The organism is Streptococcus sp. ALY_211 (genome assembly GCF_058314555.1).
Map to the genome: position 1 here is coordinate 1 of NZ_JBZFUN010000001.1, position 115,061 is coordinate 115,061.

Sequence of the window (115,061 nt, forward strand, 5' to 3'; positions counted from 1 at the left end):
AATAACGCGACTTTTTGGTAGAATAATTAGTGGACATGTTCATCTGCTTTCTATACTGAGTTGGAGGATTCTAGTATATCAGACGAACATGTCTTTTGTGTTGCACTTCATTTTACAACGCGGGATTAAATAAATTAGTTAAAAATTTCTCACTTATGAATGATAGAGAGAGACAGTATGCTAGTCATGGCAACACTCACTTAGATTTTTTACTGTTTAATGCGCTAACTAAACAGCCAATTTTAGCAATAGAAGTTGATGGCTATAAGTATCATACACTAGGTTCTGACCAAGCTAAACGAGATTCTATGAAAAATAAAATTTTAGAGAAATATGGTATTCCAATAAAACGCTTTGCAACAAATGGAAGTGGAGAAAGAGAACAGTTGGAAGAATTTCTGAGTAATTATAAATCAGAAAATGTAGATTACAACAACGATTTTATCAATCAAGTTGATTAGGAAAGCTAAAGTTGAGATGAGGCTGAGATTTTTCCAGTCTCATCACTAGTTTTATATACCACGATGGAAAACATTTAATAGATAAGGATTTATATATGAAAACTTGTACAATTTATTGACAAGTTTTTTCTTTTATTTTATACTGTGGTTAAATATTAGGAATTAGTGAGGTTTTACCATGGAAGCAGTCGTTTATTCAACTTTTCGTAATAATCTCAAAGACTATATGAAAAAGGTCAATAATGAATTTGAACCGCTTATAGTTGTTAATAAAAATCCTGATGAAGATATCGTTGTTCTTTCAAAAAGTGAGTGGGACAGTATTCAGGAGACCCTTCGAATTTCACAAAATAAATATCTTTCGGATAAGATTATTGAAGGGCTTGCTCAAGCAAGAGCGGGTCAGGTTGAAGTTCATGAGATTGAGGATTAGTTATGCCTATGAAATTTACAGATTCTGCGTGGAGAGATTACTGTTATTGGCAGAATCAGGATAAAAAGACACTCAAGCGCATTAATAGGATTTTAAAAGATGTTCAACGTTCTCCTTTTGAAGGAATCGGTAAGCCTGAACCCTTAAGGCACGACTATCAAGGAGCATGGTCAAGACGAATTGATGCTGAAAATCGTCTCGTTTATCTAATTGAAGATGATGGTGTCACTTTCATTTCACTACGAGATCATTACTAAATCTAATCTCCAAATTTTTTGGAGATTTTTCCATTTTCCCCCTTGACCCTTACGCTGCGTCATGGTCTATACTCATAGTTGAGGTGAACAGAGCCTACACTTCTGAGAACATAGCTAAGCCTTCCTAGGTGTTTGATCACTTTTATCAGGCTTACTAAGTTCTGGGAGTGTAAGAGCTAGTATCCTCAGTAGAGAGGAGGTTCCTATGAAGACCGTTAAGGAGATGAGTCAGCTGTCGGGTGTCAGTGTGCGCACGCTGCATTATTATGATGAGATCGATCTGCTCAAGCCCAGTCAGGTGGCTGAGAATGGCTATCGCTATTATGATCATGAGGCGATAGAGCGCCTTCAGGAAATCTTGCTGTTTCGGGAGCTGGAATTTCCTCTCAAAACCATTAAGAAGATTGTGGACAGTCCGAGTTATGACCGCAAGGTAGCTTTGACCAAGCAGATAGCCCTTTTGGAGGCCAAGAAGGCACATTTGGAAGGCGTTTTAGCTCATGCTCGTCGTCTGCAAGAAGGAGGAGATACGATGACATTTACCGCTTATGATAAGTCTCAGCTGCAAGCCCTTGAGACTGAAGCCAAGGAGCGTTGGGGTGATACTCAGGCTTATCAAATTTTTGAGGCCAAGACGGATAAGGAAGCTTTTGCACAAGTGACTGATGAGATGTTGGCTATCATGGCTGAGTTTGGACGCCTGAGAGATTTGGATGTCGCTGATGATAAGGTTCAAGCCCAAGTCAAGATTCTGCAGGATTATATCTCAGAGCATTTCTACCCTTGTAGCCCAGAAATTTTAGCCGGACTTGGGAAGATGTATGCGACTGATAATCGTTTCAGTCAAACCATTGATCAGGCTGGCGGAGCAGGAACTGCTGATTTTGTCAGCCGTGCTATTGAACAGTATTGTTTATAGTGAGTATATAATAAAAAGGGAAACTCAAAAGAGTTTCCCTTTTTGGCGAGGTTTAATGAATTAAAGTAGCCTTCCCTTTATCGTCAAGCTGATAGGTATGTCCCTCGTAGTCCAGTGTGCGATTGACCCAAAGTTCACCAGAATCAGGGTCGAAGTAGTACTGATTGCCATCAATGTCGACCAATTCTCCCTTGACTTGGATACCAGTGCTTTCTGTAAATTGCAGGCGCTTATATTCGTCACCGACCCCCTTATCAATATGCCCAAGACTGAAGTAGTAGGTTTTGCCATCAATTACCTGCCAGCCGGTCAGGACTTTTCCATTGGCATCTAGATAGCGCCACTCATTTCTATCTGGGTATGCTTGATACCAACCGCTTGGCTTGAGTTCTCCGCTGTCTTTATCAAAACCATAAACATCCTGATCAACGCCGTGAACTCCGTTGGCGCGTGTGTATGACGGCTGATAGATGTCTGCATTTTCAGGTTCTACGGTATAGTAGGTTTTGCCATCTTTTTCATACCAGCCTTGTTGCAGTTTACCATCAGCACCAAAGTAGCCCACCTGATTATTATAAGATGGATTATAGCCAAATGATGCGAGACCATACTGCACCAAAGTGTCTGTGACCACTTGGTCATTTTTGATATAGTAAAGATCATCTTCTACAGTGACAGGGCGTGGATAATTGCTGGAAACGGATTGACCGCCATCTCCAAAGTAATAGCGTTTGCCATCGATAGTTTGGAAACCTTTAACCCCATAGCCATCTTTACCAAAGTAATAGGTGCTGTAGTAGCGACTACCCTGGAAACCGTAGAGAGCGTGGTCTTCGTCCAAAATCATTTTATTTTTAACCATTTCCCCTGTTTCTTTATCGAAATAATAATTTTTATGATCGATAACGGTCAAGCCCTTGACATAGCTGCCATCCTCTAGTTGATAGTAAGTTTTACCATCTTCCTTAGTAATAAAACCATAGGTTTCCTGGGCTTTACCATCCTGTCCTAGGGTGTAATCTTTTCCATCAACAGTTACTGTTTCTATCTTCGGATATCCCAGAGGCTCTGAAGGATTATTGTTTTTATCAATGGTTACTGTTTGATTTTTAACCAGCTCACCAGTATTTGAATCAAAGTAATATTTGGCGCCATCGATGATCAGCATTTGTCCCTTAATCTGTCCAAATCTAGTCCGATGATCATAGTAGTATGTTGTGTCTTCTGGTTTAGCGAAGTAGTAGGTTTTACCATCAATGGTTTTCCAGCCTTCAGCCAGCTGTCCGTCTTCGTTAGCATAGTAATAGCCCTGATAGTCTTCGGTATTCACTTGAATAAAGGTATTTTTTAGAGGACGACCATTGCTGTCAAGATAGTAGTAGCCGGCAGTACTGCCGTCTAACCCTTGTTCTTGCTGGTGATAGACGGTATTTTTATATTGTCCGCCGTACTTTTTATCAAAGTGATAAAGCACTCCGTCGATAAGCTGATCGCCTTTGACGGCTTTGCCGTCTTCTCCAATATAGAGCCAGCCTGTTTGATGGGCACTTCGCTTGATGTTAGTTGGATAGTCTCTATCATAGACAAAACGGTTGCTGACAGTGTTGCCATTTTCATCATAATAGATAATGTCAGACTGGCCTTTGGTGAAGGTTCTGCTGACTTGGTCACGGTACTGAGCTGTTTTGGCTGCTTCTCCTTCTAGGATAATACCTGTATCTTTATCTGTGACGATAGCTTTTCCATACTTATCATAACCGATTCCTTTAAGCTGACGGCCGTCTTGTTTAAAGTAGTAATTCAGACCGTCAATCGTCTGATAACCATAAACTAATCGTCCGTTTTCGTCAGCATAGTAGTAAACGAGTTGTCCTGAGTCTTCATCAATGTGAGGGACAAATTGCTTCTTAAAGAGTGCACCATCTTGGCTGTTGAAGTAGTAACGGGAACTCTGAACTTTTTTGAGTCCACCTGTGCGGTTTACATTACCGTTTTCATCAAAATAGTAAGTCTTCCCGTCAATGTCCGCAAAGCCATCTTTTACTTGGTAGCCCTTATTGAAATAAACTTGTTTGTTATCGGCAGTCTGCCAGCCAGAGAAACCCTTGCTGTCGGCAATGCTGAAATCATCGTTGAAATAATAGGTTTTCCCATGAACTTCATGTAAACCAGTGACTTCTAGTCGACTGCCGTCTTCAGCAAAGTAATAGGCTTTAGAATCAGGGGTAATCCCAACTTTGTTAGTAATGACTTGTCCGTTGTCCTTATCAAGATAATAGATTTTGCCACTGTTCTCAGCAATATTTCCCCTAACTTGGCTACCATCTTGGTTGAAGTAAAACTTTTTGCCATCGATGGTCTGCCAGCCAGTCACCTTTTGTTTGTTGGCATCGAGGAAGTACCACTGACCGTTTTCTTCATTGAAGGAATTGGCAGCTCGGCTGTTGTGTGGCGCTTGGATAGCTAGATCAGCAGGCTGGGTCGGTGTTGCTGCTTGTTCTGCCTGATTGTTAGCTGGTGCTTTTGGCTCTTGGGCTGCTTGCTCTTTTTGTTCAACCGCTTGATTGGCAGCTTGTCCCTCTTGATTCTCGACAGCTTGGGCATTTTGTTCAGCAGCAGGCTTAGCTTCTTCAGCTTGACCTTGATCCCCGCCTGATCCATCTTGGCCAGGGGCGACCTCAGGTGTGCCTTGGGCTGGCTTTTGTTGAGCAGCTGGAGTTTCTTGAACAGCAGGTGTTTGTTCTGCTTTTTGCTCACCAGCCTGATTAGCTGGTGTGTTTTGCTGGGCAGCTGCCTGTTCTTGAGGAGCTGGTGCTGCTTGGTCAGCGCTGGCTTGACTGCCAGCTGCAAAAAGTGCTGTAGCAGCTGTTGCGGTTACCGCAATGGTTACCCAGTGTTTTTTAACCTTGTGCAATTTGAAGCGTTTTTGATTTTCCATAAAAATATCCTCACTTTAAAATAATTTTTAGGTTATTCTAGCATTTTTTGAAACCGATTTCTTTAAAAATTCTAAAATGATAAAGAATTGTAAATTTTAGACATTATTAAGACATAAAAGGATAGAGGTATGGATAAAATTTTTAGTTTGCTAGCGGTTAAGATCAGTATATTTCTTCTTTATTTATAGAAGGGATAAAAGGTCAGTAAAAGTCAGATAAAAGTATTGACCTTTACTGACCAAAGGTGTATACTATAGTCACAGGGATAAAGGAACCCTGATAATTCTGGTGATTATTCTCCATTACCAGAGATGAGAGAGAAGGAAGGTTTTTATTTTCACTTAATTAGTCAGTATTAGTCAAAAATCAAAGGCCGAGTAGGCTCTAAATTTTTAATGGATTGGTCAGACTTGGTCAAATCAAACCTAGCAGAAAAGAGGAAGACAGATGAACAACAATTTTAATAACTTTAATAGTATGGATGATATTTTCAATCAATTAATGGGGAGCATGGGTGGTTTTAATAGTGAAACTAGACGTTACCGTATTAATGGCCGTGAAGTGAGCCCTGAGGAGTTTGCTTATTATCGTCAGAATGGTCATTTACCGAATCAGGAAGAAGTCTCTTCGGAAAGGCCTTCAGGTCATGTGAAAAAGGATGGTATTTTGGCAAAACTAGGGCGTAATTTAACCCAGGAAGCGCGTGATGGTCAGTTGGATCCTGTTATAGGACGCAACCAAGAAATCCAAGATACCGCTGAAATTCTTGCACGCAGGACTAAGAATAATCCTGTCTTAGTAGGAGATGCTGGTGTTGGTAAGACGGCAGTTGTTGAAGGCTTAGCCCAAGCCATTGTGGCTGGTGATGTGCCAGCAGCGATCAAAAATAAGGAAATCATCTCCATCGATATTTCTGGCTTAGAGGCTGGTACACAGTATCGTGGTGCTTTTGAAGAAAATATCCAAAATCTCATGAATGAGGTCAAAGAAGCAGGTAATATCATCTTGTTCTTTGATGAAATTCATCAAATTCTCGGTGCAGGTAGTACAGGTGATGGGCAAGGTTCTAAAGGCTTAGCCGATATTATCAAACCTGCGCTTTCACGTGGAGAGCTGACTCTTATTGGTGCCAGTACACAGGATGAATATCGAAACACCATTCTAAAGAATGCTGCCCTTGCTCGTCGCTTTAATGAAGTCAAGGTCAATGCACCCTCAGCTGACGATACGCTGGAAATCCTTAAAGGCATCAAGCCACTCTATGAGGAACATCACAATGTAGAGTTGCCAGACAGTGTCTTGAAAGCAGCAGTAGATTATTCTATTCAATACATGCCGCAGCGTTCTCTTCCTGATAAGGCTATTGACCTGGTCGATGTGACTGCTGCTCATTTGGCTGCCAAACATCCCGTGACGGACCTTAAGACTCTGGAAGAAGAAATAGCTCAGGCTAAGGAACGTCAACAAGCAGCAGCAGATAAGGAAGACTATGAAGCTGCCTTGGCTGAAAAAGTTAAGATTGATGACCTACAAAAGCAGGTGGACAATCATACTGAGCGTCAAAAAGTAGTGGCAAGTATTAATGATGTCGCTCAAGCTGTTGAACGTATGACCGGTATTCCTGTTTCACAAATGGGTGCTTCTGATATTGAGCGCTTGAAAGAAATGGGCAGTCGTCTTAAGGGCAAGGTCATCGGTCAGGATGAAGCTGTGCAGGCAGTGGCCCGTGCTATTCGCCGAAACCGTGCAGGCTTTGATGAAGGAAACCGACCAATCGGCAGCTTCTTATTTGTCGGACCTACCGGCGTCGGTAAGACAGAGTTGGCCAAGCAACTGGCTCTGGATATGTTTGGAACCAAGGATGCCGTTATCCGTCTGGATATGTCAGAGTATAGCGATCGTACAGCCGTTTCTAAGTTGATCGGGACAACGGCTGGTTATGTGGGCTATGATGATAATTCCAACACGCTGACCGAACGGGTTCGTCGCAATCCTTATTCTATTATCCTCTTAGATGAAATTGAAAAGGCTGATCCGCAGGTTATCACTCTGCTTCTACAAGTTTTGGATGATGGCCGCCTGACTGATGGTCAAGGTAACACTGTCAACTTCAAGAATACTGTTATTATTGCGACCTCCAATGCTGGTTATAGCTTTGGTGCTGTTCCAGAAGAAGAAGGTAAAGAAGTCAGTCTGCGTGATAAATTAGCGCCCTTCTTCCGTCCAGAATTTCTCAATCGCTTCAATGGTGTCATTGAGTTCTCTCACCTATCAAAAGATGATTTGAAAGAGATCGTTGATCTCATGCTGGATGAAGTCAACCGTACTCTGGCGAAAAAGAATATTACATTGGACGTAAGCGAAGCGGCCAAAACTTACCTGATTGAAGAAGGTTACGATGAAGCTATGGGAGCTCGTCCTTTACGCCGGGTGATTGAAGGTGAGATTCGTGATAAGGTGACAGATTTCTATCTTGACCACCTTGATGCTAAAGCACTGAAGGCCGATATGGTTGATGATGAACTGGTGATTCAAGCTGTGTAATTTTCTCCTATATGGTCAATAAGGTTGAGACAGAGGTTCTCAGCCTTATTTATTTGCTAGGAACGCTGGTCTGGAGAACTGTTGGAGGTTATCCAATCTCCTGTACTTTGCTTCACTGTATTTCCAACCTCTAAGACTCTCTCAAACCTTTTGGGTGATTTATTATTAGCGCTAAAGCTGTTGGATTAGGGTTTTTAATGACTAGAGACTGGATCAATTTTGTGGTACAATAATGGTGATTTTGCCCTTGGGCAAGTGAGTAAAATATACCAATAGCGAATTAAAGGAGAAATTATGGGACGTAAATGGGCCAATATTGTTGCGAAAAAAACTGCTAAAGATGGTGCAAACTCTAAAGTTTATGCCAAGTTCGGTGTTGAAATTTATGCGGCTGCCAAGCAAGGTGAACCAGATCCAGAGTCAAACTCAGCTTTGAAGTTCGTGTTGGAGCGGGCTAAGCAAGCGCAAGTACCAAAGCATGTCATCGATAAAGCGATTGATAAAGCTAAGGGAAATACGGATGAAACGTTTGTAGAAGGGCGTTATGAAGGCTTCGGGCCAAATGGATCTATGATTATTGTAGATACCTTGACTAGCAATGTTAATCGTACAGCAGCCAATGTTCGGACGGCTTTTGGTAAAAATGGCGGTAACATGGGAGCATCAGGTTCGGTGTCCTACATGTTTGATCGCAAGGGAGTTATTGTCTTTGCTGGCGATGATGCTGATGCGGTCTTTGAGCAGTTGCTGGAGGCTGATGTTGATGTAGATGATGTCGAAGCAGAAGAGGGCAGTATTACAGTTTATACCGCTCCAACTGATCTTCATAAGGGGATGGAGGCGCTTCGAGCAAATGGGGTTGAGGAATTTCAAGTCACTGAGTTGGAAATGATTCCGCAATCAGAGGTTGAATTGTCAGGTGAAGATTTGGAAGCTTTTGAAGGCTTGATCGATGCACTGGAAGATGATGATGACGTGCAAAAGGTTTATCACAATGTTGCTGATCTTTAATTCGTCTATCCTGGACCTAAAATAAGAGAGCGAGGGAAATCAAAGCCGTGATTTTCTCACAGGTGAGTGATTTCATCCCTTTTCTCTTTTTATTAGGCAGATGAAACCGTTGTCAAATATGATATAATACAAGAGAGTTAAATTGAGTGAGGAATTGGTACTATGGCGGTTAAAGATTTTATGACTAGAAAAGTAGTTTACGTCTCTCCGGAAACGACTGTTGCAGCAGCTGCAGATGTCATGCGTGAGCAGGGGCTACGTCGTTTGCCTGTTATCGAAAATGATAAGTTGGTCGGTTTGGTAACCGAAGGGACAATGGCAGAAGCAACACCTTCTAAAGCTACGAGTTTATCGATTTATGAGATGAACTATCTTCTCAACAAGACTAAGATCAAAGATATTATGATTAAAGATGTTGTGACGGTATCTCCTTTTTCTAGTATCGAAGATGCTATCTACATTATGATGACGCATAAGGTTGGTGTTCTTCCTGTAGAAGAGAACGGAGTGGTGTCTGGTATTATTACGGATCGTGATGTCTATCGTACCTTCCTTGAGGTGTCTGGCTATGGCGAGGCAGGTGTGCGTGTACGTATTTTAGCTGATGATAGTGTGGGTGTTCTTGAACGGATCGTGGGTACTATTGCTAAGGAAGGGCTTAATATTAGGCGGACGGTTATTGCCAATGCTAAAAATGGCCAAGTGATCAATGAAATTCAAATTGATGGTCAGGTGGATCCTGCGAGTCTTAAGGCTAAGCTGGAAGCAGTTGGTCTGATTGTGGATGATATTCAACTGACAGAAGCTAAAGTTTTATAAAGAAAGAGCACTAGAAAATGAATTAATTTTTCTAGTGCTTTTATAATAAATTAGGAGACTGCTTATTCTTAGATGTTACCCCGAGGAAGGTAAAAGAAGCTGGGAAAAATGATATTGGGCCAAGAAAAATAGGCTTTTTTTTGGTAGAATAGATAACAGTATGGAAAATAAAAAACCAGTAAGAAAAGGGAAGCTGATTACCCTAGAAGGTCCTGATGGGGCCGGTAAGACAAGTGTTTTAATGGAACTTGTTCCTAAGATAGAGGCGCAGGGTTATCAGGTTGTGACGACGAGAGAGCCTGGCGGTGTAGCTATTGCTGAGAAGATCCGTGAGATTATCTTGGATGTTGCTCACACTGAGATGGATGATAAGACGGAGCTTTTGCTTTATATTGCGGCTAGACGTCAGCACTTGGTAGAAAAGGTCATACCGGCTTTGGAGATGGGGAAAGTTGTATTGATGGATCGTTTTATCGATAGTTCGCTAGCCTATCAAGGTTATGGTCGTGGTTTGGACATCCAAGCGATCAAGTGGTTGAATGCTTATGCGATTGAGGATGTGCATCCTGATTTGACCTTGTTATTTGATGTTCCATCTGAAGTTGGATTAGAGCGTATTCAGGTGGCAGATGAGCGTGAGGTTAATCGCTTGGACCTTGAGAAGCTGGATATGCACCAGCGCGTGCGTCAGGGTTACCTAGATCTGGCTGAGGAAGAGGCAGGGCGCATTGAGGTAATTGACGCTAGTCAGCCTTTGAGCCAAGTGGTTGCGCAAGCCATCAGTCGGATAAATAAGGAGTTGGCAGATTGATGACACTAAGGGATCTTCAGCCTAAAATTTTTGATGAATTTCACCAGATTTTACGTCAGGATAGGCTGAGTCATGCTTATCTTTTTTCAGGGAATTTTGGGAGTTTTGATATGGCTCTCTTTCTTGCTCAGAGTCAGTTTTGTGAAAATCTTCAAGATGCTCTTCCTTGCGGTGAGTGTCGTGAGTGTCGCTTGATTAGGGATAGAGATTTTTCTGATGTCAAAATTATCGAACCCCAGGGCAATCTGATCAAGACCGATACGATTCGTGAGCTCTTGCGTGATTTTACACGCTCTGGATTTGAGGGGCAAAAGCAATTTTTTATCATCAAGGATGCCGATAAGATGCATGTCAATGCTGCTAATAGTCTTTTGAAATTTATTGAGGAGCCCCAGTCTGCTTCTTATATGATATTGGTCAGTGCTGATGAGAGTAAGGTGTTGCCGACTATTCGCAGTCGCTGTCAGCGATTTTATTTTACAAAAAATACAGCCTACTTGAGAGAGCGCTTGGAATTGAAGGGGGCGCTCAAAGATAAGGCAGAGTTGATCGCAGATTTGGCAGATGATGAGCATGAGGCTGTGGAGCTGGCCAATTCGACGAAGTTTGATGAGATCTATCGTCTAGCGCAAAAATATGTGACGACCTTTAAATCCAAGCCTGATCAAGCTTTTTTACAGGCTGGTCAGCTTGCTAGTCTAACTGATGATAAGGTGGAGCAAGATCTGATTTTCAGGCTTCTCTTAATTCTTTTTGGACGAAATCAGCAACCAGATGCTGTCACTCGCTTATACCAAGCTAGGCAGATGTGGTTGAGCTATGTTAGCTTTCAAAGCAGTTTAGAATTTATGGTGCTATCATGATAGAAGTAATTGGAATTAGATATGATGACGGTGAGTCATTGAGCTATGTTTTACCAAGTCAGGAGGTTCATAAAAACGATCGTATAGTTGTTCGCTTAAGCAAGGGTGAGCGTCTGGCAACTGTTGTGCAGGAAAATCATAAGCGACCGGCAAATACTCTGCCAGCCCAGATGGATAAAGTGGTGCGTCTAGCTGATGATGCAGATTTGAAGAGGTCTGAGGAAAATATGGCTCTGGCTAAGGAAAGCCGGTCCAAGGTTAAGGATTTGATTGCCAAGCACAATCTTCAGATGAAGTTGGTTCAGATTATTTTTTCCTTGGATCGCAGCCATGTGTTTATTACCTATACGGCTGAAAAGCGTGTGGACTTTCGTCAGCTCCTGAGGGAGTTGGCTGGGTATTTTAGAGCACGTATTGAATTGCGACAGATCAGCCCACGTGAAGAAGCCAAGGTCTATGGTGGGCTTGGACCTTGCGGCCGTCCCTTGTGCTGCTCGACCTTTCTGGGAGATTTTCCGCCAGTCTCTATTAAAATGGTGAAAAATCAAAATCTTTCGCTAAGTTCAGGGAAAAACACGGGGTTATGCGGCCGTCTCTTGTGCTGTCTGAGCTATGAGGATGATTTTTATCGGGAGGCTAAGCAGAAATTTCCAGATTACGGTAGCAAGGTTAAAACCCAAGAAGGTTGGGGGACTGTTGCTGGTATGGATGTCTTTAAAGAGACGGTCAATATTCGCTTTGAAGAGCAGGCTGGTATCTTGACCTACAGTTTGGAGGAAATAAGCCAGTATGGATAGAAAAGAATTATTTGATGCTTTTGATGAAGTCTCCAACAATCTGATGGAAAATTTTGCTCAAGTGGAACTCATGAAGAAGAAGCTTGAAGAGATTATGGAGGAGAATTCTCAGCTGAGATTGGAGAATGCAAAACTGCGTGAGCGTTTGTCGGATGTTGATCAATCGCAACCCGTCAAAACGGCCAGTGCCGGTCGACAAAATCTAGAGGCAATCTATGATGATGGTTTTCATGTTTGCAATATCGACTATGGTAAGCGACGTGATATCAATGAAGACTGCTTGTTTTGTATGGAATTGCTGAACAGGGGGTAGGCATGAAGCTGCAAAGAAGTTTTAAAGAGTACCAGTCAACTGGGATCCTTTTTTTGGTACCGACTCCCATTGGTAACCTGGAAGACATGACTTTTCGTGCGATCAAAACCTTGAAAGAGGTGGACTTTATCTGCGCAGAAGATACCAGAAATACAGGGATCTTGTTGAAACATTTTGAGATTGAGACTAGACAGATTTCTTTCCATGAGCATAATGCCCATGATAAGATTCCAGGACTTATCGATCTGCTGCGTGAGGGAAAATCTTTAGCTCAGGTCTCTGATGCAGGGATGCCCAGTATTTCTGACCCTGGTCATGATTTGGTTAGGGCTGCTATCCAAGCCGAGGTGCCAGTGGTCCCTCTGCCTGGGGCATCTGCTGGTATCACTGCCTTGATTGCTAGTGGCTTATCTCCCCAACCCCATGTTTTTTATGGGTTCTTACCCCGAAAAAAAGGGCAACAGATCAGTTTCTTTGAGGAGAAAAAGCCCTATCCAGAGACACAAATTTTTTATGAATCACCCTACCGTGTGGCTGATACGCTGACTAATATGCTGTCTGTTTATGGGGATCGTCAAGTGGTCTTAGTTCGTGAGCTGACCAAGCTTTATGAGGAATATCAGCGTGGCTTGATTTCGGAAGTGTTAAAACATATTTCAGAATATCCGCTTAAGGGGGAATGCCTCTTAATTGTCGATGGTGCAGGGGAAGTGTCTTTATCTGGCCCCGATGAGTCCATCGACATTAAGGCTGAGGTGGCTAAGCGAATAGCTGCAGGCAATAAGCCCAATCAAGCCATTAAGGCCGTTGCTAAGCAGTATGGCATGAATCGCCAAGATGTCTATAATCGTTACCATGAGATTGATTGATAGCTAAAGAAAAGGAGTGAGAGTGAGACTTCATTACGGTTTGTTGATGGCGTCCTACTCTCTTTTTTGAGTTTTAGGAAAAGCTCTTCTAGTTAAGGTTGTCAGATCATTTTTTATTGATTCTGCTGCAATGTTCGTGAATCTTGCAAAAGTAAAAGGTTTTCTATTGGAAAATATGTAAAATTCAGATAATTATTGCTATAATGGTCTCATTAAATTTTGGAGGTATCGTTATGACTGTTTACAATTTCTCAGCAGGACCTGCTACTCTACCTAAACCAGTTTTGGAACAAGCACGTGATGAGCTGCTTGATTATCAAGGTTCCGGAATGTCCGTGCTAGAAATGTCCCATCGCTCTCCAGAATTCGACAAGATTATTAAAGATGCTGAAAGCCTCTTGCGAGATTTGATGGCTATTCCTGATCATTACAAGGTGCTGTTCTTGCAGGGAGGGGCTTCCCTGCAATTCACCATGGTACCGCTCAATCTTGCTCAGGGTAAGAAGGCTTATTATTTAGTTGGTGGTTCTTGGGGTAAGAAAGCCTACAATGAGGCTGTGAAATTATCCAAGACTATTCCTTTTGACCCTATTCTCTTAGCTTCTTCAGAAGAGACGGTCTATGATCATATTCCTGACTTTGATCCAGCCAGTATCGATAAAGATGCGGCTTATGTCCACCTTACGACCAACAATACGATCGAGGGGACCTCTATCTATGAGTTACCGGATACCAATGGTGTGCCTATTGTAGCTGATATGTCTTCTAATATTTTGGCGGCTCGCTATAATGTTGAAGATTTTGCCTTGATCTATGCTGGTGCACAAAAAAATATTGGCCCAGCAGGGGTGACCGTGGTTATCGTCAGAGAGGATTTTCTCAATGACCAACCTCAATTATCTGCTATGCTGGATTATCGGATTCAGGCAGATGCCCAATCTCTCTACAATACACCACCTGCTTACAATATCTATATTTCAAAGTTGGTATTTGAGTGGGTCAAAAACACGATCGGCGGTGTGGACAAGATGGCTGAGATCAACCGTGAGAAGTCAGCCCTTCTCTACGATGCTATTGATCGATCCGACTTTTATCGCAGTCCTGTTAAACATAAGGCTGAGCGTTCGGTGACCAATATCCCCTTTGTCACGCCAAGTAAGGACTTGGATGCTGAGTTTGTAGCTCAAGCAGAGGCTTTGGGCTTTAAAAACATCAAGGGGCATCGCAGTGTTGGCGGTATGAGAGCTAGTCTCTACAATGCTTTTCCACGCCAAGGTGTTCTCGATCTCATTGATTTTATGGTAGCATTTGAACAAGCACATTCATGAGATAGGAGGCTGTGCGTCATGGAGATTCGTCAAGCATTTCCAAATGAGATTGATCGTATTATGACGATTATTGAAGAAGCTAGAGCTTTTCTGGCAGAATCAGGGAGTGATCAATGGCAGGGTCAGTATCCCGATCGGGATACGATTTTTGAGGATATCCTGCAGGGGTATGGCTGGGTAGTTTATGAAGATGATGAGCTACTTGGTTATGCGGCTGTTATTGATGGCCATGAGCCAGCTTATGATGGTATCTATGATGGCAAGTGGCTGCATAATCATTACCGCTATGTCACCTTTCATCGAGTGTCAATAGCCTCCAAGGCTAGAGGAAAGGGGCTTGCTCAGACCTTTTTGCAGGGTTTGATCGAGGGACATGATGGCCCTGATTTTCGCTGTGATACGCACGAGAAAAATTTGGCCATGCGTCATATTCTTGAAAAACTTGGTTACCAGTACTGCGGCAAGGTCGTTTACGAAGGAGAACGCCTAGCCTATCAGAAAATTAAGAGACGGGCTGAACAGAGTCTCTATCAAGAGGTGGATGAGTCCAGTGCATTTTAATCTATCAAAAAGGGAGGACTGCTATGATCTATAGTGTTAAAACCTATAATAATATTAATCCAGACGGTCTAAAAGAATTGGGCAATCAGTTTCAGATCGATGGTGATTTGTCTGAAAATCCAGATGCCTACATTATTCGCAGTCAGGATCTGCATGGTCAAGAGTTTCCAAGCCAGCTCAAGGCTATTGCTCGAGCCGGAGCAGGGACTAATAATATTCCCATCGAAGAAGCGACAGCGGCAGGGATTGTTGTCTTTAATACACCGGGTGCCAATGCTAACGCTGTCAAAGAAGCGGTGGAAGCGTCTATTTTGATGTCAGCCAGGGATTATCTCTCAGCTAATGCCTGGGTCAATACTTTATCTGGTGCTGATGTCGCCAAGCAGATAGAGGCGGGCAAAAAGCAGTTTGCTGGCAGTGAAATCCGTGGGAAAACGCTCGGTGTCATCGGTTTGGGTGCTATTGGTGGGCGTATTGCCAACGATGCTCATCGTCTAGGGATGAAGGTCTTGGGTTACGATCCTTATGTCTCTATTGATACCGCTTGGAATATTTCCCACCATGTTCGGCGTGTTGAGGATATCAAGGAAATCTTTGCCAATGCGGACTACATTACGATTCATGTCCCGCTGACAGATAGCACACGTGAAACCTTTAATGCTGCTAGTTTTGCCCTGATGAAAAAAGGGACGACTATTATTAACTTTGCTCGTGGGGAATTGGTCAACCATCAGGATCTCTTTGAGGCAATAGAGGCAGGTGTGGTGAAGCGCTACATTACAGACTTTGGTAGTGAGGACTTGCTAAATAAGGACAAGATCACAGTCTTTCCTCACGTAGGGGGATCTACTGAGGAGGCAGAGCTGAACTGTGCTATTATGGCTAGTCAGGAGATCCGCCAGTTTATGGAGACAGGTGAGATCACCAACTCTGTCAACTTTCCTAATATGCATCAGGTACAAGATGCCCCCTACCGGATTACTTTGATCAATCAGAATGTTCCTAATATTGTCGCTAAGATATCGACAGCTGTATCTGACTTGTCTATCAATATTGATAACATTCTCAATCGGTCGAAAGGGGACTATGCCTATACCATTCTTGACCTCGATGAGACCGATCGTCAAAAGATCGATGCTTTAGTCACTCAGTTTGAAGCTAGCGATAACATTGTGCGCGTGCGCTTAATCACCTTAGACAAATGAGATCAGGGAGTGAACGACAAAATTCACTCTCTTTGTTATACTGATAAGAGAAAATTTAGTTAGGAGATAAATGATGGATAAGACATTTAAAAAAACATACAAACAAGAGTTGCATAATCGGTTTGTTGTTATTAATTTTATACCAGAAGGATCTGTTGGCGCTTTGAATCAAACACTCCTTATTGATCGTGAGACAGGGGTCGAGTACCTTCTTACGGCCGGTCATTTAGTACCCTTGCTCAATGCAGATGGTAGTCCAAAGATCAATGAAAAGTGGCGCAGTGGCGAGCTATGATAGCTAGGACAATTTACCCTTCGCCTTTGGGCCTTATTTATCTGGCGGCTGATGATGAGGACTGCCATCCGGTTTTGGCTAAGGCTAGGGCTTGGCTGGAGGCTTATTTTTCCAATCAAGCTCTGCCTGAGGATCTAGCACTGAGTCCTAAGGGGACAGAGTTTCAGCGATCAGTCTGGCAAGCCCTGTTACAGATTCCTATGGGGCAGACGATCAGCTATGGTCAGCTGGCTGAAAACCTGTCTTGTGGATCAGCTCAGGCCGTCGGTCAGGCGGTTGGGCACAATCCCTTGCTTATTTTTATTCCCTGTCACCGAGTCTTGGGAAGTCAGGGAGAATTGGGGGGTTATGCCGCAGGCTTAGAGCGAAAGTCCTGGCTCTTGGCTCATGAAGGATATGGGATCGAAATAGATTAGAGAGGAAGACTTAGATATGTATACATTTTATCAGTACCCTAAATGCACGACTTGTCAGCGGGCAAAAAAAGAACTAGATGAGTTGGGAGTTGACTATGAGGCTATCGATATCAAGCAAAATCCACCTCAGGTAGAGATTCTGCGTGAGCTCTTGGACCACTCCGATATTAAGCTCAAGCAGCTCTTTAACACTAGCGGCAACAGCTATCGTCAGCTAGGACTCAAGGATACGTTTGACCAGCTAACTGTAGATCAAGCCTTAGAATTATTAGCCAGCGATGGCATGCTGATTAAGAGACCCTTGCTGGTCAAGGATCATCAGGTCTTGCAAGTCGGCTATCGCAGCCCTTATTCTGAGTTGGGACTTTAGTCTACTTAAACTGCTTCCAGTTTTGTCCTGCCTTCCCAAGAGTTAGATTTTTGTCTGACGCTCGAGAGCAGGTCGAATTTGGGGGGCAGTTTTTTTATTAAAAAATGACCGTTCAGGGTGAAATAAGGACCGTTCAGGACATAGGTAATCTGAAAGCCAAAAATCTAGTATAATGAATTTGGTAACGTGATGTTAATGATGCTTTTACAATAGGGCGGAGATATGTCAGCCGATAACGACATTAAAATGTTAGTTAAGGAGATTTGTGATGTTAGGGAAATCACTGGAACTAGGTGAGCTTTATAAAGAACTACGGATGGCTAGAGGCCTTAAGCTGAAGGATATTGCTCGTGATAATCTATCGGTTTCTCAGTTGTCCAAGTTTGAAAATGGTCAGACCATGCTGGCAGCTGATAAGCTTATTTTGGCTATTCAGGGGATCCATATGACTTTTTCAGAGTTTAGTTATGCTTTAACGCAATATCAAGAGAGTGATTTTTTCAAAATTGGTAAAAGAATGGTAGAGCTTCAGGCTCAAAAGGATACTGAGGGACTTAAGCAGATTTTAAATGATTATCAGCCTACAGAATCTTACGATGTTTATAATAATCTTAATCAATTAATAATTAAAGCCATTATTCATAGTTTGGATTCTGACTTTGAAATTACAAATGAAGAAAAAGAACTGCTAACCTCCTATTTGTATGCGATTGAGGAATGGACAGAGTATGAGCTCTATCTTTTTGGCAACACTTTATTTATTTTATCTGATGATGATTTGGTCTTTCTAGGTAAGGCTTTCGTGGAGAGAGATAAATTGTATCGGGAGCTTCCTGAACACAAGAAACGCTCTGAACTGGTTTTGATTAATCTTATTCTGATCTTGATTGAGCATCGTAAACTTTATCATGCTTCCTATTTTGTTGAAATTCTTGAGAAGATGCTGACCTATCAAGATATGTTTGCAAGAATTTTATTAAATTTTTTAAAGAAAGTGATGGATTATTTGACTGGAGAGGGTGTTAGCTTGTCTGATATTGAAGACTATATTAGTCTGATTGAGCAGCTGGACAATCCTACACTTGTCATGTTTTTAAGAATGAATTTGGAACAGCTTCTGTTAGAAAAAGAATAGTATAAAGTCAGGAATAAATAAAATCGCTCTGGATAAAATCCAGGGCGATTTTTTGTATCAAGTATATGGGAGTATGTTTGAAAGTTAGTACTTAATGACTATTATTAGATTATGAACAAAAAGTAGAGTATCTTTATTATTTATTTTTATAGTAATAATGGCAATAGTGCGATCGGTAGACATAAAGTAAGTGATGCTAATCGTTTGAGCATAGTAGATATCAACCTCCTTCCATGTTCATTTTACTATCAAATGTAAGTGAAATAGAAAATTCGCAAATGTGAAAAAAAGAAAAAAAAAATCAGATTTGCGAATTTTTGAACAATATCTTTTAAAATGATATTGTTTATATGTATGTAATTTAATGGGATATTGTAAATAGATGAAGTTGACAGTAGCAAAGAAGATATAGGTATATTAAAGCAAATAAGGTAGCGAGGTGACATTTTGACGGAGATTTTGAGAATTGATCAGCTGAGCAAAAAAATTAAAGGTAAGGCTATTATAAAATCAGTAGATCTAAAGGTGCAGTCAGGAGAGATCGTTGGATTCGTAGGACCTAATGGGGCCGGTAAAACGACAACGATGAAATGTATCCTAGGTCTGAGTCACATTAGTGGTGGAGATGTCAGGTTTGATGGTGTTTCTTATCATGGAAAAAATTATTTTCCCATGGAGGGAGTTGGCTCTTTGATTGAGAATCCAAGCTTTTATCCATTTTTATCTGGCTTAGAGAATATTCAACTATTAAATTCTGGGTATGATCAAAATGAATTAGCCCACTTATTATCTGTCTTGGGGATGCAAGAAGCCATGACCAAGAGGGTCAGTGAGTATTCTTTAGGAATGAAGCAAAAGCTGGGCATTATTCTTGCGATTTTGGGAAGTGAAAAGCTGGTTATTTTAGATGAACCGACAAATGGCTTAGATCCTTATTCGGTGATACAGTTCCGGAAAATCATTAAAGAGTACTCTAATAAGGGCGTATCTTTTCTAATTTCTAGCCATATCATTAGCGAGTTAGAAAAGGTCTGCCATCGGATCGTTGTCATTTCGCAGGGACAGACACTGAATAGTTTCTCAATGTCTGATATTAAGTCTAACCTCAATGTGTCTATTATCTATCAGGAAATGACAGAAGAGTTAAGGGTGATGAACCATCAATTTATCCAAAAAATCAGCGAGAAAGAAAAAACTATTTTTTATAGTTTTCAAGATTCGAAGGAATTGGCACAATTGATTAATAAGTTAAAGAGCATAGATGTGGAAATAGTCAATTTGACAATAGATAAAGTGACTGCAGAAGAGAGAGTAATGGAGATAATTTATAATCATGATACAACTCATTAAAGATGATTTAATAAAAATATGGCGACAAAAAATAACAAGGGTTCTGTTCCCTATGTTAGCCCTGTTTTATGTGATGATGGTGGTCCTGACGAAATTATCTACAGGATATTTTGATCCTAGATTTATGATTCAGAACTATTTTTCGATATTACAATGGTTGCCGATTGCGCTGGTACTTATCAGCATTACAAGTGTCTGTATGGAGTTCCAAAGTGGTGTTTTAAAGAATAGAGTTTATCGCTATAAAAAAAGAGCCTACTTGATCTATTCCAAGATTATTGCTCTCCTTATTGTAATAGTTGCTTCCTATGTCATGCTGGGGATTATTAATTATATAGTATCTAACGTATTATTTACGCATTACTTCACAGCTTCAATTAGAGAGGCTACTATTCTGTGGATTTTGGGCTCGCTAATCGAAAACATGATGATTATACTGCTAGCGATCTTATTGTCAGTGATATTTAAGAGTCCGGCTATGCCAGCTTCAATCTGTATTTTGTATTATTTGTTGGTTAGTTTGATTGGGGGGTTCCTAGCAAGTCTGATTGGTAAAATTTCTTTTTTAAAATGGAATCCCTTTAATCTCTTGAATCTGAAAGGCCAGCTGATTGATCACTCGATGAGTGCTGTAACGCATTTATCTACGGTTCAGCTCATAGTTGCCATTTTTGCTTATTCTTTGCTTTATATTTTACTGACAGTGACTCTCTTTGATAGAGAAGAGTTCTAGGTAAAGGATAGTTACGTGGAAGTTTTTGAAGTTACTTTTGAGAAATACTCATTAGTGAATGCTGATATATCGGCTCTCATGGTCGTTTTGTTGGTGTAGTCTTATTACTATCAAATTAGGTAGTTAATTAATCATGGAAGAAATATTCAGAACTCTAACTAGTGGATCGGGAAAAACGGATGAAGTCATTCGACTAAGGCTTGATGTCAATCCTTCTAGTAAGATGATAAAAAAAGGGATTGAGGTTAAAGCTAGAGTTGATCACAAGACTGGAGAAGTTACTTTATTTGTAGATCCTGATGAATTGAAGTAATAAGATTTGCCTACCCTTGGTATGTTATTACTATGCCTATCGTTAGAGTTACTTTGAGGAGACGAACTTCGTCTTCTCTTTTGTATTTTTTCAAATCAAGGTAAATTCTGTATTTTGATTGCTACGCTGTCAGTTTAATAGACTTGATAAATTTTTGCACCAAAAGGGAAGAGGCTGATAAAGGCCATTTTGATGGATTGCAGGGCAAAAGGGATGCCAATAATCGTGAGACAAAGAAGCAGTGCTGAGCCTAGGTGCATCAGAGCTAATTCCCAACCAAAGAGAAGAATCCATAGGATATTGAGGAGAAGGCTTCCGATATCGGTTCCGGCTTGGATTTGTTTGCCGAAGGGAAAGAGGCCGAAGTTGCCGATTTTGAAGCACTGCAACCCTAGTGGAATCCCGATTATGGTGATACATAGTATAATGCCGGCTAAGCTCCATCCCAACCAAGCCCAAAAACCTGAGCAGATAAACCAGATGATATTTCCAAGTGTTTGCATGTTAGTACCTCCCATTTTTCACTATTTTAGCATTATTATGCCAAAAAAATGTAATTGATGGGGAAGATGGGGAAAATGTCCTAGACGGTCAAAATTTTTCCCTGAATGCTAGCAGATGTTTAAAGGGGTATTAATTTTATTGATACCCTAGAATAAAAAATATAGATTAGTAGGAGTTTTAGGGCTGTGATAGAATGAGGCTATCTTTCAATCAGTAAGGAGGGATCAGATGACTATTTTTCGCCCATTACTTCGCTTAAACTTAAGTGTTCAATTACTTTTGGCCTTGATTCTAGGGGGAATTGCCGGCAGTGTCTTGCCTGACTGGCTCAGTTTTTATAACTTGTTGGGGCAAGGATTTCTCAACCTCATCAATATGATTATTATTCCCCTGGTTTTTCCCTTGATTGTTCTTGCTGTGGCTAATATTATTAGCCAACAGTCTTTTGGGAAGCTGCTGACTCAGTCTATTGTTTACTTTTTCTTAGTGACCACAGCTATTACCTTTATTTTTGTGGTCAGTAGTTATTATCTTGGTTTTGGGAAAGCAGCAGATATTGGTCAGTCAGGGGCTAGTATCAAGGGTTTGGCGACGACTATCAAGTGGGATGAGTTCTTTCTTGGCTTTATTCCTTCTAATATCATAGAGGCCATGGCTAAGGGCAACTTGTTGCCTATCATTGTATTTGCTATTTTCCTAGGCTATGGGATAGGGAAGTTAGGTCCTGATAAGAGCGCTACCTTTACCAAACCGCTGAATACTTGGGTAGAGGCCATTTATCAGGTCGTGGGCGTGATCGTCAAGCTCTCCCCTATAGGTATTTTTGGCTTTATCGCTAAGGATGCAGCTACGACGGGGCTTGATAAGCTCATTGGCTTGGGACAGTTTGTCTTAGGCACTTATGTGGCTTATGCCGCCTTGATTTTGATTATTTTTCCTGTGATTGCCCTTATCTTTCATGTGCCCTATCTTAAGTCTATCAGACAGATTCGGGAGCTGATCACTTTGGCTTTTGTCTCGGGGAGCTCAAGTGTTGTATTGCCATCGCTCTTAAAAAATCTCAAGGAAAATGGACATGATAGGACAGTGACGGACTTTGTTGTTCCTCTGGGCTATTCCTTTAATCTGGAAGGTGCAGCTGTCTATTTTGCTATGGCTACGATCTTCATCGCTAATGCTTATGATGTTTCCTTATCTTTTTCAGGTCTTCTCTTTACGGTCTTGCTCTTGACCCTGATTGGTAAGACGGCTGCCACTATTCCCTCAGGTGCTATCGTCGTTTTATTGGCTGCAGCTCCTCAGCTGGGCTTGCCGCTTGAAGGTGTCGCCCTTATCTTTGCTGTTGATGTTTTTGTCAATGCCGGTCGTACTGCCCTGAATGTTTTGGGACAATCTTTAGCTGTCAGTGTTATTGAAAAGTGGGGTCATGGACAAGGCCATTCATACTTGGACCAAGAAAGTGTATCAAAAGGAGTAACAAATTATGGTTAAAAAAGTTTATGTGATTCATGAAAATCTAGAATGGACTAATCATTTGGTGAAATGGCTGGAAGAAAAAGACGTCCCTTATGAACTATGGGATCTCTCGGCAGGGATTTTAGACCTGCAGAGTGCGCCACCAGAAGGTGTTTTCTACAATCGCATGTCAGCTTCCTCCCATACACGTGGGCATCGGTATGCACCAGAGTATACTGAGCAGGTCTTGACCTGGTTGGAATCTCATGGGTGCACGGTGGTTAATGGTCTGGGAGCGATTAATCTTGAAGTCAGTAAGGTCAAGCAGTATCTCAAGCTCAAGGAGTCAGGGATTGCCTCTCCTAAGACAGTAGCCGTCTTGGGTAGGGATAATATTATTAAGGGGGCTAGAGCCTTAAATCACTATCCTTTGATCACTAAGCATAATCGAGCTGGTAAGGGTCTGGGTGTGCAACTATTTAACAATGAAGCTGAGCTTAAGGCCTATGTCGATAGTCCTGCTTTTGAGCCTTCCGTAGATGGTATTACACTTTTGCAGGAATACATCAAACCAGCAGATGGCCGTATTCGGCGTTCAGAGTTTATCAACCGTTCTTTCTTATATACCGTTTCAATCGATTCATCAGATGGCTTTCAGCTCTGCCCTGCCGATGAGTGCCAAATCGATCAGGGTCCTGAGCAGTTAGAAACGTCTGAGAAATTTGAAATTACTTCACCGCTCCCTCAAGCGCAAAAAGAGGCTTATGAAGCCTTCCTAAACCTAGCTGGTATTGATGTGGCTGCTATCGAGTGGGTTCAATCCGACGCAGGGGAGATCTATGTCTATGACGTTAATACCAATACCAACTATAATCCGACTGCCGAAGAAAAAGCACAAATTTTTGCTCATGAGCATTTAGCCACCTATCTCAAAGAACTCTTAGAGCAGGAAGCTGATTAGGCTGTTGTAATCTTGCTTTTAGCATTGTTGTTGCAAAGAGGCTGAGACTTTTGTCTCAGCCTTTTTGTGAGTCCAGTCTTAGGAGGTTCTTTAGTCGGTTGAGATGTTATCAAACTGTTGCTTAGCCTTTATGAAACTGATATTTTCATTTGTTAGTATGATAGTATGGGGATTAGTGATAGAAAATCCTAAGTATGGTACTTATAGAGGAAAAAATTATGCTTGATATATATGTATTGGAAGATGATTTTCAGCAGCAAGCCCGACTCGAAGAAGCTATCAAAGGTTATAGTCATGAGACCGATACGCCTTATAAGCTGGAGGTTCATGGGAAGTCAGATCAGTTGTTAGCAGCGATAGCTGGCAAGGGGAGCCATCAAGTCTTTTTTCTGGATATTGAGATTAAGGAAGAGACGAGAAAGGGGTTGGAGGTCGCTAAAGCCATCCGAAAGGTTGATTCCCAAGCAGTCATCGTCTTTGTGACCACTCATTCAGAGTTTATGCCCTTAACTTTTCAGTATCAGGTCTCAGCCTTGGATTTTATTGATAAAAACCTAAATGACAGTATCTATAGGCAAAAGATCTTTGATACTTTGGATTATGCCAAGGCTAATCTCAGCCTTAAAAGTGAGGATATTTTTACGTTTGAAAACAAGATGAGTCGGGTTCAGCTGCCCTACCGAGAGATCTATTTTGTTGAAACGTCGACAGGATCTCATAAAGTCACCCTTCATGCCAAGCATGACTACATGGAGTTTTATGGCAAGATTGCTGAGATCGCCGATAAGACAGAACTGGTTCAGTGTCATCGTTCCTATGCCATCAATCCCAGAAATATTACTCGTTTGGATAAGAAAAAGGGTCTTGTCTATTTTCCTAATGGGGAGAGCTGCAGTGTCAGCCGACGCAATCTCAAGACAGTTGCTAGCTTGCTAGCTGGAGATGGGGCAGTAGAGGAGGAGTGATATGGAAGTTATTGCAACGATCTACCTGTCCAGAATCTTGATACTGGCGACCAGCTTATTTATCCTAAAGAGGAATACTAAGGTTAGCTATCCACGCCGGGCTTTGGTCATCTTTTTTGGTCTTAGCTTAGCTCTATATATTCCTATTCGTTATCTATATTTTTTTGATTATTTTATAGATCTATCTTTCCTATATTGGCTGTTTTCTAAGAGTCAAAAAGATTATCAAGGATTTTGGCTAAAGAGTTTTATTGTAGTCTATGCTAGAGTTGTGGTTGAGATGTCTGCGCGTTTTTTCTTTTTAAACATTCTTAGTCTGATTTACCCTGGTATATTTCAAATAGGAACACAGGATGGTTTAGCTTCTACTTTTCTTATCCTCTTTCAATGTTTAGTGGCTCTTGTATTTAATGAGCTACTTCTAAGAATGTTAAGTGTAGATTTTGGCCAATTTCAGAAGTTTCAGGAAAAGAGTGACTCAGTATCTCTATTTAGAACATCTTCCGTTTTATTATTTATCTATTATTGCATCCAATGGTTCAGTTACTTATCTGATAGTTATGCTATTCTAAATGGACAATCTGGTGTCAAAATTCGTCAATACAGTTCGCTGATTATCTTATTTTTCTTCATATTTTTTGCAGCCTATTTGACTCAACGAATTAATGATATCTTGGAGAAAGAGCTTCAGCTACAGGAGCAGAGGCAGCAGGAAGAATTAAGGGAATATAACCATCACATCGAGTCCTTGTACAGAGAGATTAGAACCTTTCGTCATGATTATACTAATCTTTTAGCCAGTTTGAGGTACAGCCTGGATCAGGACGATCTAGACGGTGTCAAAGAGGTCTATCAGGCTGTTTTAGCGGGATCAGCTGAGGATCTCCAAGCTGCTAAATTTGATATGGGAAATCTTTCTTTGATTGATAATGATGCTATTAAGAGTCTCATCCTGACCAAGCTCAATCAAGCAACTAGTCAGGGGATTGAGTTTAGGACAGAGGTCATCAATCCTATCGGTGCCCCTCAGATGCCCCTAGCTGATTTTCTGCGTATCCTAGGGATTTTGCTGGACAATGCGATCGAGGCAGCCCAAGGCTCGGAAAAGTCCTTTGTACAGGTCTCCTACTTTGAGGATGGGGCTAAGACCGTCCTTATGGTTAGCAATTCTGTAGCGGATAGGGTGCAAATCGCTCAACTAAAAAGTTTATATAATTTTGGCGAGTCTGGTAAAGGAGAAGGGCGTGGACTGGGGCTGGCAAATGTCAAGGAGCTGATCGATAAGGACCCGTCTATCAATTTAAGAACCCAACAAAGATCAGCTTATTTTAGCCAGATTTTGGAAATCGGTCATGAAGATCCAATAGAAGATAACACCTAAAAAAGGTCTGTGAAGCATATTCACAGGCCTTTTTAGATGATCTATTCTTTTTCTTGATAATAATTGAGAGTTTTTGCAGAAAGTATATTTATAACTTTTTCAATAATACTCGTGCTGCTTCTACTTCCTTTCCCACCGTTTACATGGGCTAGGTCGCTTGTATGCAGTTCCGGATAGGCAGTAAGGGCGTTAAAGGTTTGTTTCTTTTTCATAATAATCTCCTTTATTTCTATTAGGTGTAGTATGACAGATCATTGTTGATGCAGTATTGTATCTTTGTAATAGTTAAAATACGTTTTCTTTTCAGTTATGTTACTGACACTACCTTGCAGACCGTAAGCCAGCTGTTTGGCTTGTGACTTTTTGATCGGGATATGAGCGGTGACTTGATAAAGGTTGGTCTCTTTTTGCTTGCTTGGCCTTGGATCGATGCTCTTGACCTTACCTTTTAAGATGGTTCGCTCACCGGATGAAGAGGATAGGGTAAAGATCACTGTTTGCCCCTTTTTGACACTGCTGTAGTTGGAGGAGTCGACATAGTAGGTTAGGGCAACTGTCCTAGCTTTTTTGATATCGGGGAGTTTCTGGCTGGTCATGGGTTCTGCCGGTGTTAGCTCACCAACCGAAGAGATAGCAATTTCCTTGGTCGCAAAAGCTGAAAAAGTTATCAGGAAAACTAGTAACAGTAAGATCGGGACGATGCTCAAGGTTGCAAAATTTTGGTAGCGCCGCTTGTAAAATTCTGTGCTGTGAAATAGTTTGGGATCCATGTTGCCCTCCTTTTAGTTATGATGCAGTTGATAGTAGAAGCCTTCTGCGTCGATAAGTTCACGGTGCGATCCGGTTTCGATGATTTTCCCCTGATCAAGGACGACGATCTTATCGGTACGCTCTGAAATGCTCAGTCGATGGGCTACGAAGATAATGGTCTTATCTGTCATTGCCATGAGGTTATCGATGACTCGCTTTTCTGTCAAGACATCGAGCCCACTGGTTGCTTCGTCTAAGACGAGAACCTTGGACTTGGTAAGCAGGGCACGTGCTAAGGCTAGCCGTTGTTTCTGTCCGCCAGAGAGACCTGCACCATCAGAGAGTTCGGTCTGATAGCCTAGTGACATTTGCTCAATATCTTGTCTGATCTCTGCCATTTCACAGGCTTTTAGGATGTCTTCTTGACTGATATTGGGATTAGCTCCCAAGGTTAAATTCTCCATGATCGTTCCGCTGAAGACATAGGCTTGTTGGGGGAGATAGTTGATGTGTTGGCGCAGGAGCTTTTTGTCGATGTGTTGACTGTTGAGGCCGTTGATTGTGATCTCCCCTTGACTCGGTTGGAAAAAGTTGACAATCAGCTTGGCTAAGGTTGTCTTACCAGAGCCACTGATACCGACTAGGCTAATTTTGGAGCCTTGCTTGATGGTGAGATCGATATCTGACAAGGTTGGCCGTCCAAAGCCATACTTATAGGAAACTCCTGAGAGAGCAATATCACCGTCTAAGGATCTAGTATCGGTTTGTAGAGCCTCTCCTTCAAATTCTGAGGAGACCAAGTAGACTTCGTTGAGTCGGTTATTGGCTACTCTAGCGGACTGCAACTTGGTTTGGAGGTTGATGATATTTTCTAAGGGATTAGTGAAATAAGAGAGCAGGGTATTGTAAGCGATGAGCTGACCAATGGTGATTTTATTGGACATGACCAAGCTGGCTCCAAATCCTAAAATAGCGACATTGAGGATGAGTTGTGCTCCCTTTTTGAGAGAGGTTTGTAAGACTTCGTACTTGCCACGTCTGAAAGATTTATCCAAGTAGTCTACAAACTCACTATCGATATGGCGGTAGCGGTTCTCCTCACTGGTTAGAGACTTGATGGTTTCAATCCCATTGATATCTTCGATGATAGCTGAGCTGACCTTACTGTTAGCTTCCATGACATTATTATTCATCTTTTCAAATGGTTTCATAAAGGCCAAAATGATGATGGTATAGATAGGAATGGAGACTAGGGTCATTAAAAAGAGATTAGCATTTTGCAAGAGCAAGACTGCACCAATGACAATAAGGACAGTCAGGTCGAGAAAGACGGAGAGAATGGTTGATGCCAAGGCATCGATGATGGAGTTGGCATCTGAGAAGCGTGAAGTGATCTCTCCGGTACGTCTCGTGGCAAAGAAGGACATGGGCAGGTTAAAGATATGCCGAATGTAGGATAGAATGACATCAATGCTGAGGCGCTGACTCAGAACCTGCAGGAGGTAATCACGTGAGAAAGACATGATCTGCTGGATGATATAGGTAACGACCAGCCCTAGGGATACGATGGTCAGCGTTGAGATCATCTGATTGGGGATATAGGTATCCAGAATGCCTTGGAGATAGTAGGATCCTAAAATATCGATCAAGGTCACTAATAAGCTGGCGATGACGATCTGGGCGATCAAGCCTTTTTGCTTGAGGATTAGGGGCAGTAGGCTAAAGAGCCCGTTTTTCTTATCCTTGTGAGGCTTGTAAGCAGGCTGAGGCGATAGGAAAATAGCGACCCCATCCCATTCCTTTTCAAAGTCTTTTTTGGACATTTTGGTGATCTTGACACTAGGATCAGGATCACCGATAATGATATGATTTTTAGTCGCCTTATAAACGACATAATAATGGAGAAGGTTGCCTTCCTTGACGACATGGGCGATGAAGGGATAAGGGACATCGTCCAGATCAAAGAGCTCCATATCTGCTCGGATGGCGCGTGTTTCAAAGCCAATAGCTTTGGCAGCTTCGACGATTCCTAGTGCTGTCGTCCCTTCTCTATCTGTTTTGGCTAGCTCTCGTAGATGGGCTAGGGAATAGTGGGATCCGTAATGCTTGGCAAGGGATGCCAAGGCAGCAACCCCACAATCTCGCTCATCTACCTGAGGAACGTACTTATAAAACATAGGTCTTCCTTTCTTTTTAGACGTGCCTCTATTATGCCAGAAAGTTTTAAGAATGGAGGGTTATTGCCTGAATGGTCGATTTTTCACCCTGAACGGTCAAAGTTGCAATTTATTTTGACTATTCAGGGTGAAATTAAAGCTGTTTAGGACATATGCGTGCACAGTCAAAAAAATTAGGTATACTGAAGATGTCGCTTGGCCAAGCAGACAAAAACTTTAAATTGAAAAGGAGATTATTATGACTACAATGACAATTGAGAAATTTGAACTTATGGATAACCAAGAGCTTGCTGCTGTTGAAGGTGGGAAATGTAATTGGAAAGACGCAGGAGCTGCTACAGCTATGGGAGGTATGTTAGGAGCTGGTGGGGGTCCAGCAGGGGCACTAGGAGGTGCTGCTGTAGGCTACCTAGGATATACTGGTACATGCTGGTGGTGACTACATATTAGTGTTTAAATCAAGATTTATTACATATGGAGGTATTATTATGAAAACTCAAGCGATTGAAAGATTTGAAGTTATGGATGCTGAATCTCTAGCTACTGTTGAAGGTGGTGGATGTAGTTGGAAAGGGGCAGCAAAAGCGACTGGAGCAGGAGCAATTGCTGGTGCATTTGGTGGAGGTTTGGCAGGTGCAGGCATAGGTGCAGCTGGAGGCTACTTTGCCTACTCAGGTACTTGCTGGTGGTAATTTTTATATCAATGAAGGTGAAGGGGGGGAATAGTCATGAAGCGGTCTGACGACAATTCACTGCTTGTATCTCTTCTAATAGGCTTCGCAATAGGAGCATCTAGTGGATTATTAGGAGGCAAATACTTTTATCTGATTTCTGCTATTATGATCCTAGCGGCTTTATTTTATAGATTTGTCTTAAAGAAAAGTAAAAATAATAAGTAATAGGGTTCAGTTTATTAATAAATACTATAGAGAAAAATTTTTGCAGCTACTGGCATTGCACCATTTTCATATACTGTTACTACTCATCAAACGAACAAGTCTAAGAGATTCTCTCTAACTTGTTTGGTTCTTTACTTATCTTGTAGAATATCAGTGAACAGAGGTATCTCCAACAACCTTTATCGAATCATTAACCTTTGTAAGGTGGTAGCTATTAAAAGCTACTGCCTTATTTTTGAGTTGAGTCAAACACAATTTTTATGCCATGGCCAGTTGAATTTGAAAAAAATAGAACCATTCAGGGCAAAATAGGAACCATTCAGGACATAGCCGTGCACGGGATAATATTTGAGGTATACTAAGAATATCAATCAGATGAACTTAAAGCATATGACAGTTAGAGACTGATTGAAAAGGAATAATGGAGGATTAGTTGATGAAAAAGACAAGAGATCGTTTTAATAAATTGTTTAATATAACCTCTACTAAAACTAGCTCAGCTGAATATACTTTAATCAAGAGAGTTACGATTTTTCTAGGTATCGCCTTGCTTATCGTATTTTCTATAAATACTATTATAAGTATCGTAGAAAAAATTCCTCTTATTGATATGAATTTAATTTTTTTAATTGTTATATTTTTACTAGATCTGTCGATTCTTCTAGGATATAAATTAAAATGATTTCAGATTGCAGTTATATTGTTAGATAGTCTTGTAAGAGAAATATAGTTTGAATGGTGATATTAGCAGTCTAATAAATTGAGATGTATTGAATGTTTCTAATTTAGTGTATAGTTGGTTTAAATAGGGAGATATAAAAGTGATGAAAGATAAAAAGCGTTCAAGACCTCGTTTCGATTTCAATAAAAGTAAGATTACAGCTGTTTTACCTATTTTATTTCTTGTGCTTATGGGGATAAAAATATATGTAAGTTTACAAAAAGGGACAGATATTATTGATCATCTTTTTGCTTTTGAATTTGTGTTTTTTATTTGTCTATTGATGGAATTTATTTTGACAAAAGCTTTTGAAATGAAGCCCGGTCGTTTGGATAGCAGTCGTCTATCAGCCCGCATTTATCTATTTGGTTTTATAGGATTCGCTATTATAAATTTTTTGTTGTATAAGATAGAGCAAGAGCCTTTAATGAATACCTATCTTGTCTTAATGTTTTTAATGGCTTTTGTCTCATGGTTAGACTGGCTGATTGAAAAGTTTAAGAGATAATTGCTAACATCCTATTGTTTACTTTGGCGAGAGAATCCTTTTATAGAGAGTGATTGTCTAGTCAGGTGAAATTAGATAGCTATAATGTGGTCTTCTCTATGAATTCTGATGAGTTTTGGAGGTAGTTTTGGTGTTTCTAGGAAAACATAAGAAAAAAAGTGCACAAGAAGTGGAGTTATTAGCCTTGATTACAAGAGCTCTGAAAAATGACATGTCTTCTGTAGAGCGAAAAGCTTTGGAAGAGGCCAAGCTCAGTCTAGAAAAAGGGGAGTATCTTCCCAGAATTGTCAGGGATCTGGAAGTTACTCTGCGCCCTTTAGCTATTCGGTCTGAATTGACCGACTTCCTTAAGCTGGTTTATCGTAAGCTCAATGATCCTTCTTTTCAGGAGAAGGGACTTGGTGTGGGGTTGTCGATGTTTGGGAACTATTTTTAAATGGACTTAATTTATCATGAAAGGTCAGGGAGGATAGGTTCTCCTCTTTTTTAGCTGCTAGGGTGGAGATCTAGGATAGTGATTGTTTTATTTTTAACTGAGAATACCTAGTTTATCTGAGATTTCATTATTGCCTGAGCGGTCATTATCAAAGAAATTTTGAGGCGATTTTGACCATTCAGGGCAAAAATAGAACCATTCAGGGCAAAAATAGAACCATTCAGGGAATAAGCGTGCACGCGCCAAAAATTTAGGTATACTAATGGTGTTGCTTGGCCAAGCACATTACTATAGTTTTGTCGCTAATACCATGAGAGATTTTACAGGGTGATAGCAATATAAATAAAGTATAAATGATATTAGCTGTTCTGAAATAAAGAGCAGGGTAATGTTTTCATTCAAAAGGAGAAGATTATGAAATTTTATAAGTCAGTTTTACTATTTTCAGCGGGTGTTTTACTTTTTGCAGGAGGCGCTGTGTCTGCAGATGAGGCAGTAGCAGGTTCATCATCAGCTGCTAGTGATGTTGCAGTAGTAGAAAATGAAAATGCGGCATCATCAGCAGGTACAGCTAGTCAATCACCTGATTCTACGGTCCCTTCTGATAGCGTTTCAGCTCCAAGCTCTGAGTCGACTTCAGATACAGCTACTAGTTCTGAGCAGGTAGGAACAGTAGATCAAACAACTGAATCAGTGGTTCAAGAACAACCTTCCCCAGAAACTCCGGAAGCTCATCAAGAAGTTGCACCTGAGTCTACACCAGCTCAATCAACTGAAGCAGAGCAACCCGAGTCTTTATCTGTAGAGGCCTATGAAGAAAATGTTGCTGATTTTAATAAGGCTACTATGGCAGATGTTTATCAAATGTTTGGTGATGAAGAAGGTAGCTATACTCTGTATATCGGTCGTCCAACTTGTCATTACTGCCGTGATTTCTCTCCCGTTCTTAAAGAGTTTAATGAACTGACGGGTAAACAAGTATACTATCTCAATACTGACAATCCTGATTTCACACCAGCTTCTAAGGAATTTTTGAGAGGTAAAATTGGTGCCTATGCTACGCCAACAGTTCTTCATCTAGAGAAGGGTAAGATCGTGTCAGGCCAAGTAGGTAGTGGTGGTACTGCTCAAGAATTGTATGATAAAGTCTTTGTAAAAACCAATGAGACTAACGAAGCTCAGTCAAATGAAGCACAAAATACTCCTGTCCCAGCAAATAATGATTACGTATCTCAGCCGGCACAAAGTTCTGCTGTGGAAGAACCTAATGAAAAAACTCAACTAGAAACGAGCAATAAGGGGGTCACTTCTCAAAACCAATATGACCACATTAGACTATTTAAAGAAGTCTTAACTACAGCAAAATCTTGGATCACGAGTCTTTTAGATATGTTGAAAGCCTAAAACGCTACCTTGTAATGGGGAAAGGAAAATTATAATGCAGATCACACGTTATAAGCGACGTAAAGTTAAAAAGAGGTGGGTAAGTGTCGCAGTTGTTGCCTTAGCCAGTGCTTCACTGCTGATAGCAGGGGGATCAGCTGTCAGTGCCGACACATCAGCTCCTGCCACGGATCAAACCGTTGTGATTAATGAACAGCAGGTACAAGAACCCTTGGATGAAGGAGCGGTTGGATCAGATGAAAATACTGTGCCAACAGAGGTTGCAACGTCATCTCCAGAGGTCTCTCATGATGTCACTGCTCAAAATAGCAGTCACTCCATGGATCTAGAAGCGGTCTCAGTATCACCATCTGTGACTGATGCGAGTCAAAATGACGTCCAAGCTGATTCTTATAAGGAGCATGTATCAACTGTCGCTCCCAGTACAAGTAGACCTGCTTCCTCAGGAACGATTGTTTCCGTTGATTCTGGACAAGAACCGCTGACGACATCAGAAATAGCAGAAGAGAAGGCTCTCAAGGGTCAAGATTTTGTTTCGGATAGCGAGAGAGCTACCATTGGAAAAATTGTGGATGGCAGATCATCTGGTATTTCGTCACTAGATGCGGCAGCCCTGACTTCTGAATTTGAAAAAGCGCGTTTAAAGGGCGCTACAGATGCGACTGTTCTGACAGAGGTTCAAAAATCTGGAAAGGTCATTCCTTCTAATCTAACTTATCTCAGTGATTTTTATGATGATCAAACAGGGACAAGTGGAACAGCTTTTAAGGATCAGGCTAGTGATAAGGTCATCATTGCCTATACAGGGACAAATAGGGAGAGCAATGATCTGCAGGATACGCTTGGTGCTGATATCATGGGGATTGGCTTAGCTCGAGGTCAGCATTATCAACCTGCTTATGATTTTTATGATAAGATCGTTGGTCAGTATGGTGCGGCTCATGTTGTTATTACTGGTCATTCTTTAGGAGGGAATCTTGCTCAGCGAGTCGCTTTGAAGAAAAATCATTCTGAGACCGTTGTCTATAATGCTGCTCCACTTTATATTCCTGCGGTTGCTTATCTTGGTAACAAGGTTTATGACTCTTTACGTAAAGATTTTGACCTGCCTTCTAATAAGGAAGAAGCCAAACAAACGATAGCTGATATCAAAAATGATATGAAGCAATTTACCGGTCATGTTATCAGAATTACAACGCAGAAGGACTGGCTCAATAATATGTCTCGTCTCTTAGGTGCTGTTAATCTTGGTGAAGAGCATATCATCAGCAACTCTGGCAACCATGATTTACAAGGGATTGCCAATGATGAGAGGCAAGTGGCTAGTGTTAAAGAGTTCGTGAGTCTTTGATTAGTTTACAGATAGTGGTGAGAAAGCGATTTATTGATAAAGTTATTGAGTTGTTTTCTCTGTACGGTCACCACTTTCATGAAACGTTTATTTTATTTAAGATTAAATTATGTTATGATAGAGTTCATAATTGATCCGGTCTTTGTCACTGGTTGGATTGATTATAGTCGTATCTATAAGTGGACCGATGATATTAATGATTTGGTCTCGTCTTCAAGGAGGAATTATGCTACCAATTGAAAAAATGGAAAATACCGTTAGACGTTTTAATGTGCTTGTCTTGATTCTGGGAATCTTACATATTGTAAGAAATACTATAAGTGTTTTTGTAATTATATGGGGAAAATCTATGCTTGACAGTGGTCAATTTAAAGATCAAGGTTTAAGTAAAGCACAGCTCGATATACTGGAAAAAAGCTATAGCCCATTAGCATTAGCTGTTGCAATTATCGCAGTGGTCATTGGTATTGCGATTGTTGTTATTGCCATTCGTAATTTTAAAAGTCTAAACGATGAAAGAGATGTCACCCCTTTGGGAGCTTATCTGGGGATTACTTTAGTTGTCATCCAGCTGATCTTTTCACTTACGATTACGATTAATGTATGGAGCTTTATTTTACCGATCGTTTATCTAGTTCTTTATGGTTTGGCTGCTAAGCAAATGGTAACATTCAATCGTGAAAGAAAGACAGTACAAGAGTAAGTTTTTCAGAGAGATAAATTATTCGAGATAAAAAATCAACTGGTTATTGCCAGTTGATTTTTTAGTGATATTATTTTTAATTCAAATTTATTGCTTTTCTCTTTTATGATCTTATCGTATGGTTATATCAAGCGATGCCTGAACGGTCGCTTTTTCACCCTGAATGGTCAAAACAACAACTTATTTTAACCATTTAGGGTGAAAATAGAACTATTTAGGCTATAGGCGTGCATGCCCTAAAAATTTAGGTATACTAAGGGTGTTGCTTGGCCAAGCAGACAAAAAACTTTAAATCGAAAAGGAGATTATTATGACTACAAAGACAATTAATAAATTTGAAGTGATGGACGATCAAGCACTGGCTTCTATTGAAGGCGGTGTAGTAGGTGTTGTTATTGGTGCAGCTGGTTTGGCTATAGCTGCTGCTCAAGGAGCATATTGGCTTGGTCAGGTACAAGCTGAAGCAGCTTATAATCGTAAGCATCGTTAATATGGTAGTATGGAGGTATACACATGACTAGTCTTGATAAATTTGATTTTTTAAGTATTGACGAACTATCAGAGTATAGTGGTGGAAAATGTCCGAGAGCTGCCTGGCTTATTGGTGGACTAGCTGGAGGATATTTCTATTGCCTGGGTTATAATAATAAGACTCGAGAAATGGAAAGAAATTATGGTAAATAAAGTTTACACCAAATGTTTTGTTTAAACATTGATCTTGATCATTGAGTATAGTAAGTATTGGTTGTCTGGAGTATTGTTCTCTATTTTTAAAATATTCTAGTGCAATAAAACAAGTCTCTATAAAGGAAAGGAAAATCAGTAATGTATGCCGGGAAAAAGATGCTTATAGCTGCTGATATTATAGCTTTAGTAATTATTTTACTTAATAGTTTAGCTTTACTCCCAAAATTTATGCTAAGTTTAGCAAGTAGGAGGTGGTCAGAGTTACTCTTAACGAGTTTCATTCTTTCTGTGCTTCTTCTGACAATTTATCTTCTTATTCAGTTTTATTTCAAATTGAATAAGAACCAAAATATCACATCTATATCTTTTGGCCTTGGTTCTCTTGTGCTTTCCATAATTATATTTGTGAATGGTGTTCTAAATTATGGAAGTCTTCCTGTTCTTGTATGCTATGCCCAATGGTTAATTTTATTGGGGTGTGTTCTTCTTGTAGAAGAATATAAAAAAGTGAAATAATTATTTTTAGGCAGTAGTCATTAATTCTACTGCTTAATTTTATTGGTTTGAATATATAGCAATGTTAAGATTATAGTTTTTATTTAACTGAATAGTTGTGTTTTGAAAATTTACAAAGACGACCATTCAAGATAAATTGAGTATATAGAATCTAAGACTTAAATTATGTTTAGTTAATCAAATTATTAGTTAAATGAACTAAATGGGTAATGTGATGAATACCATCGAAGGGGATAAATAGCATATGGATAATAAAAATGTTAAGGCATTGACCCTAGACCAAGCAAATATAAAAGGTGGCTGGAAACCAGTTGCTACTAGTCCAGTATTTGGACTAGTATTGGTCTGCATATTGCTCAAAAGATATTAAAAAATAGATTTCTACAGTAAATTAAAGAGATAGGCTACTTTTACTGTTATTATTCATTAAACGAACCAGTCCAAAGGTTCTATTTGACTTGTTTAGTTCTTTCCTTTATCTTGTAGAATATAAGAAATATCAGTGAATAGAGGTATTTCCAATATCCTTCATCGAATCATTAACCTTTGTAAATCAGTAGCTGTTTAACAGCTACTGATTTATTTTTCAGGTTGCACCATTCAATTCATGTGATGAGCATTGGATTTGAGAAAACTGTTGCTAAAATTGACCGTTCAGGGCAAAAATAGAACCATTCAGGGAATAGGCGTGTACGTTCCAAAAATTTAGGTATACTATGGGTGTCGCTTGGCCAAGCAGACAAAAAACTTTAAATCGAAAAGGAGATTATTATGACTACAATGACTATTGATAAATTTGAACTTATGGATAACCAAGAGCTTGCTGCTGTTGAAGGTGGTTATTTTAGCGGTGACATAGGCTGTTATCCTCTGATAGCGGGGGGAATGCGTAGAAGGCAACAGCATATTATTTATATACCTGGAGAAGGTTACTATGATACATCTGGAATTTCTACTCGACCTGTTAATTCTTGCGGACTACCACGTTGATAAGGTAAAAAAATAAATCACCTGTACGTTTGTGCAGGTGATTTTAACTGGAGTTATGATATCTCTATCTCCAGTACAATCGGTCCGTGGTCTTGGCGGTCTCCGGAGTCGATCATGTCGGAGGTGATGATCTTGTCAGCAATACGATTGCTGGTTAGCCAGTAGTCGATGCGCCAGCCAGTGTTATTGATTTTGCTGGTCTTGCTGCGCTGTGCCCACCAGGTGTAGCGATCTGGGATATCTCCGTGCACATGGCGGAAGGTATCGGTAAAGCCTTTAGCAAGCAGGTTTGTGAAGCCCTCGCGTTCTTCATCGGTGAAACCGGGTGAGCGACGATTGCTGCTGGGATTAGCAAGGTCAATTTCCTTATGGGCGACATTGTAATCCCCGCTGGCTAGGACAGGTTTTTGGGCATCGAGTTGCGCTAAATATTCAGCATACTTGATATCCCAGAGCTGACGCTCCTCTAAGCGTTTGAGGCCATCACCGGCATTTGGCGTATAGACGGTAGTGACAAAAAAGTTTTCGAACTCCAGTGTAATGATGCGCCCCTCACTGTCCATAGTAGAGGGCGCCCCGATTTCTGGGTAGGTAATTGTAGGTTCTGGTAGGCTCTTTTTGTAGAGAAAGAGGGTTCCGGCATACCCTTTGCGAGCTGGTTCGACGGAAGAACGCCAGACGTGATGGTAGTCTGGGAAGTAATCTGCTAGGATTTGTAAGTGTTTTTTGGTAGGGCCTTTGGCAGAAAGCTTGGTCTCTTGAATGCCGATGATATCTGCATCTTGGGCGACCAGGGTATCGATCACTTGACGTGAGAGCTGTGCCCGACTAGAATCGCTAGTCAGAGCGGCGTTGAGAGAATCTATATTCCATGAAATCAGTTTCATATCGTTTTCCTTTATTGATAATTTTGTGCCCTTTCATTATAGCAAAATGCCTAGAGGCAAGCGACTATTTAAAAGCAAACTAGCAGTGATACTGTCTGTTCATAGGAATTGAAAAAATTGTGAAATTTCAGAAAAAATAGTTGACAGCTGCAGGGGATGCCATTATAATAGGTGTAAATTTGACAGAAAAGTCAGAAAATTCTATGAATAGAGGTATTTTTATGGCAGAACAATCACAATCTACCTGGCAAACTAAGATAAAGGCTCTGGGACCTGGGATCATCACGGCCTCTGCAGCTGTTGGTGGCTCACATATCGTCTCCTCTACACAAGCCGGCGCCCGATTTGGGTGGTCTTTAGCGATCTTGGTCCTCTTGGTCAATCTTTTTAAATACCCTTTTTTCCGTTTTGGTTCTCAATATACGGCTGAGACTGGTAAGAACTTGGTTGAAGGTTATGCCGAAAAAGGGAAAGCTTATCTTTGGATTTACTTTATTCTCAACATTTTCTCAGCTGTGGTTAATACAGCGGGGGTTGGTATCTTGTGTGCAGCCATTGTTAAAAATGTGCTCCCAGCATCGTGGGGAATTTCCATCCAAAGTTTGACTTCTATCATTATTGTCATTATTTGGGGGATGTTGCTCCTTGGAGGCTATCGTTTTCTTGATGGTCTGTCCAAATGGATCATTTCACTGCTTACGATTGCGACGATTGGTGCGGTTGTCATTGCGCTTTTCAAGCACCGTGAGTTAGCGCCTGGATTTGTTCCAACATCACCATGGGATATCAAGTCTCTCCCCTTCATGATTTCACTTATGGGATGGATGCCTGCCCCAATCGAGATCTCAACCCTAAATTCCCTCTGGGCTGTTGAAAAACGGAAAGTAGTAGACGTTAATGAAGAAGATGCCCTCTTTGACTTTAACGTTGGTTATATCGGGACAGCGATTCTTGCCTTCTTTTTCCTTGCTATGGGTGCCCTTATTCAATACGGTAATGGCCAAGAAGTTGCAGGGCCATCTGCTCAATATATTGCTCAATTTGTTCATATGTATGCGACATCGTTTGGTGACTGGGCTGTGCCATTTATTAGCTTCATCGCTTTCTTGTGTATTTTTGGTACTGTAATCACAGTTATCGATGGCTACTCTCGTGCCAACAATGCTGCGCTTAGCCTGCTCATGGGTAAGAAAGAATCCTCAAAATCTTCCTTGATTACTTGGATGACGGTGACAGCAGTAGCTGGTTTGGTTATCGTTTACGGCTTTTCAGGTGAAGTGGCACGCATGCTTAGTTTCGCTATGATTGGGTCATTTATTACAACCCCATTCTTTGCCTACCTTAACTATAGCCTGATCAAATCTAAAGGTAAAAAACTACCAGCCTGGCTAGATTGGCTATCAATTGCTGGTTTGATTTTCCTTTTTGGCTTTGCCATCTTCTTTATCTACGCTTGGTTATCAGGTGCCGCGGGTATCTAAAATATAAGGTTGTTAAGCGACCAAAAGGAAATAAATTTATTAGTATAAATATAAAAAAACCTGTCCTTCTGTGTAAATAAAAGGGGACAGGTTTGTTCTTATTTTAGTGCGATTAGGACAACGGTAACGATATAAAAAATAGCTGTAAGTAAATAGCCCATCCGCCAGTAGAGCTTAAGAAAACGTCGATAGGAAAAAATTTTAATGTTGCCTACTTTTCGAAGCATGAATAGGCAGGTCGCAATAGCGAGTAGACACATCATCAGAAGATACTGAGGTAAGAAGCTGTGTGTGAAATAGCGATTAGACATCCAGAGAATGGCTAGTGTTAAAAAAGGTAAACTGATATCGGGAAATTTGATCGTAAAGCGTGTGAGATCAAAATAGCGCACTAAAAACTGAGCCAGAAAAGGAATTAAAAAGAAATAAATTATAGCGAAAAGATAGATCATGAGTTTATTTTATCGCTAAACGGTTTTAAAGTAAACTTTTTCTATCAAAAAGTGAAAAAACCTTGATTTTGTGAGGCATTGCTGTATAATAAATAAGGTATGCGCTTTGCATACTTGTGGGAGGTAAAAATCTTATCCTTACCGCCAAAACCACAAAGGAGGAAATTACAAAATGGCTAAAAAAGTCGAAAATGTCGTAAAACTTCAAATTCCTGCTGGTAAAGCTACACCAGCTCCACCGGTTGGTCCTGCACTTGGTCAAGCCGGAATCAATATCATGGGATTCACTAAAGAGTTTAACGCTCGTACAGCTGACCAAGCTGGTATGTTGATCCCAGTTGTTATCTCTGTGTATGAAGACAAATCATTTGATTTCATCACTAAAACTCCACCAGCTGCTGTTCTTTTGAAAAAGGCTGCAGGTGTCGAAAAAGGTTCAGGTGAACCAAACAGAACAAAAGTTGCTTCAGTCACTCGTGCACAAGTGCAAGAAATTGCTGAAACAAAAATGCCTGACTTGAACGCTGCCAACATCGAATCTGCTATGCGCATGATCGAAGGAACTGCACGTTCAATGGGATTCACTATTACTGACTAATAGAATCCACCTTCACCGAGTTTAAGCATAGTGCTTACGGTGTGGAAGATGAAAATCGATAGGACCACATAACACAAGGAGAAAAAGATAACATGGCTAAAAAAAGCAAACAAATGCGTGCTGCCCTTGAAAAGGTAGACACTACTAAAGCTTACAGTGTAGAAGAAGCTGTAGCACTCGCAAAGGAAACAAACTTTGCAAAATTTGACGCAACAGTAGAAGTTGCTTACAACCTTAATATTGATGTTAAGAAGGCTGACCAACAGATCCGTGGTGCAATGGTCTTGCCAAACGGAACTGGTAAAACTTCTCGCGTTCTTGTATTTGCGCGTGGTGCTAAGGCTGAAGAAGCTAAAGCAGCTGGTGCAGACTACGTTGGTGAAGAAGAACTTGTTCAAAAAATCAACGATGGTTGGTTGGACTTCGATGTTGTTGTTGCGACACCTGACATGATGGCAGTAGTTGGTCGTCTCGGACGTGTCCTTGGACCACGTAACCTCATGCCAAACCCTAAAACTGGTACCGTAACTATGGACGTTGCTAAAGCTGTTGAAGAGTCTAAGGGTGGTAAGATTACTTACCGTGCTGACAAGGCAGGTAACGTACAAGCTATCATCGGTAAGGTATCATTTGATACTGATAAGTTGGTTGAAAACTTCAAAGCGTTTAACGATGTTGTCGCTAAAGCAAAACCAGCAACTGTTAAAGGGGCTTACATCACTAACTTGTCTATCACTACTACTCAAGGTGTTGGTATCAAGGTTGATGCTAACTCACTATAGTGAAATGAAAAACTCAGGTTTCTACCTGAGTTTTTTTGTCAATCTAATATAAAACTTATATAGTTTTGCTCTTAGGAAGTATTGCTTGAACCCCACTAAATATAGTGTTAGAATAGTTTTCTGTTGCGCTATATTTAGTGTATTTTGTTGTTTTAGAAATATCTAAAACTATTAGAATTGGAGAGATACATGTCGACATTATCGTTTAAGCAGTCCTTCAATCTGGCTTGGGGACGTTTTAGTAAGGGTCAGAAAGTGTTTGCAGTCCTTGCTTTTTTAGCTTCGCTTGGTTTTACAATGAATAGTGTTTTACCGACCATCTTAGCCGGTGATTATACAGTTTTAAATGTCCTATCTATCATTATGTCTATTTTTGGATTTTTAGGAACTTGGACGTTGGCGATACAGTGGCAGCATACCTTTAAATTAAATGGTGTTCAAAATGTTTCTGGTGCTCTGGTAGCTGGTATGCAAGGCATCTATGGTGACATGATTACCAGTTTTTACTATTTAGTGACAGAGTTTATTGGCCATTTTTCATGGAATAAGCGCCGGGCAGATGATGGTGAGCTAGTTGTGGATAAGGCATTTGGTTGGAGAGATATTATCGTAGCGATTTTTTTCTGGACGATTGGGCTTGGGGTTCTTTCTTGGCTTATTGGTGGACAGAGGATTATCCTAGATGCGCTAACGAACGGTCTTTCTTTTACAGCTCAGCAGCGTCAGGTTAAAGGCCATCTTGATGGGTATTATCTCTGGCTTTTAGTTGATATTCTTAGTTTTATCCTTTTCTTATCGGTGGGTAATGATATTGTTGCTTTTAGCTATCTAGCTATGCTGATGCAGGGGTTTGTTGGGATTATGATTTGGAAAAATGGTCTCGGAGAAGATAGGTAGAAATACTGTTGGAATTGCTTTAGTGCTCTTGTATTTAATCGTGCTAGTATTAAAGAACAATAGAAAAGAATGCCCTTGTTCCTCATTTTAAAGAAACAAGGGCATTCTTTTTGTACAACTATCAATTATTTCATGGTTGGGAACAGCAATACATCACGTATTGTTGTAGTATCTGTCAAGAGCATGACCAGGCGGTCGATTCCGATCCCGAGTCCGCCGGTTGGCGGCATGCCATATTCGAGGGCTTCGATATAGTCATAGTCAATACCTGTGGCTTCATCATCACCCAACTCTTTGGCTGCTGCTTGAGCTTTGAAGCGCTCTAATTGATCGATTGGATCGTTCAATTCAGTAAAGGCATTACCGTACTCTTTGGTCATGATGAAGAGTTCAAAGCGGTCGGTAAAGCGTGGATCTTCAGCATTCTTCTTAGCGAGTGGCGATACGGCTACAGGGTGTCCATAGACAAAGGTCGGTTGAATCAAGGTTTCTTCGACGAATTCTTCAAAGAAGGCATTGATAATATGCCCAACTTCAGTATAGTGTTTTTCAACTGGTACATTTTTTTCTTTAGCGATTGCAAGGGCTTGGTCGAATGTCATTTCTTGCCAGAAATTGATACCTGTTACTTCCTGGATAGCATCAACCATATGCACACGCTTGAAAGGCTCATTGATCTTAATTTCAGTATCCTGATAGATAACCGGTGAATCTCCTTTAACAGCTTTGGCAGCGTGCTGGATAATGCCTTCTGTCAAATCCATGATATCATTGAAATCTGCATAGGCCTGATAGACCTCAATGGAGGTGAATTCAGGGTTATGGGTAGCATCCATCCCCTCGTTGCGGAAGATACGGCCGATTTCATAAACACGCTCCATACCACCAACAATCAGGCGTTTGAGGTGGAGTTCGGTTGCAATACGAAGCACCATATCCATATCTTGAGCATTGTGGTGGGTAATAAATGGCTTGGCTGCTGCTCCTCCAGCTTCATTGTGAAGGACAGGAGTTTCTACTTCGAGGAAACCTTGGTCATCAAGATAGCGACGGATTTCTGAGATAATTTTTGAGCGGGTAACAAAGCGATCAAAGCTTTCACGGTTGGTGATGAGATCTAGATAACGTTTGCGGTATTTAGTCTCAACATCGGTCAAACCGTGGAATTTTTCAGGTAGTGGGCGAAGGGCTTTAGACAAGTGAGTGATGTGAGTGGCTTTGATGGATAGCTCACCCATATCCGTACGCATGACTTCACCTTCAACACCGAGAAAATCGCCAAGATCGGCTTTTTTGAAGATGTCATAGTTTTCTTCGCCGACTGTATCCTTACGGACGTAGATTTGGATTTGTCCTTGTCGGTCTTGAATGTGGGCAAAGCCAACTTTTCCCTTGCCACGCTTGGTCATGAGACGGCCAGCAATAGTAGCTGTCTCATCTAAGTCATGCAGTTCCTCTTTGGTCTTATCAGCGTATTTGCCTTTGAGCTCGCCGGAGTTGGTAGAAGCTTCAAAGCGTTTACCAAATGGATCAATCCCTTGCTCAATGAGGGCCGCCATTTTTTCACGGCGGACGATCTGCTGGTCATTTAATTCTTCATGGTGTTGCTGTGACATTGTTTTCCTCCAGAAAATTCTTCACATTATTTTATCATAAAATAGTAGGTATTAGTAGCGACTTGATGATTATTTTAAAGTCTGTAGAGGCTTAGAGAGTCTTCTCGCAATTCTCTTAGAAAGGTTGCTATCTCTATGGTATAATAGTAAGGAAATATTCAGAAGGGCACGGAATCATGAGACAATTATCTCAAGAAGAAATCGAATGGGCCAGAGCTTTTCAGGCTATCCATGGTCGTATGCCATCGATGGATGAGCTAGCCCAAGGGATGGACAGGGTCCGAGGAACTTCGACTGGTTTAGAGGCCCAGAAGCTCAAAGGCTCAGGGAAAAGATTTGGAAGCAAGGAGAAACTTGTCGCTAGTTTGATTATCTTTGGACTTCTAGTTGTTGTAACGGTTTTGGTCTTTGAGTTAAGAGAGCAAAAGCAAACAGCAGCACATTCTCTAGTCACTTCCTCCAATCGGACCACTAGCAGTGATGAGTCAAGTTCTCAGGCTTCTAAGAGCGAAAGGCCTTCTCAGTCTTCATCAGCTAGTCGATCCTCTTCATCCAGTAGTGCAACAAGCAGTCGCTACTGGAATTCTGATAAGGCTTCTCAGCTGTCTAGTTTTATGGACAGCTGGGGAGAGGAAATGGGGCAGCCTGATTATAAGCAATTGACGCGTATGCTGACGATTCGCTGGTTGGATGGTCGTAGTTTAGAAAGCGACTGGGCGGTTGTTGATGGTTATGAGTACTGGTATTCAACTGGTAATAAAGTTCATCGTTACATCTTTGTTATCAATAGTGCTGGTCAGTCCAAGGTTCTTTATTCACAGGATACCAATGGAGATACATACTGGGTTAAAGAAACTGAAAATCAGGAACTCAAAGATGGCTTCAAAGAGATTGTTACTGGTTAGCAGCGTCTAATTGGTAAGGTTGCCTCTTAGTTCTGCTGCTTAATTTTGAGAGATAAATTTGTGAGGATATCATGATTACTTCGATTGTTTTTGATGTAGACGATACTATTTATGACCAGCAGGCTCCCTATCGCCTAGCTATGGAGAAGTGTTTTCCAGACTTTGATATGACAGCTATTAATCAGGCTTATATCCGTTTTCGTCATTATTCGGATGTTGGCTTTCCCCGTGTCATGGCTGGCGAATGGACGACTGAGTATTTCCGATTTTGGCGCTGTAAGGAAACGCTAGTAGAATTTGGGTACCCAGAGATAGATGAGGCAGCCGGTCAAGCTTTCCAAGATGTCTATGAGCATGAGTTGGATCATATTACTATGCTTGATGAGATGCGTATGACTCTTGATTTTCTCAAAGAAAAAGGTGTTCCTATGGGAGTCATTACTAATGGTCCTACAGAGCATCAGCTGAAAAAAATTCATAAATTAGGGCTTTATGATTATATTGAGCCTAAAAATGTGATCGTCAGCCAGGCGACAGGTTTTCAAAAACCTGAGAAGGAAATTTTTAATCTAGCAGCTGAACAATTTGGGATGAATCCAGAAACGACCCTTTACGTTGGCGATTCTTATGATAACGATGTTATTGGGGCTAAGCGCAGTGGTTGGCAGGCAATGTGGTTCAACCACCGTGGGCGCAGTCTTAAGTCTGGTGTTAAACCCGTCTATGATCTAGCTATTGATAATTTTGAGCAGCTCTACGGGGCTGTCAAGGTTCTCTTTGACCTTCCTAATAGTAAGTTTCTCTTTGATGCTAATGATAAGGAAAATCCTATCCTTAAGATGGGATTGGAAAACGGTTTGATGATGGCTGCAGAGCGCCTGTTGGAGTCTAATATGAGTATTGATAAAGTTGTTATCTTATTACGGCTTACTGCACAGCAAGAGCGTATCCTACGTATGAAATATGCAACACGATGAATAGAAAAAACTTACAGATCATGACATCTGTAAGTTTTTTTATATCTTCTAAGGCGCTATGTAGCTTCGGATCTACCTTATTCAGAAGCTTGCTCCCATTTACGTGATAAGTAGCGAGAGTAGCTTGAAATCCCGTAGTTGACAAGGAAGTAAGCTAGTGTAATGAGAAGGTATAAGGTGAAGATTTGGCTGGTTTCAAAATACTTTCCCATAAGGATTTGACTTTTACCAAAAAGATCTTGCAGGGCAATAACAGAATAAAGAAAGCTAGTGTCTTTAACGACGGTTACAAACTGCGAAATAATTGACGGCAACATCTTGCGAATGGCTTGAGGTAAAATGATGATATAGAGAATTTGAAAGTGAGTAAACCCTTGTGAGAGTCCAGCTTCTGTCTGTCCCTTATCAATGGCGTTTAATCCTCCACGGATAATTTCAGCTAAGGCAGCTGAGGTGAAAATAGTAAAGGCAGTAATACCAGCCGGCGTTGCCTTGAGTTGGAATACTAGGAAGACGATGAAAATCCAAAGTAAGTTGGGCACATTACGGACAAACTCAATGTAGATACTAGCAATAATACTGAGGATTTTATTGCTGCTGTTACGCATGACTGCTAGGATCATCCCTAAAATCGTTGATAGGATAATGATGATAAAGGCAAGATACAAGGTTGTCCACAGTCCTTCTGCTAGGAATTTGAGATTATAAGGTGCTAATAAATCTGACATTTAATCCGCTCCTCTCTATAAACTGTAGGCTTTTTTGTTAGCTTCTTCTTGGCGGCGTCCCCACTTAGCAATTGGAAAACATAGCACAAAGTAGAGAAGGGCAGCGCCAACAAATGCTGGAATATAATTAGTTGTTTCGTAAGCCCAGGCTTTGGCTGTAAACATGATATCAGCCCCCGAAATGATAGCAACCGTAGAAGTGTTCTTGATTAGGTTGACGACCTGGTTGATCATTGGTGGAATGATGATTCGAATCGCTTGAGGTAAGATGATCAGAGTCATCGTTTCACGATAGGTAAAGCCTTGCGATAAGGCTGCTTCCGTTTGTCCACGCGGGATGGATTCAATACCTGAGCGGATAACCTCAGCCATGTAGGCCCCTGTATAAATGCCAACACAAAGGACTGAGGTTAAAAAGGCAGGTACTTTGATGGCACCGTTTGTCAGGATCGAAATCCCATAAAAAACAAAGACAAAATGCACTAGAAGTGGTGTATTTTGAAAAATTTCTACATAGACACGTGCTAGGGCCTTGGCAAATTTATTGCGAGAGGAGGACATGGCTCCAAAAATTAGGCCGAGCAGTAAAGCTAGAATGAGTGCCCCAATAGCCATGCCTAGGGTATAGAAGAATCCTTTGGCAAATTCACCAAAGTTGTCAAAGTAAGCAGCCCAGCGAGATAGATCATAGGGGCTGTCACCAGCAGCTAATAAATAGGTCATAGGATCTCCTTTCTAGTTTTCTGCAGGCTGAGACGGTTCAAGATCGTAGCGTTGGTAGATTTTCTCCAGGCTTCCGTCTTGACGCCATTGGTTCAGTAAGCCATTGACATAGTCGGTTACTTCTGTGTTTGTTTTTTTAGAAGCAATCCCGTATTCCATAGTGTCAAAGCCTTGGTCTAGGATTTGGTTTTGCTTGCTGACATAACCGGATAGGATAGATTTATCGACAGAAAAAGCATCAATACGGTAAGCTCGAAGGGCAATAGCCAGCTCTGGATAGCTACCTAACTGGATATACTTAAAGCTAATATGATTGTCTTTGGCATAGGCATCTAGTGAGGCCTTGGTTGAGGAGCCCTGTGCAATTCCGATCGTCTTACCATCTAACTCTTTTGGATCTTTGATTCCAGATTTTTTGTTGACCAAAAAGCCAATTTCATCGTAATAATAAGGATTTGATATGCTGTAATTAGCTTTTCTTTCGTCATTGATAGTGTAGGTCGCTATGGTCATATCTACTTGACCATTGTCCAACAGAGCCTCACGTGTTTGAGCTGTTACGGGTGTGTAGGCCACCTTGACGCCAATATTGTCAGCAATTTTCTTGGCAATATCGACTTCCATACCGGTGTACTTGCCGGTCTTAGCATCAAAATAGCCAAAGTTAGGAACGTCTTGCTTAACACCGACCCGCAGGACACCACGCTTTTTGATCTCTTGAACTTGATCAGGAAGCTGGCTTTGCTCTTTAGCATTTGCTAGTTGTAGATGTCTTAATCCTATGCCGATGGTTAGGATTAAGATAAGACTTGTCAATAAGGAAAGTTTCTTCATAGGTCCCTCCTTACTCTGCTTCGATACGGTCGCTGGTGTGATTGATGATCTTAGATAAGAACTGCTTAGCGCGTGGCTCTCTCGGATTGTCAAAGAAGCCATCGACATCTGTCGTATCTTCTAAAATCTCGCCATCGGCCATAAAGATGATACGATCCGCTACACTGCGGGCAAAGCCCATCTCATGGGTAACCACTACCATATTCATGCCTTCTTTGGCTAAATTTTGCATAACTGTTAAGACATCACCGATGGTTTCAGGATCCAGGGCTGATGTTGGTTCATCAAAGAGCAGGAGTTCCGGCTTCATAGCTAAGCCACGGGCAATGGCGACACGTTGCTTTTGCCCCCCAGAAAGCATGCCTGGATAGGAGTCCTTGCGGTCCCACATATTGACATAGGTAAGATATTTTTCGGCGAGTTCAGTCGCTTCTTTTTCACTCATACCAAGGACACGTACAGGGGCTAAGATGACGTTTTCTAAAACGGTTTTATGGGGATAGAGGTTGAAGTGCTGAAAGACCATTCCGACTTCTTTACGCAGTTGAACAAGCTCCTTATTGGAAGCGTTGGAAACTTGGTGACCATTGACCGTTAAACTCCCTTGGTCGATACTCTCAAGTGCGTTCATGGTGCGAATCAGTGTTGATTTACCAGAACCTGAAGGGCCAAGTAGTACGACGACCTGACCTTTTTCAATGTTTACATTGATATTGCGGAGCGCATGATAGTCACCGTAGTATTTTTCAACATTTTTGTATTCAATTAGGGCCATGATTACCTCCACTCGAATTTTTATTGATAGATGTCAGAATTTCTGACATTGTAAACAGTCTACTATAATTGTTGATAGTTGTCAATATTTTCTGAAAATTTATAGCATGAAAGGGATCTATAAGACTTCTTATGTTTGCCTAAGTGGAAAAAAATCTGTTATAATAGGTCTTAAGTACCATCGTAGGTTTAGAAAAGGAGAGAGTAGCATGAAAAAGATTTTAGTGGTTGATGATGAAAAACCAATTTCTGATATTATTAAATTTAATTTGATTAAAGAAGGGTATGAGGTTGTTACAGCTTTTGATGGCCGTGAAGCCCTAGAGAAGTTTGAGGAGAGCAATCCTGATTTGATCATCTTGGATTGGATGTTACCAGAGCTTGAGGGGCTTGAGGTAGCCAAGGAAATTCGCAAGAGCAGCCATATTCCTATTATTATGTTGTCTGCTAAAGACAGCGAATTTGACAAAGTCATTGGATTGGAAATTGGTGCGGATGACTATGTGACCAAGCCGTTTTCAAATCGTGAACTATTGGCACGTATCAAGGCTCATCTTCGTCGTACGGAAACGATTGAGACAGCAGTGGCAGAAGAAAATAATAGCTCAGATAATGAGTTGAATATTGGTGACCTTCAGATTATTCCAGATGCCTTTGTTGCCAAGAAGCGTGATAAGGAAATTGAGCTGACCCACCGGGAGTTTGAGCTGCTGCACCATTTGGCTACTCATATTGGCCAAGTGATGACACGTGAACATTTGCTGGAGTCTGTCTGGGGATATGACTATTTTGGAGATGTTCGTACGGTTGATGTTACAATTCGTCGTTTGCGTGAAAAAATAGAGGACACACCTAGCCGCCCAGAATATATTTTAACCCGCCGTGGTGTCGGTTATTATATGAAATCATATGACTAATAATTTTTGGATAAAAAATGTAAATACTTTTGAGTTTGCCTTACTCATCCTGTTAGCCTTCGTATCTGTTTATTTTATTTACTTGGCCTTTAGGGAATACCGTAATACTAAGACGATCAGAATGATCAGTAAAAAAATTACGGATTTGATCGGTGGTGACTATACGGAGGATTTGGAGTTAAAAGGTGATCGCGAGTTGATTGATCTGGGGAAAAATGTCAACGATCTTTCAGATGTCTTACGTCTAACCCATGAACATCTCTCGCAAGAGCGTAATCGATTGGCCTCCGTCCTCTCTTATATGAGTGACGGAGTTTTAGCGACCAATCGTGTGGGTAAGATCATCATGATCAATGAAACCGCTCAAAAACAGCTCAATCTTACTCGGGAAGAAGCTCTAGATATGAATATTATGGAGCTGATCGATGGAGATGACTATAGCTTTAGAGATTTGATTACTCATACGCCTGAGATCACGATCAATCGGCGAAATGAATATGACGAATTTATCACTCTGAGGATTAACTTTGCTCTCAATCGCCGTGAAAGTGGCTTTATTTCAGGTCTTGTAGCAGTTTTGCATGATACAACGGAGCAGGAAAAAGAGGAGCGGGAACGCCGTCTCTTTGTCTCAACGGTGAGTCATGAGCTGCGTACCCCTTTGACTTCAGTTAAATCCTACTTGGAAGCTCTTAATGAAGGCGCCTTACAGGAGGATGTAGCACCAAGTTTTATTCAGGTCTCTCTTGATGAGACCAATCGGATGATGCGGATGATTTCGGATCTTTTGCAGCTGTCTCGTATTGATAATGATAATAGTCATTTGGAGATTGAGATGATTAATTTCACAGCCTTTATGGATGTTATTTTGGATCGTTTCGATCAAATCAAACAGCAGCAAGATTCTGATAAGGACTATGAAATCATCAGGAATTATACCTCCAATCCGATTTGGATCGAGATCGATACAGATAAGATCAATCAGGTCCTGGATAATATCCTTAATAATGCTATTAAATATTCTCCAGATGGTGGGAAGATTTCAGTTGTGATGACCACCACTGAAAGTCAGTTGATTATCTCTATTTCTGACCAAGGTTTAGGGATTCCTAAGAAGGATCTTCCGATGATCTTTGATCGTTTTTATCGTGTGGATAAGGCTAGAAGTCGTGCTCAAGGTGGTACAGGTCTTGGTTTATCGATTGCTAAGGAGATTGTCAAGCTGCATGACGGCTTTATCTGGGCCAAGAGTGACTATGGGGAAGGTTCGACCTTCACGATTGTTTTACCTTATGATAAGGATGCTGGCTTAGAGGATGACTGGGGAGGAGATGATGATATCGAATGAGCAGTGATGGCTTTAAATATAGTATCTTGGCCTCAGGATCAAGTGGCAATTCCTTTTATTTAGAAACACCGCAGAAAAAAATTTTAATTGATGCTGGTCTATCCGGTAAAAAGATCACAAGTCTCTTATCTGAGATTGATCGTAAGCCAGAGGATTTAGATGCTATTTTAGTGACTCATGAGCATAAGGACCATATCCACGGTGTCGGTGTTCTGGCACGAAAATATGATTTGCCGATCTACGCTAATGAAAAAACCTGGCAAATTATGGATGAGCATAATATGCTGGGTAAAATTAATCCTGAGTTGAAGCGTATTTTTGAGCGAGGGAAACTCATAACCTTTGGAGACATAGATATTGAGAGTTTTGGTGTCAGTCATGATGCTGTGGATCCACAATTCTATCGTTTTATGAAGGATAATAAGAGCTTTGTTATGCTGACAGATACTGGTTATGTCAGTGATCGTATGGCCGGCTTTATTGAAAATGCGGATGGCTATCTGATCGAGTCTAATCATGATGTGGAAATCTTGCGTTCAGGGGCTTATCCTTGGAGTCTCAAGCAGAGAATACTATCTGATCGTGGTCATTTGTCCAATGAAGATGGTTCAGAGACGATGATCAGGACTATCGGTCGTAAGACTAAGAAGATTTACCTAGGGCATCTGAGTAAGGAAAATAATATCAAGGAATTAGCGCATATGACAATGGAGAATAATCTTGCGCAAGCTGATTTTGGCGTTGGCCATGATTTTCAAGTCTTGGATACATCTCCAGATGAAGCGAGTCCACTGACAGATATATAAAAAAATCAATCTCAAGAAAGAGATTGATTTTTTTATATTGTATCTGTTTCTTAATACTTGGACCAGGTCTTTGGGATAAAGAGTAAGAGCAGGGGATAGATTTCTAAACGTCCAGCGATCATGGCAAAAGACATGAGGAGTTTGGCCCAAGGGCTAAAAATATCAAAAGTTTTAGCTGTTCCCAGCATAGGTCCAATATTATTGAAGGTCGAAGCAGCAGCACTGAAGACAATCATAAAATTATTTTGATCGATACTGAGTAAGAGTACGAGAGTGAGGAAAATCATGGTATAAACGGCTAGGTACTTCAAAACGCTGTGTTGGGTATCTTTATCGAGAGGACTTTTATTGATATGAAGTGAAAAAACACGATTGGGGTAGAGATTTTTAAGCACTTGATTGCGTGCAATCTTAGCTGTAATTAGTCCCCGCATGACCTTGAAACCACCTGCTGTGGAGCCTGCAGATCCCCCGATAAACATGAGAAGCAGCAGGATAATTTGTGAAAATAGAGGCCATTTCGTGAGGTCGGTAATCCCAAATCCGGTCGTTGTCATGACATTAGCTACTTCAAAGAAACTGTACTCTAGGCTGTTGTGCCAAGAACCGTAGAGGCTAAAGATATTCAAGAAAATAAGAACTGTTGCTATGATAACAATACCAATATAAGTCTTGAGTTCCTCATCGCCGAAGAAGCTCTTGAATTTACGTAATAAAAGGAAATAGTAGAGATTGAAATTCACTCCAAAGATTAGGGTTCCAGTTGCCACAACTGTAGAAATGAGGCTACTGTTGTAATGGGCAATACTGTCATTGTAGACTGCAAACCCGCCGGTACCAGCCCCTCCCATAGCTGTGATCAAGCTATCGTAGAGAGGCATGCCAACTAACCATAGAATCAAGGCGAAGATGACGAACATAGCCAGATAAATAATATAGAGGATCTGGGCGGTACTTTTGAGTTTAGAAACCACCTTGCCAAAGATAGGACCGGGGACTTCAGCCCTCATAATTTCTAAGTGGGCATTCTTAGAATTTTCCATAATAGCTAGAGCAAAGACCAGCACCCCCATCCCACCGATGAGATGGGTGAAACTTCTCCAAAATAAGAGGGAGTGTGATAGAACAGCCACATCAGGAAGGATAGTAGCCCCAGTCGTCGTAAATCCCGAGCTGACTTCAAAGAAGGCATCGATTAGGCTGGGAATCTGTCCTGAAAAAACGAAGGGCAAAGCGCCAAAGAAGGACCATAGAATCCAGCATAGGGATACGATTAAGAGCCCTTCTTTACTATAGATTTGGTATTTTTTAGGTTTGAAATAGCTGCCGATACCACCTAAGATCAGTAAAATACCGATTGTTGCTAGAATACTGAGGACAACAGTTGGCTCCTCTTTGTAACCAAGAGCAAGGACGAGCGGGACAAGTAACAATCCAGCTTCAATTAACATGAGCTTAGACAGGAGATAACGGACCATAGAACGATTCATCTAGGCGACCTCACTTTTCTAATAAATCATAAATGTCTGTGACATTTGATTGAAGGGTGACGAGGATGATTTTATCCCCCACTTCGTAGGTATCCTGTCCAGTAGGAAAAATAACTTGTCCTTTGCGAATAATGGCGGCTACCAGTACCCCTTTTTTAAGTTTGATTTCTGAGATATGCTTACCAGCCACCTTATTTTTAGGACGGATTTCAAACTGTAGGGTTTCAATTCGCCCATTAGCAATATGATGGATGGCGTCAAGCGAGGAGGATTCTTGGGCATTATCACGCCCTCTGATGAAGTGCATCATGTTGTCAACAGCAATAGATTTTGGCGTTACAATACTAGAAAAGCTATCTGTATCGATAATCTCTAAGAGACTGGTTCGATTGACCTTAGTAATATTCTTTTCAATTCCCAGGGTGTTGAGGAACATGGAAGAGATGATGTTTTCTTCATCGACACCCGTCAGGGTTGCGACGGCATCGTAATTTTCTACGCCTTCTTCCACTAAGATGTTTTTGGCTGTTCCATCCCCTTGGATGATTGGAATTTCTGGGAATTCCTGACTGAAGAAGCGACTTCTATTTTCATTGATTTCGATAACCTTGAGCTTCATTTTGGTATGGCGGAGGATATTGAGCAGGTAGTAGCTGATACGGCCTGCGCCGACAATCATGAGATTTTTGAGAACCTTACTCTTAACAAAGTTGTGAAAGAGAATCATTTCCACACGATTACCTGTGACGAAAATTTTATCACCAGTTTCGATAGTCGCTTCGCCATCAGGGATAGTGATGTCTTCACCACGTTGGATGGCGCAGACAACAATATTACCGAATTTTTGTCGGAATTGCTCCAGACTCATATTACACAGGCGACTGTTTTCAGAGATTTTAAATTCCATCATCATAATGCGTCCGTTGACAAAGTGCTCAACAGAGAGTGCTCCTGGGAAGTCAACGGCATTAGCAATCTGACGGGCTGTCAGGAGCTCAGGATTGACAACCATTGAAAAACCTAAGAAATTTTGTTCTTTAAAATAGCTGTTAGAATACTCAGGATTGCGGACGCGGACAATGGTCTCTTTAGCCCCCATTTTTTTGGCTAGGACGGCTGAGATCATATTGACTTCATCTTGATTGGTCATAGCGACAAAAATGTCGCAATTTTTAACGTCTGCTTGTTCGAGGATTTTAAAGTTGGCCCCATTACCGACCAAGCCCATGATATCTAGGCGTTTGGTCAGGTGATTGAGGACTTCCTCTTTTTCCTCGATCAGGGTAATATCATGCTGTTCTTGTACTAGGGATCGGCAGAGGGCAGTCCCTACTTTACCACCACCAACAACAATAATTTTCATGTTTATTCCTCATCTTATTAACTAGCGAAAAGTCGCTTTAAACTAGTATACTATCATACTCTTTTTTTGGAGAAATTGCATCAAAATTATTAAAAAAATATAGGGGTGACATATCTATGTTACAAAGCTGTAGAACTCTTGAAAAAAAGCAGGATTTGATAAAAATTTTACAAATTCAGTTGACATCTTTTAATATCGTGTTATACTTATTAACAATGATTCGTTCATTTAAATCACACCTGTTATGATTTAAGTTAACGAGCCACCATCAACCATGCTGTCTGCTGAGCTTGACTCCAGGCAGTGTGGTTATTTTTTTACAAAAAAGAGGTAGGTATGACGGTTCAACCTTTTATACAGGAAAGTTATCAGGAGAAAGCAGCTAGAAATCATGTGGTTTTATTTGAGCCTCAGATTCCAGCTAATACAGGCAATATCGCTAGGACTTGCGCAGCAACAAATAGTCCCTTACACATTATTCGTCCCATGGGGTTTCCGATTGATGATCGTAAGATGAAGCGTGCTGGTTTAGATTATTGGGACAAGCTTGATATTAGGTTTTATGACAGTTTGGAAGAGTTTATGCAGCAGTGTCCAGGTCAGGTACATCTTGTGACAAAGTTTGCGCAGAAGACTTATTCTGATGAGGATTATGATGATGGTCAGCTTCATTATTTTATGTTTGGCCGAGAAGACAAGGGACTTCCAGAAGACTTTATGCGTCGGTATTCTGAACAGGCTATTCGTATCCCTATGAATGACCAGCATGTTCGCAGTCTAAATCTTTCAAATACGGTTACGATGATTATCTATGAAGCTCTTCGTCAGCAGGACTATGTGGGTCTAGAAAGAGTTCATCAGTACCCAAAAGATAAGTTAAAATAAACAGAGCTCTTAAATTATACTACAGACAGGTTAGATCAAAAGAGAGTGGGACAAAATCGTGATTTTGTCCCACTCTCTTTTTGCATGTTCACTTAGTGATGTTGGTGTAGTTAAGGACGCAGGTTGTTTTGCTCTTTTGTGGCTTTGGCATTATGTGGGCTGTTAGGGTGCTCTTGTTAGGGTTGGACTATTTTGTAATTATAGGAAAGCTGGATGATTTAGAGCGATTTCTTTTCTTGCATTCTTCTTGGAATTTTACTATACTTGTGGTGTCTTCAGGGCAGGGTGAGATTCCCGACCGGCGGTGATTGCTTGCAGGGGCAAGTAAAAGTCCGCGAGCCAAGTGGCTGATGTGGTGAGATTCCGCAACCGACAGTATAGTCTGGATGGGAGGAGACAGGTTTTTTGTGATCGCTGAGAGTGTTTCTTTGCACCTGCTTTTGATCAACGAATAACTATGCCTCCTTCAATTTGAAAAAATTGGAGGAATTTTTTATGTCAACACAAACAACACGTCGTCTGGTCTATATGGCTATTCTAGGAGCCTTATCATTTATTCTCATGCTCTGGCAGTTTCCATTAATACCAGGGGTAGATTTTTTACAGTTTGAATTTTCGATATTGCCTGTACTGCTAGCCTTGCTTTTATTTGATTATAAAAGTGCCTTGGCTGTTTTAATATTGCGGACAGTCCTTAAATTGATTTTTGCCAATGGTGGGATTGGCAGTTTGATTGGTCTACCGATGAATATCATTGCCTTAGCTTTATTTGTTTGGGCTATGTCAGCCTTTTGGAAGAAGGAGAGGACAAGGGTGCGCTTTATATTAGCTGCTGTTATTGGCACGGTACTGATGACTGTTGCTATGGTGGTTCTTAATTATTTTTATGCTGTTCCTCTGTATGCGACCTATGCTGGCTTTGATATTAAAGCAACCTTGGGTCTTGCTCGCTATCTATTTGGGGCTGTAGTTCCTTTTAATATGATCCAAGGTGCTATTTTTTCTATCAGCTTTTTCATCCTGGATCTCGCTGTGAAACCTGTTCTATCACGAATTAAGGGAGACATGTTATACTAGGATGTATGGTGAATAAACAGAAATTTTTAATGATAGCTAGCTTTTTTGCTCTGATATTTATTGTCTTGGGTTATTTGGTTAAATTTTATCCAGATGTGCTGGTTGATTTTGACAGCTCTATCCATGATGCTGTTCGTGGAGATCTACCAGCGGGATTGACGCTCTTTTTTAGGCTGATTACCCATGTTGGCGACACGATAACTCAAGTGTTAATTGCCTTGGTGGCCTTTATTTTTCTCAGGATCAAGAAATGGCGGGCTGAGAGCTGGCTAGTAGCCGGCAATGCTGTCTTGGCAGGGTTAGCTATCATGGTGTTCAAATCTATTTATCAGCGTCCTCGTCCACGTTTGGAACATCTCGTCCATGCTGATGGTTATTCGTTTCCGAGTGGGCATTCCTTAGGGACTATGTTGATTTTTGGTAGCTTGATCATTATTTGTTACCAACGGATTCAAAGCAAGTGGCTCCGATATAGTGTTGTAAGTCTATTTGGCTTGCTGATTTTCTTAGTTGGTCTTTCACGAGTCTATCATGGTGTCCACTATCCTAGCGATGTCTTGGCAGGGTTTAGCCTAGGTCTTGCGATTCTTTGGGCAGGGTATCCTTATTATGCTAATCAACGTTTTCAGTGGCGTTTTAATAGCCGACAAGATTAGAAGATAGCCTTATCATTACTAGGTAGCTTTGTTGAGAAAAGCACTTCTAAGTTTTGAGGCAGGACAGCTAACTGATGTATCAGAATTATGGTTTGACCTTTCCGATTGATTCGTTTCAATCGGGGGGTCTTTTTTTGCTTTAAACTGGTGAGTTCTATGACTAGGAAGATGAAAGTGCTATAATAATTTTATGAAGAAACGTTACAACACTGTCAATGACTATTACCGTAAAATATTTGGTGAAAAGATTTTTAAGCTACCCATTGATGCAGGATTTGACTGTCCCAATCGTGATGGGACAGTTGCTCATGGTGGCTGTACTTTTTGTACCGTATCTGGTTCTGGTGATGCTATTGTAGCACCAGAAGCGCCCATTCGTGAGCAGTTTTATAAAGAAATTGACTTTATGCACCGCAAGTGGCCCGAGGTCAATAAATATCTAGTCTATTTCCAAAACTTTACTAATACGCATGATAAAGTCGAGGTTATTCGTGAGCGCTATGAGCAGGCGATCAATGAGCCAGGAGTGGTTGGTATCAATATTGGTACACGTCCTGACTGTTTGCCTGATGAGACCATTCTTTATCTGGCAGAGCTCTCAGAGCGCATGCATGTCACCCTTGAGTTAGGACTTCAGACGACCTATGAAGAGACTTCTGAGCGGATCAATCGAGCTCACAGCTATCAACTCTATATCGATATTGTCAAGCGTGTGCGTGAGCTAGCTCCCACGATCGAAATTGTTTCTCACCTCATCAACGGTCTGCCTGGTGAGACCCATGAGATGATGGTGGAGAATGTCCGTCGCTTGGTGCGTGATAATGATATCAATGGGGTCAAGCTCCACCTCCTCCACCTCATGACTAACACTCGTATGCAGCGAGACTACCATGAAGGGCGTTTGCAGCTCCTCAGTCAGGATGAGTATGTCTCTATCATCTGCGACCAGCTGGAGATTATTCCTAAGGATATCATCATTCACCGCATCACAGGCGATGCCCCACGCGATATGCTGATCGGTCCCATGTGGAGCCTCAATAAGTGGGAGGTTCTCAATGCTATTGACAAAGAAATGGAAAGACGAGGGAGTGTACAGGGGTGTAAGGTGGGAGGATAATATGTCTGAAAATAATAATAGAAAAAGCTGTGGATTGAACAATCTGAATAGATTATATGACTTAGCCTCTGGTTTTCAACTTGGAAAAAAATGGGATAAACTATCTCCGACAGTTAATAATGTCAAAGAATTTACTCTTGAAAAACTAAATACAGAACCGCCTAAAAATCTCAATGGTGATCCAAATAAGTCATCTTCTGAATACTGTCTCGCTCATTTTTGTGGCAATCTATATAACTACAAAATACGTGAGAATAAATTAGATGATGATTTAGAAAATGAAATTAATGAGCACAGTAAGGCAATCAGAAAGTATTGCTTAAAGGATGATATCGTTGTATATAGAGGTATTGATGATTTAGTCAAGGGACAAATGAAGGAGGCAGCAAAGGAAGTTGATGGAACTGATTTATATGACAAAGCTTTTCTGAATACAAGTCTTGTAAAGGGATACGAAAAGAACACTAATATTAAATTAAGGATTTTTTTACCAAGAGGGACTTGTGCATTTTACACAGGTAATATCAATGGTGAGGAAAAACGTTACTATGAGGTTATTGTCCAAAAAGGTGCAAAATTGAAAATTATATCTGAAGATAATGACTATACTAATTGCATATTATTAAGTACAAGTTAATAGTTGAAATTTGAGAGAGGAAAGATAAGATACGTGGTCAAAGGCCTCTTTACCTCTCTCGTGATTATTTAGTTACGATGTAACTGTACAGATGATGGTTCTATTTGCAAGATAGAATGTAGATATTCAGCGTCATTTGATTAAATAAGTTACAAATAAGGAGACATTGTATGAAACTCAAGGCAATACCAGCTTTAGCTGATAATTATATTTGGCTATGGTCTAAAGGGGACGAAGCGGTCATCGTTGACCCAGGAGAAGCCAAACCAGTTTTAGACTATTTGGAAGAGCACAATCTCAAAGCGGGCGCTATCTTGGTCACTCATGGCCATGCTGACCATATCGATGGCATGAGCGAGATTGTGGCCAGATACCCCAATGTCAAGACCTATGGGTCTAAGGAAGTCAGTCACTTGGTGGATACTGTCCTGAAAGACGGTGATACTATTGAACTCTACGGCTCTCAGATAGAGGTCTTTTTAACGGCGGGGCATACGGAAGGCCACATTTCTTATCTTGTGGATAAGCAGCACCTCTTGTGTGGTGATGCGCTCTTCTCAGCAGGATGCGGCAGAGTCTTTACAGGAGACTATGACGCCCAGTACAATTCCATGGTCTTTTTCAGAAGTTTAGCGGATACTGTCAATGTTTATGCAGCTCATGAATACACGCTGACTAATTTGCAATTTGCCATGACACAAACGACAGACGCTTTTGTCAAAGAGTATTATGATCAGACGAAAGCCCTTATCGAACAAGGCCTTCCAAGCCTGCCATCTACCATAGGAGTAGAAAAACAAATCAATGTTTTTCTCATGGCTAAGGATGTCCAAGAATTTACAAGCCTGAGAATCTTGAAGGATAACTTTTAGGCGAATATTAGAAGAAGGAATCATTTTATGATGAAACGTCCTATCCAACTCTCGCATGATTTTTTGGAAGAAGTGTTAGACCAAGATAGTATCGCGGTGGATGCGACCATGGGAAATGGCAATGACACCGCCTTTTTGGCAGGTTTAGCCAAAAAGGTCTACGCCTTCGATATTCAGGAACAGGCCCTTGAGAAAACACGGGAGCGCTTGGCGCATCAAAATCTGACCAATGTCCAGCTGATCCTAGATGGCCATGAAAATGTGGATACTTATGTTTCTGAGCCCATCCGCGCAGCTATCTTCAACCTCGGCTATCTGCCAAGTGCGGACAAATCAGTGATCACCAAACCTGATACAACTTTGAGTGCTATTGGAAAGATTTTAGACCGCCTAGAAGTTGGCGGACGCCTGTCCATCATGATCTACTACGGTCACGAGGGCGGTGATCAGGAAAAGAACGCTGTCCTAAACTATGTCCGCCAGCTGGACCAGAACCGCTTCACAGCCATGCTCTATCAGCCGCTTAATCAAGTCAATACGCCGCCCTTTTTAGTCATGGTGGAGAAGTTGGCATAAGGCATAAAGTAAAGAAAAAGGAGTTTGAGACAAAAGTCCAAACTCCTTAGTACTCTTCTAAATTTATCTGATTGATGCAGTGGATGGTTAGATATCCTTGTCCCTTGCTCTGTCTATCCTACCCACCTCTTTTTGCTAATCTTTATAGCTTCGTATTTCGCCCTTTATATCATAACTCCGGCTTGATAAAAAAGCGATGGTCATCAATGGGAATGATAGAAACCTGATTATCGAAGAATTGGGTCAGGGTTGGCACGGTAATGATGTCTTCTTTCTTGCCTTGGGCAACAATGTGTCCTTGTTTAAGGAGCAGGACATGATCCATCTTTTGGGTGATTTCCTCGGCATGGTGGGTGACGTAGAGAACCGTAGGTGCTTGCGGCAGGTCGGTGATCCGATCGATTTGCTTGAGCAATCTTTCTCTGGCAAAGAGATCCAGCCCTACAGTAGCTTCGTCTAGGATGATAATCTCCGGCTCTTCCATGAGACAGCGAGCGATCATGATGAGCTGGCGCTCGCCTTGGGATAAAGTGTGGAGTCGGCGTCCGATGAGCTTCTTACCGTCTAAGCGTCTCAGCATGTCTCTAGCTTCTTCCAGCTCTTTTTCGCCATATTCCTTGTAGAGTATGGAGGACTTATACTTACCGGTTAAAACGGCCTGTTCGGCGACCATCTGCAAGGAGAGGCGGTCGCTGATAAAGCCCGAGACGATCCCAATTTTTTTACGGATTTCAGTGATGTCGCCTTGGCCAAAGGGAATACCGAGCACTTCAACCTTTCCCTTGGTCTGATAGTATTCAGCCATGATGAGCTTGAGAAGGGTTGTCTTTCCCGAACCGTTAAGTCCCAAAATAGCCCACGTTTGCCCTTTCTCGACAGTCCAGTTGATGTCTGTCAGCAGATTTTTGCCTTGCTTGCGTAAACTGACATTTGTCATGGAAATGATTGGCATATCTTCACCTCCTGAGTGATCTTTAGCTTTATTATAGCATATGGTTAGAGATGGTTTGGGGGAGGCTGGGTGAGTTTTCGACAAGGCAGAGGAATTTATGCTATAATGGGGGCACTATATCATATTAGGAGAAGAGATTTTCATGGAAGACCCGAGCAGTCAGCATTTGCTGCTTCAATTATTATTACTGATTATTTTAACCTTTTTAAATGCCTTCTTTTCAGCTTCTGAGATGGCTATGGTCTCCTTAAACCGCTCTCGGGTGGAACAAAAGGCAGAAGAAGGGGATAAAAAATACATTCGTCTGGTCAAGGTGCTGGACAAGCCTAACAACTTTTTATCAACCATTCAGGTGGGTATCACCTTTATCTCACTCTTGCAGGGGGCTAGTTTATCAGCTTCTTTGGGTAAGGTGATTGCAGGCTGGTTTGGTAATTCAGCTGCTGCCCAGACAGCAGGCAGTATTATTTCGCTGATTTTCTTGACTTATATTGCGATTGTTTTGGGGGAGCTCTATCCTAAGCGCATCGCCTTAAACCTCAAGGACAATCTGGCAGTTGTTTCGGCACCAATTATTATGGGCTTAGGCGTTTTGGTCAGCCCCTTTGTCTGGCTCTTATCAGCCTCGACTAATCTGCTCAGCCGCATAACGCCTATGACCTTTGATGATGCAGATGAGAAGATGACGCGTGATGAGATCGAGTACATGCTGACTAACAGTGAAGAGACCTTGGATGCTGAGGAAATTGAGATGCTTCAAGGCGTTTTCTCGCTGGATGAATTGATGGCGCGTGAGGTTATGGTACATAGAACAGATGCCTTCATGGTTGATATCAACGATGATCCTCAAGACATTATCCGTGAGATTCTTAAGAAGAATTTTTCACGGATTCCTGTTTATGATGATGATAAGGATAAGGTTATCGGTCTGATTCACACCAAGAAACTTTTGGCAGCTGGATTTGACAATGGTTTTGATGCTATTAATTTGCGTCGCATTCTGCAGGAACCTCTCTTTGTGCCTGAGACCATCTTTGTCGATGATCTGCTTAAAGAGCTGCGTCGAACACAAAATCAGATGGCCATTCTCTTGGATGAATACGGGGGTGTCTCTGGCTTAGTAACGCTGGAGGATCTTTTAGAAGAGATTGTCGGTGATATCGATGACGAAACGGATAAGGCAGAGGTAGAGGTGCGTGAGATTGCTCCGGATACCTATATCGTCCTGGGGACTATGACCCTCAATGATTTTAATGAGTATTTTGAAACTGAGCTGGATAGTGATGATGTTGATACGATTGCTGGTTATTATTTGACTGGTGTTGGTAGTATCCCTAATCAGGAAGACAAGGTCAGTGTTCAAGTTGATAGTGGTCAGCATCACTTGGAGCTTATCAATGATAAGGTTAAAGAAGGGCGTGTGACCAAGGTTAAGGTTTTAGTCAGTCCCCGTCTCAGTGCGGATGAAGATGATGACTAGAAATAATAGTTTAGCAATAGAAAGCAGCTTAAGGGCTGCTTTTTTTGAGCTTATCCCCATGTCTGTTACTGCCTGATGCTAACCTTTCATCAGCCTAAAACTAGGAATAGATAGGGGGAATTTGACTTGAATTCTTTCAGCAATTCCTATAAAATAATAAGGCTATTATGGGAGTGGAAATACTAGGGATCGTTGGCTCTGGGAGGTCCACTCTAGTCGAGAGGAGAATAATGTTGATCGTACTAGCAGGCACTATTGGTGCTGGAAAGAGTTCACTGGCTAAGGCTTTGGGTGAGCATTTGGGAACAGAAGTGTTCTATGAAGCTGTTGATAATAATCCTGTCTTGGATCTTTATTACCAAGACCAAAAGAAATACGCTTTTTTATTGCAAATTTTCTTTTTGAATAAGCGCTTCCGTTCTATTAAGGATGCCTACACTCAGGATAATAATATTCTGGATCGTTCGATCTTTGAGGATGAGCTTTTTTTGACTCTCAACTATAAGAATGGTAATGTTACGAAGACTGAGCTAGACATCTATAAGGAACTTTTGGATAATATGCTTGAAGAGCTTGATAGCATGCCTAAAAAACGTCCTGATCTCTTGGTTTACATTGATGTCTCCTTTGATAAGATGCTGGAGCGTATCAGTAAGCGCGGTCGGAGTTATGAGCAAATTGGGGACAATCCGGAGCTGTATGAGTACTATCAGCAGGTTCATAGCGAGTATCCTGCTTGGTATGATAACTATGATGTCTCTCCAAAGATCCGTATCGATGGGGATCAGCTTGATTTTGTTCAAAATGAGAAGGATCTGCAAACCGTCTTTGATATGGTGGATGAAGCTTTGAAAGATCTCGATTTATTAAAATAAGATTGACGGTTCTAGGTTTTAGCTTAGGGTCGTTTTGTTTTGTCCTACTTGTGTTTCTAGCTAGCCAAGCTTGGTCAAAAGCGTTATAATAGCAGTAGTTATAAAAACGGTTTCATTAGTGGATGATGCTGCTTTGGCATGAAAGGCAAGTTTATGGTAGAGACAAGAGATAATCGCCAGGTGACTGGTATGATTCATTCGACAGAGAGTTTTGGAACGGTAGATGGTCCGGGTGTGCGCTTTGTCATTTTTATGCAGGGGTGCAAGATGCGCTGTCAATACTGCCACAATCCTGATACATGGGAGATGGAGACGAATCAATCCCAAGAGCGTACCGTAGACGATGTTCTCAATGAAGCCCTGCGTTATAAAGGGTATTGGGGGAAAAAAGGAGGTATTACCATCTCTGGTGGTGAAGCTATGCTTCAGATTGAGTTTGTGACAGCCCTGTTTGCGGAGGCTAAGAAGCTGGGTATCCACTGCACCTTGGATACTTGTGGCTTTGCTTATCGTCCGACCCCTGAATATCATGAGGTTTTGGATAAGATGCTAGCTGTAACGGACCTGATCCTCCTTGATTTAAAGGAGATTAATCCTGAGCAGCATATTGTTGTGACACGTCAACCCAATCATAATATTCTAAAGTTTGCTCGCTATCTCTCAGATAAGCAAGTCCCTGTCTGGATTCGTCATGTCTTGGTACCTGGTCTGACAGATTTTGACGATCACCTTGAGGAATTGGGAAAATTTGTTGAGACCCTGTCCAATGTCGATAAGTTTGAAGTGTTGCCCTATCATACTCTGGGTGAGTTTAAGTGGCGTGAGTTAGGGATTCCTTATACGCTAGAGGGAGTTAAACCTCCAACCAAGGCTAGGGTTGAAAATGCCAAGGCTCTTATGCATACTGAGACTTATCAAGAGTACCTTAATCGAACGGGTTCGGTTTCCTAGGAAATGGTTATCTAAAAGCTACCTTTAAGTGGGTAGCTTTTTTCTTGCTTGCTTGTAAAAGAAGGCAAGTTTCTGATTAATTTTTGGTATAATGGAAAACGTCTGGTTGAGCAGACAAATATATGGATTAAGAGGAATAATTATGCAAGCTTTAGAAGAGAAATTGCAGGCTAAGTTTGGGATTGTTTTTAGTGATAAGAGCCTTCTTGAGACAGCTTTTACTCATACTTCCTATGCCAATGAGCATCGCCTCCTAAAGATTTCACATAATGAACGTCTGGAGTTTTTAGGAGACGCCGTTCTGCAACTTTTGATTTCGCAGTATCTATTTGGCAGGTACCCTGATCGACCTGAAGGAGAGCTGTCAAAAATGCGCTCGATGATTGTGCGTGAGGAAAGTTTGGCTGGTTTTTCCAAGGACTGTGGCTTCGATGCTTTTGTCAAGTTGGGCAAGGGTGAGGAAAAATCAGGAGGACGTCAGCGAGAGACGATTTTAGGAGATCTCTTTGAGGCTTTTTTGGGCGCTCTGCTTTTGGACAAGGGCGTATCTGGGGTTCAAGACTTTTTGGATCAGGTCATGATTCCTAAGGTTGAAAAAGGGAATTTTGAGAGAGTTAAAGACTATAAAACTGCCTTTCAAGAGGCTGTTCAGGTTGATGGTGCTGTGGCTATTCAGTATCGTGTTGTTTCTGAAAGTGGACCAGCTCATGATAAGACGTTTGAGGTTGTCTTGTCTGTGGATGGCAAAGATCTCAGTCAGGGACGTGGTCGCTCTAAAAAATTAGCTGAGCAGGATGCTGCTAAAGTTGCCCTAGAGCAGCTAGGACGAGGATGATATGTTTCTAAAAGAAATTGATATGCAGGGGTTTAAGTCCTTTGCGGATAAAACTCGGGTAGAGTTTGACCGTGGTGTGACCGCTGTGGTTGGGCCAAACGGTTCTGGCAAGTCTAATATTACAGAGAGTTTGCGTTGGGCTTTAGGAGAGTCATCGGCTAAGAGCTTGCGTGGAGGCAAAATGCCTGATGTTATCTTTGCCGGAACTCAAGATCGCAGCCCACTTAACTTTGCTCAGGTCAGTGTCGTGCTGGATAATAGTGACCAGTTTATTGCGGATCGAGGCGACGAGATTCGTGTAGAGCGCCATATCTATCGCAATGGAGACAGCGATTATTTAATTGATGGTAAAAAGGTTCGTCTGCGTGATATTCATGATCTTTTCATGGATACAGGTCTGGGACGAGATTCTTTCTCCATTATTTCCCAAGGGCGGGTTGAGGCAATCTTTAATAGTCGACCTGAAGAGCGTCGGGCAATATTTGAGGAAGCAGCTGGCGTTCTCAAATATAAGACTAGGAAAAAAGAGACACAGGGTAAGCTGGATAAAACTCAGGATAACTTGGATCGTCTGGAAGATATTATCTATGAGCTAGAGGGCCAAATTAAGCCTTTAGAGAAGCAGGCGAAGACAGCCAAGCAATTTTTAGGCTTGGATGAAGAAAGAAAGATTCTCCAGCTGAATCTTTTGGTCGAGGATATTTCTAGTCACCAGTTAGAGCTTTCTCAGCGAAATAGCGATATGGATCAGGCCAAGGCAGATCTCAAGGATTATTACGACCAACGCAATCGTCTGGAGTCTGAAAACCAGCGCTTGAAAGAGCGTCGCCAATCCTTGTCGAAAGCTATGGAGAGTAAGCAGGCTGAGCTTTTAGAAGTCACTCAACTGCTGGCGGATCTTCAGAGACAAATCGAAATTATTACCTTGGAATCTAGCCAAAAGGCTGAAAAGACAGCTGATGCCAAAGATCGTTTATCTAGTCTGGAGCAGCAAAAGGCAGGGCTAAAGCAGGAGTTGTCTGCTAAGGAAGCACAAGCTGCTGAGATTTCTAAGAAGCTGGCAGATTCAAGAAGTGCTATTGAAGGTCTAGAAGCTGATTTATCTCGTTTTTCAACTGATCCAGATCAGATTATTGATAATCTTCGTGAGGAATTTGTGACCCTCATGCAAAAAGAAGCTGATCTAACTAATCGCTTGACAACTCTAAAATCTGAGATTGATCAGGAAGTTCAGGCGCAAGCAGAACAATCAGCTGAGCGTCAACAGCTAGAGGTCGATCTTGCACAAGCTGAGATTGAGACGCAGAAAGCATTGGAGGCTTATCAGGCATCACAGACTCGGGTCAAGGAGCTGCTGGATCATTATCAAACCATATCCAAACAGGTCAAGGATCTGTCTACTGCTTACCAGAGTCAACAAGATCAGATGTTTGCACTTATGGACAGTATCAAGGAAAAGGAGGCTAGACGTCGGTCGCTTGAGGCAATTCAAAAAAATCACAGCAACTTCTATGCTGGAGTCAAGGCGGTGTTGCAGCAGGCTGAACAGCTAGGCGGTATTATCGGTGCGGTATCTGAGCATCTGTCCTTCCATCAGGATTATCAGACAGCACTTGAAATAGCGCTAGGTGGCAGTGCCCAGCATATTATTGTGGCAGATGAGGCGGCTGCTAAGCGTGGGATTGATTTTCTGAGACGTAACCGACAAGGACGTGCGACCTTTCTTCCTCTGACTACTATTAGGCCACGTCATATGGCTGAGGCTAATCTTTCTAAAATTAGTGCTAGCCCAGGCTTTTTAGGGTTGGCCAGTGATCTCGTCACTTTTGATGCCCGGTTGGCTAATATCTTTCAGAATCTTTTGGGCGTGACTGCTATTTTTGAGACGATTGATCAGGCCAATCAGGCTGCTCGGGCAGTCAATTATCAAGTCCGTATTGTGACCTTGGATGGCACTGAGCTGCGACCGGGCGGTTCTTTTTCTGGAGGTGCTAATCGTCATCAAAATACAACCTTTATAAAACCGGAGCTAGATGCTCTGACTGGGGAATTAGCGGAGCTAAGAGAAAATCTCAGTCAAATGGAAACGAAGGTTTCTGAAGCTAAGAGTGCACTTAATCAGACTCAAGAGGAGCTTGACAACCTGCAAGAGGCAGGAGAGCAGGCTCGTTTAGATGAACAAAAGGCTGAGCTCTTTTATCAAAATCAGGCCGAACACCAAGCAGATCTTAATCAAGTATTGCTAGGATTGAAAGGGGAAGACTCTGGGGAAGCGTCTGCAGATCTTGCTCAAGAGGTTGCTGCTATTGAAGCTAGTCTTAGTGAGATTGACCAGCAAAAGAATCATATTCAGGAGCAACTTGATAAAATTCGTCATGATAAAGATACAATAGCTAGTCAGGTCACTCAGCTTAATGAGGATCTCTCGCAAGCTCGTTTGAGTGAGCGTGAACTGATGAGTGAAGAACGCTTTGCTAAAAGTGATCATCAGCGTTTGGTTCTGAGTCTAGCTGAGATTGACAAGGAAATTACTCTGACAACCGACTTGATCAGTCATGAGGCTAACCAGCTGACTGAGGATAAGCTTCCACACCTGGCTCAGCAGTTAGATCAGGCTAAGGAGAAGAAGGCTGAGCTGGAAACGGATCAGATTCGTCTGCGTTTTGAAATTGAGGACTGTGACGGTAGCTTAGAGGATATCGAAGAGCAGGTACAGGCAGCTGGTCAGCGCAATGATTCCTTGATCCGTCGTCAAGCTCAGTTAGAAGCTGAGATCGAAGGACTTTCGGAGCGCCTGCGAGGTTTTGCCCGTCAGTTGAGTGAAGATTATCAGCTGAGTTTTGAGCAGGCCAAGGCACAGGCGCAGGCTTTAGATGATGTTTCTCTGGCACGTCAGCAGTTGACTACTCTCACACGTCAGATCAAGGCCTTGGGTCCGATTAACTTAGATGCGATCGAACAGTATGACGAGGTCAATGATCGTCTTGAATTTCTCAATAGCCAAAAAGAGGATTTGGTGGAAGCTAAAACACTTTTATTGGATACCATTAATGACATGGATGATGAGGTCAAGACACGCTTTAAAATGACTTTTGAGGCTATCAGGACTAGTTTTAAAGAGACTTTTGTTCAGATGTTTGGTGGAGGATCAGCCGATTTAGTCTTGACAGACAGTGACCTACTCAATTCAGGTGTAGAAATCTCGGTGCAACCACCAGGTAAGAAAATTCAGTCACTCAATTTGATGTCTGGTGGAGAAAAAGCCCTATCAGCCTTGGCCCTACTTTTTGCCATTATTCGGGTCAAGACCATTCCTTTTGTTATTCTGGATGAGGTTGAAGCGGCTCTTGACGAAGCGAACGTCAAGCGTTTTGGAGACTATCTCAATCGTTTTGATAAAAATAGTCAATTTATTGTAGTAACCCACCGTAAAGGGACCATGGCAGCAGCCGATAGTATCTATGGGGTTACCATGCAAGAATCCGGTGTTTCAAAGATAGTTTCGGTCAAACTCAAAGAAGCTCAAGATCTGTTGGATTAGTATAAGATGGATGTTTGGTAATAAATATGAGAATTTTTATCCAGGTCCTACTATCAAGCTAGAGGGCTTTGTTTAGAAACCGAACTTATTGCCTAAATTTTCTGTAAAATCTTTAGTTTTAGGGTTAAAAGTGATATGATAAAAGGCATATTATTCGAAAAATAAAGGAGTTGTGGCTATGGCTATTAGAAAACTCGAGGCCGCTAGTGATCAAGCTATCTTCACTGAGGAAGTTCAGATTTTGAGAGATATTTTGGCAGATACGACCCGTCAAATGATTGGGGATGAGATGTTCTCAAAGATCGAGGAGATGGTTAGGCTGTCCAAGCAAGAAAGGCATGGGGAGCTAGAGCAGCTGATCAAGGGTATTTCAAATGATGATATGGTTGTGATTGCTCGCTACTTTTCGATTTTACCTCTCTTGATCAATATATCAGAAGATGTGGACTTGGCTTATGAGGTCAATCATCAGAATAATACTGATCAGGATTATCTGGGGAAAATTTCGACAACAATCGATACGGTGGCTGAGAGATCGGATGCTCAGGAGATCCTCCAACAGGTTACGGTTGTGCCTGTCTTGACAGCTCACCCAACTCAGGTTCAGCGTAAGACCATGCTGGAGCTTAATAATAAGATCCATGAATTGTTGCGTAAGCACCGTGATGTCAAGCGCGGCTTGATCAATGCCGATAAGTGGCATGATGACTTGCGTCGTTACATTGAAATCATGATGCAGACGGATATCATTAGAGAGCAGAAGCTCAAGGTGACTAATGAGATCACAAACGTTATGGAATATTATAATAGCTCCTTAATCAAAGCGGTGACTAACCTTTCTATGCGCTATCAAAAATTAGCCAAGAAACGTGGGATTGCTCTGGAGAATCCTAAGCCTATCACTATGGGGATGTGGATCGGTGGAGACCGTGATGGCAATCCTTATGTCACTGCCGAGACTTTGCGTATTTCGGCTACTGTGCAAAGTGAGGTTATCCTTAATTATTACATTGAAAAGCTCAATGTTCTTTATCGGAATTTCTCCTTGTCTACGCACTTGACTAAGACCACACAGGCAGTGGCTGATCTGGCTGCTAAATCTCAAGATACCTCTATTTATAGGGAAAATGAACCCTATCGTAAAGCTTTTAGCTATGTACAGTCTAGGGTTATTCAAACGCTCCTTGATCTTCAAATGGTGGGCGGTGGCAGCGATGTTTCCTCACGGCAACTGACTAGTCCGAGTCACAGCATCGTCGCGAATTATGTCCAAAATCAAGTCAATCAAAGGGTCACTGACGTAGACGAAAGTCGACCAGCTGCCTATGAATCAGTGCAAGATTTCAAGACTGATTTGTCAATTATTCGTGATTCTCTGGTTGAAAATGGCGATGAGGCCTTGGTCACTGGTGATTTTGAGGAGCTTTTGCAGGCAGTGGAAGTGTTTGGCTTCTTTTTAGCCAGCATTGATATGCGTCAGGATTCAAGTGTTCAGGAAGCTTGTGTTGCTGAGCTGCTTAAGTCAGCCAATATCGTTGAGGATTACAGTAGCTTGTCTGAAGTTGAAAAAGTTGCTGTCTTACTAAAGGAATTGACTGAGGATCCTCGTAATCTTTCTGCGACCCATGTTGAGAAATCTGAGCTTTTGCAAAAAGAATTGGCTATCTATCAGACAGCACGTGATATGAAGGATCTTTTAGGAGAAGATGTCATCAAGCAGCATATCATTTCGCATACAGAGAGTGTGTCTGATATGTTTGAATTGGCGATCATGCTTAAGGAAGTCGGGCTTTTGGATAAAGACTCAGCTCGTATCCAAATCGTTCCTCTCTTTGAGACGATAGAAGACCTGGACAATGCTACTGAAATCATGAAGAATTATCTTTCTTATGATATTGTCAAGAAATGGGTGGCGTCCAATCATTATTATCAAGAAATTATGCTGGGTTACTCTGATAGTAATAAAGATGGTGGTTACTTGGCATCTGGCTGGACTCTCTACAAGGCTCAAAATGCTTTGACCAAGATTGGTGAGGAGCGTGGGATCAAGATCACTTTCTTCCATGGTCGAGGGGGAACCGTTGGCCGTGGTGGTGGTCCTTCTTATGAAGCGATCACCTCTCAACCTTTTGGCTCTATTAAGGATCGTATTCGCTTGACTGAACAAGGTGAGATGATTGGCTATAAGTACGGTAATAAGGACGCTGCCTACTATAATCTGGAGATGCTGGTATCAGCTGCGATCAATCGAATGGTTAGCCGCCAGATTGCTGATCCAAATGAAATTGATGGTTTTCGGGCAATCATGGATGCTATTGTCGCAGATTCTAATACTATCTACCGTGATCTGGTCTTTGGCAATCCGCATTTTTACGATTATTTCTTTGAGGCTAGTCCGATCAAGGAGGTTTCTAGTCTTAATCTGGGGTCACGTCCAGCGGCTCGTAAGACGATTACTGAAATCTCGGGCTTACGTGCGATTCCTTGGGTTTTCTCATGGTCACAAAATCGAATTATGCTGCCTGGATGGTATGGTGTTGGGTCAGCCTTTCAGCATTATATTGATGCGGCAGAAGGCAATCTAGAGCAGCTGCAGCACATGTACAAGACCTGGCCTTTCTTTAATTCCCTTTTGTCAAATGTTGACATGGTTTTGTCTAAATCTAATATGAATATTGCTTTTCAGTACGCTCAGCTAGCGGAGTCTCAGGAAGTCCGAGATGTCTTCAATGTCATTCTAGATGAGTGGCAGCTGACTAAAAATGTTATTCTAGCTATTGAGGGAGAAGAGGAGCTTCTTGCTGAAAATCCATCTCTAAAGGCTAGCTTGGATTCACGCCTTCCTTACTTCAATGTGCTTAATTACATCCAGATTGAACTTATTAGGCGTCAGCGTCAAGGTGGCTTGGATGCTGATATCAATAAACTTATCCATATTACAATCAATGGTATTGCAACTGGTTTGCGCAATTCTGGCTGATTAAGATGGTCTGGCTTTAGTACCCGTAGTCTAGGTGATTACGGGTTTTTATCTTACTATTGTTGTTTTGATCAAAATAGCGACATATAGCAGATAAGGTCTTTCTTTAATTCCCTAGAAAAACATGATATAATTTTAGGGTTGTAAAAGTATTGTTAAGTATTGGAGAACTTATGAAGATTGATAAGAAGCACCTGCTGAATTATTCCATCTTGATTCCATATTTGGTCTTGTCTGTCATTGGTTTGATCATGGTTTACTCATCAACCAGTGTGACATTGATCAAGTTTGGACGAAACCCCTTTGCCTCTGTTCTCAATCAGGGTGTCTTCTGGGTTGTCAGCTTGCTAGCCATCACATTTATTTACCGCCTCAAGCTGAATTTTTTAAAGAGTAAGAAGGTCTTGACGGCAGCCCTGTTTGTTGAGGTTGTGCTCTTGATAATTGCGAAATTTTTCTCTGAGCAGATCAATGGTGCTAATGGGTGGATTTCTTTGGGACCGATTACTTTTCAGCCGGCTGAGTATCTTAAGGTTATCATGGTTTGGCTTCTAGCCTTTACCTTTTCGAGGCGGCAGGAAGATATCGAGAAATACGACTATCAGGCTTTGACCAAGAGAAAATGGTTTCCACGCTCGCTCAATGACCTCAAGGATTGGCGAGTCTATTCGATGATTATGGTGGGGTTGGTAGTTATTCAGCCGGATTTGGGGAATGCTACTATTATTGTTCTGACTGGTGTTATTATGTTTTCGCTCAGCGGTATTGGCTATCGCTGGTATATCAGTCTCATCGCTAGTATTACAGCTGTATCTACCGTGTTTTTAGGCTTGATTCGAATTGTAGGTGTCGATACGATGTCTAAGGTTCCTATCTTTGGTTACGTTGCCAAGCGTTTTCGGGCTTACTTTAATCCATTTGAAGATTTAGCGGATTCTGGCTTACAGCTGGCTCATTCTTATTACGCCATGAGTAACGGCGGTTGGCTAGGTCGTGGTCTAGGTAATTCTATTGAAAAGAATGGGTATCTTCCAGAGGCTACTACGGATTTCATCTTCTCGGTCTTAATTGAGGAGATGGGTTTGATCGGTGCTGGCCTGGTTCTAGCTTTAGTCTTCTTTTTAATCCTTAGGATTATGCTGGTAGGGATCAAGGCTAAAAATCCTTTTAATTCCATGATGGCTTTAGGAATTGGGGGAATGATTCTTATGCAGGTCTTTGTCAATATCGGCGGAATTTCAGGCGTTATTCCATCAACCGGTGTGACCTTCCCCTTCCTATCTCAGGGAGGAAACAGTCTCCTTGTCTTATCCGTAGTTGTTGGTATTGTACTCAATATTGATGCTAATGAAAAAAGAGACGAAATTTATAAGGAAGCTCAGCAAGAAATTAAAAAGGAAGAGACGGGTGAGCTCAAAGTTATCAGTTGAAAAAAGAATCGGTTATGTACAACCGATTCTTTTTTGATAACTTTTGATTTAATTTTGGTTGCAACTGCTAGTAAAAGATGCTATACTGCCCATGAAAACGGATTCATAACGTTTAAGAAGTAGCAGGAGGAGATGAAGATGAAGATTACCGCAGCACTCGCTAAGGAGCAAGGACAAGCTTTGGAAACAGAAGAGCTGGAGCTTCGGGAACCTCAAGCTGATGAGGTATTGATCAAAATTGTTGCGACGGGTATTTGCCATACGGATGCTATTGGGCGTGATTTTGGCGTGACGCCTTATCCTGTTGTCCTAGGTCATGAAGGGGCCGGCATTGTTGAGAAGGTTGGTGATTTTGTTACCAGTGTCCAACCAGGGGATCATGTGGTGCTGTCTTTTGCTTACTGTGGTCATTGTGTCAACTGCCTCAGTGGTCATCCAGCTAATTGTATCCACTGTGGACCGATTAATTTTAGTGGACGCTTTTTAGATGGTACGACGCCCTTGAGCCAAGAGGGGCAGGAAGTCTCTAGCTTCTTTGGGCAATCATCATTTGGGACTTATTCCATTGCCAAAGAAACTAATGTTGTTAAGGTAGATAAAGAGGTGGATATTGCTCTTTTAGGGCCATTGGGATGCGGTATTCAAACTGGGAGCGGTACTGTTTTGAATCGCTTGAGACCTGAATTTGGTTCCTCGATCGTAGTTTATGGGACTGGGGCAGTAGGCTTGAGCGCAATAATGGCTGCAAAACTTATCGGCTGTAAAAACATCATTGCTGTGGATATTTACGACAATCGTTTAGCGCTAGCTAAGGAGCTGGGGGCCACTCACACCATTAATAGTAAAGTGGAAGATATTGTTGAAACAGTTAAAGCTATTACAGGAAATGGTGCAGAATATGGGGTTGATACGACAGGAGTTCCTAGTGTGGTTAGAGCTGCTTTACGAGCTTTGATGCCGATGGGAAGCTTGGCTGTTGTTGGTTTTACACCTGAGATGGAGATCGATATTCATAATGAGATTATGGCTGAAAGTAAATCTTTAATCGGTGTGGTTGAGGGTGATGCTGTACCACAAATTTTTATCCCTGATCTTGTTGCTTTCTACAAGGAGGGACGTTTCCCATTTGATAAGCTGGTGAAATTCTACGATTTTAATGAAATCAATCAAGCATTCTTAGATTCTGCTGACGGATCTGTGATCAAACCTATTGTTAGAATGCCCTAGAGTAGGACTAGATAGTCAGACAAGGAAGAGTCTAGAGGAATAGCCGCACTCCAAAAGTTAGATAAAAAATCTAACTTTTGGAGTGCTTTTGTATTTTAGAAAATCTACAAGAAATGCTGTTAGACTGATTTAAAAAGATTATAATTATGATATTTTTTGTAACTAAATCTTATCTAAATCGTTATATTAGTGAAGAAGGAGGTGACAGTAATCAAACTAGATAATTATGAAAAAGAACTCGTAGCGATTGCGGAGGAGATTTCGTATTATTTACAAAAGTCGGGAGCTAGTTCTGCTCAGGCTAGCGATGTTTGTCAAGATACCTTGGTCAAATTGCTGGAAAGCACCATTGTGTTACCATCTGAAAAAATGCGTGCTTGGATGTATCGAACAGCAGTTCGACGCTATATTGACCTTTATCGTCGCGATAGGAAGTATCTTGATATCCTCCAAAAAGATTTCTTCCGACAAGAAAAGGTGATCGAGTTCACACGAATTGATTACGAGCCCCTTTACCAAGCCCTTTTGGAGTTGAGAGATAGTTTTCGCTGGGTCATTGATCTGTATTACTTTCAAGATTTTTCAGTTGAAGAAATATCTCAAGTGCTACAGATCTCAACCAGTAAGGTTAAGGTTGATTTGATGAGGGGGCGTCGTCAGTTGAAAAAGATCTTAGAGAAAGAAGGTTATACTTATGAAGACTTCAAATGATTTTGAAAGAATTGTCCGAAAAAGTAAGCGGAAAAATATGGTTAAAACTGTGGTCATATCCCTATGCCTCACTTTGGTTAGCTACTTTGTGGCTGTAAGTCTTTTAAAGACAGTAACCTCCCACAATGCCAATACTGTTATGAAAAGGTATGAGGCCTTATCGAGTATTGCCTATCCTAATATTGTTTCAGATAGTCTCTATTTTAAAGCTGATTCTCAATTTTCAGGTAGGGTTCATGCGGATCGCTACAAAGATTTAGACGGTGTGCCAGTTGCATTTAGTCCATATGAGGAGGAATATTCTTTATCAGGGAATTACAAGGATGATAGCTTGGATGGCAATAGTTACAGTCAAGGAGCCACCTATAGTCGTAGCAATCGTAGTAAATTACCGGTTTTCTTTAATACGAAGACTAAAGAGTTAACAGTTTATGATAAGGTTAGTCAGGAACTACCTCTAGTCAAAGAAATGGATCATCAGTTAGTCGAAGTTGCATTAAGTTTTGATAAGGCTTACAGTTTGTCTGAAATTAGAAAGATGATTCCTGATAACCTAAAGACAAATTTTTATTGGATTGGTACAAGGAGTCAGCTAGATACATCAGATTATCGCATTGACCAGATTTATGGTGCGGGCGCAGATAGCATACAGAAAGTTGAAGATAAAGGAGAGCAAAGAACCTTTATTGATGATTTGAAAGCCGCTGAAAAAGTAGTACCGCATTCTTATGTGAGTGGAACAAATGTTTTCCAAGATGTGATAGACTATCGTAAGAAATTTGAGAAGACGGATTTTACTGATCAAAAAAGCATTGATCAATTAAGATTTGCTGGTGTTATTGTTACTGGTAGAGCTGAAAATTTTGAACAGTTAGAAGGAAAATCTTGGATCTATGCTTCTAGCATTGGAAGTTCCACTCCTATGCAGCCCTATTATGACCTTGAACATGAATAAATTAGCAAATAGAGTATAAAAACTTGATTTTCTAAAACATTTTGATAGAATAATAGGGTAAAGTTAGACTGTATTGCCTACTGTCTATCTATAAAATATATTTTATTGGAGGCTTTTCCTAAATGGCAAAAGAAAAATACGATCGTAGTAAACCACACGTTAACATTGGTACTATCGGACACGTTGACCATGGTAAAACTACTTTGACAGCAGCTATCACTACTGTATTGGCACGTCGCTTGCCTACAGCAGTTAACCAACCAAAAGACTATGCGTCTATTGATGCTGCTCCAGAAGAACGCGAACGCGGTATCACAATCAACACTGCACACGTTGAGTATGAAACTGAAAAGCGTCACTATGCTCACATTGACGCCCCAGGACACGCGGACTACGTTAAAAACATGATCACTGGTGCCGCTCAAATGGACGGAGCTATCCTTGTAGTAGCATCTACTGACGGACCAATGCCACAAACTCGTGAGCACATCTTGCTTTCACGCCAAGTTGGTGTTAAGAACCTTATCGTCTTCATGAACAAGGTTGACTTGGTTGACGATGAAGAATTGCTTGAATTGGTTGAAATGGAAATCCGTGACCTCTTGTCAGAATACGACTTCCCAGGTGACGATCTTCCAGTTATCCAAGGTTCAGCTCTTAAAGCTCTTGAAGGTGACACTAAATACGAAGACATCATCATGGACTTGATGAACACTGTTGATGAATACATCCCAGATCCAGAACGTGACACTGACAAACCATTGTTGCTTCCAGTCGAAGACGTATTCTCAATCACTGGTCGTGGTACTGTTGCTTCAGGACGTATTGACCGTGGTACTATCCATGTCAATGATGAAGTTGAAATCGTTGGTATCAAAGACGAAATCGAAAAAGCAGTTGTTACTGGTGTTGAAATGTTCCGTAAACAACTTGATGAAGGTATGGCTGGAGATAACGTTGGTGTCCTTCTTCGTGGTATCCAACGTGATGAAATCGAACGTGGTCAAGTATTGGCTGCACCTGGTTCAATTCATCCACACACTAAATTCAAGGGTGAAGTTTATATCCTTTCTAAAGATGAAGGTGGACGTCACACACCATTCTTCAACAACTACCGTCCACAGTTCTACTTCCGTACAACTGACGTAACTGGTTCAATCGAATTGCCAGCAGGTACTGAAATGGTTATGCCTGGTGATAACGTTACTATCGATGTTGAATTGATCCACCCAATCGCTGTTGAACAAGGTACTACTTTCTCTATTCGTGAAGGTGGACGTACTGTTGGTTCAGGTATCGTTTCAGAAATCGAAGCTTAATTTTATTAAGTTCCCAAAAAAGATTATTTGTCAGACAACAAATAATGAGCTAGCAACTAATGTTGCTAGCTTTTTTAGTCTGTTTTTCTTTGCAATAGGACTTTACTCAGGAAAATGTAAGGTCATTTTGCTTTAGGAGAATAATATAAAATAAGGCTGAGAAAATTCTCAGCCTTGTTTTTTTGCTTAAGTTTTCTGGTTGGCTTTTGGCTTGGCATCGATTAGTTCTTTTGGTGCAGTTGACATGAAGGTTAAGAAGGTTTCAGCAAATACATCTGGTGGCACTGGGAAATCTTCAGCGACCCATTCACCAATTAGGGCAAAAATATAATTGATTACGATTTTGATGGTACTGGCTGTTGCCAAGGGACTATTGTTCATAATATCAATGGTTTTAGATTCTTGGAGAAGCCTGAGGTATTCCTTTTCTAGGAAATTAAATATCTTGTTATCAATAGAGGTATGGTAGAGGATGCGTGCCCATATCCGCCTTTCGTAGATTTTTGGAATAACATATTTGGTGACTGTTTCGTAGATGGAGTGGATACTAGGGTCTGCCATACCTTGTTTAAAAGCTGCAAAGACATCTTTGGTCATCGTATGATGGATGTATTCAAATATATCATCTACGCTGTTAAAATGCTTTTGGTAGATGGCTTGTCGTGACATACCGGCTTCTTTAGCAATCTCAGTCATACTCAGGTCACTTTTGTCTGGATTTTTTGAGGCGATACGAAATACTGCATTGATAATACTTTCTCTGCTACCTTGAACCATAAGACCTCCTGTATAGTACAGTCAATCTTATTAAAAAATTGACAGGTCGTCAAGTCTTCTCTTAATTTGAGAGATTGGTATGCTTTAATGGCTTAATTTGCTTAGGTTTAAGTCTTGTTTTGCTTGACAGGGTGTCAATATTTAGGCATTTAAATGGCTCTTATATTCTCTTATAATGTAGGGGAAAATAAGATTAAGGAGAGGCTTGTGATGGCTTATATTGAATTGAAGCGTTTATTCAAACGTTATCAGATGGGTGATACAGAGATTGTGGCTAATGAGGATGTTAGTTTTGATATTGAAAAGGGAGAATTAGTTATTATTCTTGGTGCTTCGGGGGCAGGAAAATCAACTGTGCTTAATATTTTAGGAGGTATGGATAGTAATGATGAAGGTCAGGTCATTATAGATGGGACGGATATTTCTGGCTTTAGTGCCAAGCAGTTGACCGATTATCGTCGGACAGCTGTTGGTTTTGTCTTTCAGTTTTATAATCTTGTTCCAAACTTAACGGCTAAGGAAAATGTTGAACTGGCTTCTGAAATTGTTAGCGATGCTAGAGATGCGGTAGAAGTGCTCAGTGATGTAGGCTTAGGACAGCGGCTTAATAACTTTCCGGCTCAGCTGTCAGGAGGAGAGCAACAAAGGGTTTCTATTGCTCGTGCTATTGCTAAAAATCCTAAGATTTTACTTTGTGATGAGCCGACAGGAGCTTTGGATTATCAGACTGGTAAACAGGTGTTGCAAATTTTGCAAGATATGTCTCGAAAGCAGGGAGCCACAGTTATCATTGTGACGCATAACTCGGCTTTAGCACCGATAGCTGATCGTCTTATCCATATGCACGATGGGAAGGTCAGCCGTATGGAGCTCAATGAACACCCTCAAGACATCGCTAGCTTGGAATATTAGGAGGCAGTCATATGAAAAAAATATTTTGGAAGGACATTGGCAAAACTTTTACCAGTTCTAGTGGTCGTTTTATGTCAATTATGATTTTGATGTTTCTAGGATCTTTTGCCTTGATTGGGCTCAAGATGACCAGTCCTGATATGGAACGTACAGCAGGTCGCTATTTACAGGAGCATCAGGCTATGGATCTCTCTGTTGTGGCTAGTGCTGGTTTTAGTAAAGCTGATCAAAAAGAATTAGCAAAGCTCAGAGGGGCTAAGGTAGATTATGGTTATATGACAGATGTCAGTATCACAGGAAAAGATAAGGCCGTTCGGCTATTTTCTAAGACAAAGAGTCTTTCCTCCTATGAGATCTTATCAGGAAATCTTCCCAGTAAGGCCGATGAGATAGCCTTGTCCTCTTCCTTGAAGAAGGACTATCGGTTGGGAGATCGGATTCATTTTAGTCAAGATAAGCAAAACGTTTTAAAGCAAACTAGCTACAAGGTTGTTGGTTTTGTGAATTCTTCTGAAATCTGGTCAAGAGAAGATCTCGGTAGTTCAACGGCTGGTAATGGTAACCTAGAGGCTTATGCAGTGACATCACAATCCAGCTTTTCTAGTCCTGTGTATAATTTAGCACGTTTACGCTATCGGGCCTTGGATAGTCTTAATCCTTACTCTACTGATTATAAGGAGAAGTTGGAAGAACGGCAAAAAGCGTTGGATGATAGTCTCTCAGATAATGGAAAGGAGCGATTAGCTGAGATAAAAAAGGATCAAGGGGCTGTTCTTGATCGTGCTCAAGACCAGGTGGATCAAGCTAGTCAGCAACTGAAAGAACAAGAGACCCTGCTTTCCTATCTGAGAGGGGAGCAAGGAAAGCAGGCCCAAGCTGCCATCCTTCAGGGCAAGAATAAGCTGGCTCAGAAACAAGCTAGTATTAAGTCAGGTCAGTCGGCTCTCCAGGATTTGAAAACCCCTAGCTATAAAACCTACAGTCGATCAACTATTTCTGGTGGGGATGGCTATCGTACTTATGGTGATATCAGTCGCAATATTAGTCGTATCGGTGATATTTTTCCACTGGTGCTCTATCTCGTGGCTGCTTTGGTGACTTTTACAACCATGACTCGATTTGTCAATGAGGAACGGCATAATGCTGGTATTCTCAAGTCTCTGGGATATTCAGATAGGGATGTTCTTAAAAAGTTTGTCATCTATGGATTGGCTGCTAGTATGGTAGGTACGATTCTTGGTATTTTTGGGGGGCATTATTGGTTTCCTGGTATTTTGACGCAAAATCCTAGCAAGCTAACTACGTTGGGCAAGCCGTATTTCTATTTCTATTGGTCCTATACGAGTTTAGCGGTGTTGTTGGCCTTGATCAGTGCTGTTTTACCAGCTTTTCTGGTCGCTAGGAGGGAGTTGGGAGAAAAGCCAGCTCAGCTTCTACGTCCTAAACCTCCGGTTGAGGGCTCCAAGATATTGTTGGAGAGAATTGGATTTATTTGGCGTGGTCTGAGCTTTACGCAAAAGGTTACCATGAGAAATATTTTTCGCTATAAGCAGCGAATGGCGATGACTATTTTTGGTGTGGCTGGTTCTGTAGCACTTTTGTTTGCCGGATTAGGTTTACAATCTTCTCTAGGAAAAATTGTTGACCGCCAGTTTAATCAGTTGATGCCTTATGATATGTTGATTTTACGCAATGACCTGGCTAGTGAAAAAGAGAAGCAGAAGGTCGATGCCTTTTTGCGGTCTGATAAGGTATCGAGTCACCAAGCTATCCATATGCAAACGATCGATGAGCATATTAAAGGACTAGATGAGAAGAAGACTATTTCTATTATATCTACGGATCAAAAGGACTTGGGAGACCTGTTTAAATTAAGGGATGCTAGCACTGGTAAAGCTCTTCATTTAAGTCAGAGAGGGGTCTTGCTGTCGAAAAAATTAGCTGATTTTTACGGTGTCAAAAAGGGCGATAAATTTCAACTCAGAGATGAAGAAGGAAATAGGCGTAGTGTGGCCGTTGCAGGGATCATTGATATGAATGTTGGTCACTATATTGTGATGACAGATGCCTATTATCAAAGTGTTTTTGCGCAAAAGGCGGTGCATAATAGTGATTTGATCCAATTGCGCAATGGGTCGCAAGAAAATATTTCTGACCAATCTAGCTATCTGTTGACATTAAAGGGGGTTACGTCTCTAAGACAAAACTCTTCTACGATTCGAACGGTGAAGACAGCTGTACACGGGCTTAATGCCTCTATGATTATTTTAATTCTCGTTTCTATTTCTTTAGCGATTGTCATTCTCTATAATTTAACCAATATCAACCTTGCTGAGCGGATTCGGGAGCTCTCGACCATCAAGGTATTAGGATTTCACAGCCGTGAAGTGATGTTGTATATCTATCGGGAAACGATTTTGCTATCTGGTGTTGGTATGGTGTTAGGGGTGATTGGCGGTTATTATTTACACCATGCGATTATTGCAATGATGAGTAAGGATACGGTTTACCCTAGTACGGTGGCTAGTCATGTTTATGCGATTCCGCTAGTTGTCATCAGTCTTATCTTGAGTGTCCTAGGATGGATTGTCTACCGTAGGTTAAAGACGGTGGATATGTTAGAAGCGCTTAAGTCAGTTGAGTAGATCCTATGCTTATGCTTGGATAAGATAATAATGAAATGGGGGCTTATGAGGTCAAAAGATTCTCTAGCTCCCTATTTTTATCTATGCTATAATGAAGTCATTATCATTTCAGGGGGCGACTATGAAAACACCATTTGTCACAAAAGAAGAATTGGAACGTATAACGGCGGAATTTCCAACACCCTTTCATCTCTATGACGAAAAGGGGATCCGTGAGACGGCTCGGGCAGTTAATCAGGCTTTTTCTTGGAATCCTGGCTTTAAGGAATACTTCGCAGTCAAGGCAACACCGAATCCGACCATCTTAAAAATCCTTCAGGAAGAAGGCTGTGGGGTTGACTGTGCAACGGAGGTTGAGCTGATGATGGCCCAGCGTCTTGGGATTGAGGATATTAGTTTTACGTCGAACGATACGCAGGCTCGAGAATTTGTTTATGCACGTGAGGTAGGAGCTATGATCAATCTGGATGCCTATGAGCATATCGCTTTTTTAGAGGAAGCTGCTGGTTTGCCTGAGACAGTCTCTTTACGATACAATCCAGGAGGGGTCTTTTCTCTAGGGACTGATATTATGGATCATCCTGAGGAGTCTAAATTTGGCATGACCAAGGCTCAGCTCTTGCAAGCCTATAAGGACCTAAAAGCTAAAGGTGTCAAGACTTTTGGGCTTCATGCTTTCTTGGCTTCAAATACTGTGACCAATGACTACTACCCAACCTTGGCTGGTCAATTATTTGAGTTAGCCCTTGAAATTAGAGAAGAAGCGGGCGTTGAACTGAGCTTTATCAATCTGTCGGGTGGTATCGGTGTGGATTATAGCCCTGCTAATAAACAAAATGATATTCTTGCTATTGGTGAAGGTGTTCGTCAAAAATTTGAAGAAATTTTGGTGCCAAATGGGCTAGGTAACATTCGTATCTTTACTGAATTGGGACGTTTCATGCTGGCTCCTCATGGTCATTTGATTACCAAGGTGCTACATCGTAAGCAGACCTATCGTCGTTATATTGGTGTGGATGCTAGTGCGGTCAATCTTTTGCGTCCTGCTATGTACAATGCCTATCATCATATCACCAATATTAGTAACCCTGATGGTTTGCTGGAGGTTGTAGATGTCGTTGGTTCTTTGTGTGAGAATAATGACAAATTTGCGAAAAATCGTGAGTTGCCGCAAGCGCGTGTTGGAGACCTTCTAGTGATTCATGATTCAGGAGCACATGGTTTTTCTATGGGCTACCAGTACAATGGACGTTTGCGTTCGGCGGAAATCCTTCTTCAAGAAAATGGTAGCGCCAAGATGGTCCGCCGTGCTGAAACTCCGGAAGATTATTTCGCTACTATTGAGGGGTTTGATTTCTAGTTAAAAATCGTAGCTCTCTGGAAAAGTGTGTTGAAGAAAGTTAGTAATCTGAGGTTGAGACAAAAGTGCTCAGCCTTATTTGTTTAGCCAATTTCTCCGACTAGGCGCAGTGATTTCTTGTTCATTGTCAATAGGGGTTCAATCTGTTATAATAAATTATGTAAAAAAATTCTAGGAGACCTATCATGATCCAAGCTTGGTTAGTTATTTTATTGGTTGCAGTTGCTCTTTTGGGGGGCATGTTTTTGGGCGCTTATATTGCTCGCCGTCAGTTCACTAAGGAAATTGCTGAATACCCTCGTTTGACACCGGATGCTATCCGTGAGATGATGAGCGCTATGGGGCAAAAGCCCAATGAAGCTAAAGTTCAGCAGACTTACCGCAATATTATCAAACAGTCCAAGGCGGCTGCAAATGTGAAAAAATAAGCAAGTTGGAGAGGTTGGGACGCTGGTTTCCAGCCTCTATTGCTTATGATGAGGGTGTGTGATCTAAGTTTCTGATGAATGGGAATTTGATCTTTTAGCATAATCAAGGAAAATGGGATGGATAATAGACCTATCGGTTTTTTGGACTCTGGTGTTGGGGGCTTAACAGTGGTTCGTGAGCTTATGAGACAGCTCCCCCATGAAGAGATTATTTATATTGGTGATTCAGCTAGGGCTCCTTATGGTCCAAGACCTGCTGAACAGATTCGTGAGTTTACATGGCAGTTGGTCAATTTCTTGCTGGAAAAAGATGTTAAGATGATTGTCATTGCTTGTAACACAGCAACAGCAGTTGTCTGGGAAGAGGTCAAGGCCAAGCTGGATATTCCAGTTTTGGGAGTGGTGCTACCTGGGGCCAGTGCTGCCATTAAATCAACTAGAAATGAACGGATCGGTGTCATTGGGACAGCTATGACTGCTAAGTCGGATATTTATAGGCACAAGATTATCGATCTAGCTCCCCAGATGCAGGTGACAACCTTGGCCTGCCCCAAGTTTGTTCCCTTAGTTGAGTCCAACCAGATTGATTCCAGTGTGACCAAGAAGGTCGTCTATGAGACTCTGGCTCCTCTGGTAGGCAAGGTAGACACCATGATTTTGGGCTGTACCCATTACCCTTTATTGCGCCCTATCATCCAAAATGTAATGGGAAATGGGGTCAAACTTATTGATAGTGGGGCTGAGACTGTTCGGGATATTTCTGTGCTGCTGAATTACTTTCAGATCAATCATGATCGTGAAGCGCCGAGAAGACAAGATCATTTCTATACAACAGCTGGTGTGGACAGTTTTAAAGAAATCGCTGAAAACTGGCTGAATCAAGAATTAAATGTGGAGCATGTAGACCTATGACAGATAAAATTTATGACTACAAAGATAATCAGGATTGGTTAATTGGTCAGCGTAGTGATGGTCTAGTCATTCAGTCCTTGGATGGCAGTAAGGATTTTTCTGGCTTGACCGCTCAGCTAGCTAGGCTGATAGATCCTAGCCTTGAAGCTGGCTTTGCTGTGACTGTGATCAAGAAGGGAGCATCTAATTATCGTTTGATTGCCTTTATCGCTGATCTGCTCAATGATGCTTACGATAGGCATCTAAAGGTTCAGCAGCGTGGTGGAGCAGTTTTGGTCAGTGAAGATGACCGCTTGTTGTTGGTAGATCTGCCTGATTCTGGTGTAAAGATACTTGAATTTTTAGGCCAGTCTTCTGGTGAGCTTGGTCTAGGAGAGACTATTTTGATCGCTACTCGCAATGAGGGCAAGACGAGGGAGTTTCGTCAGATTTTTGAGAAAATGGGTTTTTCAGTGGAGAATCTTAATGATTATCCAAACTTACCTGAAGTCGAAGAAACAGGAAGTACCTTTGAAGAGAATGCCCGCCTAAAGGCTGAGACGATCTCCAAATTAACCGGTAAAATGGTACTGGCAGATGATTCTGGGCTTAAGGTCGACATTTTAGGCGGTTTGCCAGGTGTCTGGTCTGCCCGTTTCTCTGGACCTGATGCGACTGATGAAGCCAATAATGCCAAGCTCTTACATGAGTTAGCTATGGTTTTTGATATGGAAAAGCGCTCTGCTCAATTTCATACCACTTTAGTCGTAGCAGCACCGGGTAAGGATAGCTTGGTTGTTGAGGCTGATTGGCCTGGTTATATTGGTATGGAAGCCAAAGGGGACAATGGCTTTGGCTACGATCCTCTCTTTCTCGTCGGAGAGACGGGGCGTACAGCCGCCCAGCTCAGCGCTCAAGAAAAAAACGAGCACTCCCATCGTGGTCAGGCTGTTAAGAAATTAATGGAGGTATTTCCAGAATGGCAGAAGCAAGTATCATTGTAATGAGTGACTCTCACGGTGATCGTGAGATTATTCAAACGATCAAAGAGCGTTATCAAGCTGAAGTAGATGCTCTCTTTCATAATGGCGATTCTGAGCTAGCAGCAGATGATCCTATTTGGTCAGGTGTCCAGGTTGTTGGAGGGAACTGTGATTTTAGTCCGGGGTATCCAGATCGTTTAGTGACTAAAGTTGGTGGTGTCACCATTGCTCAGACACACGGGCATTTATACGGTATCAATTTTACTTGGGATCGCTTGGATCTTTGGGCTCAGGAGACGGATGCTGATATTTGTCTTTATGGTCATCTGCACCGTGCGGAGAGTTGGCGTCATGGTAAGACTATTTTTATCAATCCTGGGTCGGTCTCTCAGCCACGAGGTCCTGTGATGGAGAAACTCTATGCTAAGGTTAGTTTGTCTGATAAGACTATCTTAGTAGAGTATTATACACGTGATCATAAGCTTTATCCGGAGTTGACAAAGGAATATAGTCGATGATTGCTAAAGAATTTGAGGATTATTTACTGCCTTTTAAGAAGGACTATCTCTTACCTGTGGAAGATTTAGCCTTGGTTATGTCTAATCATAAAGTTAGCCATGTGGTCTTGCTCTTGACCAGTAATGGCTACTCACGTATCCCTGTGATGTCGCCCGATAAGCATTATATGGGAACGATTTCTATGGCAGATATTTTGTCGTATCAAGGGGAACATGGACTTAGTGACGCCCAGCTTAGTGAGCTAGAAATTAGCCTTATGCTGAATCACCATATTGAGGTTTTGAGTGATCAGGCTGACCTAACAGAGATTTTTCATCAGCTGGTAGACTTTCCTTTTTTACCAGTCGTCAATGATGCAGGAGTCTTTCTTGGGATTATTACCCGTAAGCAGGTTTTAAAATCGGTTAACAGTCTGCTGCACAATTTTAAACAGGAGGATACCAGTGATTCATTTGATGGATGATATTCCTGCTTTTATTGAAGGAAAGTCCTTATCAGAGAATTCTCAAAAATCTTATCAGTACGATCTTCAACAGTTTTGTCAGCTGGTAGACGGTGTGCTTAGCACGAGTAAACTTAAGCTTTATGAACAATCCTTGAAGGCTCTCAAGCCGGCTGCTAGAAAGCGCAAACTTTCAGCGGTTAATCAGTTTTTACTCTATCTTTATGAAAAAGGTAGGGTTGAGGATTTTTACCGCATAAAGGTTAGGGACAGTCGTAAAAAAGAGCCTGAAAGGGTGACGAGACTGGATTTTTCAACATTTTATGAGAGTCCTGACAGTTCTGGGAAGTGGATTGCCCTTTTAATTTTGGAGTTGGGATTATCTCCTAGTGAGCTGTCTTTGCTCAAGCTGACTGATCTGGATAAAGAATTTGGTGTGATTAAGGTAAAAAAAGGAGGGCAGGTTCGTATCTTATCATTGACAGAGTCCTTGAAACCTCTTTTTGATTTTGCCGGTGACGGCGTTTATCTCTTTGATAATAAGGGGCAGACTTACTCAAGGCAGTGGTTTTTTAACCAACTCAATGCCTTTTTAGATGAGGTGGGTTTTCCTGATTTGACAGCTCAGAAGCTGCGGGAACAGTACATTATAAGAGAGATAGCAGAAGGGACGGATCTGCTGGATTTGATGAAAAAACTAGGGCTTAAAACCCCAATGACATTGGAGCACTACTACAGAGATGGATATTAAGCTAAAAGACTTTGAAGGGCCGCTGGATTTGCTCTTACATCTGGTTTCTAAATATGAAATGGATATCTACGATGTGCCTATTGTAGAGGTTATTGAGCAGTATCTGGCTTATATCTCAACCTTGAAAGCTATGCGTTTAGAAGTGGCTGGAGAATATATGGTCATGGCCAGTCAGCTGATGCTGATCAAGAGTCGTAAGTTACTTCCAAAAGTTGTCGAAGAAACGCCCATTGAGGAAGATCCTGAGCAGCTCTTGCTGAGCCAGATTGAGGAGTACCGTCGCTTTAAGGCTTTGAGTCAGGAGCTGGCCGCCCAGCATGAGATCAGGGCTAAATATTTCTCAAAGCCTAAGCAAGAGCTTATCTCTGAGGATGCTGTTCTTGAGTATGATAAGACGACTCTGGATTTGTACTTGGCTTTTTCAAAGGTTATGGCGGCTAAGCAAGAGGAGATGAAGTACAACCATACCACGATAACAGGAGATGATTACCGTATCGAGGATATGATGCTGAGGGTTGAGAGCCGTCTCAAAGAGCAAGGCAGTCTTGTCTTGCAGGAGATTTTTGCAGATACAAGTTCCTTGAACGAAGTGATCACCCTATTTTTGGCTACTTTGGAGCTGATCAAAGTACATAAGGTTCAGGTCCAGCAGCAGGAAAATTTTGGTGATATCCGTATGCACTATCTTGGGGAGGAGAGTCAGGCATGACCTATTTATCACAGATTGAAGCGCTCCTTTTTGTGGCTGGCGAGGACGGTCTCAGCCTTAGGCAATTATCATCTTTGTTGGAATTGACACCGACTGCTCTTAGCCAGCAGCTCGAAAAGCTGGAGCAAAGATATGAAGATGATGAAGCGTCAGCCTTGTGTTTGCTGGAGTCTTCCAATACTTACAAGTTGGTCACTAAGGAAAAGCATGCGGAACTTTTGAAGCAGTATGCTAAGGCGCCTATTAATCAGTCTTTGTCACGTGCCAGCCTTGAAGTTTTATCGATTGTGGCCTATAAACAGCCTATCACTCGTGTTGAGATCGATGATATTCGTGGGGTTAATTCCAGTGGGGCTTTAGCCAAGTTGCTGGCCTTTGATCTGATTAAAGAAGCTGGTAAAAAAGAAGTGATTGGTCGTCCCAATCTCTATGCTACGACTGACTATTTTTTAGACTATATGGGGATTAATCAATTAGAGGAGCTGGTTGATGTTTCTGGTATAGAGTTAGTCGATCAGGAACTAAGCCTCTTTGCTGAGGATCAAGAAGATTAAGAAGGGGTATCAAAACCTATGAGAATTAATAAATACATTGCCCATGCTGGGGTTGCTAGCCGGCGTAAAGCTGAGGAGCTGATCAAGCTGGGACAAGTCACTATCAACGGGCAGATTGTTAGAGAACTGGGCACAACTGTCAAAAGCGGTGATGTCGTTGAGATTAATGGCAGTCCGATTTACAATGAAGAAAAAGTCTATTATCTGCTTCATAAGCCAAAAGGCGTCATCTCCAGTGTCTCCGATGACAAGGGACGTAAGACAGTGGTTGATTTATTGCCTGATGTTAAGGAGCGGATTTATCCAGTTGGACGATTGGACTGGGATACGACTGGTGTGCTGATTTTGACTAATGATGGGGATTTCACTGATGAGATGATCCATCCTCGCAATGAAATTGATAAGGTCTATCTGGCGCGTGTCAAGGGGATTGTAACCAAGGAGAACTTGCGTCCGCTGACAAGGGGGGTGCTCATCAATGGCAAGAAGACCCAGCCTGCTCGCTATCAGATTATCAAGGTTGATCCAGATAAGAATCGTTCGATTGTTGAGTTGACTATCCACGAGGGTCGTAACCATCAAGTAAAGAAGATGTTTGAAGCGGTTGGTCTACTAGTCGACAAGCTGTCTCGGACGCAGTTTGGGACCTTGGATCTAAAGGGGCTGCGTCCTGGGGAGTCTCGCCGCCTCAATAAAAAAGAAATCAGTCAGCTGCATAATGCAGCAGTGAGCAAGAGATCATGAGACGCTTATTGATCCTTCCGGTCCGTCTCTACCAGCGCTTGATTTCTCCCTTGTTTCCGTCATCGTGTCGCTATCGTCCCACCTGTTCTAACTATATGATTGAAGCTATAGAAAAGCATGGTCTAGCAGGTGTCCTTATGGGGATTGCTCGAATCCTACGCTGCCATCCCTTGGTAGAAGGGGGCGAGGATCCAGTGCCAGATCATTTTAGCTTAAAACGGTATACCCATACTGACAAGTCTTAGTATCAAGGCTTGTTTTTTGTTATGAAAAATATTTATGGTTCACTATAAGAAATATAGATTAGTCAGATCTTAGATAGGGTGTTAGGATAGAGTCACTCGAAAAAAGGAGGATAGATATATGGCGACATTTACAATTCATACGATCGATTCAGCCCCTGAGGCTGTTAAGGAAACTCTGCGTACGGTGAAAAAGGATAATGGCGGTTATATTCCTAATCTGATTGGGCTGTTGGCAAATGCCCCGACCGCTCTTGAGACTTATCGGACTGTTGGGGGGATTAATCGTCGTAACAGCTTGACGCCGACTGAACGTGAGGTGGTTCAAATTACTGCTGCGGTGACTAATGGGTGTGCCTTTTGTGTGGCTGGTCATACGGCTTTTTCTATCAAACAAATTCAGATGTCTGATGACCTTTTAGAGGCTCTTCGCAATAGTACGCCAATCGATTCGGATCCTAAGTTGGATACCTTGGCTAAATTTACCATCGCTGTGATCAATACCAAGGGGAGAGTGGGAGATGAGGCTCTGGCAGACTTTCTTGAGGCTGGTTATACACAGGAGAACGCCTTAGATGTTGTCTTGGGAGTCAGCTTGGCTACATTGTGCAATTATGCCAATAATATGGCTGATACCCCCATCAATCCAGAATTACAGGCCTATGCAAAATAAAAGGAGGCCTTATGAGTTATTTCTCCAACGACTTTATCGCTTGGCTGGACCAGCATGCGGATGAACTGGACCAGCAGTCAGGGCTCTTGGCAGACAGCTTGCTGGAGCGCATTGCTCAAGAAGGTGTCTTTAGGTTAGGGGTTGCCAAAGACTTTGGGGGTAGCGGCGGTCACCGCCAAGATGTGATCGAGGCTCTGTCAGAGCTGAGTGGGCACTCTTTGACAGCCGGCTTTATTAGCTGGGGGCAGCGCACCTTTATTGAGATTATTTTGGCTAGTGCAAATCCCTATGCGCGTGAAGCGTGGCTGGCAGATTTATTAACAGGAAAGCTGTCAGCAGGTACAGGCTTGTCCAACTGTGTGAAGTTTCTCTCTGCTATTGAGGAGTTGAGTGTGACGATTGTCCAAGATGATGAGGGGAAGCTCTATCTTGATGGACAGTTACCTTGGGTTACCAATGTGCGATCGGATAATTTTGTCACCGTTTTTGCGGCTGATTATGCGAGTGGCGATCAGCCACCTATTATTTTAGCTGTTCCTCAATCGGCTGGTATTAAGCGGTCAGAAGATCTAGAGTCTATCAGTCTTCAAGGTGCCAATACGGCAGCTCTGACATTTGATCACCTGCCCTTAGATGAGCGGTGGATTCTCTCATATGATGCTCAGTCTTTTGTTGCGAAGACCCGTCCAGCTTTTCTAGGGTATCAGCTCGGTTTAGCCTTTGGTCTGGCTCAGCACTCACTAGATGAGGTGGATAAGCGATTGGGCTTTCATCGTGAGGTACTAGAGGGTGACTACCAGCAGGTGTTAGCTAACTTAGAAGAAATTAAGCAATCGCTCTATCAAGGACTACGGCAAGATGGCTATTTTCTCAAACATGTTCGGGAGCTCTTTCAGCTCCGTGTCGCTGTTGTTCAGGTAGTGTTGGATAGTTTATCGCTGGAACTTCAAGCTCTTGGAGGAAGGGGCTATTTGAAGCCATCTTCTTTTGCGAGACGATGGAAAGAAGGAGCATTTTTGCCTATTGTCTCACCCAGTGCTGTTCAGCTCAAACAGATTTTAGCGGACTAGGATGAGATTCTTTCTTTTAGCAATAGAAGGTTGGGCAAGCTTGCTCAACCTTTTTATACTTGCATGGTAAAGAACAGTCTTAGTTTTCTACCAGATATGCCGAAAATTATCTAGTCTTATAGCTAAAAGGGAGAAGTTGGTGTTAGATAATAAGCTATCTTATCTCTTGGAAAAATGCTATAATGAAGCTACTATGGCTAAAGCAAAAACGACTAAAAATCAGAAAAAATCTACTAGAAAACCTAAAAAATCTTCTAAACGACTGACCAAGGCTGAACTGGAGCGTCAAAAGGCTATTCGTAAGATGATATTAGCTTTTTTGAGCGCTTTTGTGCTGTTTTTTGCCATGATTCGCTTGGGAGCCTTTGGCGTGACTGTCTATAATTTAATCCGTCTTTTGGTCGGCAGTCTGGCTTATCCAGCTATGATTGGGATTTTGATCTATCTTTTTGCAGGCAAGTGGCTTAAAAAACATGAGGGCATGGTGTCTGGTTTTGTATCTATTATGCTTGGCTTGCTGCTGATCTTTCATGCCTATCTTTTTTCAACGCCAGCTATGAGGGAGCGGGACATTTTTGAAGGGACCTTTCGTCTAGTCACGGCTGATTTGAAAAACGTAGCAGTCACTCACTTTTTAGGTGGGGGGATGCTGGGAGCTCTTTTGTATCGGCCGGTCTCCTTTCTTTTTGCTAATTTAGGCACCTTTTTGATCGGTGGACTCTTCATTGTCTTAGGGCTCTATCTGATGAGTGCTTGGGACGTCTATGATGTCATGGATTTCTTTAAAAAATCCAGTCGCACACTATCAGATAAGATCGATCAATCCAGTCTCAAGCGAGAAGAGCGCCGGCAAGAAAAACTTGAAGCACGACGAGCTGCTGAGGCTGAATTATCAGCACAAGAAGTGCTAGCAGAATCTGAGCCCTTGGTGGGAGCTGATTATGACCTTGATCCTGAGACAGGAGAGATTCTTGAGAGAGGGTATTCAGCAGATGATGCCTCTTTGTTGGCTCATGAGCCTGAAATATTTGCCGGCTATGAGGAAGAGTCTCCTGCTGCTAGCTATTCTCAGCAAGACTTCAAGGATTATCATTTTCCTTATCCTGAGCCTGAGCCTGAGGATGTCCAAGAGCCTCAGGATGCTGCTTTAGAAGATGATGCTGCTAGTGATGAGTCGGTTGAGGTGGACTTCACGCCTAAGCAGACCTTGATGTATCAGCTACCGACGATTGATCTCTTTGCTGCGGATAAGCCAAAGAATCAATCTAAAGAAAAGAAAATTGTTCGTGAAAACATTAAAATCTTAGAAGAAACCTTTGCTAGTTTTGGTATCAAAGCTACCGTAGAGCGGGCCGAGATTGGTCCATCGGTTACCAAGTATGAAATCAAGCCAGCAGTCGGTGTCCGTGTCAATCGGATTTCCAATCTGGCGGACGATCTGGCTCTCGCTTTGGCAGCTAAGGATGTCCGTATTGAGGCACCAATTCCAGGAAAATCTCTAGTTGGTATCGAAGTGCCTAATTCAGAAATTGCTACCGTGACCTTCCGTGAGCTCTGGGAACAATCTAAGACAGATCCCAATAAACTTTTGGAAGTTCCGCTGGGTAAAGCGGTCAATGGGAGTGCTCGCAGTTTTGATCTGGGACGTATGCCCCACTTGCTGGTAGCAGGATCGACTGGGTCTGGTAAATCGGTGGCGGTCAATGGGATTATTGCTAGTATTTTGATGAAGGCGGCGCCTGATCAGGTTAAGTTTATGATGATTGACCCTAAGATGGTTGAGCTCTCTGTTTACAATGATATTCCTCACTTGCTCATTCCTGTTGTGACCAATCCGCGCAAGGCGGCCAAGGCCCTTCAAAAGGTTGTTGACGAGATGGAAAATCGCTATGAGCTCTTCAGCCATGTCGGTGTTAGAAATATTGCTGGCTACAATGCTAAGGTAGCAGATTTTAATGCCCAGTCTGATGAAAAACGCATTCCCATGCCCCTTATTGTTGTTATTGTTGATGAGTTGGCTGATCTGATGATGGTAGCTAGTAAGGAAGTCGAAGATGCTATCATTCGTTTGGGTCAGAAGGCACGAGCTGCGGGTATCCATATGATCTTAGCGACTCAGCGTCCTTCTGTGGATGTTATCAGCGGATTGATTAAGGCTAATGTACCGTCCCGTGTGGCTTTTGCTGTCTCATCTGGGACGGACTCTCGGACAATCCTAGATGAAAATGGGGCGGAAAAACTTTTAGGACGTGGGGACATGCTCTTTAAACCCATTGATGAAAATCATCCTGTACGTTTGCAGGGCTCCTTTATTTCTGATGATGATGTCGAACGTATTGTCAGCTTTATTAAGGATCAGGCTCAGGCTGAGTATGATGATAGCTTTGATCCTGGTGACGTTTCTGAAAGTGATTTTGGCGGTGCTAGTGCTGGTGGTTCTAGTGAAGGAGATCCTCTGTTTGAAGAGGCTAAAGCTCTGGTACTTGAGACGCAGAAAGCTAGTGCTTCTATGATTCAGCGGCGTTTGTCTGTCGGTTTTAATCGTGCTACTCGCTTGATGGAAGAACTAGAGGAAGCTGGAGTTATTGGACCGGCTGAAGGGACTAAGCCACGCAAGGTGCTGATGACCAATCAATAGAAAATAAAACTGAATTAGTTGTAAGCAAGATTAAGGTCGAGTTTTTCAACTCTTATTACGGTCTTTTGTCTTGTCCTGACTGGAAATATGGTAGCGATATTTTTTAGAAGCCATTTAGCTTTCTTGCTCGAGCAATCTTTTTCTAATAAATAGACCCTAGGATTGTTACCTAGGGTCTATTTATTATCTTGGTCTTCTTTTAGCCAGTCTTGGTAGTATTCTAGAAGGTTGACAGCCATTTGGCTGGCTAGGGCGATGGAAAATGCCTCGGTCCCTTCTGTTTCGTCGTTGGCGATTTCGATGCGGGTTTCATCATAGATGGCCTTCAAGCTATCCTGAGAGAGGGTCTTTTTGAAAGCGTCAAATTCTTTTAGCATAGGGGTCTCCTTATTATCAAAGTTGGCTTAAGAAAGTTGTTTACCAGTATTATATCATGAAGGAAAGGATTATGGCGAAAAAATCAGCAGTCGGTCGAGCTTTACAAATCATTTTGGTCTTTGATATGATAGGGACATGGTTGAATCATACAGTAAACATGCAAATCACAATATGCGTCGTCCTATAGTTAAAGAAGATATCGTTCACTACATGCGGACGCATCAGAAAAAAGAGGGAGGTAGCTTAGAGGCTATCGCTGATTTTGCCCGCCAGGAAAATATACCTATCATCCAGCCGGAAGTTGTGGCGTATTTTCGTTTTTTGCTGCAGACGCTCAATCCTAAGTCTATACTAGAAGTAGGCACTGCTATTGGCTTTTCTGCCTTACTAATGGCTAAACATGCACCAGACGCTAAGATTACAACGATTGACCGCAACGAAGAGATGATCCGCCTTGCTAAGGAAAATTTAGATCGATTTGATGAGCGTCAGCAAATTACCTTGGTTGAAGGAGATGCTGTAGATGTTTTGGGCACGTTGACAGATACCTATGACTTTGTCTTCATGGATTCGGCTAAGTCTAAGTATATTGTTATCCTGCCAGAAATTCTTAGACATCTGGAAGTTGGTGGTGTGATTGTCATTGATGATGTTTTTCAAGGGGGGGATCTTGTCAAGCCGATTGAGGAAGTTCGTCGGGGGCAGCGAACTATCTATCGGGGTCTTCATAGACTGATGGAAGCGACCCTGGACAATCCTGACCTGACGGTGAGTCTTTTACCGATTAGCGATGGGGTACTTGTTATTCGTAAAAATGTTCCAGATGTCACCCTGCCAGACTAGGCAATCTTGCCTAAAGTGTGCTATAATGGAAAAGTTAATGATCTGGGCAGAGATGTCCGAATAAAAGAGGAGTAGACTATGGCTAATAGAAAAGCTTATAAGGACGAAGTCAAAAGTAAAAATCGTCGCAGAAAAAAAGTCAATCGAAAGAAAAAGCAGGGAGGGTTCTTTCATTCCTTGGGAGTGATTCTTGCTAGTAAGGTTTTTCGTACCTTGTTTCTCTTTGTGTTTGCGGCTGGACTTGGTGCTGCAGGGACTTACCTGTGGATGGATAGTCAGCCGTCTCAAGAAACAGTGCTGGCTAGTATGAATGGTAAGACAATCACCGTGAATGATGTCTATCAACTTCGAGCTGGTGCAACCGTTTCAAAAGAAAACCTCCAGCAGCTTATCTTCACAAATATCTTAGAAGATAAATATGGCAAGAAGGTATCTTCCAATGATGTTCAAAAGCGCTTTGATGAGGAGAAAAAGGGTATTGAAGATAATGGTCAAGACTTCAATTCCTTGATTGAAAGCAATAACTTCACAGAAGACAGCTTCAAAGATTATATCCGCTATCGTTTGATGGAACAAAAAGCATTGGAAGCCGCAGCTAAGAAGGAAATGACGGACAAGGAATTGCAAAAATCCTTTAAGTCTTACTCACCAGAAGTGACAGTGACTTACTTCTCAACTGCTGAAAAATCTAAAGCTGAATCTATCAAGAAGAGTTTGAGTGCCAAGGATGCTAATATGGATAGTATCGTCAGTGAAAACCAAGGGCAACCTGGTATCTCTTATGATTCTGGTACCCGTTATGATTCTGATCGTTCATCTACCCTTCCTCCAAACGAAGTTCAAGATGCAACCTTCAAGCTCAAAAAAGATGGTGTGACAGATGTCATCGAAGTTAAGGGCAATGACAATAGTAAGATGTACTATGTTGCCAAGGTCACTAAAAAGACTGAAAAACAAGAAGACTGGAAGAGCTATGAGAAACGCTTGAAGGAAATCTTTGTCAGCTCACGCTTGTCTGACCAAGACTTTGTCAACAAGGTTATGGCTGGTCTTTTGAAAGAGTATAATGTCACTATCGAAGATGATAACTACAACTCATTGTTGACAGACTACGGTTTGAGTGCAGCAGACACTAATGTGTCTACTTCAAAATCATCCACTGGATTATCATCTTCTAAGAAATAATCACGATTGAGAATGGTCTTTTTTACCAGTTCAGAAATCTGGCGGTTGCTGCGAGCCAGACGGTGTGGAGAGGACTTGCTACTTGGTCGTTTACAATTAAAAATGCAATGAAGAATGACAAGATCATTAAATGGAGGTGGTACCGCGGTTTTGATCGCCCTCCCTTTGGTGACCTTGTTTTTTAGTTATTCCTTATAGCATGAGGGAGTTTCTGTATGAAAACATTTCAAATCAAACAAAAAATGTGGTCCTTGGGCGGAAAATTTATCATCAATGATGAGCTGGGCATACCATCTTATCAGGTGGAAGGCAGCCTCTTTAAAATTCCAAAGACCTTTACTATTTTGGATATGTCTGGTCATCAGGTGGGAAAAGTTGAAAAGCGGGTCTGGTCCTTTCTTCCCAAATTTGATGTGAGTTTAGCTAATGGTCAGGTTGTTACCATCAAAAAAGATTTTAGCTTTTTTAAACCCCACTATTCCCTTGAAAATCTGAATATGGAAGTTCAGGGCAATTTTTGGGATATGAATTTTGACCTGCTGCAAAATGGTCAAGTCCTAGCCCGTATTTCACAGGAATGGTTGAGGATGACTTCAACTTATAATATTGAAGTCTATCAGGAAAGTTATTCAGACTTAGTCATTGCATTAACAGTAGCGATCGATTATGTCAAGGCTCAAGAAGCTGGAGCTGCAGCTTCAGCTTCTCATTAACTAAGAACAGAGATATAGAAAGGTAATACTTATCAATGAAAGCATTAACATCTGCACAAATTCGTCAAATGTGGCTTGACTTCTGGAAATCCAAGGGTCATGCCGTAGAACCATCAGCCAATCTGGTGCCGGTCAATGACCCTACCCTTCTCTGGATTAACTCTGGGGTGGCAACGCTCAAAAAGTATTTTGATGGGTCCGTTATTCCAGAAAATCCCCGCATTACTAATGCGCAAAAGTCGATCCGTACTAATGATATTGAAAATGTCGGAAAGACAGCCCGCCACCACACCATGTTTGAAATGCTGGGGAACTTCTCAATCGGCGATTACTTCCGTGATGAGGCGATTGAGTGGGGCTATGAGATCTTAACTAGTCCGGACTGGTTTGCCTTTCCTAAGGAAAAGCTCTATGTGACTTATTACCCAGATGATAAGGATACCTACAATCGCTGGATTGCCTGCGGTATGGAGCCAAGTCATATGGTACCAATCGAAGATAACTTCTGGGAAATAGGTGCTGGGCCTTCTGGACCTGATACAGAAATCTTCTATGATCGTGGTGAGGATTTTGACCCAGATCATGTTGGCTTGCGCCTCTTGGCAGAAGATATTGAAAATGATCGTTATATCGAGATTTGGAATATTGTCTTATCACAATTTAACGCCGATCCTAAGGTTCCACGCAGTGAGTATAAAGAGCTTCCAAGTAAAAATATTGATACGGGGGCTGGCTTAGAGCGTCTAGCAGCAGTCATGCAGGGGGCTAAGACAAACTTTGAAACAGACCTCTTTATGCCAATCATCCGTGAGGTTGAAAAGCTCTCAGGTAAAACTTATGATCCAGATGGCGACAATATGAGTTTCAAGGTCATTGCTGACCACATCCGTGCCCTCAGCTTTGCTATCGGTGATGGTGCTCTTCCTGGTAATGAAGGTCGTGGGTATGTTCTTCGTCGTCTCCTTCGTCGTGCGGTTATGCATGGCCGTCGTTTGGGGATTACAGATACCTTCCTCTACAAACTCGTTCCAACGGTTGGTAAGATTATGGAATCTTACTACCCTGAAGTGCTGGAAAAGCAAGACTTTATTGAAAAGATCGTTAAACGTGAAGAAGAAACCTTTGCCCGCACCATTGACGCTGGTAGTGGCCATTTGGAAGAACTCTTAGCCGATCTCAAAGCAGCCGGTAAGGATACTTTGGAAGGTAAGGATATCTTCAAACTCTATGATACTTATGGATTCCCAGTTGAGTTGACAGAAGAGTTGGCAGAGGATGCTGGCTATAAGATTGATCATGCTGGTTTCCAAGCTGCTATGAAAGAGCAGCAAGAGCGGGCCCGGGCTGCAGTCGTCAAGGGCGGTTCGATGGGAATGCAAAACGAAACCCTGTCAGGTATCGTTGAGTCCTCTACGTTCAGCTATGAAAACGAAGCGCTGGACAGCAAGTTATCCGTTATTATCGTGGACAATGAACGTGCTGACGCTGTAGCGTCAGGTCAAGCCCTTCTCGTCTTTGACGAGACGCCATTCTACGCTGAAATGGGCGGACAGGTAGCTGACCATGGTGTCATCACAGATGCGTCAGGTCAGGTTCTTGGGCGTGTGGTGGATGTGCAAAAGGCACCAAATGGTCAAGCCCTCCATACCGTTGAGGTTGAGGGTGAATTGACTCTGGGGACAGAGTACCACTTGGAAATCGACCACAAGCGGCGCTATGCGGTTGAGAAAAACCATACGGCCACTCACCTGCTCCATGCGGCTCTTCACAATGTTATTGGTGAGCATGCGACCCAGGCTGGATCTCTCAATGAAGAAGACTTCTTGCGTTTTGACTTCACTCACTTTGAGGCTGTGAACGCTGACGAACTCCGTCGTATTGAAGAAGAAGTCAACCAACAAATCTGGCAGGCTATTGAGGTCAAGACGGTTGAGACTGATATCGACACGGCTAAGGAAATGGGAGCTATGGCTCTCTTTGGTGAGAAATACGGTAAGGACGTTCGTGTCGTAGTTATCGGTGATTACTCTATCGAGCTCTGTGGTGGTACTCATCTGGGTAATACTTCGGAAATTGGTCTCTTTAAGATCGTTAAAGAAGAAGGAATCGGATCAGGTACTCGCCGTATCCTAGCTCTGACTGGTCAGCAAGCCTTTGAAGCCTTCCGTGAGGAAGAAGACAGTCTTAAATCAGTGGCTGCTGCTGTCAAAGCTCCACAGCTCAAGGAAGTCCCAGCTAAGGTGCAAAGTTTGACTGAGCAAGTCAAAGACCTGCAAAAAGAAGTCGCAGAACTCAAAGAAAAGGCAGCTGCTGCCGCAGCAGGCGATATCTTTAAGGATGTCAAAGAGGCAAATGGTATCCGCTATATCGCCAGTCAAGTAGAGGTTTCAGATGCTGGTGCTCTGCGCACCTTTGCGGACAACTGGAAGCAGGCAGACCACTCAGATGTTCTGGTCCTGGCAGCAAGTATCGGTGATAAGGTCAATGTCCTTGTGGCAAGTAAATCTAAAGACATCCACGCTGGTAATCTGATTAAGGAACTTGCTCCAATCGTCAGCGGTCGTGGTGGTGGTAAGCCAGACATGGCCATGGCCGGAGGTTCAGACGCTTCACAAATCCCTGCTTTACTAGCAGCTGTAGCTGAAAAGTTGTAATCATATAGCACCAAGAAACCAAGTCTTAGCGGGCTTGGTTTTTTTATGTGCAGTGGCTTGTCGACGGACATCTGTGATTGCTGGTAAAATGGGTTTTGTTTTACCTATGAATGACCGTTCAGGCATAAAAAGCAACCATTCAGGCAATCGTGTTCTTATCGTTTATTTTTAGTGTAGAATACTAGGAGAACTTTAGACTAGAAAGGATAGTTTATGTTAGAAATTCATCGTTTAAAAAAGAGCTTTGGCAGTAAGGAAGTACTGCACGGGCTTGATACTCAATTTAAGAAGGGTCGAATTACTGGCCTTGTCGGTAAGAATGGTGCTGGTAAGACCACTCTCTTTCATTCTATTTTGAATTTTGTCCAGTTTGAGGGCAGTATTAGCTTTGAGGGTCAAAAGATTACTCAGGAGACCTTTGCTAGGATTGGTTATTTGCCAGAGGAGCGCAGTCTTATGCCCAAGCAGACGCTTAAGGATCAGATCAGTTATCTCGCTGCACTCAAAGGGATGGCGAGACGTGATGTAGCAGCTGTTTTGCCCCAATGGATGGAACGCTTAGAGGTCAAAGGAAAGCTAGACGATAAGATTAAATCTCTCTCTAAAGGGAATCAGCAAAAGGTTCAGTTGATTGCGACTCTGATTCATCAGCCGGATTTGATTATCTTAGATGAGCCTTTTTCTGGCTTGGATCCCGTCAATACAGCCCTTCTTAAGCAGATTATCCGAGAAGAAAAAGAGCGTGGTGCCTGCATTATCTTTTCGGATCATACCATGGCTAATGTAGAAGAAATCTGCGATGATTTAGTGATGATTGCAGATGGTGAGATTGCTGTCCAGGGCAGTGTCAATGATGTCCGTCTGTCCTATGGACGGACGCGTCTCTTTATCAGCTCTGATCTCAGTCAAGAAGAATTGGAAAAGCTGGATCATGTGGAAGTGGCAACGAAAACCAAGATGGGGACTTGGCGCTTGATTTTAGATGATGAGGCAGCAGGACCTGAGCTCTTTCAAATTTTGACAGGTGGGCATTATGTCCAAACCTTTGACCAACAACCACCAACCGTGGATGAGATCTTTAAAATGATTGCGGGGGTAGAAGCATGAACCAGATTGTGACAGTAATGAATGAGACCTATAAGAGACAAGCCAAATCAATCAGCTTTTTACTTTTGGTCTTGTCGCCGTTCTTATTAGCTGGATTAATAGTACTGATGGGTGGGGTTATGGACTCATCTTCTGATGAACCTGAAATTGCCTTGGTTGCTCCAAAAGCAGTTAAAGAGCAGCTCTCACATGCAAAGGATTATAAGAGCATGGCGAGTGCTTCATCTGCTCAAAAAGCCCTAGATAAAGATGATATTTCGGGTTATCTTGTCTTGAATGAAAAAGATGGTCAGCTGACGGCTACCTATCATGGGGTAGAAGCCATGGATGAGCATGATAAGACAGTGCTGATGCAGGATTTATCAGTTCTGCAAGCTGGACGTAATCAGTCTGAGGCTCAGCTTAGCCCTGCTCAGTCTCAGGTGCTGGCACGTCAAGTCAACTATAAGGAAGAACTAGCTGGTAAGAAAAAGGCAGACCAAAAGGCTGCTAAAACTATTTCCTTGTTTATCCTTATTTTTGCCTTGTACATGTTGCTCTTAACCTATGCTAGTATTATCTCGCAAGAATTTGCTAGCGAAAAGGGTACCAAAATTATGGAAGTTATCTTCTCTAGTGTTGAAGCTAGCAGTTACTTTTACGGTAAGATTCTAGGTATTTTTGCGCTTATTTTGACGCATATTGGAATTTATGCCGTGGGTATCGCAGTCTCCCTAGATCCTCTCTTGAGTATGAAACAGTTCCATTCTTATAGAGGGGTTGTGCATGAGGTTGTCAAAAATTTTGATGGTCTGACGGTTGGCTTTATTGTACTGGCACTTTTACTCTATGTTATTTTAGCAGCCTTATGTGGCTCTTTAGTCAGTCGGGCTGAAGATGCTAGCAAGGCAGTGCAACCGCTCATGTATATGATAATGGTTGATTTTGTTTTGAGCTTTTCAATGTCAATGTCAGAAAATAATAATCTATTAACCAAGGTCACCTCTTATATTCCTTTAACGTCTCCTTTTGTCATGCCGGTTCGATTGATTAATCAACATGCTAGTCTGGTAGAAGGAGCCATCAGTCTCGCTCTCCTAGCTGGAACAATTGTGTTTGTCTTAGTGTTTATGGCTCGCAATTATGCTGGTTTTATCCTCCAGACAGATGATAATGGTATTTGGAAAACCTTTAAAAGAGGGTTGTCACACCGTTAAGATAGTAGTTTCTTAGTTATTAGAGATAATTTTATTGTCTTATATTAGAGCAGGAAAAATTAGTGGTATGATATAGAAAATTATAAAAGCCTTGCTGAGATATGACTCAGCGAGGCTTTTATACGGTTAGGAATCGTTTCAGAAATGGCAGGAGAAGTGCTAGGATAAGACAGCAAGATAGGCCTTCTCCAAGAAATCCTGTACCGTTGACGATTAGGGAATAGATAAAGGCACTCTGGCCAGGAGCAGCGTACTTTCCAAAAAAGATCATGCCTGTAATAAAGTGAATAGAATAGCGAGATAGGGTGCCTATACAAATACCGAATAGGATTAGGGCTAAACTTTTTATGGTATGCTCTTGTTTAAGGGCTGTTTGAAGGGATGCTTTCGTGATACCCGCCAAGCCTATCATACTAAAGGCAAGGAGGTAGTCCAGTATACCTTGTACAAAGGTCAGCCAGCCAGCTGCAGCTTGTCCTAGCAGTAGTTGAAGCAGGCCCCAAAGGAGTCCGGCAGCCATAGCTGGTCGAGTACCTCTGCGAAAGGCTAGGATAAAAATAGGTACCATTTTGAAAGAGAAGGACATCCAGGGTCCTACCATGAGTGGCTGTGTCAATAGGTCGATAATCATGGCTAGTCCTGCAAAGAGGGCTGTCTCGGTCATTGTAGCTAGTGAGTTTTTGGTCATAAAAAAATCCTTTCTTATTACCGCAGCAAAGACTGGGCAATGGATGATTTGCCACAATCAAAACTGTGATAATTCAAGGAAAACTTGATATTATCCGCACATCCCTTACGCAAGCATTACCTTGTTCAGGTTCAAAGAGTTTAGGCTTTTGGATGTAAAATCTGGCAGTCTGTCAGATTTATCCAGCAGCCATTCTCAGCATAAGCTCCTCTTGTGACGCCCTTATCATAACAGAAAATGTTCTATTTAACAAATTTTCTGGTTAGATCGTGGTTATTAGGGTATGTGATGTCTGAATTCGTAGGGGAGGAGCAGTGTTTCCTAGTTTTTACTGTAAGCTAACAATTTTCTGAATAATTTCTAAACAAAAACTGAAAATTAAAATTATTTCAATAAAAAGACTCATATGTTACAATATGGCTGGTAATAACTCATCTTTTACCTAAAAAGCGATAGGAAGTAAACAATGAGAATGAAACAAATTTATGGGTTTCGAAAAAGTAAAGCTGTAAAATCTCTATGTGGAGCTGTACTAGGAACTACAGCCCTGCTGTCATTGACAGGCTATAGGGTTGCAGCAGAGGAAGTTACGAAAACAACTAGTAGTATTGATACAGAGGTAGTAGGTACGGAAACGGGTAATCCGGCGACTAATCTGCCAGAAAAGCAAGCTGATCTGAGTGCTCAAGCAGAGGCAAGTCAAGATCAAGCGGGTCAGACTACAGGAACACTCCCAGTTGACGTAGCAAGGACAGAGGTAGATAAGGCTGTTGCAGATGCTAAAGAGGCTGGTGTCACTGTTGTTCAAGATGAAACGGTTGATAGAGGAACAGTAAAAACTGCCGAAGAAGCAGCTCAAAAAGAAGCAGAAATCAAAGACGATTATGCTAAGCAGGCTGAGGAAATCAATCAGGTAACTGAGCAATATCAGTTAGATTTGGCCATTCATCAGGCAGAGACTGATCGTATCACTACTGAGAATCAAGCAATAAAGGCGCAGTATGAAAAAGATATGGCTGCTCACAAGGCAGAGGTCGAGCGCATTACTACTGCTAATGCAGCTGCCAAGCTTGATTATGAAGCTAAATTAGCTCAGTACGAGAAAGATTTGGCCGCTGTTCAACAAGCTAATTCAGACAACCAAGCAGCCTATGAAGCCGCTAAAGCTGCCTACGAAAAGGAACGGGTTCGGGTGCAAAAAGCTAATGCTGCTGCCAAAGCGGCTTACGACAAGGCTGTAGCTGAAAATACGGCCAAAAATGCTGAGATTGCAGCGACAAACGAGGCTGTTAAACAGCGCAACGCCCAAGCCAAGGCTGATTACGAAGCTGCTCTGAAGCAATATGAAGCTGACTTGGCAGATGTTCAACAAAAGAACGCGGCTAATGAAACTGATTACCAAGCTAAAAAGACGGCCTATGAAACCGAATTAGCTCGAGTGCAAAAAGCCAACGCTGCTGCCAAGGCAGCTTATGACCAAGCTGTTAAGGACAATCAAGTTAAGAATGCTGAGATTGCAGCCGACAATGAAGCCATCAGACAGCGCAATGCCCAAGCCAAGGCTGATTACGAAGCCAAATTGGCCCAATATCAAAACGATCTGGCAGCAGTCCAAGCGGGGAATGCGGCTAATGAAGCTGATTATCAAGCTAAAAAAGCAGCCTACGAAACTGAATTAGCTCGGGTACAAAAAGCCAATGCTGATGCCAAGGCAGCCTACGATCAAGCTGTTAAAGACAACCAAGTTAAGAATGCTGAGATTGTAGCCGAAAATGCAGCTATTAAACAGCGCAATGCCCAAGCCAAGGCTGATTACGAAGCTAAATTAGCCCAATATCAAAATGACTTAACCCAGTACCAAAAAGATTTAGCTGACTATCAAACCGAGTTAAGAGCTTATGAAGCTGCTCAAGTTGCTTACAAGACTGCCTTGGCAGAACTGGAAAAACACAAAAATGACGATGGTTATTTACCATCACCAGAATCGCAACCCTTTATTTTTGAGCAAGAAAAAAATGCTACCCTTGAAATTACATCGGGAGATAGAGTCTATAATGCTGACGAATTTTATGCCGAAGCAGATAAAATGGACTATATTAAGGCTGATACCCCATTTAATACAGAAAAGAGACGGGTTGCTTATAACCATTTTTGGGGTGGCATTCAAGATAGTGCCGATTGGCCGGGCAAGCGAGTATTTTTGCCAAAAGGTAAACCTGTTGTTGCACGGTACAGCAACCTAAAGAATTCAGAGCTGAATGGTAAAAAGATTGCATCTGCAGAATTTATATATACGCTAAAAGATACCAGTCTTAATGCCGATAAAATACCTGCCATGCTATATGATGATCCTACAGCAACAATCTATTACTTTGAGTTCTTCGGCTCACAGAGTATTGATGTCGACATTAGCTTTTATGATGAAGATGGCAATAAGATCGATGCAACAGGTGCCTTGTTAGATTTCTCTTCACTTAATAGAGGGCATGGTTGGGCACAGTATGATGGTGTAAATGCCATTGAAAAGGTTGATTATCACACAGGGACGGCCATTGAAATAAACGGCTCTTCTGTAAAAGACAATGGAGATGGCTTATACGCCGCTACGCCAAACTATACTAAGGCTAATCAATCAAGATTTGAAAGCAGTGAGTGGGATACTACAGATTCTCCAGTGAATTGGTATGGGGCTATTGTTGGTAAACAAACCGGTCCCGATATTCAATTTACGCTTTCTGCTGAAAATGCTTCTGGAATATGGTTTGCTTTTGATTCTAAGATAAAGGCTAAGGACATTCCTAATAAACCGGTTGAGCCAAGGCAACCAGTTGCGCCAACTGAGCCAGATGAACCTTCTTATGAGCTTGAAAAGGACTTGGAGCCAGCACCAATCGAACCCAACTACCATCCAGAACCAGCGCCGCCGACTCGTACACCGGATCAGCCGGAACCTAACAAACCCAACGAGCCTGGTTATGAAGTAGAAAAGCCTCAAGAACCGGCACCAGTCGAACCCAACTATGAGCCGGAACCAACACCACCGACTCGGATACCGGATCAGCCGGAACCGAATAAACCAGATGAACCCAACTATGAAGTGGAGCAACCTCAGGAACCAGAACCGGTAGAGCCAAGCTATGAGGATGAGCCTACGCCGCCGACTCCAACAACTCCAAAGGATGAGCCAACAGAACCGGTTGCGCCCGACTATGAAACCCTGCCAATACCGCCAACTGATCCTGTTTATCAAAATCTACCAACGCCACCTGAAATCCCAACTGTCCGTTTCCACTATGCGAGATTGTCTGTTCAACCACAAGTCAATAAGGAGATCAGGAATCAGGATAATGTTGCTATTGATAAGACCTTGGTGGCTAAGCAATCTGTTGTTAAATTTCAACTGAAGACGGCTGAACTGCCTGCAGGACGTGAGGAAACAACTTCCTTTGTCTTGGTCGATCCTCTTCCAAGCGGCTATCAGTTCAATCTTGAAGCGACAAAGGTGGCTAGTCCAGACTTTGACGTTGTCTATGATCAAGCAAGTCATACAGTGATCTTCACAGCAACAGCTGCTACCTTAGAGAAGTTCAACGCCGACTTGACTAAGGTGCTATCACCGGCTTACCCAACAGTCGTAGGACAAGTGCTCAATGATGGAGCGACCTATACCAACAACTTCACTCTGACTGTGAATGATGCCTACGGTATCAAGTCCAATATTGTTCGTGTGACGACACCTGGTAAACCAAATGATCCTAATAATCCTAACAACAACTATATCAAACCACATAAGGTCAATAAAAATGAAAATGGGGTGACGATTGATGGCAAAACCGTTTTAGCCGGTTCAACGAATTTCTATGAGCTGACTTGGGATTTGGATCAGTACAAGGGAGATAAGTCAGCCTCAGAAACTATCCAAAAAGGCTTCTTCTATCTGGATGATTATCCAGAAGAAGCGCTGGAACTGCGTTCAGATTTAGTTAAAATTACTGATGCCAGTGGTGAGGCCGTAACAGGTATCAGCGTGACTGATTATACTAGCCTTGACGTAGCACCTGTAAGTGTTCAGGAAGTCTTGAAAAGGGCAAAAATCACACCGAAAGGTGCCTTCCAGCTCTTTACGGCTGATGATCCGCAGGCTTTCTATGATGCTTATGTCGTGACAGGTATTGATTTGACCATTGTTAGCCCAATGAGGGTCAAGGCGGAAATGGGCAAGAGTGGTGGTCAGTATGAAAATAAGGCCTATCAAATTGACTTTGGTAATGGATACGAATCAAACATTGTTACTAACAATGTTCCTAAGATTGAACCCAAGAAAGACGTCACCTTGACTCTGGATCCGGCCGATATGACAAGTGTTGATGGTCAGACTATTGCACTTGGTCAAGTCTTCAACTACCGCTTGATTGGTGGTATCATTCCTGCTGATCATTCCGACGAACTCTTTGAATACAGTTTTTATGATGATTATGACCAAACAGGGGATTTCTATACAGGACAATATAAGGTCTTTGCCAAAGTCGATATAAGGCTCAAAGACGGAAGTGTTATCAAGGCTGGCGCTGATCTGACGTCACACACAAGAGCAGAAGTGGATGGTGCTAAGGGCGCTATTGCCATTAGGTTTGAAGAAGACTTCTTGCGTTCTGTTTCTCTTGCTTCCGCCTTCCAAGCAGAAACTTACCTTCAAATGAGCCGCATCGCTGTTGGTACCTTTGAAAACACCTATGTCAATACTGTTAATGGCTTTGCCTACAGTTCCAATACGGTTAAGACGACGACACCGGATCCCAAGGATCCTAATCAACCGCCTACTCCGACTCAAGAACGTGTGGTAACAAAAGTAACTTATCACTTCAAGGATAATAGTTCTAAGGATAGTAGATTGCCAGAAACTGGTGACAGTGATAATGCTTATCTGCCGATCTTGAGTCTAGGTGTTGTGCTAGCTGGTTTAGGTATGATGGAGCTTTCACAGCGTCGTAAAGAGAACTAATAATGTTCGATGTGCCTGATCCAGTTATGGGTAGGTAAGCCAATAAGGCTGGAAATAAGATGAATGCTGTTTATAGGGTTGGCTATAGAAGTTAAGTATCAGCGGATTTTTTCAGGACCTGGCTATTGGTTAAGTTTAATTTTCAGTAGATAAACTATCATTTTACCCCATAACGTGGTATACTTAGGGAGTTGCACTCATGGTGCAATAATGATACTAAACAGGTTTTATAAGGCAGCCTCGCACTGTCTTTTTAGAAAAGAGTTTTTAAGTGAAATTTACAGAATTACAACTATCAGCAGATATTTTGTCAGCCGTTGAAAAAGCTGGCTTTGTAGAGCCATCACCTATACAGGAGATGACGATTCCCTTGGCCTTAGAAGGTAAGGATGTCATTGGTCAGGCGCAAACAGGAACAGGTAAGACTGCGGCATTTGGGCTGCCAACGCTGAATAAAATTAATGTCGAGCACAAAGCTATTCAAGCCTTGGTCATTGCACCAACGCGCGAATTGGCCGTTCAAAGTCAAGAAGAGCTCTTTCGATTTGGTCGAGACAAGGGGGTTAAGGTCCGTTCTGTCTACGGTGGTTCCAGTATTGAAAAGCAAATTAAGGCGCTTCGCTCAGGGGCTCATATCGTTGTGGGAACACCAGGACGCTTGCTGGATCTGATTAAGCGTAAGGCTCTTCGCCTCAATAATATTGAGACCCTTATTCTGGATGAGGCTGATGAAATGCTTAACATGGGCTTCCTTGAAGATATCGAAGCTATCATCAGTCATGTCCCTGAGGAGCGTCAAACTCTGCTTTTCTCAGCGACGATGCCCGATGCTATCAAGCGTATTGGAATTAAGTTCATGAAAAATCCTGAGCATGTCCGGATTGCAGCAAAAGAACTAACCAGTGATAATATCGAGCAGTTCTATGTTCGTGTCAAAGAACAAGAAAAGTTTGATACTATGACGCGCCTCATTGACGTTGATCAGCCTGAGCTCTCTATCGTCTTTGGTCGTACCAAACGTCGTGTTGATGAGCTGACACGTGGGCTTAAACTTCGTGGCTATCGTGCTGAAGGGATCCACGGAGACTTGGATCAAAATAAGCGTTTACGTGTTATCCGTGATTTCAAGAATGATAATCTAGATATTTTGGTGGCGACAGACGTTGCAGCACGTGGTCTTGATATTTCTGGTGTGACTCATGTCTACAACTACGACATCCCACAAGATCCAGAGAGCTATGTTCACCGTATCGGCCGTACTGGTCGTGCTGGTAAAAAGGGACAATCTATTACCTTTGTTTCACCAAATGAAATGGGTTATCTCTCTATTATTGAAAATTTGACCAAGAAGCGTATGCAAGGTCTTAAGCCAGCGACAGAAAAAGAAGCCTTTGAAGCTAAGAAGCGTGTCGCTTTAACGAAGATTGAGCGTGATTTTGCAAATGAGGCAATTCGTGCCAACTTTGATAAGTTTAAAGAAGATGCGGTTAAGCTGGCAGCTGAGTTTAGCCCAGAAGAATTGGCCCTTTATATCCTCAGTTTGACGGTTCAAGATCCAGCGACTATGCCAGAGGTTGAGATTAGTCGTGAGAAGCCTCTACCGTTTAAGCCATCTGGCTTTAATCGTAGCAAGGGTGGACGTGGGAATAATAACCGTAACCGAGGTGGACGTGGCGAGCGAAACCGTCGTGATAATAATGGTCGTCGTGATTTTAAACGCACGTCCAATAAAAATCGTAAGGACTTTGAAAATAAGAATAATAAACATCCACACCGTACCTCAAGTGAGAAGCAAAGTGGCTTTGTGATCCGAAATAAAGGAGATCGCTAGGTGACGAATATAGCTTAGTGTTCGGTTAAAAAATAGTCATTAAGCATAAGACATATTTAACATGACAAAAAACCAGTTTGAAACTTCAAACTGGTTTTTTTTATACATGAAATTGAACAATGATCTTTTGTCAAGGCGTTTATTTATGGCTGACGTTGGCCAGTGTTGATGTCGTAATAGTTGCCGTCGGGGTCTGTAGCACCCTTGACTTGGCTGCCGTCAGCGTTGAAGTAGAGGTTTTGACCGTTGATAGTTTGGGCGCCTGTTACCCCTTTACCATCGGCATCAAAGTAATACCATTTGCCAGAGACTTCAACAAAGCGATTGGCTACAGCCTTACCATTTTCATCGAAGTAGTAAAAATCGGTTGTAAAGGCTGTTTTTGAAGGGTTCTTGAAGTAAGTATTAGACGCTTTATGGCTATAAACCTTACCGCTTGGAGCTATAGCATAAAGGTTGAAGTAAACCAGTTGATTAGTCTTTGCTGGGTAGTTAGTGACTTTAGCTAGACCGGTTTGGTCGAGGTGATAGGTGATGCCATCGACGGTAACATCTTGATTGGTTAGGGCTTCACCAGTGTTATTATCAAAGTAATAGCGTGCTCCAGTTGCCGTTGAGTAGAGGGCTCCTTTGATCTGATGCCCATCTTCTTCATCAAAATAGAGGTGTTTCCCATCGATCGTTTGTGATCCTTTGACGCGCTTTCCATCGTTTCCATAGTAGTAGGTGTTGCTGTTTTCTTCAACGAATTGGTTGGTCACAGCTGCGCCGTCTTCGCCGAAATACATGTAGTAAGAATCTACATGATTATCGTATTTGTTTGTAGGGATATGATAGTGGGGAGTACCAGATTTTTCAAACCAGACGCTACCGTGGAACATAGCATTTGGCAGACCTGTCACTTTGGCTGGTCCATTATATTGCCATTCTTTGGTATCTCCAAAATAGTAAGTTTTCCCGTCAATTGTGGTGAGACCAGAGACTACTTTACCCTCGTCATCTAAGTAGTAGGTGTTATTATCTTGTGTGATGAATTGGTGTTTGATCAAGGTATTTTCTACCAAGATCCCTGTCTCATCAGGTTGATAAGCTTTTCCTTGATATATTTCAGTGTAATCAATCAAGTATTCTAGATTATTGAGATAGCTTGGGCGAGTGATCAGTTTACCGTCATCGTCGAAATGATAGAGTTTTCCTTCGATTTCTTGGAATCCTGAGACTGCGTTCCCTTTGTCGTCAAAGTAGTAGGTATCCGTTATCGTAGGGCCAATTGGGCTATAGTCGATAGTGTAGCTACGGAAGGCGTTATAAACTTTTTGACCGTTGAAATGGTCATAGTAGTTTATTGTGCCGTCTTCATTTTTAAGTATGCGTCCTTTCCATTGGATACCGCTATCATCAAAGTAGTATTCTTTGCCGTCAATGACTTGGTGACCACGGACCTTGGCACCATCTTGGCCATAGTAGACCCAAGAGAGGTATCTGGAGCTGCTTCTTGGACGAGTTGCGATATAGGCTAGGCGAAAACGATTGGTCCACATCTGTCCATTATCTTGATCGAAGTAATAGTCATTATCACCGATTTTGACTTCTTTACCCTTTGCTTGTTTGCCGTCTTGGTCAAAGTAGAGGTGGGCGCCATCAATGGTCTGAAAGCCTGTGACCTTTTGACCGTTTTGGTCAGCATAATACCAATTGCCTTGGTCGTCACTATAAAAACCAGAGGTTGTGGTGACGCTTGTTGCTGATGGTTCAGAGACAGCAGGTTCTTCTTCCTTAGATAGCGGAGAGGATGCTGTATCTGTATCTTGTGATTCTGAAGTCAGCACTGTGCTTGCTGCTGTAGACTCTGAAGGCCTTTCTTCTTGGGGCGTGTTAGGTGTTTGATTAGGAGCAGGCTCTGATGTGGTGAGTGGGTTGTTGACCACGGCAGTGTTCTGATTAGCAGTTTGTGCTTTGTCATTGGTGTTTGTATCAGCGACGAGTGGTGTCGTTACTTGAGTTTGCTCGTCAGCTGTAACTGGCTTGGATAAAGCGGTAAAGCTAGCCAAGATGACAGCACTGGACAGGGTGAACAGGTATTTCTTGGAAGGTTTCCAAGATAGCTTATCTCGTTTTCTCATGGGTATTCCTCCTAATTTAGCCAGATAGAGCTCCTATTATGGTAATGAGAGGCCTTCTCTATCCTCTAGTGGTTTTATTTTAGCAGAAATTTAAGATTTTGGTAAGAGAAATTTAAGATTAATTTAAATCAAAAATGGCTAGCCTATCTATCAAAGTATAAGTCTTAGACCAGATGCTTCTTGAAGAAGTTCAGCATTTCTAGGTTACATGCTAGAGCTTCGGGATCTTTACTATTGTAATTAAAGACATGCTTTTTGGGATTGTCCGCTGTGCCGTAGGAGTGAAATTCGTGAGTGATTCCTTTGGCTAATAAGTAGCCATCTAAACGGACAGTACAGTCACGGAGGAAGTCATTATTGGCTGTGGTAAGAAAGAGAGGTGGAAGCTCTTTAGTCATGTAGTCTTCAGTTTGGAGCATATCGTATTTTTCTGCCAAAACTTCAGGTGTGAAGTAGGCTTCTGGTGCGCCCTCAATAACACCTGGTAAGGTCAAAAAGGCAGCTCCACAATGGATGGCACCAGCTCGAACAGTGAATTCTGGTTTAGCATAGTCAAATTTAGCTCGAAAGGTAGCATTGGTTAGGATGGTCAAATATTGACCGGCCATTTGACCGCCAGCGCTATCTCCTATGATAAAGACATTGTCCAGATCAAGGTCATAATCTTGTCCATGTTGCGCTACCCAGTGCATAGCAAGATTGACATCATCAAGTTCACTTGGAAAGATAACATCAGGTGCCAGTTCATAGTTGAAATTGACAAAGCCAAAGCCTTCCTTGGCTAGACTGAGGCCAAAGAACTGATAGGTTTCTTTAGTGCCGTAAACCCAGCCTCCGCCGTGAATGTTGATGATCGTTGGAACGTTTCCTTGGCGATTTTTGGGTAGGTAGATGTCTAACAGATTCCATTTTTCCTTTGGACCGTAGGCAATATCATCAAAACGCTCAACTTCAGGAATTTCTCTAGGAAGTCCTGCATCACGTTGACCATCAACTATTGTAGCATGTTGTCTGAATGCTTTAGCTGCTTTTATGTCTTCATTCGTCATTAGGATTCACCACCTTCTAAGAATTTTATGCTTTTATTGTAGTGATTTATGGCTAAGAATACAAGAATAAGGTAGACTAGCTGATCTAGGACAGTATTAGTGGAATAGCTGTTTGTCAATTTCTCTATAAAAAATAACCTGGATTTCTAATGTGAAGTTCCAGGTTACTTGTCTATTAAATCGGTCTATTTGCTTTAGCTAAAGAGCTGAATCAAAATACCACCTAGGATAAGGATAATGGCCCCACCGAGCCGGTTAGCCATTTGGGCAAAAGCGATCATTTCCATACGGTCAGCAGCTGATAGGACAGCGATATTACCAGTACCTCCCATGGAATTATTGATCATACCGGCACCGATAGCTGTTTCAACTGGGAAGAGTCCGAAGATCTTACCAAGGAACCAACTAGCCAGTCCCATAGCAAGGACAGAGGTCAAGCTGAGGACTAGGAATTGCCAGGTCATGGCAGCAGCCAATTTGGAGAGATCCATCATGGCTAGTCCGATCCCTGCCAAGACAGCATGGGTCAGATTGGTCATAACCACTTGGTTAAACATCACGACACAATCTTGTAGGGCTTTTGGTACAGTATCGGTGGCCTTTAGGATAAAGACAATGATAATCATAAAGGCATAGCTATGAATCTTAGGAATAAAGGCATTGAGAATGACACCGATAAGGAATAATCCAAAGGCAAACATGAGCCCGACACCGATTTTGGTGGCATCGAGTGTGATTGCAGGTTTTTCCAGCTCATCTTTATCAACCTCGATAAGCACTCCATGACCGTTATATTTTGTCTTGGCAAAGGCTTTGGCGATAAAGATAGCACCAATGATGGCAAAGAGGTTACCAAGGGTTGTGGCTGGTGCTAGTTGGTTGAGGATTTGACCTGCTGGGACATGGAGTTGGCTAGCATAGATCTTAGAGAGGGGAACGATACCAGCTCCCATCCCCCCAGCCATCTGTGCCATTGAAATATAAAGGACAGAGTGACTAAAGCCTTGTCCCAGCAGCATACCCATACCGCCAGTTGCAAAGAAACCAATGACCATAGTGGCCAGTGAAATGGGGATAAAGCGAGCTGATGCCTTAACTAAGAGGTTGCGGTTCATACCTAGGATAGCCCCACAGATCAAGGCTGCAATGTAGAAATCCAGAAAGCCCCAATCCTGCATAAAGGCAGCTGTCGCATCGATAACAGTCTTGGGCATGATACCAAAGCTGTTAAGCAGGGCAGCCAGCAGTAAGGTCATGACAGATCCTCCACCTAGATAGGTGTTAAAGATTGGCAGTTTTTGGCCAAAGAAGTAGAAGAGATGTCCTAGAAGGACTAACATGAAAGTAATCCCCAACATGTTGAGGGGAAGTTTCCCCATCCAGATAGTAAGGGCTAAGATGATGACTAAGGTCACATAGAGTGGGAGCTTGACACCAGAAATTTCAATAGCATTGAGTTTTTTCATAATAGCTAAAAGCCTCCAGATTCTTAGTATTCAGGATACCATTTGAGATCTCGAACAGCCTTTGCCATGTCGGTTTCTGTTGCTTGTGCTAATCCTTGCTCTTGGGCTTTTTTAGCAACGGCCTCTGCCACCTTGATAGAGACGTCTGGCACATATTTAAATGGTGGAAGGACAGGAGCGCCTGGTTGGCCAGGATCAACGAGACCACTGAGTGAATGAGCAGCAGCTCCGATCATTTCATCTGTCAACAGCTTGGCTTCTGAGGCTAGCATACCAAGACCAAGACCTGGGTAGATCAGAGCGTTGTTGGCTTGGCCGATTTGATAGTCAACTCCCTTGTAAGTAACTGTACCAGAAGGTACACCTGTTGCTACGAAGGCCTTACCATCTGACCATTGGATGACTTGTTCAGCAGTTGCTTCTAATTTTTTCGTAGGGTTAGAGATTGGGAAGATGACTGGGCGCTCAGTATTTTCACACATAGCCTTGACGACGTCTTGGGTGAAAGCACCAGCATCTGTAGAAGTACCAACCAAGATGGTTGGTTTAACTGCCTTGATCACATCTAGGAGATTGGTCATGTCTCCAGCGTTTTCAAAGTCCGCCCGTTTCTTGGCAAATGGTTTTTGGGCTGGAGTGAGGTCTTCCATATCATCAAAGAGAAGGCCTTGTGTATCAATCATA

The 115,061-nt window shown here is 42.0% G+C and carries 111 protein-coding genes and 1 riboswitch (1 of these 112 running past the window's edge); of the genes, 89 read left to right on the top strand and 22 right to left on the bottom strand.

Translation table 11 applies throughout. The features are described from left to right. Window positions 1-155: 155 nt before the first annotated feature. From AC4HAJ_RS00005 to AC4HAJ_RS00020, 4 genes are all read left to right on the top strand, one after another. Complete coding sequence (locus AC4HAJ_RS00005; RefSeq protein ID WP_491078105.1) at window positions 156-461, top strand: DUF2726 domain-containing protein; 306 nt, start codon at window positions 156-158, stop codon at window positions 459-461. A gap of 178 nt (window positions 462-639) precedes the next feature. Then, window positions 640-894: a type II toxin-antitoxin system Phd/YefM family antitoxin gene (locus tag AC4HAJ_RS00010; RefSeq protein WP_165329227.1), complete on the top strand. Its 255-nt coding sequence runs from the start codon at window positions 640-642 to the stop codon at window positions 892-894. A gap of 2 nt (window positions 895-896) precedes the next feature. Then, a complete protein-coding gene (locus tag AC4HAJ_RS00015; protein ID WP_165329226.1) occupies window positions 897-1,151 on the top strand; it encodes a Txe/YoeB family addiction module toxin in 255 nt (84 codons plus the stop codon). A 205-nt stretch (window positions 1,152-1,356) separates the two neighbouring features. After that, window positions 1,357-2,070: a MerR family transcriptional regulator gene (locus tag AC4HAJ_RS00020; protein WP_491078106.1), complete on the top strand. Its 714-nt coding sequence runs from the start codon at window positions 1,357-1,359 to the stop codon at window positions 2,068-2,070. 52 nt (window positions 2,071-2,122) lie between these two features. On the opposite strand, the gene AC4HAJ_RS00025 is transcribed toward AC4HAJ_RS00020, so the two are convergent. Further along, window positions 2,123-5,008, bottom strand: a complete 2,886-nt coding sequence (locus tag AC4HAJ_RS00025) for a KxYKxGKxW signal peptide domain-containing protein (protein ID WP_491078107.1) — start codon at window positions 5,006-5,008, stop codon at window positions 2,123-2,125. A gap of 448 nt (window positions 5,009-5,456) precedes the next feature. Between AC4HAJ_RS00025 and AC4HAJ_RS00030 the strand changes: the two genes are divergently transcribed. The 18 genes from AC4HAJ_RS00030 to AC4HAJ_RS00115 all read left to right on the top strand — a co-directional run bounded on the left by AC4HAJ_RS00030 (window position 5,457) and on the right by AC4HAJ_RS00115 (window position 20,742). Next, the gene (locus AC4HAJ_RS00030; protein ID WP_491078108.1) at window positions 5,457-7,553 is read left to right on the top strand and encodes an AAA family ATPase; all 2,097 of its coding nucleotides are present in this window, start codon (window positions 5,457-5,459) and stop codon (window positions 7,551-7,553) included. Between the two features lie 294 nt (window positions 7,554-7,847). After that, window positions 7,848-8,564 (top strand): YebC/PmpR family DNA-binding transcriptional regulator, encoded by a 717-nt coding sequence (locus tag AC4HAJ_RS00035; RefSeq protein WP_491078109.1) that lies wholly within the window; start codon window positions 7,848-7,850, stop codon window positions 8,562-8,564. 162 nt (window positions 8,565-8,726) lie between these two features. Further along, the gene (locus AC4HAJ_RS00040) at window positions 8,727-9,383 is read left to right on the top strand and encodes a CBS domain-containing protein (protein ID WP_491078110.1); all 657 of its coding nucleotides are present in this window, start codon (window positions 8,727-8,729) and stop codon (window positions 9,381-9,383) included. A gap of 160 nt (window positions 9,384-9,543) precedes the next feature. Then, window positions 9,544-10,194, top strand: coding sequence for a dTMP kinase (tmk, locus tag AC4HAJ_RS00045; RefSeq protein WP_491078111.1), 651 nt, complete (start codon window positions 9,544-9,546; stop codon window positions 10,192-10,194). Continuing rightward, a complete protein-coding gene (locus AC4HAJ_RS00050; protein ID WP_491078112.1) occupies window positions 10,194-11,057 on the top strand; it encodes a DNA polymerase III subunit delta' in 864 nt (287 codons plus the stop codon). The genes tmk and AC4HAJ_RS00050 overlap by 1 nt, the downstream gene beginning before the upstream one ends. After that, window positions 11,054-11,854 carry a PSP1 domain-containing protein gene (locus AC4HAJ_RS00055; protein ID WP_491078113.1) on the top strand — a complete coding sequence of 267 codons (801 nt, stop codon included), beginning with the start codon at window positions 11,054-11,056 and terminating at the stop codon, window positions 11,852-11,854. The genes AC4HAJ_RS00050 and AC4HAJ_RS00055 overlap by 4 nt, the downstream gene beginning before the upstream one ends. Continuing rightward, window positions 11,847-12,167, top strand: coding sequence for a DNA replication initiation control protein YabA (gene yabA, locus AC4HAJ_RS00060; protein ID WP_491078114.1), 321 nt, complete (start codon window positions 11,847-11,849; stop codon window positions 12,165-12,167). Before AC4HAJ_RS00055 ends, yabA begins: the two co-directional genes overlap by 8 nt. Window positions 12,168-12,169: 2 nt before the next feature. Beyond that, window positions 12,170-13,036, top strand: a complete 867-nt coding sequence (gene rsmI, locus AC4HAJ_RS00065; RefSeq protein ID WP_491078115.1) for a 16S rRNA (cytidine(1402)-2'-O)-methyltransferase — start codon at window positions 12,170-12,172, stop codon at window positions 13,034-13,036. 233 nt (window positions 13,037-13,269) lie between these two features. Next, window positions 13,270-14,364 (top strand): 3-phosphoserine/phosphohydroxythreonine transaminase, encoded by a 1,095-nt coding sequence (gene serC, locus AC4HAJ_RS00070; RefSeq protein ID WP_491078116.1) that lies wholly within the window; start codon window positions 13,270-13,272, stop codon window positions 14,362-14,364. 18 nt (window positions 14,365-14,382) lie between these two features. Continuing rightward, window positions 14,383-14,925 (top strand): GNAT family N-acetyltransferase, encoded by a 543-nt coding sequence (locus AC4HAJ_RS00075; RefSeq protein WP_491078117.1) that lies wholly within the window; start codon window positions 14,383-14,385, stop codon window positions 14,923-14,925. A 23-nt stretch (window positions 14,926-14,948) separates the two neighbouring features. Continuing rightward, window positions 14,949-16,130 (top strand): 3-phosphoglycerate dehydrogenase family protein, encoded by a 1,182-nt coding sequence (locus AC4HAJ_RS00080; RefSeq protein WP_491078118.1) that lies wholly within the window; start codon window positions 14,949-14,951, stop codon window positions 16,128-16,130. A gap of 73 nt (window positions 16,131-16,203) precedes the next feature. Then, window positions 16,204-16,425: a DUF6440 family protein gene (locus AC4HAJ_RS00085; RefSeq protein WP_491078119.1), complete on the top strand. Its 222-nt coding sequence runs from the start codon at window positions 16,204-16,206 to the stop codon at window positions 16,423-16,425. Further along, window positions 16,422-16,841 (top strand): methylated-DNA--[protein]-cysteine S-methyltransferase, encoded by a 420-nt coding sequence (locus AC4HAJ_RS00090; protein WP_491078120.1) that lies wholly within the window; start codon window positions 16,422-16,424, stop codon window positions 16,839-16,841. Before AC4HAJ_RS00085 ends, AC4HAJ_RS00090 begins: the two co-directional genes overlap by 4 nt. A 16-nt stretch (window positions 16,842-16,857) precedes the next feature. Next, a complete protein-coding gene (locus AC4HAJ_RS00095) occupies window positions 16,858-17,211 on the top strand; it encodes an arsenate reductase family protein (RefSeq protein ID WP_491078121.1) in 354 nt (117 codons plus the stop codon). A 268-nt stretch (window positions 17,212-17,479) separates the two neighbouring features. Beyond that, entirely contained in the window at window positions 17,480-18,346 is an 867-nt protein-coding gene (locus AC4HAJ_RS00100; protein WP_491078122.1) for an Rgg/GadR/MutR family transcriptional regulator, read from the top strand. A gap of 447 nt (window positions 18,347-18,793) precedes the next feature. Next, entirely contained in the window at window positions 18,794-19,696 is a 903-nt protein-coding gene (locus tag AC4HAJ_RS00105) for an ABC transporter ATP-binding protein (RefSeq protein ID WP_491078123.1), read from the top strand. Continuing rightward, window positions 19,680-20,429 carry a DUF2705 family protein gene (locus tag AC4HAJ_RS00110; protein WP_491078124.1) on the top strand — a complete coding sequence of 250 codons (750 nt, stop codon included), beginning with the start codon at window positions 19,680-19,682 and terminating at the stop codon, window positions 20,427-20,429. The genes AC4HAJ_RS00105 and AC4HAJ_RS00110 overlap by 17 nt, the downstream gene beginning before the upstream one ends. A 133-nt stretch (window positions 20,430-20,562) precedes the next feature. Then, window positions 20,563-20,742, top strand: a complete 180-nt coding sequence (locus AC4HAJ_RS00115; RefSeq protein ID WP_491078125.1) for a hypothetical protein — start codon at window positions 20,563-20,565, stop codon at window positions 20,740-20,742. Window positions 20,743-20,876: 134 nt separating this feature from the next. Here AC4HAJ_RS00115 and AC4HAJ_RS00120 read toward each other — a convergent pair whose 3' ends face one another. Beyond that, window positions 20,877-21,245, bottom strand: a complete 369-nt coding sequence (locus AC4HAJ_RS00120; protein WP_491078126.1) for a YccF domain-containing protein — start codon at window positions 21,243-21,245, stop codon at window positions 20,877-20,879. A gap of 229 nt (window positions 21,246-21,474) precedes the next feature. Between AC4HAJ_RS00120 and AC4HAJ_RS00125 the strand changes: the two genes are divergently transcribed. From AC4HAJ_RS00125 to AC4HAJ_RS00140, 4 genes are all read left to right on the top strand, one after another. Then, complete coding sequence (locus AC4HAJ_RS00125; RefSeq protein ID WP_491078127.1) at window positions 21,475-22,737, top strand: dicarboxylate/amino acid:cation symporter; 1,263 nt, start codon at window positions 21,475-21,477, stop codon at window positions 22,735-22,737. Continuing rightward, window positions 22,727-23,662 (top strand): ATP-grasp domain-containing protein, encoded by a 936-nt coding sequence (locus tag AC4HAJ_RS00130; RefSeq protein ID WP_491078470.1) that lies wholly within the window; start codon window positions 22,727-22,729, stop codon window positions 23,660-23,662. Before AC4HAJ_RS00125 ends, AC4HAJ_RS00130 begins: the two co-directional genes overlap by 11 nt. Window positions 23,663-23,880: 218 nt before the next feature. Then, window positions 23,881-24,627 (top strand): response regulator transcription factor, encoded by a 747-nt coding sequence (locus AC4HAJ_RS00135; protein WP_491078128.1) that lies wholly within the window; start codon window positions 23,881-23,883, stop codon window positions 24,625-24,627. A 1-nt stretch (window position 24,628) separates the two neighbouring features. Beyond that, window positions 24,629-26,008 carry a sensor histidine kinase gene (locus tag AC4HAJ_RS00140; protein WP_491078129.1) on the top strand — a complete coding sequence of 460 codons (1,380 nt, stop codon included), beginning with the start codon at window positions 24,629-24,631 and terminating at the stop codon, window positions 26,006-26,008. A gap of 41 nt (window positions 26,009-26,049) precedes the next feature. Here the strand turns inward: AC4HAJ_RS00140 and AC4HAJ_RS00145 are convergent, their stop codons facing one another. The 3 genes from AC4HAJ_RS00145 to AC4HAJ_RS00155 are packed head-to-tail and all read right to left on the bottom strand — an operon-like array spanning window position 26,050 to window position 28,935. Then, window positions 26,050-26,220, bottom strand: a complete 171-nt coding sequence (locus tag AC4HAJ_RS00145; RefSeq protein ID WP_491078130.1) for a hypothetical protein — start codon at window positions 26,218-26,220, stop codon at window positions 26,050-26,052. Between the two features lie 39 nt (window positions 26,221-26,259). After that, window positions 26,260-26,778, bottom strand: a complete 519-nt coding sequence (locus tag AC4HAJ_RS00150) for a hypothetical protein (protein ID WP_491078131.1) — start codon at window positions 26,776-26,778, stop codon at window positions 26,260-26,262. Between the two features lie 12 nt (window positions 26,779-26,790). Beyond that, window positions 26,791-28,935 carry a peptide cleavage/export ABC transporter gene (locus tag AC4HAJ_RS00155; protein WP_491078132.1) on the bottom strand — a complete coding sequence of 715 codons (2,145 nt, stop codon included), beginning with the start codon at window positions 28,933-28,935 and terminating at the stop codon, window positions 26,791-26,793. A gap of 238 nt (window positions 28,936-29,173) precedes the next feature. On the opposite strand from AC4HAJ_RS00155, the gene AC4HAJ_RS00160 reads away from it, so the two are divergent. The 12 genes from AC4HAJ_RS00160 to AC4HAJ_RS00215 all read left to right on the top strand — a co-directional run bounded on the left by AC4HAJ_RS00160 (window position 29,174) and on the right by AC4HAJ_RS00215 (window position 37,150). Next, on the top strand, window positions 29,174-29,374 hold the full coding sequence (locus AC4HAJ_RS00160) for a Blp family class II bacteriocin (RefSeq protein ID WP_491078133.1): 201 nt from the start codon (window positions 29,174-29,176) through the stop codon (window positions 29,372-29,374). A 49-nt stretch (window positions 29,375-29,423) separates the two neighbouring features. Then, window positions 29,424-29,627 carry a Blp family class II bacteriocin gene (locus AC4HAJ_RS00165; protein WP_491078134.1) on the top strand — a complete coding sequence of 68 codons (204 nt, stop codon included), beginning with the start codon at window positions 29,424-29,426 and terminating at the stop codon, window positions 29,625-29,627. Window positions 29,628-30,270: 643 nt separating this feature from the next. Continuing rightward, window positions 30,271-30,516, top strand: coding sequence for a hypothetical protein (locus tag AC4HAJ_RS00170; protein WP_491078135.1), 246 nt, complete (start codon window positions 30,271-30,273; stop codon window positions 30,514-30,516). Window positions 30,517-30,658: 142 nt separating this feature from the next. Next, window positions 30,659-31,063: a hypothetical protein gene (locus AC4HAJ_RS00175; RefSeq protein WP_491078136.1), complete on the top strand. Its 405-nt coding sequence runs from the start codon at window positions 30,659-30,661 to the stop codon at window positions 31,061-31,063. A gap of 130 nt (window positions 31,064-31,193) precedes the next feature. Next, on the top strand, window positions 31,194-31,499 hold the full coding sequence (locus AC4HAJ_RS00180) for a bacteriocin immunity family protein (RefSeq protein ID WP_491078137.1): 306 nt from the start codon (window positions 31,194-31,196) through the stop codon (window positions 31,497-31,499). A 414-nt stretch (window positions 31,500-31,913) separates the two neighbouring features. Then, window positions 31,914-32,903 (top strand): DUF6568 family protein, encoded by a 990-nt coding sequence (locus tag AC4HAJ_RS00185; protein ID WP_491078138.1) that lies wholly within the window; start codon window positions 31,914-31,916, stop codon window positions 32,901-32,903. 34 nt (window positions 32,904-32,937) lie between these two features. Next, window positions 32,938-34,254 (top strand): YqiA/YcfP family alpha/beta fold hydrolase, encoded by a 1,317-nt coding sequence (locus AC4HAJ_RS00190; RefSeq protein ID WP_491078139.1) that lies wholly within the window; start codon window positions 32,938-32,940, stop codon window positions 34,252-34,254. Between the two features lie 226 nt (window positions 34,255-34,480). After that, window positions 34,481-34,957, top strand: a complete 477-nt coding sequence (locus tag AC4HAJ_RS00195; RefSeq protein ID WP_491078140.1) for a hypothetical protein — start codon at window positions 34,481-34,483, stop codon at window positions 34,955-34,957. 310 nt (window positions 34,958-35,267) lie between these two features. Continuing rightward, window positions 35,268-35,447 (top strand): Blp family class II bacteriocin, encoded by a 180-nt coding sequence (locus AC4HAJ_RS00200; RefSeq protein WP_491078141.1) that lies wholly within the window; start codon window positions 35,268-35,270, stop codon window positions 35,445-35,447. 23 nt (window positions 35,448-35,470) lie between these two features. Further along, the gene (locus AC4HAJ_RS00205; RefSeq protein WP_491078142.1) at window positions 35,471-35,641 is read left to right on the top strand and encodes a hypothetical protein; all 171 of its coding nucleotides are present in this window, start codon (window positions 35,471-35,473) and stop codon (window positions 35,639-35,641) included. Window positions 35,642-35,782: 141 nt separating this feature from the next. Continuing rightward, window positions 35,783-36,160 carry a hypothetical protein gene (locus tag AC4HAJ_RS00210; protein WP_491078143.1) on the top strand — a complete coding sequence of 126 codons (378 nt, stop codon included), beginning with the start codon at window positions 35,783-35,785 and terminating at the stop codon, window positions 36,158-36,160. A 771-nt stretch (window positions 36,161-36,931) separates the two neighbouring features. Beyond that, a complete protein-coding gene (locus tag AC4HAJ_RS00215) occupies window positions 36,932-37,150 on the top strand; it encodes a bacteriocin (protein ID WP_491078144.1) in 219 nt (72 codons plus the stop codon). 53 nt (window positions 37,151-37,203) lie between these two features. Here AC4HAJ_RS00215 and AC4HAJ_RS00220 read toward each other — a convergent pair whose 3' ends face one another. Then, entirely contained in the window at window positions 37,204-38,037 is an 834-nt protein-coding gene (locus tag AC4HAJ_RS00220) for an exodeoxyribonuclease III (RefSeq protein WP_491078145.1), read from the bottom strand. Window positions 38,038-38,258: 221 nt separating this feature from the next. On the opposite strand from AC4HAJ_RS00220, the gene AC4HAJ_RS00225 reads away from it, so the two are divergent. Next, window positions 38,259-39,518, top strand: a complete 1,260-nt coding sequence (locus AC4HAJ_RS00225) for an NRAMP family divalent metal transporter (protein WP_491078146.1) — start codon at window positions 38,259-38,261, stop codon at window positions 39,516-39,518. A 98-nt stretch (window positions 39,519-39,616) separates the two neighbouring features. Here AC4HAJ_RS00225 and AC4HAJ_RS00230 read toward each other — a convergent pair whose 3' ends face one another. After that, the gene (locus AC4HAJ_RS00230) at window positions 39,617-39,970 is read right to left on the bottom strand and encodes a DUF3397 domain-containing protein (RefSeq protein WP_491078147.1); all 354 of its coding nucleotides are present in this window, start codon (window positions 39,968-39,970) and stop codon (window positions 39,617-39,619) included. Between the two features lie 172 nt (window positions 39,971-40,142). Here AC4HAJ_RS00230 and rplK point away from each other — a divergent pair, with 172 nt between their 5' ends. The 3 genes from rplK to pnuC all read left to right on the top strand — a co-directional run bounded on the left by rplK (window position 40,143) and on the right by pnuC (window position 42,247). Continuing rightward, the gene (gene rplK / locus AC4HAJ_RS00235; protein ID WP_491078148.1) at window positions 40,143-40,568 is read left to right on the top strand and encodes a 50S ribosomal protein L11; all 426 of its coding nucleotides are present in this window, start codon (window positions 40,143-40,145) and stop codon (window positions 40,566-40,568) included. A gap of 92 nt (window positions 40,569-40,660) precedes the next feature. Further along, window positions 40,661-41,350, top strand: coding sequence for a 50S ribosomal protein L1 (rplA, locus tag AC4HAJ_RS00240; protein WP_491078149.1), 690 nt, complete (start codon window positions 40,661-40,663; stop codon window positions 41,348-41,350). A gap of 189 nt (window positions 41,351-41,539) precedes the next feature. Continuing rightward, window positions 41,540-42,247 (top strand): nicotinamide riboside transporter PnuC, encoded by a 708-nt coding sequence (pnuC, locus tag AC4HAJ_RS00245; RefSeq protein WP_491078150.1) that lies wholly within the window; start codon window positions 41,540-41,542, stop codon window positions 42,245-42,247. 125 nt (window positions 42,248-42,372) lie between these two features. On the opposite strand, the gene lysS is transcribed toward pnuC, so the two are convergent. Next, window positions 42,373-43,863, bottom strand: coding sequence for a lysine--tRNA ligase (gene lysS / locus AC4HAJ_RS00250; protein ID WP_491078151.1), 1,491 nt, complete (start codon window positions 43,861-43,863; stop codon window positions 42,373-42,375). Window positions 43,864-44,039: 176 nt separating this feature from the next. Here lysS and AC4HAJ_RS00255 point away from each other — a divergent pair, with 176 nt between their 5' ends. After that, a complete protein-coding gene (locus AC4HAJ_RS00255) occupies window positions 44,040-44,768 on the top strand; it encodes a DUF4767 domain-containing protein (protein WP_491078152.1) in 729 nt (242 codons plus the stop codon). 71 nt (window positions 44,769-44,839) lie between these two features. Further along, window positions 44,840-45,745, top strand: coding sequence for an HAD family hydrolase (locus tag AC4HAJ_RS00260; protein ID WP_491078153.1), 906 nt, complete (start codon window positions 44,840-44,842; stop codon window positions 45,743-45,745). Window positions 45,746-45,822: 77 nt separating this feature from the next. Here AC4HAJ_RS00260 and AC4HAJ_RS00265 read toward each other — a convergent pair whose 3' ends face one another. The 4 genes from AC4HAJ_RS00265 to AC4HAJ_RS00280 are packed head-to-tail and all read right to left on the bottom strand — an operon-like array spanning window position 45,823 to window position 48,805. Next, a complete protein-coding gene (locus tag AC4HAJ_RS00265; RefSeq protein WP_491078154.1) occupies window positions 45,823-46,473 on the bottom strand; it encodes an amino acid ABC transporter permease in 651 nt (216 codons plus the stop codon). A 15-nt stretch (window positions 46,474-46,488) separates the two neighbouring features. Next, entirely contained in the window at window positions 46,489-47,196 is a 708-nt protein-coding gene (locus AC4HAJ_RS00270; protein WP_491078155.1) for an amino acid ABC transporter permease, read from the bottom strand. 12 nt (window positions 47,197-47,208) lie between these two features. After that, window positions 47,209-48,030 carry a transporter substrate-binding domain-containing protein gene (locus AC4HAJ_RS00275; RefSeq protein ID WP_491078156.1) on the bottom strand — a complete coding sequence of 274 codons (822 nt, stop codon included), beginning with the start codon at window positions 48,028-48,030 and terminating at the stop codon, window positions 47,209-47,211. Between the two features lie 10 nt (window positions 48,031-48,040). After that, complete coding sequence (locus tag AC4HAJ_RS00280; RefSeq protein WP_491078157.1) at window positions 48,041-48,805, bottom strand: amino acid ABC transporter ATP-binding protein; 765 nt, start codon at window positions 48,803-48,805, stop codon at window positions 48,041-48,043. A 208-nt stretch (window positions 48,806-49,013) separates the two neighbouring features. On the opposite strand from AC4HAJ_RS00280, the gene yycF reads away from it, so the two are divergent. From yycF to AC4HAJ_RS00295, 3 genes are read left to right on the top strand one after another with little or no spacing between them, the layout of a single operon-like run. Continuing rightward, window positions 49,014-49,721 (top strand): response regulator YycF, encoded by a 708-nt coding sequence (gene yycF, locus AC4HAJ_RS00285; RefSeq protein WP_491078158.1) that lies wholly within the window; start codon window positions 49,014-49,016, stop codon window positions 49,719-49,721. Beyond that, a complete protein-coding gene (gene vicK, locus AC4HAJ_RS00290) occupies window positions 49,714-51,069 on the top strand; it encodes a cell wall metabolism sensor histidine kinase VicK (RefSeq protein ID WP_491078159.1) in 1,356 nt (451 codons plus the stop codon). Before yycF ends, vicK begins: the two co-directional genes overlap by 8 nt. Then, a complete protein-coding gene (locus AC4HAJ_RS00295; RefSeq protein ID WP_491078160.1) occupies window positions 51,066-51,875 on the top strand; it encodes an MBL fold metallo-hydrolase in 810 nt (269 codons plus the stop codon). Before vicK ends, AC4HAJ_RS00295 begins: the two co-directional genes overlap by 4 nt. Before the next feature lie 50 nt (window positions 51,876-51,925). Here the strand turns inward: AC4HAJ_RS00295 and AC4HAJ_RS00300 are convergent, their stop codons facing one another. Next, window positions 51,926-53,365: a TrkH family potassium uptake protein gene (locus AC4HAJ_RS00300; RefSeq protein ID WP_491078161.1), complete on the bottom strand. Its 1,440-nt coding sequence runs from the start codon at window positions 53,363-53,365 to the stop codon at window positions 51,926-51,928. Window positions 53,366-53,375: 10 nt separating this feature from the next. Beyond that, on the bottom strand, window positions 53,376-54,728 hold the full coding sequence (gene trkA / locus AC4HAJ_RS00305) for a Trk system potassium transporter TrkA (RefSeq protein WP_491078162.1): 1,353 nt from the start codon (window positions 54,726-54,728) through the stop codon (window positions 53,376-53,378). Between the two features lie 336 nt (window positions 54,729-55,064). Between trkA and trmL the strand changes: the two genes are divergently transcribed. The 7 genes from trmL (at window position 55,065) to mnmM (ending at window position 60,548) form a co-directional block, all read left to right on the top strand. Beyond that, window positions 55,065-55,613: a tRNA (uridine(34)/cytosine(34)/5-carboxymethylaminomethyluridine(34)-2'-O)-methyltransferase TrmL gene (gene trmL / locus AC4HAJ_RS00310; protein ID WP_491078163.1), complete on the top strand. Its 549-nt coding sequence runs from the start codon at window positions 55,065-55,067 to the stop codon at window positions 55,611-55,613. Window positions 55,614-55,880: 267 nt separating this feature from the next. Then, a riboswitch (FMN riboswitch) is annotated at window positions 55,881-56,015 on the top strand. A 93-nt stretch (window positions 56,016-56,108) separates the two neighbouring features. After that, the gene (locus tag AC4HAJ_RS00315; protein WP_491078164.1) at window positions 56,109-56,690 is read left to right on the top strand and encodes an ECF transporter S component; all 582 of its coding nucleotides are present in this window, start codon (window positions 56,109-56,111) and stop codon (window positions 56,688-56,690) included. A 5-nt stretch (window positions 56,691-56,695) separates the two neighbouring features. After that, on the top strand, window positions 56,696-57,346 hold the full coding sequence (locus tag AC4HAJ_RS00320; protein WP_491078165.1) for a phosphatase PAP2 family protein: 651 nt from the start codon (window positions 56,696-56,698) through the stop codon (window positions 57,344-57,346). A gap of 190 nt (window positions 57,347-57,536) precedes the next feature. After that, complete coding sequence (mnmL, locus tag AC4HAJ_RS00325) at window positions 57,537-58,463, top strand: tRNA modification radical SAM protein MnmL/YtqA (protein WP_491078166.1); 927 nt, start codon at window positions 57,537-57,539, stop codon at window positions 58,461-58,463. A gap of 1 nt (window position 58,464) precedes the next feature. Next, window positions 58,465-59,100, top strand: coding sequence for an ADP-ribosyltransferase (locus tag AC4HAJ_RS00330; protein WP_491078167.1), 636 nt, complete (start codon window positions 58,465-58,467; stop codon window positions 59,098-59,100). A 170-nt stretch (window positions 59,101-59,270) separates the two neighbouring features. Continuing rightward, window positions 59,271-59,972, top strand: a complete 702-nt coding sequence (gene gloB, locus AC4HAJ_RS00335; RefSeq protein WP_491078168.1) for a hydroxyacylglutathione hydrolase — start codon at window positions 59,271-59,273, stop codon at window positions 59,970-59,972. Window positions 59,973-59,999: 27 nt separating this feature from the next. Further along, window positions 60,000-60,548: a tRNA 5-(aminomethyl)-2-thiouridylate-methyltransferase MnmM gene (gene mnmM / locus AC4HAJ_RS00340; RefSeq protein ID WP_491078169.1), complete on the top strand. Its 549-nt coding sequence runs from the start codon at window positions 60,000-60,002 to the stop codon at window positions 60,546-60,548. Window positions 60,549-60,717: 169 nt separating this feature from the next. Here mnmM and AC4HAJ_RS00345 read toward each other — a convergent pair whose 3' ends face one another. Continuing rightward, window positions 60,718-61,500 carry an ABC transporter ATP-binding protein gene (locus tag AC4HAJ_RS00345; protein ID WP_491078170.1) on the bottom strand — a complete coding sequence of 261 codons (783 nt, stop codon included), beginning with the start codon at window positions 61,498-61,500 and terminating at the stop codon, window positions 60,718-60,720. Window positions 61,501-61,642: 142 nt separating this feature from the next. On the opposite strand from AC4HAJ_RS00345, the gene AC4HAJ_RS00350 reads away from it, so the two are divergent. From AC4HAJ_RS00350 to tuf, 11 genes are all read left to right on the top strand, one after another. Then, the gene (locus AC4HAJ_RS00350; RefSeq protein ID WP_491078171.1) at window positions 61,643-62,980 is read left to right on the top strand and encodes a hemolysin family protein; all 1,338 of its coding nucleotides are present in this window, start codon (window positions 61,643-61,645) and stop codon (window positions 62,978-62,980) included. Between the two features lie 230 nt (window positions 62,981-63,210). After that, window positions 63,211-63,855, top strand: coding sequence for a deoxynucleoside kinase (locus tag AC4HAJ_RS00355; protein ID WP_491078172.1), 645 nt, complete (start codon window positions 63,211-63,213; stop codon window positions 63,853-63,855). A 153-nt stretch (window positions 63,856-64,008) separates the two neighbouring features. Next, entirely contained in the window at window positions 64,009-64,806 is a 798-nt protein-coding gene (gene pflA, locus AC4HAJ_RS00360; protein ID WP_491078173.1) for a pyruvate formate-lyase-activating protein, read from the top strand. Window positions 64,807-64,945: 139 nt separating this feature from the next. Next, window positions 64,946-65,641 carry a ribonuclease III gene (gene rnc, locus AC4HAJ_RS00365; RefSeq protein WP_491078471.1) on the top strand — a complete coding sequence of 232 codons (696 nt, stop codon included), beginning with the start codon at window positions 64,946-64,948 and terminating at the stop codon, window positions 65,639-65,641. 1 nt (window position 65,642) lies between these two features. Further along, window positions 65,643-69,182, top strand: a complete 3,540-nt coding sequence (smc, locus tag AC4HAJ_RS00370) for a chromosome segregation protein SMC (RefSeq protein ID WP_491078174.1) — start codon at window positions 65,643-65,645, stop codon at window positions 69,180-69,182. A gap of 274 nt (window positions 69,183-69,456) precedes the next feature. After that, on the top strand, window positions 69,457-72,162 hold the full coding sequence (ppc, locus tag AC4HAJ_RS00375) for a phosphoenolpyruvate carboxylase (RefSeq protein ID WP_491078472.1): 2,706 nt from the start codon (window positions 69,457-69,459) through the stop codon (window positions 72,160-72,162). A gap of 173 nt (window positions 72,163-72,335) precedes the next feature. Continuing rightward, window positions 72,336-73,592: a cell division peptidoglycan polymerase FtsW gene (gene ftsW, locus AC4HAJ_RS00380; RefSeq protein WP_491078175.1), complete on the top strand. Its 1,257-nt coding sequence runs from the start codon at window positions 72,336-72,338 to the stop codon at window positions 73,590-73,592. A gap of 138 nt (window positions 73,593-73,730) precedes the next feature. Further along, on the top strand, window positions 73,731-74,819 hold the full coding sequence (locus AC4HAJ_RS00385; RefSeq protein WP_491078176.1) for an NAD(P)-dependent alcohol dehydrogenase: 1,089 nt from the start codon (window positions 73,731-73,733) through the stop codon (window positions 74,817-74,819). A 201-nt stretch (window positions 74,820-75,020) separates the two neighbouring features. Next, window positions 75,021-75,530 (top strand): RNA polymerase sigma factor, encoded by a 510-nt coding sequence (locus AC4HAJ_RS00390; RefSeq protein ID WP_491078177.1) that lies wholly within the window; start codon window positions 75,021-75,023, stop codon window positions 75,528-75,530. Next, window positions 75,514-76,485 (top strand): anti sigma factor C-terminal domain-containing protein, encoded by a 972-nt coding sequence (locus tag AC4HAJ_RS00395; protein WP_491078178.1) that lies wholly within the window; start codon window positions 75,514-75,516, stop codon window positions 76,483-76,485. Before AC4HAJ_RS00390 ends, AC4HAJ_RS00395 begins: the two co-directional genes overlap by 17 nt. A 122-nt stretch (window positions 76,486-76,607) precedes the next feature. Beyond that, a complete protein-coding gene (gene tuf / locus AC4HAJ_RS00400) occupies window positions 76,608-77,804 on the top strand; it encodes an elongation factor Tu (protein ID WP_491078179.1) in 1,197 nt (398 codons plus the stop codon). A gap of 186 nt (window positions 77,805-77,990) precedes the next feature. Here the strand turns inward: tuf and AC4HAJ_RS00405 are convergent, their stop codons facing one another. Further along, window positions 77,991-78,581 (bottom strand): TetR/AcrR family transcriptional regulator, encoded by a 591-nt coding sequence (locus tag AC4HAJ_RS00405; protein ID WP_491078180.1) that lies wholly within the window; start codon window positions 78,579-78,581, stop codon window positions 77,991-77,993. A 210-nt stretch (window positions 78,582-78,791) separates the two neighbouring features. Here AC4HAJ_RS00405 and AC4HAJ_RS00410 point away from each other — a divergent pair, with 210 nt between their 5' ends. The 16 genes from AC4HAJ_RS00410 (at window position 78,792) to AC4HAJ_RS00485 (ending at window position 94,142) form a co-directional block, all read left to right on the top strand. After that, window positions 78,792-79,493, top strand: coding sequence for an ABC transporter ATP-binding protein (locus AC4HAJ_RS00410; protein WP_491078181.1), 702 nt, complete (start codon window positions 78,792-78,794; stop codon window positions 79,491-79,493). Window positions 79,494-79,504: 11 nt separating this feature from the next. Continuing rightward, entirely contained in the window at window positions 79,505-82,138 is a 2,634-nt protein-coding gene (locus tag AC4HAJ_RS00415) for an FtsX-like permease family protein (protein ID WP_491078182.1), read from the top strand. 121 nt (window positions 82,139-82,259) lie between these two features. Then, window positions 82,260-83,498, top strand: a complete 1,239-nt coding sequence (locus AC4HAJ_RS00420) for a diaminopimelate decarboxylase (RefSeq protein WP_491078183.1) — start codon at window positions 82,260-82,262, stop codon at window positions 83,496-83,498. A gap of 188 nt (window positions 83,499-83,686) precedes the next feature. Next, window positions 83,687-83,926 carry a YneF family protein gene (locus AC4HAJ_RS00425; RefSeq protein ID WP_491078473.1) on the top strand — a complete coding sequence of 80 codons (240 nt, stop codon included), beginning with the start codon at window positions 83,687-83,689 and terminating at the stop codon, window positions 83,924-83,926. 117 nt (window positions 83,927-84,043) lie between these two features. Then, the gene (gene racE / locus AC4HAJ_RS00430) at window positions 84,044-84,838 is read left to right on the top strand and encodes a glutamate racemase (RefSeq protein ID WP_491078184.1); all 795 of its coding nucleotides are present in this window, start codon (window positions 84,044-84,046) and stop codon (window positions 84,836-84,838) included. Continuing rightward, the gene (locus AC4HAJ_RS00435; protein ID WP_491078185.1) at window positions 84,835-85,821 is read left to right on the top strand and encodes a nucleoside-triphosphate diphosphatase; all 987 of its coding nucleotides are present in this window, start codon (window positions 84,835-84,837) and stop codon (window positions 85,819-85,821) included. Before racE ends, AC4HAJ_RS00435 begins: the two co-directional genes overlap by 4 nt. Further along, window positions 85,797-86,318 (top strand): metallophosphoesterase, encoded by a 522-nt coding sequence (locus AC4HAJ_RS00440; protein WP_491078186.1) that lies wholly within the window; start codon window positions 85,797-85,799, stop codon window positions 86,316-86,318. Before AC4HAJ_RS00435 ends, AC4HAJ_RS00440 begins: the two co-directional genes overlap by 25 nt. Next, complete coding sequence (cbpB, locus tag AC4HAJ_RS00445; RefSeq protein WP_491078187.1) at window positions 86,315-86,782, top strand: cyclic-di-AMP-binding protein CbpB; 468 nt, start codon at window positions 86,315-86,317, stop codon at window positions 86,780-86,782. The genes AC4HAJ_RS00440 and cbpB overlap by 4 nt, the downstream gene beginning before the upstream one ends. Beyond that, a complete protein-coding gene (gene xerD / locus AC4HAJ_RS00450; protein WP_491078474.1) occupies window positions 86,775-87,512 on the top strand; it encodes a site-specific tyrosine recombinase XerD in 738 nt (245 codons plus the stop codon). The genes cbpB and xerD overlap by 8 nt, the downstream gene beginning before the upstream one ends. Further along, window positions 87,502-88,221 (top strand): segregation/condensation protein A, encoded by a 720-nt coding sequence (locus AC4HAJ_RS00455; protein WP_491078188.1) that lies wholly within the window; start codon window positions 87,502-87,504, stop codon window positions 88,219-88,221. Before xerD ends, AC4HAJ_RS00455 begins: the two co-directional genes overlap by 11 nt. Then, a complete protein-coding gene (scpB, locus tag AC4HAJ_RS00460; RefSeq protein ID WP_491078189.1) occupies window positions 88,218-88,775 on the top strand; it encodes an SMC-Scp complex subunit ScpB in 558 nt (185 codons plus the stop codon). The genes AC4HAJ_RS00455 and scpB overlap by 4 nt, the downstream gene beginning before the upstream one ends. A gap of 18 nt (window positions 88,776-88,793) precedes the next feature. Continuing rightward, window positions 88,794-89,519 carry a pseudouridine synthase gene (locus tag AC4HAJ_RS00465; protein WP_491078190.1) on the top strand — a complete coding sequence of 242 codons (726 nt, stop codon included), beginning with the start codon at window positions 88,794-88,796 and terminating at the stop codon, window positions 89,517-89,519. Further along, window positions 89,516-89,764, top strand: coding sequence for a membrane protein insertion efficiency factor YidD (gene yidD, locus AC4HAJ_RS00470; protein ID WP_491078191.1), 249 nt, complete (start codon window positions 89,516-89,518; stop codon window positions 89,762-89,764). The genes AC4HAJ_RS00465 and yidD overlap by 4 nt, the downstream gene beginning before the upstream one ends. 118 nt (window positions 89,765-89,882) lie before the next feature. Beyond that, complete coding sequence (locus AC4HAJ_RS00475) at window positions 89,883-90,434, top strand: carboxymuconolactone decarboxylase family protein (protein ID WP_491078192.1); 552 nt, start codon at window positions 89,883-89,885, stop codon at window positions 90,432-90,434. 11 nt (window positions 90,435-90,445) lie between these two features. Continuing rightward, window positions 90,446-91,504, top strand: a complete 1,059-nt coding sequence (locus AC4HAJ_RS00480) for an acyl-CoA dehydrogenase family protein (protein WP_491078193.1) — start codon at window positions 90,446-90,448, stop codon at window positions 91,502-91,504. A gap of 193 nt (window positions 91,505-91,697) precedes the next feature. Then, complete coding sequence (locus AC4HAJ_RS00485; RefSeq protein ID WP_491078194.1) at window positions 91,698-94,142, top strand: DNA translocase FtsK; 2,445 nt, start codon at window positions 91,698-91,700, stop codon at window positions 94,140-94,142. A gap of 176 nt (window positions 94,143-94,318) precedes the next feature. On the opposite strand, the gene AC4HAJ_RS00490 is transcribed toward AC4HAJ_RS00485, so the two are convergent. Next, on the bottom strand, window positions 94,319-94,519 hold the full coding sequence (locus tag AC4HAJ_RS00490) for a hypothetical protein (RefSeq protein WP_491078195.1): 201 nt from the start codon (window positions 94,517-94,519) through the stop codon (window positions 94,319-94,321). 136 nt (window positions 94,520-94,655) lie between these two features. Here AC4HAJ_RS00490 and AC4HAJ_RS00495 point away from each other — a divergent pair, with 136 nt between their 5' ends. From AC4HAJ_RS00495 to AC4HAJ_RS00520, 6 genes are all read left to right on the top strand, one after another. Continuing rightward, window positions 94,656-95,363, top strand: coding sequence for an O-methyltransferase (locus AC4HAJ_RS00495; protein WP_491078196.1), 708 nt, complete (start codon window positions 94,656-94,658; stop codon window positions 95,361-95,363). 78 nt (window positions 95,364-95,441) lie between these two features. Continuing rightward, the gene (locus tag AC4HAJ_RS00500; protein WP_491078197.1) at window positions 95,442-96,548 is read left to right on the top strand and encodes a peptidylprolyl isomerase PrsA; all 1,107 of its coding nucleotides are present in this window, start codon (window positions 95,442-95,444) and stop codon (window positions 96,546-96,548) included. Window positions 96,549-96,763: 215 nt separating this feature from the next. Continuing rightward, window positions 96,764-97,261 carry an LURP-one-related/scramblase family protein gene (locus AC4HAJ_RS00505; RefSeq protein WP_491078198.1) on the top strand — a complete coding sequence of 166 codons (498 nt, stop codon included), beginning with the start codon at window positions 96,764-96,766 and terminating at the stop codon, window positions 97,259-97,261. A 35-nt stretch (window positions 97,262-97,296) separates the two neighbouring features. Next, window positions 97,297-99,915: an alanine--tRNA ligase gene (gene alaS, locus AC4HAJ_RS00510; protein WP_491078199.1), complete on the top strand. Its 2,619-nt coding sequence runs from the start codon at window positions 97,297-97,299 to the stop codon at window positions 99,913-99,915. 213 nt (window positions 99,916-100,128) lie between these two features. Beyond that, window positions 100,129-101,022, top strand: a complete 894-nt coding sequence (locus AC4HAJ_RS00515) for an ABC transporter ATP-binding protein (protein ID WP_491078200.1) — start codon at window positions 100,129-100,131, stop codon at window positions 101,020-101,022. Next, window positions 101,019-102,218, top strand: a complete 1,200-nt coding sequence (locus AC4HAJ_RS00520; RefSeq protein ID WP_491078201.1) for an ABC transporter permease — start codon at window positions 101,019-101,021, stop codon at window positions 102,216-102,218. The genes AC4HAJ_RS00515 and AC4HAJ_RS00520 overlap by 4 nt, the downstream gene beginning before the upstream one ends. A 118-nt stretch (window positions 102,219-102,336) precedes the next feature. On the opposite strand, the gene thiT is transcribed toward AC4HAJ_RS00520, so the two are convergent. Further along, complete coding sequence (gene thiT / locus AC4HAJ_RS00525) at window positions 102,337-102,906, bottom strand: energy-coupled thiamine transporter ThiT (RefSeq protein WP_491078202.1); 570 nt, start codon at window positions 102,904-102,906, stop codon at window positions 102,337-102,339. A 466-nt stretch (window positions 102,907-103,372) separates the two neighbouring features. Here thiT and AC4HAJ_RS00530 point away from each other — a divergent pair, with 466 nt between their 5' ends. Together AC4HAJ_RS00530 and cshA are read left to right on the top strand one after the other, a co-directional pair. Beyond that, window positions 103,373-107,908, top strand: a complete 4,536-nt coding sequence (locus tag AC4HAJ_RS00530; protein WP_491078203.1) for an antigen I/II family LPXTG-anchored adhesin — start codon at window positions 103,373-103,375, stop codon at window positions 107,906-107,908. 271 nt (window positions 107,909-108,179) lie between these two features. Then, entirely contained in the window at window positions 108,180-109,739 is a 1,560-nt protein-coding gene (cshA, locus tag AC4HAJ_RS00535; RefSeq protein ID WP_491078204.1) for a degradosome RNA helicase CshA, read from the top strand. A gap of 143 nt (window positions 109,740-109,882) precedes the next feature. Here cshA and AC4HAJ_RS00540 read toward each other — a convergent pair whose 3' ends face one another. From AC4HAJ_RS00540 to AC4HAJ_RS00555, 4 genes are all read right to left on the bottom strand, one after another. After that, on the bottom strand, window positions 109,883-111,862 hold the full coding sequence (locus AC4HAJ_RS00540; protein WP_491078205.1) for a hypothetical protein: 1,980 nt from the start codon (window positions 111,860-111,862) through the stop codon (window positions 109,883-109,885). Between the two features lie 164 nt (window positions 111,863-112,026). Next, window positions 112,027-112,911: an alpha/beta hydrolase gene (locus AC4HAJ_RS00545; protein WP_491078206.1), complete on the bottom strand. Its 885-nt coding sequence runs from the start codon at window positions 112,909-112,911 to the stop codon at window positions 112,027-112,029. 194 nt (window positions 112,912-113,105) lie between these two features. Next, entirely contained in the window at window positions 113,106-114,377 is a 1,272-nt protein-coding gene (locus AC4HAJ_RS00550; protein ID WP_491078207.1) for a 2-hydroxycarboxylate transporter family protein, read from the bottom strand. Between the two features lie 23 nt (window positions 114,378-114,400). After that, a protein-coding gene (locus AC4HAJ_RS00555) for a malolactic enzyme (protein ID WP_491078208.1) crosses the window boundary here: on the bottom strand, window positions 114,401-115,061 show its 3' end. The gene runs 962 nt beyond the window's last position; only the last 661 of its 1,623 coding nucleotides appear in the window; its start codon lies off the right edge, out of view; it ends in the stop codon at window positions 114,401-114,403.

Coding starts and splice junctions, on each gene's coding strand:
- AC4HAJ_RS00005 (WP_491078105.1), top strand. CDS start 156: ATGAATGATAGAGAGAGACAGTATGCTAGTCATGGCAACACTCACTTA.
- AC4HAJ_RS00010 (WP_165329227.1), top strand. CDS start 640: ATGGAAGCAGTCGTTTATTCAACTTTTCGTAATAATCTCAAAGACTAT.
- AC4HAJ_RS00015 (WP_165329226.1), top strand. CDS start 897: ATGCCTATGAAATTTACAGATTCTGCGTGGAGAGATTACTGTTATTGG.
- AC4HAJ_RS00020 (WP_491078106.1), top strand. CDS start 1,357: ATGAAGACCGTTAAGGAGATGAGTCAGCTGTCGGGTGTCAGTGTGCGC.
- AC4HAJ_RS00025 (WP_491078107.1), bottom strand. CDS start 5,008: ATGGAAAATCAAAAACGCTTCAAATTGCACAAGGTTAAAAAACACTGG.
- AC4HAJ_RS00030 (WP_491078108.1), top strand. CDS start 5,457: ATGAACAACAATTTTAATAACTTTAATAGTATGGATGATATTTTCAAT.
- AC4HAJ_RS00035 (WP_491078109.1), top strand. CDS start 7,848: ATGGGACGTAAATGGGCCAATATTGTTGCGAAAAAAACTGCTAAAGAT.
- AC4HAJ_RS00040 (WP_491078110.1), top strand. CDS start 8,727: ATGGCGGTTAAAGATTTTATGACTAGAAAAGTAGTTTACGTCTCTCCG.
- tmk (WP_491078111.1), top strand. CDS start 9,544: ATGGAAAATAAAAAACCAGTAAGAAAAGGGAAGCTGATTACCCTAGAA.
- AC4HAJ_RS00050 (WP_491078112.1), top strand. CDS start 10,194: ATGACACTAAGGGATCTTCAGCCTAAAATTTTTGATGAATTTCACCAG.
- AC4HAJ_RS00055 (WP_491078113.1), top strand. CDS start 11,054: ATGATAGAAGTAATTGGAATTAGATATGATGACGGTGAGTCATTGAGC.
- yabA (WP_491078114.1), top strand. CDS start 11,847: ATGGATAGAAAAGAATTATTTGATGCTTTTGATGAAGTCTCCAACAAT.
- rsmI (WP_491078115.1), top strand. CDS start 12,170: ATGAAGCTGCAAAGAAGTTTTAAAGAGTACCAGTCAACTGGGATCCTT.
- serC (WP_491078116.1), top strand. CDS start 13,270: ATGACTGTTTACAATTTCTCAGCAGGACCTGCTACTCTACCTAAACCA.
- AC4HAJ_RS00075 (WP_491078117.1), top strand. CDS start 14,383: ATGGAGATTCGTCAAGCATTTCCAAATGAGATTGATCGTATTATGACG.
- AC4HAJ_RS00080 (WP_491078118.1), top strand. CDS start 14,949: ATGATCTATAGTGTTAAAACCTATAATAATATTAATCCAGACGGTCTA.
- AC4HAJ_RS00085 (WP_491078119.1), top strand. CDS start 16,204: ATGGATAAGACATTTAAAAAAACATACAAACAAGAGTTGCATAATCGG.
- AC4HAJ_RS00090 (WP_491078120.1), top strand. CDS start 16,422: ATGATAGCTAGGACAATTTACCCTTCGCCTTTGGGCCTTATTTATCTG.
- AC4HAJ_RS00095 (WP_491078121.1), top strand. CDS start 16,858: ATGTATACATTTTATCAGTACCCTAAATGCACGACTTGTCAGCGGGCA.
- AC4HAJ_RS00100 (WP_491078122.1), top strand. CDS start 17,480: ATGTTAGGGAAATCACTGGAACTAGGTGAGCTTTATAAAGAACTACGG.
- AC4HAJ_RS00110 (WP_491078124.1), top strand. CDS start 19,680: ATGATACAACTCATTAAAGATGATTTAATAAAAATATGGCGACAAAAA.
- AC4HAJ_RS00115 (WP_491078125.1), top strand. CDS start 20,563: ATGGAAGAAATATTCAGAACTCTAACTAGTGGATCGGGAAAAACGGAT.
- AC4HAJ_RS00120 (WP_491078126.1), bottom strand. CDS start 21,245: ATGCAAACACTTGGAAATATCATCTGGTTTATCTGCTCAGGTTTTTGG.
- AC4HAJ_RS00125 (WP_491078127.1), top strand. CDS start 21,475: ATGACTATTTTTCGCCCATTACTTCGCTTAAACTTAAGTGTTCAATTA.
- AC4HAJ_RS00135 (WP_491078128.1), top strand. CDS start 23,881: ATGCTTGATATATATGTATTGGAAGATGATTTTCAGCAGCAAGCCCGA.
- AC4HAJ_RS00140 (WP_491078129.1), top strand. CDS start 24,629: ATGGAAGTTATTGCAACGATCTACCTGTCCAGAATCTTGATACTGGCG.
- AC4HAJ_RS00145 (WP_491078130.1), bottom strand. CDS start 26,220: ATGAAAAAGAAACAAACCTTTAACGCCCTTACTGCCTATCCGGAACTG.
- AC4HAJ_RS00150 (WP_491078131.1), bottom strand. CDS start 26,778: ATGGATCCCAAACTATTTCACAGCACAGAATTTTACAAGCGGCGCTAC.
- AC4HAJ_RS00155 (WP_491078132.1), bottom strand. CDS start 28,935: ATGTTTTATAAGTACGTTCCTCAGGTAGATGAGCGAGATTGTGGGGTT.
- AC4HAJ_RS00160 (WP_491078133.1), top strand. CDS start 29,174: ATGACTACAATGACAATTGAGAAATTTGAACTTATGGATAACCAAGAG.
- AC4HAJ_RS00165 (WP_491078134.1), top strand. CDS start 29,424: ATGAAAACTCAAGCGATTGAAAGATTTGAAGTTATGGATGCTGAATCT.
- AC4HAJ_RS00170 (WP_491078135.1), top strand. CDS start 30,271: ATGAAAAAGACAAGAGATCGTTTTAATAAATTGTTTAATATAACCTCT.
- AC4HAJ_RS00175 (WP_491078136.1), top strand. CDS start 30,659: ATGAAAGATAAAAAGCGTTCAAGACCTCGTTTCGATTTCAATAAAAGT.
- AC4HAJ_RS00185 (WP_491078138.1), top strand. CDS start 31,914: ATGAAATTTTATAAGTCAGTTTTACTATTTTCAGCGGGTGTTTTACTT.
- AC4HAJ_RS00190 (WP_491078139.1), top strand. CDS start 32,938: ATGCAGATCACACGTTATAAGCGACGTAAAGTTAAAAAGAGGTGGGTA.
- AC4HAJ_RS00195 (WP_491078140.1), top strand. CDS start 34,481: ATGCTACCAATTGAAAAAATGGAAAATACCGTTAGACGTTTTAATGTG.
- AC4HAJ_RS00200 (WP_491078141.1), top strand. CDS start 35,268: ATGACTACAAAGACAATTAATAAATTTGAAGTGATGGACGATCAAGCA.
- AC4HAJ_RS00205 (WP_491078142.1), top strand. CDS start 35,471: ATGACTAGTCTTGATAAATTTGATTTTTTAAGTATTGACGAACTATCA.
- AC4HAJ_RS00210 (WP_491078143.1), top strand. CDS start 35,783: ATGTATGCCGGGAAAAAGATGCTTATAGCTGCTGATATTATAGCTTTA.
- AC4HAJ_RS00215 (WP_491078144.1), top strand. CDS start 36,932: ATGACTACAATGACTATTGATAAATTTGAACTTATGGATAACCAAGAG.
- AC4HAJ_RS00220 (WP_491078145.1), bottom strand. CDS start 38,037: ATGAAACTGATTTCATGGAATATAGATTCTCTCAACGCCGCTCTGACT.
- AC4HAJ_RS00225 (WP_491078146.1), top strand. CDS start 38,259: ATGGCAGAACAATCACAATCTACCTGGCAAACTAAGATAAAGGCTCTG.
- AC4HAJ_RS00230 (WP_491078147.1), bottom strand. CDS start 39,970: ATGATCTATCTTTTCGCTATAATTTATTTCTTTTTAATTCCTTTTCTG.
- rplK (WP_491078148.1), top strand. CDS start 40,143: ATGGCTAAAAAAGTCGAAAATGTCGTAAAACTTCAAATTCCTGCTGGT.
- rplA (WP_491078149.1), top strand. CDS start 40,661: ATGGCTAAAAAAAGCAAACAAATGCGTGCTGCCCTTGAAAAGGTAGAC.
- pnuC (WP_491078150.1), top strand. CDS start 41,540: ATGTCGACATTATCGTTTAAGCAGTCCTTCAATCTGGCTTGGGGACGT.
- lysS (WP_491078151.1), bottom strand. CDS start 43,863: ATGTCACAGCAACACCATGAAGAATTAAATGACCAGCAGATCGTCCGC.
- AC4HAJ_RS00255 (WP_491078152.1), top strand. CDS start 44,040: ATGAGACAATTATCTCAAGAAGAAATCGAATGGGCCAGAGCTTTTCAG.
- AC4HAJ_RS00260 (WP_491078153.1), top strand. CDS start 44,840: ATGATTACTTCGATTGTTTTTGATGTAGACGATACTATTTATGACCAG.
- AC4HAJ_RS00265 (WP_491078154.1), bottom strand. CDS start 46,473: ATGTCAGATTTATTAGCACCTTATAATCTCAAATTCCTAGCAGAAGGA.
- AC4HAJ_RS00270 (WP_491078155.1), bottom strand. CDS start 47,196: ATGACCTATTTATTAGCTGCTGGTGACAGCCCCTATGATCTATCTCGC.
- AC4HAJ_RS00275 (WP_491078156.1), bottom strand. CDS start 48,030: ATGAAGAAACTTTCCTTATTGACAAGTCTTATCTTAATCCTAACCATC.
- AC4HAJ_RS00280 (WP_491078157.1), bottom strand. CDS start 48,805: ATGGCCCTAATTGAATACAAAAATGTTGAAAAATACTACGGTGACTAT.
- yycF (WP_491078158.1), top strand. CDS start 49,014: ATGAAAAAGATTTTAGTGGTTGATGATGAAAAACCAATTTCTGATATT.
- vicK (WP_491078159.1), top strand. CDS start 49,714: ATGACTAATAATTTTTGGATAAAAAATGTAAATACTTTTGAGTTTGCC.
- AC4HAJ_RS00295 (WP_491078160.1), top strand. CDS start 51,066: ATGAGCAGTGATGGCTTTAAATATAGTATCTTGGCCTCAGGATCAAGT.
- AC4HAJ_RS00300 (WP_491078161.1), bottom strand. CDS start 53,365: ATGAATCGTTCTATGGTCCGTTATCTCCTGTCTAAGCTCATGTTAATT.
- trkA (WP_491078162.1), bottom strand. CDS start 54,728: ATGAAAATTATTGTTGTTGGTGGTGGTAAAGTAGGGACTGCCCTCTGC.
- trmL (WP_491078163.1), top strand. CDS start 55,065: ATGACGGTTCAACCTTTTATACAGGAAAGTTATCAGGAGAAAGCAGCT.
- AC4HAJ_RS00315 (WP_491078164.1), top strand. CDS start 56,109: ATGTCAACACAAACAACACGTCGTCTGGTCTATATGGCTATTCTAGGA.
- AC4HAJ_RS00320 (WP_491078165.1), top strand. CDS start 56,696: ATGGTGAATAAACAGAAATTTTTAATGATAGCTAGCTTTTTTGCTCTG.
- mnmL (WP_491078166.1), top strand. CDS start 57,537: ATGAAGAAACGTTACAACACTGTCAATGACTATTACCGTAAAATATTT.
- AC4HAJ_RS00330 (WP_491078167.1), top strand. CDS start 58,465: ATGTCTGAAAATAATAATAGAAAAAGCTGTGGATTGAACAATCTGAAT.
- gloB (WP_491078168.1), top strand. CDS start 59,271: ATGAAACTCAAGGCAATACCAGCTTTAGCTGATAATTATATTTGGCTA.
- mnmM (WP_491078169.1), top strand. CDS start 60,000: ATGATGAAACGTCCTATCCAACTCTCGCATGATTTTTTGGAAGAAGTG.
- AC4HAJ_RS00345 (WP_491078170.1), bottom strand. CDS start 61,500: ATGCCAATCATTTCCATGACAAATGTCAGTTTACGCAAGCAAGGCAAA.
- AC4HAJ_RS00350 (WP_491078171.1), top strand. CDS start 61,643: ATGGAAGACCCGAGCAGTCAGCATTTGCTGCTTCAATTATTATTACTG.
- AC4HAJ_RS00355 (WP_491078172.1), top strand. CDS start 63,211: ATGTTGATCGTACTAGCAGGCACTATTGGTGCTGGAAAGAGTTCACTG.
- pflA (WP_491078173.1), top strand. CDS start 64,009: ATGGTAGAGACAAGAGATAATCGCCAGGTGACTGGTATGATTCATTCG.
- smc (WP_491078174.1), top strand. CDS start 65,643: ATGTTTCTAAAAGAAATTGATATGCAGGGGTTTAAGTCCTTTGCGGAT.
- ppc (WP_491078472.1), top strand. CDS start 69,457: ATGATTGGGGATGAGATGTTCTCAAAGATCGAGGAGATGGTTAGGCTG.
- ftsW (WP_491078175.1), top strand. CDS start 72,336: ATGAAGATTGATAAGAAGCACCTGCTGAATTATTCCATCTTGATTCCA.
- AC4HAJ_RS00385 (WP_491078176.1), top strand. CDS start 73,731: ATGAAGATTACCGCAGCACTCGCTAAGGAGCAAGGACAAGCTTTGGAA.
- AC4HAJ_RS00395 (WP_491078178.1), top strand. CDS start 75,514: ATGAAGACTTCAAATGATTTTGAAAGAATTGTCCGAAAAAGTAAGCGG.
- tuf (WP_491078179.1), top strand. CDS start 76,608: ATGGCAAAAGAAAAATACGATCGTAGTAAACCACACGTTAACATTGGT.
- AC4HAJ_RS00405 (WP_491078180.1), bottom strand. CDS start 78,581: ATGGTTCAAGGTAGCAGAGAAAGTATTATCAATGCAGTATTTCGTATC.
- AC4HAJ_RS00410 (WP_491078181.1), top strand. CDS start 78,792: ATGGCTTATATTGAATTGAAGCGTTTATTCAAACGTTATCAGATGGGT.
- AC4HAJ_RS00415 (WP_491078182.1), top strand. CDS start 79,505: ATGAAAAAAATATTTTGGAAGGACATTGGCAAAACTTTTACCAGTTCT.
- AC4HAJ_RS00420 (WP_491078183.1), top strand. CDS start 82,260: ATGAAAACACCATTTGTCACAAAAGAAGAATTGGAACGTATAACGGCG.
- racE (WP_491078184.1), top strand. CDS start 84,044: ATGGATAATAGACCTATCGGTTTTTTGGACTCTGGTGTTGGGGGCTTA.
- AC4HAJ_RS00435 (WP_491078185.1), top strand. CDS start 84,835: ATGACAGATAAAATTTATGACTACAAAGATAATCAGGATTGGTTAATT.
- AC4HAJ_RS00440 (WP_491078186.1), top strand. CDS start 85,797: ATGGCAGAAGCAAGTATCATTGTAATGAGTGACTCTCACGGTGATCGT.
- cbpB (WP_491078187.1), top strand. CDS start 86,315: ATGATTGCTAAAGAATTTGAGGATTATTTACTGCCTTTTAAGAAGGAC.
- xerD (WP_491078474.1), top strand. CDS start 86,775: ATGGATGATATTCCTGCTTTTATTGAAGGAAAGTCCTTATCAGAGAAT.
- AC4HAJ_RS00455 (WP_491078188.1), top strand. CDS start 87,502: ATGGATATTAAGCTAAAAGACTTTGAAGGGCCGCTGGATTTGCTCTTA.
- scpB (WP_491078189.1), top strand. CDS start 88,218: ATGACCTATTTATCACAGATTGAAGCGCTCCTTTTTGTGGCTGGCGAG.
- AC4HAJ_RS00465 (WP_491078190.1), top strand. CDS start 88,794: ATGAGAATTAATAAATACATTGCCCATGCTGGGGTTGCTAGCCGGCGT.
- yidD (WP_491078191.1), top strand. CDS start 89,516: ATGAGACGCTTATTGATCCTTCCGGTCCGTCTCTACCAGCGCTTGATT.
- AC4HAJ_RS00475 (WP_491078192.1), top strand. CDS start 89,883: ATGGCGACATTTACAATTCATACGATCGATTCAGCCCCTGAGGCTGTT.
- AC4HAJ_RS00480 (WP_491078193.1), top strand. CDS start 90,446: ATGAGTTATTTCTCCAACGACTTTATCGCTTGGCTGGACCAGCATGCG.
- AC4HAJ_RS00485 (WP_491078194.1), top strand. CDS start 91,698: ATGGCTAAAGCAAAAACGACTAAAAATCAGAAAAAATCTACTAGAAAA.
- AC4HAJ_RS00490 (WP_491078195.1), bottom strand. CDS start 94,519: ATGCTAAAAGAATTTGACGCTTTCAAAAAGACCCTCTCTCAGGATAGC.
- AC4HAJ_RS00495 (WP_491078196.1), top strand. CDS start 94,656: ATGGTTGAATCATACAGTAAACATGCAAATCACAATATGCGTCGTCCT.
- AC4HAJ_RS00500 (WP_491078197.1), top strand. CDS start 95,442: ATGGCTAATAGAAAAGCTTATAAGGACGAAGTCAAAAGTAAAAATCGT.
- AC4HAJ_RS00505 (WP_491078198.1), top strand. CDS start 96,764: ATGAAAACATTTCAAATCAAACAAAAAATGTGGTCCTTGGGCGGAAAA.
- alaS (WP_491078199.1), top strand. CDS start 97,297: ATGAAAGCATTAACATCTGCACAAATTCGTCAAATGTGGCTTGACTTC.
- AC4HAJ_RS00515 (WP_491078200.1), top strand. CDS start 100,129: ATGTTAGAAATTCATCGTTTAAAAAAGAGCTTTGGCAGTAAGGAAGTA.
- AC4HAJ_RS00520 (WP_491078201.1), top strand. CDS start 101,019: ATGAACCAGATTGTGACAGTAATGAATGAGACCTATAAGAGACAAGCC.
- thiT (WP_491078202.1), bottom strand. CDS start 102,906: ATGACCAAAAACTCACTAGCTACAATGACCGAGACAGCCCTCTTTGCA.
- AC4HAJ_RS00530 (WP_491078203.1), top strand. CDS start 103,373: ATGAGAATGAAACAAATTTATGGGTTTCGAAAAAGTAAAGCTGTAAAA.
- AC4HAJ_RS00540 (WP_491078205.1), bottom strand. CDS start 111,862: ATGAGAAAACGAGATAAGCTATCTTGGAAACCTTCCAAGAAATACCTG.
- AC4HAJ_RS00545 (WP_491078206.1), bottom strand. CDS start 112,911: ATGACGAATGAAGACATAAAAGCAGCTAAAGCATTCAGACAACATGCT.
- AC4HAJ_RS00550 (WP_491078207.1), bottom strand. CDS start 114,377: ATGAAAAAACTCAATGCTATTGAAATTTCTGGTGTCAAGCTCCCACTC.